Source organism: Pseudorhodoferax sp. LjRoot39, from assembly GCF_964253035.1.
In the GTDB taxonomy this organism is placed as follows: Bacteria; Pseudomonadota; Gammaproteobacteria; order Burkholderiales; family Burkholderiaceae_C; genus Pseudorhodoferax.
Map to the genome: position 1 here is coordinate 3,054,997 of NZ_CAXUQL020000001.1, position 111,289 is coordinate 3,166,285.

At 66.9% G+C, this 111,289-nt stretch carries 103 protein-coding genes, 2 tRNA genes and 3 pseudogenes (2 of these 108 running past the window's edge); 57 read left to right on the forward strand and 51 right to left on the reverse strand.

Going from position 1 to position 111,289, the window contains the following annotated elements:
* Both ACSQ4M_RS14305 and ACSQ4M_RS14310 read left to right on the forward strand, forming a co-directional pair.
* Positions 1-455 carry the 3' end of a PAS domain S-box protein gene (locus ACSQ4M_RS14305; protein ID WP_436190166.1) on the forward strand. 2,383 nt of this gene lie to the left of the window's left edge, so only the last 455 of its 2,838 coding nucleotides appear in the window; the start codon falls outside the window, past its left edge; it ends in the stop codon at positions 453-455.
* Positions 456-598: 143 nt separating this feature from the next.
* Positions 599-4,687, forward strand: a complete 4,089-nt coding sequence (locus tag ACSQ4M_RS14310) for a response regulator (protein WP_436194012.1) — start codon at positions 599-601, stop codon at positions 4,685-4,687.
* Between the two features lie 334 nt (positions 4,688-5,021).
* On the opposite strand, the gene ACSQ4M_RS14315 is transcribed toward ACSQ4M_RS14310, so the two are convergent.
* A complete protein-coding gene (locus ACSQ4M_RS14315) occupies positions 5,022-5,996 on the reverse strand; it encodes a Bug family tripartite tricarboxylate transporter substrate binding protein (protein ID WP_436190167.1) in 975 nt (324 codons plus the stop codon).
* Positions 5,993-7,078, reverse strand: coding sequence for a CDP-6-deoxy-delta-3,4-glucoseen reductase (locus ACSQ4M_RS14320; RefSeq protein WP_436190168.1), 1,086 nt, complete (start codon positions 7,076-7,078; stop codon positions 5,993-5,995). Before ACSQ4M_RS14320 ends, ACSQ4M_RS14315 begins: the two co-directional genes overlap by 4 nt.
* 48 nt (positions 7,079-7,126) lie before the next feature.
* Here ACSQ4M_RS14320 and ACSQ4M_RS14325 point away from each other — a divergent pair, with 48 nt between their 5' ends.
* A complete protein-coding gene (locus ACSQ4M_RS14325; RefSeq protein ID WP_436190169.1) occupies positions 7,127-8,038 on the forward strand; it encodes an SDR family oxidoreductase in 912 nt (303 codons plus the stop codon).
* On the opposite strand, the gene ACSQ4M_RS14330 is transcribed toward ACSQ4M_RS14325, so the two are convergent.
* Both ACSQ4M_RS14330 and ACSQ4M_RS14335 read right to left on the reverse strand, forming a co-directional pair.
* Positions 8,039-9,055: a S1C family serine protease gene (locus ACSQ4M_RS14330; RefSeq protein WP_436190170.1), complete on the reverse strand. Its 1,017-nt coding sequence runs from the start codon at positions 9,053-9,055 to the stop codon at positions 8,039-8,041. It lies immediately after the preceding gene.
* A 93-nt stretch (positions 9,056-9,148) separates the two neighbouring features.
* Positions 9,149-9,679: an Rrf2 family transcriptional regulator gene (locus ACSQ4M_RS14335; RefSeq protein WP_436190171.1), complete on the reverse strand. Its 531-nt coding sequence runs from the start codon at positions 9,677-9,679 to the stop codon at positions 9,149-9,151.
* Between the two features lie 152 nt (positions 9,680-9,831).
* Here ACSQ4M_RS14335 and nhaR point away from each other — a divergent pair, with 152 nt between their 5' ends.
* The 3 genes from nhaR (at position 9,832) to rimO (ending at position 12,891) form a co-directional block, all read left to right on the forward strand.
* Positions 9,832-10,728: a transcriptional activator NhaR gene (gene nhaR, locus ACSQ4M_RS14340; protein ID WP_436190172.1), complete on the forward strand. Its 897-nt coding sequence runs from the start codon at positions 9,832-9,834 to the stop codon at positions 10,726-10,728.
* Positions 10,729-10,943: 215 nt separating this feature from the next.
* Entirely contained in the window at positions 10,944-11,477 is a 534-nt protein-coding gene (gene phaR, locus ACSQ4M_RS14345; protein WP_436190173.1) for a polyhydroxyalkanoate synthesis repressor PhaR, read from the forward strand.
* Between the two features lie 34 nt (positions 11,478-11,511).
* The gene (gene rimO, locus ACSQ4M_RS14350; RefSeq protein ID WP_436190174.1) at positions 11,512-12,891 is read left to right on the forward strand and encodes a 30S ribosomal protein S12 methylthiotransferase RimO; all 1,380 of its coding nucleotides are present in this window, start codon (positions 11,512-11,514) and stop codon (positions 12,889-12,891) included.
* Positions 12,892-13,018: 127 nt separating this feature from the next.
* On the opposite strand, the gene ACSQ4M_RS14355 is transcribed toward rimO, so the two are convergent.
* Together ACSQ4M_RS14355 and ACSQ4M_RS14360 are read right to left on the reverse strand one after the other, a co-directional pair.
* A tRNA-Leu gene (locus ACSQ4M_RS14355) sits at positions 13,019-13,103 on the reverse strand.
* A gap of 211 nt (positions 13,104-13,314) precedes the next feature.
* Positions 13,315-13,399, reverse strand: a tRNA-Leu gene (locus ACSQ4M_RS14360).
* Between the two features lie 23 nt (positions 13,400-13,422).
* On the opposite strand from ACSQ4M_RS14360, the gene rnr reads away from it, so the two are divergent.
* Both rnr and ACSQ4M_RS14370 read left to right on the forward strand, forming a co-directional pair.
* Positions 13,423-15,672, forward strand: coding sequence for a ribonuclease R (gene rnr, locus ACSQ4M_RS14365; RefSeq protein WP_436194013.1), 2,250 nt, complete (start codon positions 13,423-13,425; stop codon positions 15,670-15,672).
* A 44-nt stretch (positions 15,673-15,716) separates the two neighbouring features.
* Complete coding sequence (locus tag ACSQ4M_RS14370) at positions 15,717-16,466, forward strand: SDR family oxidoreductase (protein WP_436190175.1); 750 nt, start codon at positions 15,717-15,719, stop codon at positions 16,464-16,466.
* Positions 16,467-16,469: 3 nt separating this feature from the next.
* Here the strand turns inward: ACSQ4M_RS14370 and ACSQ4M_RS14375 are convergent, their stop codons facing one another.
* Entirely contained in the window at positions 16,470-17,903 is a 1,434-nt protein-coding gene (locus ACSQ4M_RS14375) for an NAD(P)H-hydrate dehydratase (protein WP_436190176.1), read from the reverse strand.
* Positions 17,904-17,931: 28 nt separating this feature from the next.
* Positions 17,932-19,182, reverse strand: a complete 1,251-nt coding sequence (locus ACSQ4M_RS14380) for a D-amino acid dehydrogenase (protein WP_436190177.1) — start codon at positions 19,180-19,182, stop codon at positions 17,932-17,934.
* 247 nt (positions 19,183-19,429) lie between these two features.
* On the opposite strand from ACSQ4M_RS14380, the gene rpsB reads away from it, so the two are divergent.
* From rpsB to ACSQ4M_RS14490, 22 genes and pseudogenes are all read left to right on the forward strand, one after another.
* Positions 19,430-20,182 carry a 30S ribosomal protein S2 gene (rpsB, locus tag ACSQ4M_RS14385; protein WP_056660433.1) on the forward strand — a complete coding sequence of 251 codons (753 nt, stop codon included), beginning with the start codon at positions 19,430-19,432 and terminating at the stop codon, positions 20,180-20,182.
* A gap of 92 nt (positions 20,183-20,274) precedes the next feature.
* Positions 20,275-21,198 (forward strand): translation elongation factor Ts, encoded by a 924-nt coding sequence (gene tsf, locus ACSQ4M_RS14390; RefSeq protein WP_436190178.1) that lies wholly within the window; start codon positions 20,275-20,277, stop codon positions 21,196-21,198.
* An 84-nt stretch (positions 21,199-21,282) separates the two neighbouring features.
* Complete coding sequence (gene pyrH, locus ACSQ4M_RS14395; protein ID WP_436190179.1) at positions 21,283-22,005, forward strand: UMP kinase; 723 nt, start codon at positions 21,283-21,285, stop codon at positions 22,003-22,005.
* A gap of 55 nt (positions 22,006-22,060) precedes the next feature.
* Positions 22,061-22,621 carry a ribosome recycling factor gene (frr, locus tag ACSQ4M_RS14400; protein ID WP_436190180.1) on the forward strand — a complete coding sequence of 187 codons (561 nt, stop codon included), beginning with the start codon at positions 22,061-22,063 and terminating at the stop codon, positions 22,619-22,621.
* 31 nt (positions 22,622-22,652) lie between these two features.
* A complete protein-coding gene (uppS, locus tag ACSQ4M_RS14405; RefSeq protein WP_436190181.1) occupies positions 22,653-23,369 on the forward strand; it encodes a polyprenyl diphosphate synthase in 717 nt (238 codons plus the stop codon).
* A 10-nt stretch (positions 23,370-23,379) separates the two neighbouring features.
* Positions 23,380-24,210 (forward strand): phosphatidate cytidylyltransferase, encoded by an 831-nt coding sequence (locus tag ACSQ4M_RS14410; RefSeq protein WP_436190182.1) that lies wholly within the window; start codon positions 23,380-23,382, stop codon positions 24,208-24,210.
* Entirely contained in the window at positions 24,207-25,379 is a 1,173-nt protein-coding gene (ispC, locus tag ACSQ4M_RS14415) for a 1-deoxy-D-xylulose-5-phosphate reductoisomerase (RefSeq protein ID WP_436190183.1), read from the forward strand. Before ACSQ4M_RS14410 ends, ispC begins: the two co-directional genes overlap by 4 nt.
* Before the next feature lie 10 nt (positions 25,380-25,389).
* A complete protein-coding gene (gene rseP / locus ACSQ4M_RS14420) occupies positions 25,390-26,745 on the forward strand; it encodes an RIP metalloprotease RseP (protein WP_436190184.1) in 1,356 nt (451 codons plus the stop codon).
* A 58-nt stretch (positions 26,746-26,803) separates the two neighbouring features.
* Positions 26,804-29,101: an outer membrane protein assembly factor BamA gene (bamA, locus tag ACSQ4M_RS14425; protein WP_436190185.1), complete on the forward strand. Its 2,298-nt coding sequence runs from the start codon at positions 26,804-26,806 to the stop codon at positions 29,099-29,101.
* On the forward strand, positions 29,101-29,622 hold the full coding sequence (locus ACSQ4M_RS14430; RefSeq protein WP_436190186.1) for an OmpH family outer membrane protein: 522 nt from the start codon (positions 29,101-29,103) through the stop codon (positions 29,620-29,622). Before bamA ends, ACSQ4M_RS14430 begins: the two co-directional genes overlap by 1 nt.
* Before the next feature lie 20 nt (positions 29,623-29,642).
* On the forward strand, positions 29,643-30,626 hold the full coding sequence (lpxD, locus tag ACSQ4M_RS14435) for a UDP-3-O-(3-hydroxymyristoyl)glucosamine N-acyltransferase (protein ID WP_436190187.1): 984 nt from the start codon (positions 29,643-29,645) through the stop codon (positions 30,624-30,626).
* Positions 30,627-30,639: 13 nt separating this feature from the next.
* Positions 30,640-31,080 (forward strand): 3-hydroxyacyl-ACP dehydratase FabZ, encoded by a 441-nt coding sequence (gene fabZ / locus ACSQ4M_RS14440; RefSeq protein ID WP_056660463.1) that lies wholly within the window; start codon positions 30,640-30,642, stop codon positions 31,078-31,080.
* 16 nt (positions 31,081-31,096) lie between these two features.
* Positions 31,097-31,885 carry an acyl-ACP--UDP-N-acetylglucosamine O-acyltransferase gene (gene lpxA / locus ACSQ4M_RS14445; RefSeq protein ID WP_436190188.1) on the forward strand — a complete coding sequence of 263 codons (789 nt, stop codon included), beginning with the start codon at positions 31,097-31,099 and terminating at the stop codon, positions 31,883-31,885.
* A 32-nt stretch (positions 31,886-31,917) separates the two neighbouring features.
* Entirely contained in the window at positions 31,918-33,048 is a 1,131-nt protein-coding gene (lpxB, locus tag ACSQ4M_RS14450) for a lipid-A-disaccharide synthase (RefSeq protein WP_436194014.1), read from the forward strand.
* Entirely contained in the window at positions 33,020-33,661 is a 642-nt protein-coding gene (gene rnhB / locus ACSQ4M_RS14455; RefSeq protein ID WP_436190189.1) for a ribonuclease HII, read from the forward strand. Before lpxB ends, rnhB begins: the two co-directional genes overlap by 29 nt.
* The gene (locus tag ACSQ4M_RS14460) at positions 33,658-34,422 is read left to right on the forward strand and encodes a TrmH family RNA methyltransferase (protein WP_436190190.1); all 765 of its coding nucleotides are present in this window, start codon (positions 33,658-33,660) and stop codon (positions 34,420-34,422) included. Before rnhB ends, ACSQ4M_RS14460 begins: the two co-directional genes overlap by 4 nt.
* Before the next feature lie 220 nt (positions 34,423-34,642).
* On the forward strand, positions 34,643-35,827 hold the full coding sequence (carA, locus tag ACSQ4M_RS14465; protein ID WP_436190191.1) for a glutamine-hydrolyzing carbamoyl-phosphate synthase small subunit: 1,185 nt from the start codon (positions 34,643-34,645) through the stop codon (positions 35,825-35,827).
* On the forward strand, positions 35,820-39,062 hold the full coding sequence (carB, locus tag ACSQ4M_RS14470) for a carbamoyl-phosphate synthase large subunit (RefSeq protein ID WP_436190192.1): 3,243 nt from the start codon (positions 35,820-35,822) through the stop codon (positions 39,060-39,062). The genes carA and carB overlap by 8 nt, the downstream gene beginning before the upstream one ends.
* A 19-nt stretch (positions 39,063-39,081) precedes the next feature.
* Positions 39,082-39,951: a Kdo hydroxylase family protein gene (locus ACSQ4M_RS14475; RefSeq protein ID WP_436190193.1), complete on the forward strand. Its 870-nt coding sequence runs from the start codon at positions 39,082-39,084 to the stop codon at positions 39,949-39,951.
* A 64-nt stretch (positions 39,952-40,015) separates the two neighbouring features.
* Complete coding sequence (gene greA / locus ACSQ4M_RS14480) at positions 40,016-40,495, forward strand: transcription elongation factor GreA (RefSeq protein ID WP_436190194.1); 480 nt, start codon at positions 40,016-40,018, stop codon at positions 40,493-40,495.
* 11 nt (positions 40,496-40,506) lie between these two features.
* Positions 40,507-40,935: a DUF4149 domain-containing protein gene (locus ACSQ4M_RS14485; protein ID WP_436190195.1), complete on the forward strand. Its 429-nt coding sequence runs from the start codon at positions 40,507-40,509 to the stop codon at positions 40,933-40,935.
* A gap of 2 nt (positions 40,936-40,937) precedes the next feature.
* A pseudogene (locus ACSQ4M_RS14490) lies at positions 40,938-41,903 on the forward strand (aminotransferase class V-fold PLP-dependent enzyme); the annotation flags it as partial.
* 288 nt (positions 41,904-42,191) lie between these two features.
* On the opposite strand, the gene ACSQ4M_RS14495 reads toward ACSQ4M_RS14490, so the two are convergent.
* The 13 genes from ACSQ4M_RS14495 to ACSQ4M_RS14555 are packed head-to-tail and all read right to left on the reverse strand — an operon-like array spanning position 42,192 to position 54,521.
* Positions 42,192-42,437 carry a DUF2274 domain-containing protein gene (locus ACSQ4M_RS14495; RefSeq protein ID WP_000108283.1) on the reverse strand — a complete coding sequence of 82 codons (246 nt, stop codon included), beginning with the start codon at positions 42,435-42,437 and terminating at the stop codon, positions 42,192-42,194.
* The gene (locus ACSQ4M_RS14500) at positions 42,434-43,714 is read right to left on the reverse strand and encodes a TrbI/VirB10 family protein (RefSeq protein WP_003092274.1); all 1,281 of its coding nucleotides are present in this window, start codon (positions 43,712-43,714) and stop codon (positions 42,434-42,436) included. Before ACSQ4M_RS14500 ends, ACSQ4M_RS14495 begins: the two co-directional genes overlap by 4 nt.
* 2 nt (positions 43,715-43,716) lie before the next feature.
* The gene (trbG, locus tag ACSQ4M_RS14505) at positions 43,717-44,709 is read right to left on the reverse strand and encodes a P-type conjugative transfer protein TrbG (protein ID WP_000776560.1); all 993 of its coding nucleotides are present in this window, start codon (positions 44,707-44,709) and stop codon (positions 43,717-43,719) included.
* A complete protein-coding gene (trbF, locus tag ACSQ4M_RS14510) occupies positions 44,706-45,410 on the reverse strand; it encodes a conjugal transfer protein TrbF (protein WP_001211312.1) in 705 nt (234 codons plus the stop codon). The genes trbG and trbF overlap by 4 nt, the downstream gene beginning before the upstream one ends.
* An 18-nt stretch (positions 45,411-45,428) precedes the next feature.
* Positions 45,429-46,796, reverse strand: a complete 1,368-nt coding sequence (gene trbL / locus ACSQ4M_RS14515; protein ID WP_001000746.1) for a P-type conjugative transfer protein TrbL — start codon at positions 46,794-46,796, stop codon at positions 45,429-45,431.
* On the reverse strand, positions 46,793-47,119 hold the full coding sequence (locus ACSQ4M_RS14520) for a hypothetical protein (RefSeq protein WP_014603538.1): 327 nt from the start codon (positions 47,117-47,119) through the stop codon (positions 46,793-46,795). The genes trbL and ACSQ4M_RS14520 overlap by 4 nt, the downstream gene beginning before the upstream one ends.
* Positions 47,120-47,131: 12 nt before the next feature.
* A complete protein-coding gene (trbJ, locus tag ACSQ4M_RS14525) occupies positions 47,132-47,875 on the reverse strand; it encodes a P-type conjugative transfer protein TrbJ (RefSeq protein WP_003092277.1) in 744 nt (247 codons plus the stop codon).
* Positions 47,872-50,322 carry a conjugal transfer protein TrbE gene (trbE, locus tag ACSQ4M_RS14530; protein ID WP_000933135.1) on the reverse strand — a complete coding sequence of 817 codons (2,451 nt, stop codon included), beginning with the start codon at positions 50,320-50,322 and terminating at the stop codon, positions 47,872-47,874. The genes trbJ and trbE overlap by 4 nt, the downstream gene beginning before the upstream one ends.
* Before the next feature lie 12 nt (positions 50,323-50,334).
* A complete protein-coding gene (locus ACSQ4M_RS14535; RefSeq protein ID WP_003092280.1) occupies positions 50,335-50,604 on the reverse strand; it encodes a VirB3 family type IV secretion system protein in 270 nt (89 codons plus the stop codon).
* The gene (locus ACSQ4M_RS14540; RefSeq protein WP_000150010.1) at positions 50,601-50,987 is read right to left on the reverse strand and encodes a TrbC/VirB2 family protein; all 387 of its coding nucleotides are present in this window, start codon (positions 50,985-50,987) and stop codon (positions 50,601-50,603) included. The genes ACSQ4M_RS14535 and ACSQ4M_RS14540 overlap by 4 nt, the downstream gene beginning before the upstream one ends.
* Positions 50,984-52,054 (reverse strand): P-type conjugative transfer ATPase TrbB, encoded by a 1,071-nt coding sequence (gene trbB / locus ACSQ4M_RS14545; RefSeq protein ID WP_023093367.1) that lies wholly within the window; start codon positions 52,052-52,054, stop codon positions 50,984-50,986. The genes ACSQ4M_RS14540 and trbB overlap by 4 nt, the downstream gene beginning before the upstream one ends.
* A complete protein-coding gene (locus ACSQ4M_RS14550) occupies positions 52,051-52,527 on the reverse strand; it encodes a ribbon-helix-helix protein, CopG family (RefSeq protein ID WP_000085131.1) in 477 nt (158 codons plus the stop codon). The genes trbB and ACSQ4M_RS14550 overlap by 4 nt, the downstream gene beginning before the upstream one ends.
* Positions 52,524-54,521 (reverse strand): conjugal transfer protein TraG, encoded by a 1,998-nt coding sequence (locus tag ACSQ4M_RS14555; RefSeq protein WP_001163195.1) that lies wholly within the window; start codon positions 54,519-54,521, stop codon positions 52,524-52,526. The genes ACSQ4M_RS14550 and ACSQ4M_RS14555 overlap by 4 nt, the downstream gene beginning before the upstream one ends.
* 305 nt (positions 54,522-54,826) lie before the next feature.
* Here ACSQ4M_RS14555 and ACSQ4M_RS14560 point away from each other — a divergent pair, with 305 nt between their 5' ends.
* The 3 genes and pseudogenes from ACSQ4M_RS14560 to ACSQ4M_RS14570 all read left to right on the forward strand — a co-directional run.
* Entirely contained in the window at positions 54,827-55,732 is a 906-nt protein-coding gene (locus ACSQ4M_RS14560) for a LysR family transcriptional regulator (protein WP_023093368.1), read from the forward strand.
* Positions 55,733-56,013: 281 nt separating this feature from the next.
* Positions 56,014-56,544, forward strand: a complete 531-nt coding sequence (locus ACSQ4M_RS14565) for a hypothetical protein (protein ID WP_000043569.1) — start codon at positions 56,014-56,016, stop codon at positions 56,542-56,544.
* A gap of 101 nt (positions 56,545-56,645) precedes the next feature.
* A pseudogene (locus tag ACSQ4M_RS14570) lies at positions 56,646-56,825 on the forward strand (integrase core domain-containing protein); the annotation flags it as partial.
* Between the two features lie 228 nt (positions 56,826-57,053).
* On the opposite strand, the gene ACSQ4M_RS14575 reads toward ACSQ4M_RS14570, so the two are convergent.
* From ACSQ4M_RS14575 to ACSQ4M_RS14590, 4 genes are all read right to left on the reverse strand, one after another.
* Positions 57,054-57,371, reverse strand: coding sequence for a DMT family transporter (locus ACSQ4M_RS14575; protein ID WP_000539741.1), 318 nt, complete (start codon positions 57,369-57,371; stop codon positions 57,054-57,056).
* A 58-nt stretch (positions 57,372-57,429) separates the two neighbouring features.
* Positions 57,430-57,693: an EexN family lipoprotein gene (locus ACSQ4M_RS14580; RefSeq protein ID WP_000717310.1), complete on the reverse strand. Its 264-nt coding sequence runs from the start codon at positions 57,691-57,693 to the stop codon at positions 57,430-57,432.
* 32 nt (positions 57,694-57,725) lie between these two features.
* The gene (locus tag ACSQ4M_RS14585; RefSeq protein WP_436190196.1) at positions 57,726-58,631 is read right to left on the reverse strand and encodes a LysR family transcriptional regulator; all 906 of its coding nucleotides are present in this window, start codon (positions 58,629-58,631) and stop codon (positions 57,726-57,728) included.
* Between the two features lie 93 nt (positions 58,632-58,724).
* Positions 58,725-60,128 carry an efflux transporter outer membrane subunit gene (locus ACSQ4M_RS14590; RefSeq protein ID WP_000078291.1) on the reverse strand — a complete coding sequence of 468 codons (1,404 nt, stop codon included), beginning with the start codon at positions 60,126-60,128 and terminating at the stop codon, positions 58,725-58,727.
* 100 nt (positions 60,129-60,228) lie between these two features.
* Here ACSQ4M_RS14590 and ACSQ4M_RS14595 point away from each other — a divergent pair, with 100 nt between their 5' ends.
* The 6 genes from ACSQ4M_RS14595 (at position 60,229) to ACSQ4M_RS14620 (ending at position 65,890) form a co-directional block, all read left to right on the forward strand.
* Complete coding sequence (locus ACSQ4M_RS14595) at positions 60,229-61,569, forward strand: efflux RND transporter periplasmic adaptor subunit (RefSeq protein ID WP_436190197.1); 1,341 nt, start codon at positions 60,229-60,231, stop codon at positions 61,567-61,569.
* Positions 61,570-61,584: 15 nt separating this feature from the next.
* Entirely contained in the window at positions 61,585-62,205 is a 621-nt protein-coding gene (locus tag ACSQ4M_RS14600) for a DUF3313 family protein (protein WP_000837791.1), read from the forward strand.
* Entirely contained in the window at positions 62,202-63,359 is a 1,158-nt protein-coding gene (locus ACSQ4M_RS14605) for an MlaE family ABC transporter permease (RefSeq protein WP_000063629.1), read from the forward strand. Before ACSQ4M_RS14600 ends, ACSQ4M_RS14605 begins: the two co-directional genes overlap by 4 nt.
* Positions 63,353-64,177, forward strand: coding sequence for an ABC transporter ATP-binding protein (locus ACSQ4M_RS14610; protein WP_155936418.1), 825 nt, complete (start codon positions 63,353-63,355; stop codon positions 64,175-64,177). Before ACSQ4M_RS14605 ends, ACSQ4M_RS14610 begins: the two co-directional genes overlap by 7 nt.
* Positions 64,178-64,268: 91 nt before the next feature.
* Positions 64,269-65,198, forward strand: a complete 930-nt coding sequence (locus tag ACSQ4M_RS14615) for an MlaD family protein (protein WP_000433686.1) — start codon at positions 64,269-64,271, stop codon at positions 65,196-65,198.
* 92 nt (positions 65,199-65,290) lie between these two features.
* Positions 65,291-65,890 carry an ABC-type transport auxiliary lipoprotein family protein gene (locus ACSQ4M_RS14620; protein ID WP_003124411.1) on the forward strand — a complete coding sequence of 200 codons (600 nt, stop codon included), beginning with the start codon at positions 65,291-65,293 and terminating at the stop codon, positions 65,888-65,890.
* Between the two features lie 66 nt (positions 65,891-65,956).
* Here the strand turns inward: ACSQ4M_RS14620 and ACSQ4M_RS14625 are convergent, their stop codons facing one another.
* From ACSQ4M_RS14625 to ACSQ4M_RS14665, 9 genes are all read right to left on the reverse strand, one after another.
* Entirely contained in the window at positions 65,957-67,960 is a 2,004-nt protein-coding gene (locus ACSQ4M_RS14625; RefSeq protein ID WP_000132148.1) for a relaxase/mobilization nuclease domain-containing protein, read from the reverse strand.
* 448 nt (positions 67,961-68,408) lie between these two features.
* Positions 68,409-68,996, reverse strand: a complete 588-nt coding sequence (locus ACSQ4M_RS14630; protein ID WP_003092304.1) for a S26 family signal peptidase — start codon at positions 68,994-68,996, stop codon at positions 68,409-68,411.
* The gene (locus ACSQ4M_RS14635; protein WP_023093372.1) at positions 68,993-69,550 is read right to left on the reverse strand and encodes a DUF2840 domain-containing protein; all 558 of its coding nucleotides are present in this window, start codon (positions 69,548-69,550) and stop codon (positions 68,993-68,995) included. Before ACSQ4M_RS14635 ends, ACSQ4M_RS14630 begins: the two co-directional genes overlap by 4 nt.
* Positions 69,547-69,810: a hypothetical protein gene (locus ACSQ4M_RS14640; RefSeq protein ID WP_000147048.1), complete on the reverse strand. Its 264-nt coding sequence runs from the start codon at positions 69,808-69,810 to the stop codon at positions 69,547-69,549. The genes ACSQ4M_RS14635 and ACSQ4M_RS14640 overlap by 4 nt, the downstream gene beginning before the upstream one ends.
* On the reverse strand, positions 69,807-70,445 hold the full coding sequence (parA, locus tag ACSQ4M_RS14645; protein ID WP_003092312.1) for a ParA family partition ATPase: 639 nt from the start codon (positions 70,443-70,445) through the stop codon (positions 69,807-69,809). The genes ACSQ4M_RS14640 and parA overlap by 4 nt, the downstream gene beginning before the upstream one ends.
* Before the next feature lie 241 nt (positions 70,446-70,686).
* Positions 70,687-71,532 (reverse strand): replication initiator protein A, encoded by an 846-nt coding sequence (locus ACSQ4M_RS14650; protein ID WP_022652188.1) that lies wholly within the window; start codon positions 71,530-71,532, stop codon positions 70,687-70,689.
* A gap of 26 nt (positions 71,533-71,558) precedes the next feature.
* Positions 71,559-71,843 carry a helix-turn-helix transcriptional regulator gene (locus ACSQ4M_RS14655; RefSeq protein ID WP_001247107.1) on the reverse strand — a complete coding sequence of 95 codons (285 nt, stop codon included), beginning with the start codon at positions 71,841-71,843 and terminating at the stop codon, positions 71,559-71,561.
* A 111-nt stretch (positions 71,844-71,954) separates the two neighbouring features.
* Positions 71,955-72,725, reverse strand: a complete 771-nt coding sequence (locus tag ACSQ4M_RS14660) for a DUF2285 domain-containing protein (protein ID WP_003092318.1) — start codon at positions 72,723-72,725, stop codon at positions 71,955-71,957.
* A gap of 342 nt (positions 72,726-73,067) precedes the next feature.
* The gene (locus ACSQ4M_RS14665) at positions 73,068-73,415 is read right to left on the reverse strand and encodes a DUF2958 domain-containing protein (RefSeq protein ID WP_016487838.1); all 348 of its coding nucleotides are present in this window, start codon (positions 73,413-73,415) and stop codon (positions 73,068-73,070) included.
* A 287-nt stretch (positions 73,416-73,702) separates the two neighbouring features.
* Between ACSQ4M_RS14665 and ACSQ4M_RS14670 the strand changes: the two genes are divergently transcribed.
* Entirely contained in the window at positions 73,703-73,996 is a 294-nt protein-coding gene (locus ACSQ4M_RS14670) for a helix-turn-helix domain-containing protein (RefSeq protein ID WP_006379425.1), read from the forward strand.
* Between the two features lie 312 nt (positions 73,997-74,308).
* Here the strand turns inward: ACSQ4M_RS14670 and ACSQ4M_RS14675 are convergent, their stop codons facing one another.
* The 4 genes from ACSQ4M_RS14675 to ACSQ4M_RS14690 form a co-directional block, all read right to left on the reverse strand.
* Complete coding sequence (locus tag ACSQ4M_RS14675; RefSeq protein WP_001273857.1) at positions 74,309-74,623, reverse strand: DUF736 domain-containing protein; 315 nt, start codon at positions 74,621-74,623, stop codon at positions 74,309-74,311.
* A gap of 775 nt (positions 74,624-75,398) precedes the next feature.
* Entirely contained in the window at positions 75,399-75,608 is a 210-nt protein-coding gene (locus tag ACSQ4M_RS14680) for a hypothetical protein (protein WP_022580212.1), read from the reverse strand.
* A gap of 61 nt (positions 75,609-75,669) precedes the next feature.
* Positions 75,670-77,739 carry a ParB/RepB/Spo0J family partition protein gene (locus ACSQ4M_RS14685; protein ID WP_000994919.1) on the reverse strand — a complete coding sequence of 690 codons (2,070 nt, stop codon included), beginning with the start codon at positions 77,737-77,739 and terminating at the stop codon, positions 75,670-75,672.
* Positions 77,740-77,819: 80 nt separating this feature from the next.
* Positions 77,820-78,647 (reverse strand): DUF932 domain-containing protein, encoded by an 828-nt coding sequence (locus tag ACSQ4M_RS14690; protein ID WP_003092327.1) that lies wholly within the window; start codon positions 78,645-78,647, stop codon positions 77,820-77,822.
* A 392-nt stretch (positions 78,648-79,039) separates the two neighbouring features.
* Here ACSQ4M_RS14690 and ACSQ4M_RS14695 point away from each other — a divergent pair, with 392 nt between their 5' ends.
* Positions 79,040-81,496: an ATP-binding protein gene (locus ACSQ4M_RS14695; RefSeq protein ID WP_001223964.1), complete on the forward strand. Its 2,457-nt coding sequence runs from the start codon at positions 79,040-79,042 to the stop codon at positions 81,494-81,496.
* 66 nt (positions 81,497-81,562) lie between these two features.
* Here ACSQ4M_RS14695 and radC read toward each other — a convergent pair whose 3' ends face one another.
* The 3 genes from radC to ACSQ4M_RS14710 all read right to left on the reverse strand — a co-directional run bounded on the left by radC (position 81,563) and on the right by ACSQ4M_RS14710 (position 84,684).
* On the reverse strand, positions 81,563-82,072 hold the full coding sequence (radC, locus tag ACSQ4M_RS14700) for a RadC family protein (protein WP_003092330.1): 510 nt from the start codon (positions 82,070-82,072) through the stop codon (positions 81,563-81,565).
* 351 nt (positions 82,073-82,423) lie between these two features.
* Positions 82,424-83,488 carry a PDDEXK nuclease domain-containing protein gene (locus ACSQ4M_RS14705; RefSeq protein WP_003092331.1) on the reverse strand — a complete coding sequence of 355 codons (1,065 nt, stop codon included), beginning with the start codon at positions 83,486-83,488 and terminating at the stop codon, positions 82,424-82,426.
* Positions 83,485-84,684: a tyrosine-type recombinase/integrase gene (locus tag ACSQ4M_RS14710; protein WP_001062689.1), complete on the reverse strand. Its 1,200-nt coding sequence runs from the start codon at positions 84,682-84,684 to the stop codon at positions 83,485-83,487. The genes ACSQ4M_RS14705 and ACSQ4M_RS14710 overlap by 4 nt, the downstream gene beginning before the upstream one ends.
* A gap of 177 nt (positions 84,685-84,861) precedes the next feature.
* Between ACSQ4M_RS14710 and ACSQ4M_RS14715 the strand changes: the two are divergent.
* A pseudogene (locus ACSQ4M_RS14715) lies at positions 84,862-85,029 on the forward strand (alanine--glyoxylate aminotransferase family protein); the annotation flags it as partial.
* A gap of 262 nt (positions 85,030-85,291) precedes the next feature.
* Here ACSQ4M_RS14715 and ACSQ4M_RS14720 read toward each other — a convergent pair.
* Positions 85,292-85,774: a YhbY family RNA-binding protein gene (locus ACSQ4M_RS14720; protein WP_436190198.1), complete on the reverse strand. Its 483-nt coding sequence runs from the start codon at positions 85,772-85,774 to the stop codon at positions 85,292-85,294.
* A gap of 20 nt (positions 85,775-85,794) precedes the next feature.
* Here ACSQ4M_RS14720 and ACSQ4M_RS14725 point away from each other — a divergent pair, with 20 nt between their 5' ends.
* The 7 genes from ACSQ4M_RS14725 (at position 85,795) to ACSQ4M_RS14755 (ending at position 93,208) form a co-directional block, all read left to right on the forward strand.
* The gene (locus ACSQ4M_RS14725; RefSeq protein ID WP_436190199.1) at positions 85,795-86,475 is read left to right on the forward strand and encodes an RlmE family RNA methyltransferase; all 681 of its coding nucleotides are present in this window, start codon (positions 85,795-85,797) and stop codon (positions 86,473-86,475) included.
* 123 nt (positions 86,476-86,598) lie between these two features.
* Positions 86,599-88,518: an ATP-dependent zinc metalloprotease FtsH gene (gene ftsH, locus ACSQ4M_RS14730; RefSeq protein WP_436190200.1), complete on the forward strand. Its 1,920-nt coding sequence runs from the start codon at positions 86,599-86,601 to the stop codon at positions 88,516-88,518.
* A gap of 60 nt (positions 88,519-88,578) precedes the next feature.
* Positions 88,579-89,478, forward strand: coding sequence for a dihydropteroate synthase (folP, locus tag ACSQ4M_RS14735; protein WP_436190201.1), 900 nt, complete (start codon positions 88,579-88,581; stop codon positions 89,476-89,478).
* Positions 89,475-90,830, forward strand: coding sequence for a phosphoglucosamine mutase (gene glmM / locus ACSQ4M_RS14740; protein ID WP_436190202.1), 1,356 nt, complete (start codon positions 89,475-89,477; stop codon positions 90,828-90,830). Before folP ends, glmM begins: the two co-directional genes overlap by 4 nt.
* Before the next feature lie 105 nt (positions 90,831-90,935).
* On the forward strand, positions 90,936-91,739 hold the full coding sequence (locus tag ACSQ4M_RS14745) for a GNAT family N-acetyltransferase (RefSeq protein WP_436190203.1): 804 nt from the start codon (positions 90,936-90,938) through the stop codon (positions 91,737-91,739).
* Complete coding sequence (locus ACSQ4M_RS14750) at positions 91,739-92,611, forward strand: UDP-2,3-diacylglucosamine diphosphatase (RefSeq protein WP_436190204.1); 873 nt, start codon at positions 91,739-91,741, stop codon at positions 92,609-92,611. The genes ACSQ4M_RS14745 and ACSQ4M_RS14750 overlap by 1 nt, the downstream gene beginning before the upstream one ends.
* Positions 92,612-92,719: 108 nt before the next feature.
* Positions 92,720-93,208, forward strand: coding sequence for a GNAT family N-acetyltransferase (locus ACSQ4M_RS14755; RefSeq protein WP_436190205.1), 489 nt, complete (start codon positions 92,720-92,722; stop codon positions 93,206-93,208).
* On the opposite strand, the gene ACSQ4M_RS14760 is transcribed toward ACSQ4M_RS14755, so the two are convergent.
* On the reverse strand, positions 93,205-94,839 hold the full coding sequence (locus ACSQ4M_RS14760; RefSeq protein WP_436190206.1) for a methyl-accepting chemotaxis protein: 1,635 nt from the start codon (positions 94,837-94,839) through the stop codon (positions 93,205-93,207). The genes ACSQ4M_RS14755 and ACSQ4M_RS14760 overlap by 4 nt on opposite strands.
* Before the next feature lie 114 nt (positions 94,840-94,953).
* The gene (asd, locus tag ACSQ4M_RS14765; RefSeq protein WP_436190207.1) at positions 94,954-95,871 is read right to left on the reverse strand and encodes an archaetidylserine decarboxylase; all 918 of its coding nucleotides are present in this window, start codon (positions 95,869-95,871) and stop codon (positions 94,954-94,956) included.
* A 53-nt stretch (positions 95,872-95,924) separates the two neighbouring features.
* Between asd and ACSQ4M_RS14770 the strand changes: the two genes are divergently transcribed.
* Positions 95,925-97,571 (forward strand): aminotransferase class III-fold pyridoxal phosphate-dependent enzyme, encoded by a 1,647-nt coding sequence (locus ACSQ4M_RS14770; RefSeq protein ID WP_436190208.1) that lies wholly within the window; start codon positions 95,925-95,927, stop codon positions 97,569-97,571.
* A 102-nt stretch (positions 97,572-97,673) separates the two neighbouring features.
* Here the strand turns inward: ACSQ4M_RS14770 and ACSQ4M_RS14775 are convergent, their stop codons facing one another.
* A complete protein-coding gene (locus ACSQ4M_RS14775) occupies positions 97,674-98,306 on the reverse strand; it encodes a hypothetical protein (RefSeq protein ID WP_436190209.1) in 633 nt (210 codons plus the stop codon).
* Between the two features lie 293 nt (positions 98,307-98,599).
* Positions 98,600-99,202, reverse strand: a complete 603-nt coding sequence (locus tag ACSQ4M_RS14780; RefSeq protein ID WP_436190210.1) for a TetR/AcrR family transcriptional regulator — start codon at positions 99,200-99,202, stop codon at positions 98,600-98,602.
* A gap of 90 nt (positions 99,203-99,292) precedes the next feature.
* Here ACSQ4M_RS14780 and ACSQ4M_RS14785 point away from each other — a divergent pair, with 90 nt between their 5' ends.
* The 4 genes from ACSQ4M_RS14785 (at position 99,293) to ACSQ4M_RS14800 (ending at position 103,393) form a co-directional block, all read left to right on the forward strand.
* The gene (locus ACSQ4M_RS14785; RefSeq protein ID WP_436190211.1) at positions 99,293-100,507 is read left to right on the forward strand and encodes an MFS transporter; all 1,215 of its coding nucleotides are present in this window, start codon (positions 99,293-99,295) and stop codon (positions 100,505-100,507) included.
* 66 nt (positions 100,508-100,573) lie between these two features.
* Complete coding sequence (locus tag ACSQ4M_RS14790; RefSeq protein WP_436190212.1) at positions 100,574-101,818, forward strand: glycosyltransferase family 4 protein; 1,245 nt, start codon at positions 100,574-100,576, stop codon at positions 101,816-101,818.
* Complete coding sequence (locus ACSQ4M_RS14795) at positions 101,815-102,969, forward strand: galactosyldiacylglycerol synthase (protein ID WP_436190213.1); 1,155 nt, start codon at positions 101,815-101,817, stop codon at positions 102,967-102,969. Before ACSQ4M_RS14790 ends, ACSQ4M_RS14795 begins: the two co-directional genes overlap by 4 nt.
* A 100-nt stretch (positions 102,970-103,069) precedes the next feature.
* On the forward strand, positions 103,070-103,393 hold the full coding sequence (locus tag ACSQ4M_RS14800) for a hypothetical protein (protein ID WP_436190214.1): 324 nt from the start codon (positions 103,070-103,072) through the stop codon (positions 103,391-103,393).
* A 23-nt stretch (positions 103,394-103,416) separates the two neighbouring features.
* Here the strand turns inward: ACSQ4M_RS14800 and ACSQ4M_RS14805 are convergent, their stop codons facing one another.
* Together ACSQ4M_RS14805 and ACSQ4M_RS14810 are read right to left on the reverse strand one after the other, a co-directional pair.
* Entirely contained in the window at positions 103,417-104,928 is a 1,512-nt protein-coding gene (locus ACSQ4M_RS14805; protein ID WP_436190215.1) for a CHAD domain-containing protein, read from the reverse strand.
* 215 nt (positions 104,929-105,143) lie between these two features.
* Positions 105,144-106,187 carry a transporter gene (locus ACSQ4M_RS14810; RefSeq protein ID WP_436190216.1) on the reverse strand — a complete coding sequence of 348 codons (1,044 nt, stop codon included), beginning with the start codon at positions 106,185-106,187 and terminating at the stop codon, positions 105,144-105,146.
* A gap of 109 nt (positions 106,188-106,296) precedes the next feature.
* On the opposite strand from ACSQ4M_RS14810, the gene ACSQ4M_RS14815 reads away from it, so the two are divergent.
* On the forward strand, positions 106,297-107,793 hold the full coding sequence (locus ACSQ4M_RS14815) for an AMP-binding protein (RefSeq protein ID WP_436190217.1): 1,497 nt from the start codon (positions 106,297-106,299) through the stop codon (positions 107,791-107,793).
* Here the strand turns inward: ACSQ4M_RS14815 and ACSQ4M_RS14820 are convergent, their stop codons facing one another.
* Positions 107,794-108,183 (reverse strand): hypothetical protein, encoded by a 390-nt coding sequence (locus tag ACSQ4M_RS14820; RefSeq protein ID WP_436190218.1) that lies wholly within the window; start codon positions 108,181-108,183, stop codon positions 107,794-107,796.
* Between the two features lie 205 nt (positions 108,184-108,388).
* On the opposite strand from ACSQ4M_RS14820, the gene ACSQ4M_RS14825 reads away from it, so the two are divergent.
* Entirely contained in the window at positions 108,389-109,405 is a 1,017-nt protein-coding gene (locus ACSQ4M_RS14825) for an SDR family oxidoreductase (protein ID WP_436190219.1), read from the forward strand.
* On the opposite strand, the gene ACSQ4M_RS14830 is transcribed toward ACSQ4M_RS14825, so the two are convergent.
* Positions 109,386-109,871: a low molecular weight protein-tyrosine-phosphatase gene (locus ACSQ4M_RS14830; protein ID WP_436190220.1), complete on the reverse strand. Its 486-nt coding sequence runs from the start codon at positions 109,869-109,871 to the stop codon at positions 109,386-109,388. The genes ACSQ4M_RS14825 and ACSQ4M_RS14830 overlap by 20 nt on opposite strands.
* An 89-nt stretch (positions 109,872-109,960) precedes the next feature.
* Between ACSQ4M_RS14830 and ACSQ4M_RS14835 the strand changes: the two genes are divergently transcribed.
* Positions 109,961-110,695 (forward strand): transporter substrate-binding domain-containing protein, encoded by a 735-nt coding sequence (locus ACSQ4M_RS14835; RefSeq protein ID WP_436190221.1) that lies wholly within the window; start codon positions 109,961-109,963, stop codon positions 110,693-110,695.
* A gap of 32 nt (positions 110,696-110,727) precedes the next feature.
* On the opposite strand, the gene ACSQ4M_RS14840 is transcribed toward ACSQ4M_RS14835, so the two are convergent.
* Positions 110,728-111,289, reverse strand: the 3' portion of a protein-coding gene (locus ACSQ4M_RS14840; RefSeq protein ID WP_436194015.1) for a YihY/virulence factor BrkB family protein. Its footprint extends 389 nt past the window's final position; the window shows 562 of its 951 coding nt (coding positions 390-951); the start codon falls outside the window, past its right edge — the gene reads right to left on this strand; it ends in the stop codon at positions 110,728-110,730.

A 111,289-nucleotide genomic window follows, 5' to 3' on the forward strand; every position in this document is an offset into this window, starting at 1 on the left:
ACGGATCGAGCACGCGGCGCTTCGGTGGCCTCGGGCTGGGGCTGGCGCTGGCCAAGCGCCTGGCCGACGCGGCCGGTGGATCGATCACGGCGCAGAGCGCGCCGGGTGCGGGCACCTGCATCCAGCTGGAATGGCCGTGCCGCACGGGCTCGGGAGGGTGTACGCCCGAGGCCCGGCCGGCCCCGGCCACCGCTGGCTCGACGAGCGGCGGGGTGGCTGCGCTGACCGACGCCCAGGCGCGTAGCGGGCTGGCACGCCTGTGTGAGATGCTGGAGTCCATGGACGGCGACACCGGCACGCAACTCCACGCCATGCGGCCCTGGCTGCAGCAGCGGCTGCCGCCTGCGCAACTGCAGCAGCTGGTGCGCCTGGTGCAGCACTACGACCTGGAAGATGCCCTGGCGCTGTTGCGCGGCAGCCCGACCCTGGCGTCCTGGCTGCCGGAGGCGGCGTGAGCACCGCCCGGCCGCCCCAAGGTGCTCAGCGCCGCAGCGCGCAGCGCGAAGGAATTCCAGTGAGCACCGCCGGGCCGCCCCAAGGTGCTCAGCACCGCAGCGCGGCGCCGTCCGCGCCCGTCCAGGGCTTCGCCCGCCTCGGCCTGCGCGGCCGGCCGGCACTGCCGGTGCCGCCGGTGGTGCGCCATGCGACCGTGGCCCTGGCGCTGGCCTGGCTGGCGCTGGTGGCCGGCCTGGGGTGGTGGGGTTCCCAGCGCATCCTGGCGGCGCAGCTGGACAGCCTGGCCGCTGGCGCCGACCACGATGCCGAGGCCACAGCGCGCATCGTGAACCGGCTGTTCACCGAGATGGTCAGCGTGTCCAACATGGTGGCGCGCCAGAGCCTGGTGATCCAGGTGGCCACGCGCTACCGCCTTGATGCGCCCGGCGCGGCCCGGCTGACACGCCAGCAGCGCGCCGCGCAGTTCACGCGCGACCCGCAGGTGCGCGAGGTGGGTGACTACATGAAAGCGGTGGCGAGCGACCTGCGCTATGCCCGCATCTACATGAACAACCTGTCGGACGACACGGTCTCGGCCAGCAACTGGGACCAGGACGACAGCATCGTGGGCCAGATCTACGGCGGGCGCGCCTACCTGATCGATGCGCTGCGCGACGGCGTGGGCAAGCAGTTCGGCATCGGCCGGCTCAACAACATCCCGGCCTACTTCGTGGCCAGCCGCATCGATGGCCCGGGCGGCGTGCCGCAGGGCTCGGTCACGGTCAAGTTCGACGCGCCGGACATGGCGCCCTACCTGTCGGGGCGGCACGTCGCGCTGATCGTGAGCCCGCAGGGGCGCGTCATCACTGCCTCGTCGGAGCCGTTCATGCTGCGCAACCTGGCGGCGCTGCTGCCCGCCGGGACGGCGCGCCCGCCCGAGGGCGGCGAGAGCCTGGGGGAACCGCTGGACGTGCGGGCGCCGGCCGATCCGTTGTATGCCGGCCACTGGCTCATCGACGGCCGGCCCTACCTGCTGCGGCACCAGCCGCTGTCCGATCCGCAGTACCAGCTGCTCACGCTGACGGAACTGGACGGGCTGGCGCCGATGCGCCGGCGGCACGTGCTCGTCGCCGGCCTGCTGGCCGCCTTCGGCCTGGCGCTGGTCCTGGTCGGCAGCCGTTTTGCCGGACAGATGCTGGTGCACCGCCGCGAGGAACTGCGGCTGGCGGCCGAGCAAGCGGCCTTTCTGCAGGCGCTGATGGACCGCATCCCCAACCCGATCTTCTACAAGGACGACGACGGCCGCTTCCTGGGTTGCAACCAGGCCTACGGGCAGGCGTTCGGGCTGCAGCCTGCGGAACTGATCGGCAAGACCGTGCTGGACCTGCCCTATGTGCCGCAGCGCGAGGCCGGGCACGCCGAGCAACTGGCGCTGGTGCGCGACGGCGGCATGCTGAGCCGCGAGGCGCAGTTCGCCTTTGCCGATGGGCGCGTGCACACCACGCTGTTCTCGGTGAGTGCGATCCGCATGGCGGACGACAGCAGCGCCGGCCTGGTGGGCGTGATCGTGGACGTGACGCCGCTCAAGGACGCGCAACAGCAGCTGCAGGATGCCAACGAGCGGCTGCAGGTGGCCCAGGACGCCGGCGGCATCGGCGTCTTCGATCTGGACATGCGCAGCGGCCGGGGTTACTGGGCGCCCCAGCTCGAGCGCCTGTACGGCGTGGAGCCGGGCAGCTACGACGGCACGCCGGAGTTCTGGGAGCGGCACGTGCATGTGGAAGACCGCGAGCGCGCCGCCGCGCTGTTCCGCTCGGCCGTGGCGGACCCGCAGGTCTCGACCTTCCAGCACGAGTTCCGCGTGCCGCAGGCCGATGGCCGCATCCGCTCGGTGCAGAGCGTGGGCCGTGTGCTGCGCGACGAGGCGGGCCGCGCGCGCCGCGTGATCGGCGTGGCCATCGACATCACGGCCATGGCGCAGGCGCGCGACGCGGCGGGCGCCGCCAACCAGGCCAAGAGCGATTTCCTGGCCAACATGAGCCACGAGATCCGCACGCCGATGAATGCGGTGATCGGCATGTCGCACCTGGCGCTGCGCACGCAGCTGACGCCGCAGCAGCGCGACTATCTGAACAAGATCCAGCAGTCGGGCCAGCACCTGATGGGCATCCTCAACGACATCCTGGATTTCTCCAAAGTGGAGGCCGGCAAGCTGGAGGTCGAGCACATCCCGTTCGAGCTCGACCGCGTGATCGACACCGTGGCCGGCGTGATCGCCGACCGCGCCAACGCCAAGCGGCTGGAGCTGATCTGCGACGTGGCGGCCGACGTGCCGCAGCAGCTCAGGGGCGATCCGCTGCGGCTGGGCCAGATCCTCATCAACTACGCCAGCAATGCGATCAAGTTCACCGAGGCGGGCGAGGTGAACATCGGCGTGCGGGTGCTGGAGTTCGGCCCCGGCGGCGGCGAGGGCGGGCCGCAGGTGCTGCTGCGCTTCGAGGTGCGCGACACCGGCATCGGCCTGACCGAGGCGCAGCAGCAGCGGCTGTTCCGCAGCTTCGAGCAGGCCGACAGCTCGATCACGCGCCAGTACGGCGGCACCGGCCTGGGCCTGGCCATCAGCAAGCGGCTGGCCGCGCTGATGGGCGGCGAGGTGGGCGTGGAGAGCGTGCCGGGCCAGGGTTCCACGTTCTGGTTCACCGCGCGGCTGGGCCTGGGCGAGCGGCGCGGCCGGCCGGTGCTGCCGCAGATCGACCTGCGCGGTCGCCGCGTGCTGGTGGTGGACGACAACGCGCACGCCGCGCAGGTGCTGTCCGAGCTGTTGGCGGCGCAGGCCTTCGAGGTGCGCACGGTGCTGAGCGGCGCCGAGGCCGTGGCCCAGGTGCGCGAGGCCTGCGAGGCCGGCACGCCCTTCGACACCGTGATGCTGGACTGGCAGATGCCCGGCATGGACGGGCTGCAGACCGCGGCGCGCATCCGCGCGCTGGGCATGGCGCCGGTGCCGCGCATGGTGGTGGTCACGGCCTACGGCCGCGAGGAGGTGATCCGCAGCGCCCAGGAGGCCGGCATCGACCATCTGATGCTCAAGCCGGTCAGCGCCTCGGTGCTGTTCGACACCATGATGCGCGTGCTGGGAGAGGACACCGGCGACGAGCCCGCCGCCGCGGCGGGACAGGAGCGGCGCACCCCGGCGCTGCATGCGCTGGAGCCGCTGCGCGGCGCGCGCATCCTGCTGGTGGAGGACAACGATCTGAACCAGCAGGTGGCCTGCGAGCTGTTGCAGGCTGCCGGCTTCGCCGTCGACGTGGCCGGCGATGGGCAGCAGGCGCTCGACCGCATCGCCGCCACCACGGTACCCCCCGCCGTGCCCTACGACCTGGTGCTGATGGACATGCAGATGCCGGTGCTGGACGGTGTCGGCGCCACGCGCCTGCTGCGCCAGGACGTGCGCCATGCCGGCCTGCCGATCCTGGCCATGACGGCCAACGCCATGGCCGCCGACCGCCAGCGCTGCCTGGAGGCCGGCATGCAGGACTTCGTCGCCAAGCCGATCGAGCCCGATGCGCTGTGGCGCGCGCTGGCCCGATGGATCCGTCCGCGCGCGGGCCTGGGCGGCCTGTCGGTGGCGGTGCAGGCCCCGGTGGCGCAGGACGATGCGCCGGTGCTGGCCCGGCCCGTGCCAGGGCTGGACGTGGCCAAGGGCCTGCGCCGCGTGCTGGGCAAGCGTGCGCTGTACCTGACGCTGCTGGGCAAGTTCGTGGCGGGCCAGCGCGACGCGGTGGCGGCGGTCCGGCAGGCGCTGGCCGCAGGCGAGCGGGCCACGGCCGAGCGGCTGGCCCACACACTCAAGGGCGTGGCCGGGAACATCGGCGCGCTGCAGCTGCAGGGACTGGCCGCAGACCTGGAGGACGGCTTGCGCGGCGAGGCTTCGGCCGAACGGTTGGAGCCGCTGCTGGACGCGGTGGCCGCACCGCTGCGGGAACTGGTGCAGGCGATCGAGGCCCAGTTGCCGGACGAGGGGCTGGAATCGCGCGCGGCGGCGGTGACGCCGGCCCAGTCCGCCGAACTGCTGCAGCGGCTGGCCGCACTGCTGGAGGACAACGATGCCGACGCGCAGGACCTGATCGCCAGCGAGGCGGCGGCGCTCCAGGGTGCGCTGGGCAACGAAGCCTTCGAGGCGCTGCGGCGCGCGGCGGCGGCCTACGATTTCGAGGCCGGCACCGGCATCGTGCGCGAGGCCCTGAGCGCTTGACTCTCCCGCCGAGGGGCTGCTTTCCTACAGGGGTGGCGAGGCCGCAACACGATGATGGATGCGCGGTGCATCCAGACAAGGTGCTTTCTGGGAAGCGGATGCATCGATTGGGCTGCCTTTGGGCAGCCCTTTTTCTTGCGGCGCCGCGCTGCTCAAGGAACGCGGCGGCACAAGCAGCAGACGCTGGCGACGATGGCAATGGCCAACAGAGTGCCCATCATGGCGTGCCTCCCGGTGGACGGGCGCGCGGACTTGCGCGTCCTCTGCATCCAGGGTGGCCGCTGGACCGGCCTGGCGCTGTCGGACAGTGCCGGGACGCCTTGCCCGCCAGCGGTCAGTCGACCTGTGCGCCGGAGGCCTTCACGAGCTTTTGGTACTTGGCCAGTTCGGCCTGCATGAAGGCGCCGAACTGGGCCGACGTGCTGGGCACGGGCTCGGCCAGCAGGTTGGCGAAGCGCTGGCGCGTCTCGTCGGATTGCAGCGCCGCGACGAAGGCCTGGTTCAAGCGCGCGACAACGTCCGCTGGCGTTCCGGCCGGCGCCACCAGGCCCCACCAGGTGTCGATGGCGAAGCCCTTCAGCGTGTCGGCCACGGGCGGCACCTCGGGCAGGGCCGGCGAGCGCTGCAAGGTGGTGACGGCCAGGGCCCTGAGCTTGCCCGAGCGGATGCCGGGCGCGGCCGTGGCCAGGTTGTCGAAGTTGAAGTCGACCTGGCCGGACAGCAGCGCCAGCTGGGCCGGGTTGCCGCCGTTGTAGGGGATGTGCAGCGCGAAGATGCCGGCCTGCGCCTTGAACATCTCGCCGGCCAGGTGGCCGGCGCTGCCGTTGCCGCCTGAGCCGTAGTTGAGCTTGGCGGGGTTGGCCTTCGCATACGCGATGAGATCGGCCACGGTGGCGATCTTCAGGCGCTGCGCGGTGTCGGCGTTCATGACCAGCACGTTGGGCACGCGCACCATCTGCGTGATGGGCGCGAAGTCGCGCGCCGCGTCGAACGGCATCTTGCGGTACAGCCAGGGATTGACGGCGTGCGTGGCAGTGGCCGCGATGCCGATGGTCAAGCCGTCGTGCGGCGCCTTGGCCACCGCATCGGCGCCGATGTTGCCGCCGGCACCGGGCTTGTTCTCGATGATCACGGTGCCGAGCTGGTCCTTGACGCCTTCGGCCAGCACGCGGGCCGTGACGTCGATGGGGCCGCCGGCCGCGTAGGGCACGATCAGCCGGATCGGCTTGTTCTGGGCCACCGAGGGCAGGGCGGCCAGGGCCAGCGTGGACAGCAGCGCGGCACGGCGCAGGGTGTTGATCCGGGTCATGGCTGGGCCTTGTCGGCTTCGGAGGTGAAGGCGTCGGCGAAGAACTCCTCGGGCGGCAGGCCGGCCTGGGCGCTGTAGTCGGCGCGGGCGGAGTCGACCACGATGGGCGCGCCGCAGGCATAGACCTGGTGGCCCGAGAGATCCGGCAGGTCTTCCAGCACGGCGCGGTGCACGAAGCCGGTGCGGCCCGTCCAGTTGTCCTCGGGCAGGGCGTTGGAGACCACCGGCACGTAGCGCAGGTTGGGCATCTCGGCCAGCTTCTCGCGCAGCCAGCCGTCCATGTACAGGTCGGCCGGGCGGCGGCCGCCCCAGTAGACCGTGGCCGGACGCGTGATGGCCTTGAACTGCAGCTGCTCGATGACGGCCTTGATCGGGGCAAAGCCCGTGCCCGAAGCCAGCAGCACGATGGGCTTGTCGGAGTCCTCGCGCAGGAAGAAGCTGCCGTAAGGGCCTTCGATGCGCAGGATTTCCTTTTCCTTCATGGCACCGAACACGTGGTCGGTGAACTTGCCGCCGGGCATGTGGCGGATGTGCAACTCCACGCTGGGGCCCACGGGCGGCACGGCGCCGGGCTGGCCGCCGGCGGTGTGCGGCGCGTTGGCCATGGAGTAGCTGCGGCGCGCGCCGTCGCGCAGCAGGAATTCCACGTACTGGCCGGCGTGGTAGCGCATGGCGTCGTTGGCCGGCAGCTGGAGGCGGACGACCATCACGTCGTGCGAGACCTTGGCCAGGCTGGCCACGCGCGCGGGCATGCGCTTGATCGGGAAGGCGCTTTCGTCGGTGACCTGGCGCGATTCGAGCACCACGTCGGTGAGCGGCACGCCGCAGCAGGTCAGGACGAGGCCAGCGGCTTCTTCCTCGGCCGACAAGGCCTTGCTCTGGTGCGGGCCGTGCGCGACGCGGCCCTCCAGCATCTTGCACTTGCACGAGCCGCAGGCGCCATCCTTGCAGCCGTAGGGCAGGCCGACGCCCTGGCGGATGCCGGCGGCCAGGATGGCCTCGCCCGCACTGGCTTCGAACGAACGGCCACTGGGCTGCACGGTGATCTTGAAGGGGGGCGCGGCGGCCGTCGTCAGGGTCATCTTTGGGTATCCTCGTGGGCTTCTCGCCGCTTCAGTGAACCCAGGATTTTGCCCTCAAACCAGTTTCCGCTCGGCGCGCTGCCTGCGCGCTTTCGCCGCACGCGTGTGCTGATCGTCGGCTGCGGCGACGTGGGCCAGCGCGTGGCGGCCCGGCTGCCACCCGGTGTGCGCGTGGTGGCGCTGACCTCGTCGGCCGAGCGCGTTGCCGCGCTGCGTGCCCAGGGCCTGGTGCCGCTGCGCGGCGATCTGGACGATGCGGCCTCGCTGCGCCGGCTGGCCGGGCTGGCCGACCGCGTGCTGCATCTGGCGCCGCCGCCGGGCGAGGGTGCGCGCGATGCGCGCACGCGCGCATTGGGCCGGGCCTTGCTGCGGCGCACGCGGCCGCGGGCGCTGGTCTATGGCTCGACCAGCGGCATTTACGGCGACTGCGGCGGCGATTGGGTGGCCGAGACGCGCCGGCCGGCGCCGCGCACCGAGCGCGCGCTGCGCCGGCTCGATGCCGAGGCCGCCGTGCGCTTCCTGGGGCGGGCCGGCGGCGTGCGCGCCAGCGTGCTGCGCATTCCGGGCATCTACGCGCCGGACCGTGCAAGCGGCACGCCACGCGAGCGACTGGCCAAGGGCACGCCGGTGCTGCGGGCCGAGGACGACGTCTACACCAACCACATCCATGCCGATGACCTCGCGCGCGCCTGCATCGCCGCGCTGTGGCGCGGGCGGGCGCAGCGCGTGGTCAACGCGTGCGACGACACCGTGCTCAAGATGGGCGACTACTTCGACCTGGCGGCCGACCTGTACGGCATGGCGCGGCCGCCGCGCGTGGCCGCCGCCGAGGCGCGTGGCCAGTTGCCGCTGATGGTGCTGAGCTTCATGTCCGAATCGCGCCGGCTGCTGAACCAGCGCCTCAAGCGCGAGCTGCGGCTGGCGTTGCACTACCCGACGGTGGAGGCCGGGCTGCGCTGATCAGATGCCCTTGGGTTTGCGCATGGTGCTCATGCGGTCCACGGGCTTGACGGTCAGGGTCTTCACCTCGGCGCCCTGCAGCACGGTGAGCCGGACCTCGGCCTGGGCATCGGCGCGGTCCCAGAGCTTCTTGTAGAAGCCCTCCAGCGTGGTCACCTTGGTGCCGTCCACGGCCAGCACCACATCGCCAGGCTGCAGGCCGGCCGCAGAGGCCGGGCTGGCCTTGCCGACGCGCGCGACCTGCACGCGGCCGGACTGCTCCACCGAGTTGACGCCCAGCCAGGGCCGCCTGCTGAGCCGCGTGCTGCCGGTGCTCTGCATCTCCGCGAGGATGGGCTTGAGCAGGTCCACGGGCACGAACATGTTGCCGGGCACCTGCCGGCCCGTGCCCAGCGCGTCCATCACGAACAGGCTGCCGATGCCGACCAGTTCGCCCTTCTGGTTGAACAGCGGCGCGCCGGAGTGGTTGGCGACCGGCGGGCTTGTGAACAGCGCGGTGTCGATGAAGTACTCCCAGTAGCCTGAGAAGGCGCGCTTGCCGACCAGTTGGGTCATGGCCACATCGCCGCCATCGCCGCCGGTGGCGGTCATGAGGGCCATGCCGGGTTCCAGTTCAGAGTGGCTGCCCAGCGGCACCGGGACCACGCCACGCAGCGGCAGCAGGGAGCGCAACAGGCCGAAGCCGGTCGCCAGGTCGTAGGCCACGGCCTGTGCCGGCAGCCGCCGGCCATCCTGCGTGAGGATCTGGATGTGCTCGGCCTCCAGCATCAGGTAGCCGATGGTGAGGATCAGGCCGTCGGGGCCGATCACCACACCGGAGCCCTGGCGTTGGCGCCCCAGGGTCTCGGCCGAGCCGGCGTCCTCGCCGGCGATGGCCTGCACGCCGACCACGGCTGCGTGTGCGCGGCTCAGCGCTTCGATGGTCTGCTGGACGGGGGGAGGGGTGGTGGCCGCCTGGCCGGACCACTGGGCGAGCGCCATGGCAAGGGCAAGGCAGGCGGATCGGATGCTGCGCATGGCGAACTCCCGAAGCTGGAGGCGATGCGCACAGGATGCACCCGGAAACAAACCACTGCAAGGCCCGGGGGCAAGGCCTTGCAGCGTGCCGTGTCAGCCCTTGAGCTGCAGGTACTGGCCGTAGGCGAACACCGAATTCGGCGCACGCACGGTGGCCTGGCGCGGCCGCGGCTGCACGGCGGCGCGGCGGCGGCTGGGCGCGGCCTCGATCTCCACGCCCTTGGCGCGCTGCTCGTCGGCCAGCTGGCGCAGCGAGATGCCTTGCATGTAGTCGAGCATGCAGGCGGACAGGCTGTCCCAGAGGTCGCCGGCCATCTTGGCGTCCGGATCGCCCTGCGCCACGGCGCCTTGCGCGTCCTGCGCGGCCTGGTCGTCGACGGCCAGGATGATGTCGGCCACGCTGACGGCGCTGGCTTTGCGCGCCAGCGTGTAGCCGCCACCCGGGCCGCGCGCGCTCTCGACCAGGCCGGAGCGGCGCAGGCGGCTGAACATCTGCTCCAGGTACGACAGCGAGATCTTCTGCCGGGCGCCGATGGCCGACAGCGTCACGGGACCGAGGTGCTCCCGCAATGCGACGTCGATCATCGCGTTCACCGCGAAACGGCTCTTGGTGGTCAATCGCATGGCTGGGCTCCTTGTTGTAGCGGGATGTGGGCGGAAAGATGCAACTCTAAAGGTTCGGACACTTCGCGTATATTCGTATTTGAGACAAGAACACTTCGAGAAAAGCGATGGAACCTTCTGAACGGTTGACCCAGCTTTCGGCGGGAGGTTCCATGAACTTCAAGCATTTGCGTTATTTCTGGGTTGTGGCGAAGGCGGGCGGCGTCATGCGCGCTGGCGAGCAGCTGCACACCACGCCGCAGACGCTGTCGGGCCAGATCAAGCTGTTCGAAGACTGGATCGGCCACAAGCTGTTCCGCAAGGTCGGCCGTCGGCTCGAACTGACCGAGCAGGGCCGCGTCGCGCTGGACTATGCCGAGGAGATCTTCGCGCTGGGGGCCGAACTGGAGACCTCGGTGCGACACAAGCGCGGCGAGCGCCGCTCGCTGGACTTTCGCGTGGGTGTGGCCGACGCGGTGGCCAAGTCCGTGGTCTACCAACTGCTGGAGCCGGCCCTGGACGGCCCCGAGCCGGTGAGGCTGATCTGCCACGAGGGCAAGTACGAAGACCTGCTGGCCCAGCTGGCGCTGCACCGCCTGGATTTGTTGATCGCGGACGAGCGCGTCTCGCCCAAGGTCAGCGTGCGCGCCTTCAACCACCTGCTGGGTCGCAGCTCCATGAGCTTCTTCTGCGCCGACAGCCTGCGCGAGCGGCTGGGCGAGAGCTTTCCGCAGTGCCTGGACAACGCGCCCATGCTGGTACAGGGGCCCACGGCCTCGGTGCGGCGCCAGCTCGATCCGTGGCTGGTGCGGCACCGGCTGCGCCCGCGCATCGTCGGTGAGTTCGACGATACGGCGCTCACGAACGCGTTCGGCCGCGAGGGCCGCGGCGTGTTCATGGGGCCGACCGTGCTGGAGGCGCAGATCGCGGCGCAGTACCGCGTCGGCGTGCTGGGCCGCAGCGAAGAGCTGGTCGAGGAGTTCTTTGCGATCTCGGTGGAGCGGCGCATCAGCCATCCGAGCGTGGCCGCGATCACGCATGCCGCGCGCGCCAAGCTGTTCCACGTCTGAAGTGGCGGCGTGCAGACCGGGTGGTGGGAGCGGGCGGAGCATGGCAATGCAGCCTAGGGGCATCGCTCGCCGCGCTCTGTAGGAGTAGGCCGACAAGCCACTGTCGGTGCCCATGCCGACCCGGGCGCCCACCGTCAGGGTTATCCTTGGACGCTTGCCGCAGGGGGCTCTCTAGAATCTGCTGCAGTGCAACGAGCACCAACCCGAGGAACGCAGTGCAGACCAAGAAGCCCAGCGCCGAGAAGCCGGCCCAGCGTGTGATCAAGAAGTATCCGAACCGCCGGCTCTACGACACGGACACTTCGACCTACATCACGTTGTCGGAAGTCAAGAAGCTGGTGATGGGCAGCCAACCGCTGATCGTGCGCGATGCCAAGACCGGTGACGACCTCACGCGCTCCATCCTGTTGCAGATCATCCTGGAAGAGGAGGCCGGCGGCGCACCCCTGTTCACTGAACAAGCGCTGGCCAACATCATCCGCTTCTACGGCAACACCATGCAGAGCTTCATCGGGCCTTACCTCGAGAAGAACATGCAGGCCTTCGTCGACATGCAGGCCAAGATGACGGAGCAGTCCAAGAGCATGTCACCCGAGCTCTGGTCGCAGTTCCTGAGCATGCAGTCGCCCATGATGCAGGGGATGATGGGCAACTACGTCGAGCAGTCCAAGAACGTCTTCGTGCAACTGCAGGAGCAGATGCAGAAGCAGACCGAGCAGTTGCTCGGCTCCCTGGTCGTCAAGCGCTGACGCCCGCCGCCTGCATCGCGGCGACAATAGCGCGATGACAGTTGCAGAAGCACCCACGAGAGTCCCGAAGATCGGGTTCGTGAGCCTCGGATGCCCGAAGGCGCTCACGGACTCCGAACTCATCCTCACGCAGTTGAGCGCAGAGGGCTACCAGACCAGCAAGACCTTCGCAGGCGCCGACCTGGTGATCGTCAACACCTGCGGCTTCATCGACGACGCCGTCAAGGAAAGCCTGGACACCATCGGCGAGGCGCTGGCCGACAACGGCCGCGTGATCGTGACCGGCTGCCTGGGTGCCAAGACCGGGCAGGGCGGCGGCAACATGGTGCGCGAGATGCACCCCAGCGTGCTGGCCGTGACCGGCCCGCACGCGACGCAGGAGGTCATGGATGCCGTCCATGCCAATCTGCCCAAGCCGCACGATCCCTTTGTCGACCTGGTGCCAGCGCAGGGCATCAAGCTCACGCCCAAGCACTACGCCTACCTCAAGATCAGCGAGGGCTGCAACCACCGCTGCACCTTCTGCATCATTCCCTCGATGCGCGGCGACCTGGTGTCGCGGCCGGTGGGCGATGTGCTGAAAGAGGCGCGCGCGCTGTTCGAAGGCGGAGTCAAGGAGTTGTTGGTGATCAGCCAGGACACCTCGGCCTATGGCGTGGACCTCAAGTACCGCACCGGCTTCTGGGACGGCAAGCCGGTCAAGACGCGCATGCTTGAACTCGTGCAGGCGCTCGGCGAACTGGCCGAACCGCACGGCGCCTGGGTGCGGCTGCACTATGTCTATCCCTATCCGAGCGTGGATGACATCCTGCCGCTGATGGCGGCAGGCCGTGTGCTGCCGTACCTGGACGTGCCGCTGCAGCACAGCCATCCCGATGTGCTGCGCCGCATGAAGCGGCCGGCCAGCGGCGAGAAGAACCTGGAGCGCATCCAGCGCTGGCGCGAGATCTGCCCCGAACTTGTGATTCGCAGCACCTTCATCGCCGGCTTCCCGGGCGAGACCGAAGAGGAGTTCGCGCACCTGCTCGACTTCATGCGCGAGGCGCAGATCGACCGTGCAGGCTGCTTCGCCTACAGCCCGGTCGAGGGTGCGACGGCCAACACCATCGCGCCGATGCTGCCGCTGGAATTGCGCGAGGAACGCCGCGCGCGCTTCATGGCGGTGGCCGAAGAGGTCTCGGCTGCACGGCTGCGTCGGCGCATCGGCGCCAGCATGCAGGTGCTGGTGGATTCGGCGCCGGGCCTGGGCCGCAAGGGCGGCAAGGGTCGCAGCTACGCGGATGCGCCCGAGATCGACGGTGTGGTGCACCTGCTGCCGCCCGAGAAGATCAGCAAGACGCTCAAGGTCGGTGAGTTCACGCGTGCCCGCATCGTCGGCACGCAAGGCCACGATCTCGTGGCGGTGCCGGTTTGAGTCTGGTGGCGACGAAGGCCTTTTCCGATGGGGGAGGCTTTTCGTTATCGAGTGGCCAGACAACAAAAAAGCCGCTGATGACTCAGCGGCTTCGTTGCGATCTTTCTGACATGTGCCAACCGATGGTTGGTGCCCAGGAAGGGACTCGAACCCCCACGATGTTACTCGCTAGTACCTGAAACTAGTGCGTCTACCAATTCCGCCACCTGGGCATCTCAGGAAGCCTGCGATTATAGCAAGCGTTTTTTGTCAGTTTTCGATTTCGCGCCCCAACAACCGAAAATTTTTGGTTGGTGCAACTGCGGGTGCGCAATCCCCGTGCGCGAACTCCGCGTGCGCCCCCGTTGTCGTGCGGGCAACAAAAAAGCCGCTGATGACTCAGCGGCTTCGTTGTGATCTTTCTGATGTGTTCCAATCGATGATTGGTGCCCAGGAAGGGACTCGAACCCCCACGATGTTACTCGCTAGTACCTGAAACTAGTGCGTCTACCAATTCCGCCACCTGGGCATTTCAGGAAAGAAAGCGATCATATCATCAAAAATTCAAACTACACAACAAGCCTTCTCGAAGAAGTGGAAGGCACGGTCCAAGGACACCGCGACGGGCACGGCTTCGTGCAGCGCGACGATGGCCAGTCGGACATCTATCTGCCTTCCAACGAGATGCGCGCGGTGCTGCACAAGGACCGCGTCAAGGCGCGCGTGGTGCGCTACGACCGCAAGGGGCGGCCCGAGGGGCGCGTCGTCGAGATCGTCGAGCGGCCGCCGCAGCCCATCATCGGCCGCCTGCTGCAGGAGAGTGGTGTCTGGCTCGTGGCGCCCGAGGACAAGCGCTACGGCCAGGACATCCTGATCCCCAAGGGCGCGACCGGCACGGCCAAGCCAGGCCAGGTCGTCGTCGTCGAACTGACCGAGCCACCCGCGCTGTACGGCCAGCCGGTCGGCCGCGTCAAGGAGGTGCTGGGCGAGGTCGACGACCCTGGCATGGAGATAGAGATCGCGGTGCGCAAGTACGACGTGCCGCATGTGTTCTCGGACGCGTGCATCGCGCTGGCCCGCACGCTGCCCGACAAGGTGCGCCCGCAGGACAAGCGCCAGCGTGTCGACCTGACCGACGTGCCGCTGGTGACCATCGACGGCGAGGACGCACGCGACTTCGACGACGCTGTCTACTGCGAGCCGACCAAGGTGGGCCGCAGCAAGGGCTGGCGACTGCTGGTCGCCATTGCCGATGTGAGCCACTACGTGGAGACCGGCTCGGCCATCGATGTCGACGCCTACGAGCGCGCCACCAGTGTCTACTTCCCGCGCCGCGTGATCCCCATGCTGCCCGAGAAACTGTCCAACGGCCTGTGTTCGCTGAACCCGGAGGTCGAGCGGCTGTGCATGGTCTGCGACATGCTCGTCACCTCCAAGGGCGAAGTCCACGCGTACCAGTTCTACCCCGCCGTCATGTTCAGCCATGCGCGCTTCACCTACACCGAGGTGGCGGCCATCCTGGCCAACACGCGTGGGCCGGAGGCTGTGCGCCGGCGTGCGCTGGTGCCGCAGCTGGAGCATTTGCACGATGTCTACCGTGCGTTGTTGGGCGCACGCGGCAAGCGCGGCGCGGTCGACTTCGACACGGTGGAGACGCAGATCGTCTGCGACGAGAACGGCCGCATCGAGCGCATCGTGCCGCGCACGCGCAACGACGCCCACCGCCTGATCGAAGAGGCCATGCTGGCGGCCAACGTCTGCAGTGCCGACTTCATCGCGCAGAACAAGCGCCCGGGGCTGTTTCGCGTGCACGAGGGCCCCACGCCCGAGAAGAAGGAAACGCTGCGCAACTACCTGAAGGCCGTCGGCGTCGCGCAGACCGTCAGCGACGACCCCAAGCCCGCAGAGTTCCAGGCCATCGCCGAGGCCACCAAGGACCGGCCGGATGCGCAGCAGATCCACACCATGCTGCTGCGCTCCATGCAGCAGGCGATCTACACGCCGACCAACAGTGGCCACTTCGGCCTGGCCTACGAGGCCTACACGCACTTCACGAGCCCGATCCGGCGCTATCCCGATTTGCTGGTCCACCGCGTGATCAAGTCCATCCTGGCGCACAGCCGTTACCAGTTGCCGGCCCTGCCGACGCCTGGCGAGGCCCATGCCAAGCTGGCCAAGCGCCTGCAGAAGAATCAGGGCGCGCGCCTGGGCGACAAGGTGGCCGAGCCAGACCAGCGGCCACGCAAGGTCAGCGCCGAGGTGCAGGCCTGGGAGGCGGCTGGCCTGCATTGCAGCGCCAACGAGCGCCGCGCCGACGAGGCCAGCCGTGACGTGGAGGCCTGGCTCAAGTGCAAGTACATGCGCGAGCACCTGGGCGAGGAGTACGGCGGCATCGTCACGGCCGCCACGAGCTTCGGCATCTTCGTCACGCTGGACGCGATGTACGTCGAGGGCCTGGTGCACATCACCGAACTCGGCGGCGAGTACTTCAAGTTCGACGAGGCGCGGCAGGAGCTGCGCGGCGAGCGCACCGGCATCCGCTATGCCGTCGGCACGCGCGTGCAGGTGCAGGTCAGCCGCGTCGATCTGGACGGCCGCAAGATCGATTTCCGGCTGATCCGCGAAGGCGAGGATCTCGCTGCGCGCGGGCCGAAGGACAAGAGTGCGTCGCGCGAAGGCCGCGAACCGGGGCGCAGGGACGGCCAGCAGCGCCGCGAAGACAGGAGTTCGGGGCTGGCCCAGACGCTCAAGGCCGCTGGCAAGAAGGCCGCGGCGAAGAACAAGGGACGCAGCCGGCGATGAGCCGGGTGCGCTCGAAACAAGCAATGCACAAGAAGGAGATGGAAATGGGTTCGAATGAAAAAGTGGCCATCGTGACCGGCGCGGGCACGGGCATCGGCAAGGCGGCTGCACTGGCACTGGCCGCAGGCGGCTGGCGCGTGGTGCTGGCCGGGCGTCGGCCGGAGCCGCTGGAAGAGGTCAAGTCGGCTGCGGGTAGTGGTGCGCTGGTCGTGCCGACCGACGTGGCCGATGCGGCCTCGGTGGCGGCGCTGTTCGACGCCGCGGTGAAGGCCCATGGCCGCGTGGACCTGCTGTTCAACAACGCCGGCGTCAACGCGCCCGGCGTTCCGCTCGAAGACCTGACGCTGGAGCAGTGGAAGAACGTGGTCGACATCAACCTGACCGGCATGTTCCTGTGCATCCAGCAGGCCTTCCGCGTGATGAAGTCGCAGACGCCGCGCGGCGGGCGCATCATCAACAACGGCTCGATCTCGGCCACCACGCCGCGGCCGAACTCGATCGCTTACACCTCGACCAAGCACGCCGTCCAGGGCCTGACCAAGTCGGCCTCGCTGGACGGACGCAAGTACGACATCGCCGTCGGCCAGATCGACGTGGGCAACGCGGGCACCGAAATGGCCATGCGCATGGCCAAGGGCGTGCCGCAGGCCAATGGCGAGATCGCGGTCGAGCCGCTGATGGACGTCAACATCGTCGGCCAGTCTGTGCTCTACATGGCCAACCTGCCGCTGGAGGCCAACGTGATGTTCCACACCGTCATGGCCACCAAGATGCCGTTCGCCGGCCGCGGCTGAAATTCAGCTTGCGGCGCGGGCCAGCGCCGAGGCCGTGAGCGCCTGGCCCGCGGGCCAGGCGTCGGCCAGGGCGCCGTGCTGGTACACGGCGTGGCAGGCCGCCTCCCAGGCGCAGCTGCCGGCGGCCAGATGCGCCGCCACGAAGCCCGCGAGCACGTCGCCCGTGCCCGCGGTGGCCAGCAGGGCGTTGCCCGTGGGGTTGATGGACGGCGTTCGGCCGGGTGCTGCGACCACCGAACCCGAGCCCTTGAGCACGACAACGGCACCGAAGCGTTCTGCCAGTGCCTGCGCGGCCGCCAGGCGGTCGGCCTGCACGGCGGCGGTGCTGTTGCCCAGCAGCCGGGCGGCTTCGAGCGGGTGGGGAGTCAGCACGGTGGGCTGCTGGCGTCGGCGCAGACCATCCTGCAGGCGCTTGTCGGCGGCCAGCGCATTGAGTGCGTCTGCATCGAGCACGAGCCGGGCCGCTTCGTCCAGGGCCTGTGGCAACCAGGCCGCAACCAGCGGGCCGCCGCCGCAACCACAGGCGAGGGTCAGCCGGGCCAGCGCGAGTTCTGCGGATGCACGCCACATGAGTTCCGGGGCACCGGACGCCAGGTCGGACGCACTGGCGTCCAGCGTTGCGACGTAGACGCGTCCCGCGCCGGCATGCAGCGCAGCCGAACCGGCCAGGACGGCCGCGCCGCGCATGCCGGGTGCGCCGCCCAGCACCGCCACATCGCCGTAGCTGCCCTTGTGGCTCGCGTGCGCACGTGGCCGGGCCGGTGGCGGCCCGGCCAGCGTCGCATTGGCCTGCACAGTGTCGCCCTGCTGCAATGCGTCGAACCAGACCTGGCCCGCCAGGTCGCGGCCCATGCCGGTGAACAGGCATGGCTTGAGCGTCAGCAGGCTCAAGGTGTATTGGGCGCGCACGGCGGGGCCGTCCGCCTGGCCTGTGTCTGCGGCCAGGCCGGTCGGCAGGTCGACGGCCAGCACCGGTGCCGCGCCAGCATTGAGCGCCGCGATGCAGGCGGCCAGATCGCCGGTCGCTGGGCGCGTGTTGCCCAGGCCGAGCAGTGCGTCGATCGCGAGATCCTGGGGTTGCAGCTCCGGCGTGGCCTCGGTGAACGGCACACCGGCGGCGCGTGCGCGCGCCAGCGATGCCGCGGCGTCGGGGGCGAGCCGGCGTTCGTCCCCGAACCAGCGTACGCATGGCTTGCGACCCCAGTGTTGCAGGTGCATGGCCGCCTCCAGCCCGTCGCCACCGTTGTTGCCGGGGCCGCAGGCGATCCAGACCTGCCGCGCGTGCGGTGCCAATGCGAGCGCGAGCCGGGCCGCCGCAAGGCCGGCGCGCTGCATCAGCACATGGGGGCCGGCTGCCGCGATCGCGCGGGCTTCGAGTTGCCGCGTGGTGGCGCTGCCGTGCAGCGGCCAGGCGCGGTCGAGGGTGATGGGGCGCATGCCGCCCATTGTGCGGCGCGCCACGGCCCTAACGGCGCAGGCGCTCGATGCCCAGGCCTTCGGTGTCGACGGCGGGCGTACGCCCCGCGATCTGGTCGGCCAGCACGCGCGCGCTGCCGCAACTCAGTGCCCAGCCGCTGGATCCGTGGCCCAGGTTCAGCCAGACCCCCGGGATGCCGCTGGCCCCGAGCACCGGGGGGCCGTCCGGCAACATCGGCCGCGCGCCCTTCCAGGCCTGCACGCCGGCCTGCATGCTGGCTGCGCCCGGGAACCAGTCGTGCAGCACCTTGTAGAGCGTCTGCACCGCGGCTTCGCGGTGCAGGTCCGGTCTGCCGCCGATCTCGGCGCTGCCGGCCACGCGCACGCGCTGGCCGAGCCGGGAGATCGCGACCTTGTAGCGCTCGTCCATCACGGCGCTGCGCGGTGCGTTCAGCGCCTCGCGGATGGTGGCCGTGATGGAGTAGCCATACACCGCCGCCAGCGGCAGGCGCAGGCCCAGCGGGCGCAGCAACTGCGCGGAGCCGAGGCCGGCGCAACAGACCAGCGCGTCGAAGCTGCGCGCCGTGCCATCGGCCAGCCGCAGCGTGACAGGCGGCCCCGCCTCGACGCGCGCAATGGCGCGGCCGAACTGGAAGTCGACACCAAGGCCCTGCGCCTCGGCCTTCAGCAGCATGCAGAACTGCCGGCAGTTGCCGACCTTGTCGTCGGGCAACTGGATCGCACCGTGGAAGTCCATGTCCGGGCTCAGCGCGGGCTCGACCTGGCGCGCCGCCGTCGCGTCCAGCCGCGCGAAGCGCACGCCGGCGTCCTGCAGCACCTGCAGGCCGGGCTCGACCAGCCGGGCGTCCTGCTCGGAGCGCAGCAACACCATGTAGCCGTCGCTGCGGTCGTAGGACAGGCGCAGGTCCTGGGTCAGTTGGTGCAGCAGGTCGCGGCTGTAGAAGGCCAGCCGCTGCATGCGGGCGCGGTTGGCGAGGTAGGTGTCCAGCTTGCAGGCGCGCAGCCAGCGCGCCATCCAGGCCAGGTCGCGCGTGCCAAGGGGCCAACCCAGCTTGATCGGCGCATGGCGCTTCAAGAGATAGCGCGCGACCTTGCCGGGCATGCCCGGCGCGGCCCAGGGCGTTACGTAGCCCGGGGCGACCACGCCGGCGTTGGCGAAGCTGGTCTCGGCCGCCGCGGCGGCGTGGCGCTCGAAGACGGTGACCTGGTGGCCGTCCGCGGCCAGCTCGTAGGCCGTGGTGATGCCGACGACGCCGGCACCGATGATGGCAATGTGCATGGGGAGGGGGCGCCAATTGGTGGGCCCGTGATGTGCTAGACTCTTTGGGTTTTGCGGAGTGGTCCGGCTTGCCGGCGCCGCGCGTTCAGTTAGGTAACTTGGTGAAGTTAGTTAACTTGTAACCGCAAGACAAATCGCAAACCCGCCCACATCAAGGTGTTGCGCCTGCATCGATCGCCCGATTCAAGACGGGCTGGCATGGCGCAAAACGGGCGGGATTTTAGACCCAACCTTTGGAGTGATTTCAATGTCCGTCACCATGCGCGAAATGCTGGAAGCCGGTGTCCATTTCGGCCACCAAACCCGCTTCTGGAACCCCAAGATGGCCCCGTTCATCTTCGGCCATCGCAACAAGATCCACATCATCAACCTGGAAAAGTCGCTGCCGATGTTCCAGGAGGCGGCCAAGTTCGCCAAGCAGCTGACCGCCAACGGCGGCACCATCCTGATGGTCGCCACGAAGCGCCAGGCCCGTGAAATCGTGGCCGAGGAGGCCCGCCGCGCCGGCGTGCCCTTCGTCGATCAGCGCTGGCTGGGTGGCATGCTGACCAATTTCAAGACGGTCAAGACCTCGCTCAAGCGCCTGAAGGACATGAAGGCCCAGCAGGAAGGCGGCCTGGACAGCATGAGCAAGAAGGAGCAGCTCATGTTCGCTCGCGAGATGGCCAAGCTCGAACGCGACATCGGCGGCATCCAGGAAATGGGTGCGCTGCCCGATGCGATCTTCGTGATCGACGTGGGCTTCCACAAGATTGCGGTCGCCGAAGCCCGCAAGCTGGGCATTCCGCTGGTCGGCGTGGTGGACTCCAACCACTCGCCCCAGGGCATCGACTACGTGATCCCCGGCAACGACGACTCGGCCAAGGCCGTGGCGCTGTACGCCCGTGGCATCGCCGATGCGATCATCGAGGGCCGCAACAGTGCGGGCGCCGATGTCGTCAAGACGGTGGCTGCCGGTGAGAGCAGCGACGAATTCGTCGAGGTCAACGAGGCCGCCTGAGCCTGACCCACGCGCGGCATCCCGCGCGATCAAAGTGGGGCTGCATGGCCCCCTTTTTTTTAGTTCCTTGAATTCGAGATGGAGATCTGAACATGGCTGCTATCACCGCAAGCATGGTTGCTGAACTGCGTGGCAAGACCGACGCACCGATGATGGAATGCAAGAAGGCGCTGACCGAAGCCGCCGGCGACATGGCCAAGGCCGAAGAGTTGCTGCGCGTCAAGCTGGGCAGCAAGGCCGGCAAGGCCGCTTCGCGCGTGACCGCCGAAGGCGTGGTCGCCAGCGCGATCAACGGCAATGTGGGCGCCCTGATCGAAGTGAACTGCGAAACCGACTTCGTCACCAAGAACGACAGCTTCCTGGCACTGACGCAGGCCGCGGCCAACCTGGTCGCCGAGCACAACCCCGCCGACATCGCGGCACTGGGTGCGCTGGCCTATGCGCAAGACGGCTTCGGCCCCACGCTGGAAGACGTGCGCAAGGGCCTGATCGGCAAGATCGGCGAGAACATGAGCTTCCGCCGCTTCAAGCGCTACGCCAACGGCGGCAAGCTGGCAGGTTACCTGCACGGCACCCGCATCGGCGTGCTGGTCGAGTACGAAGGCAGCGAAGCCGCTGCCAAGGATGTCGCCATGCATGTGGCCGCCATGAAGCCGGTCTCGCTGTCGTCCGCCGAAGTGCCGGCCGAACTGGTCGAGAAGGAGCGTTCGGTCGCCGCGGCCAAGGCCGAGGAAGACAAGAAGGCTGCCGAAGCCGCCGGCAAGCCGGTACAGTCGGCCGACATCGTCGCCAAGCGCATCGAAGGCGGTGTGCAGAAGTTCCTCAAGGAAGTCTCGCTGTACAACCAGCCCTTCGTGAAGAACGACAAGCAGACCGTCGAGCAGATGCTCAAGGCCGCCGAAACGCAGGTCAAGTCGTTCACGCTGTACGTGGTCGGCGAAGGCATCGAGAAGAAGGTCGACGACTTCGCGGCCGAAGTGGCGGCGCAGGTCGCTGCTGCCAAGACCGGCGCCTGAGCGCGCCATGCGGGCCCGGCGTCTGAACTGTCGTCGGCCCGCGCTACCATTGCCCCCCATTTGCACCACCTGAAGGAATTGCCCATGCCCACTCCCGCGCCAGCCCACAAGCGCATCTTGTTGAAGCTGTCGGGAGAGGCCCTGATGGGAGACGATGCCTTCGGCATCAACCGTGCCACCATCGTGCGCATGGTCGAGGAGGTGGCCGAGATCACGCGCCTGGGTGTCCAGGTCGCCGTGGTGATCGGCGGGGGCAACATCTTCCGCGGCGTGGCGGGCGGCTCCGTCGGCATGGACCGTGCCACGGCCGACTACATGGGCATGCTGGCCACGGTCATGAACTCGCTGGCCCTGGCCGACACCATGGACAAGGCCGGCCTGATCGCCCGCGTGATGTCGGCCATCGCCATCGAGCAGGTGGTCGAGCCCTATGTGCGCCCCAAGGCCTTGCAGTACCTCGAAGAGGGCAAGGTCGTGATCTTCGCCGCCGGCACCGGCAACCCGTTCTTCACCACCGACACCGCAGCCGCGCTGCGTGGTGCCGAGATCGGGGCCGAACTGGTACTCAAGGCGACCAAGGTGGATGGTGTGTACACCGCGGACCCGAAGAAGGACCCGACGGCCACACGCTACACCAGGATTTCGTTCGACGAGGCGATCTCGCAGAATCTGGGCATCATGGACGCCACCGCGTTCGCGCTGTGCCGCGACCAGAAGCTGCCGATCAAGGTGTTCTCGATCTTCAAGCACGGCGCGCTCAAGCGCGTGGTGCTCGGCGAGGACGAGGGCACCCTGGTCTACGCCTGAGGCTGGCAGGGCGGCGCTGCGCCGCTGGCCAGGCCCACAAGAAGCCGGAGAGAGCATGACGATTGCAGACATCAAGAGCGCGGCGGACAGCCGCATGGACCAGTCCCTGGCCTCGCTGAAGAACGCCCTGGCGCGCGTGCGCACGGGCCGCGCCAACCCGGCGCTGCTGGACGTGGTACAGGTCGATTACTACGGCTCCATGGTGCCGATCAGCCAGGTGGCCAACGTGTCGCTGCTGGACGCACGCACCATCAGCGTGCAGCCCTGGGAAAAGGGCATGGGCGCCAAGATCGAGAAGGCCATCCGCGAAAGCGACCTGGGGCTGAACCCAGCGTCCATGGGCGAGCTGATCCGCGTGCCCATGCCCATGATGACCGAGGAGCGCCGCAAGGAACTGACCAAGGTCGTGCGCAGCGAAGGCGAGAACGCCAAGGTCGCGATCCGCAACCTGCGCCGCGACGCCAACGAAGCCGTCAAGAAGCTGGTCAAGGACAAGCTAGCCTCCGAGGACGAGCAAAAGCGTGCCGAAGCCGAGATCCAGAAGGTCACCGACAAGCACATTTCCGACGTCGACCACATCGTGTCGGCCAAGGAGCAGGACCTGCTGGCGGTCTGATGCGCGTGCCGCTTGGTCGTCAGCGGGGGATGTGCGCGTGAGCGTTGTGCCGCACCACATTGCCGTCGTCATGGACGGCAACGGCCGCTGGGCGACGCGCCGCTTCCTGCCGCGCGTGGCCGGCCACCGGCAGGGTGTCGAGTCGCTGCGCCGCTGCGTACAGGCCTGCCTGGACCGCGGCGTGCGCGTGCTGACCGTGTTCGCGTTCTCGTCCGAGAACTGGGACCGGCCGCAGGACGAGGTCTCCGGCCTGATGTCCTTGATGGTCAGCGTGCTGGCCAAGGAAGTGAAACCGCTCAAGGCCAACGGCGTGCAGCTGCGCTTCGTGGGTGCGCTGCATGCGCTGTCCGACAAGGTGCGTGGTGGCCTGGAGCAGGCGGAACGCGAAACCGCAGGCAACCAGCGCTTGGTGCTGAACATCTGCTTCAACTATGGCGGCCGCTGGGACATCGCCCAGGCCGCGCAGCGCCTGGCGGCGGCCGGCGAGGCCATCACCGAAGCCAGCCTGGGCCGCGCCATGGCCTTGGCCCATGTGCCGGACCCGGACCTCGTGATCCGCACGGGTGGCGAATTCCGCATCAGCAACTTCCTGCTCTGGCAGTCGGCCTACTCGGAGTTCGTGTTCAGCGACAAGCTGTGGCCCGAGTTCGACCCCGCGGCACTGGACGACGCCATCGCGGCCTATGGCCGGCGCGAGCGCCGTTTCGGGAAGACCTCCGAGCAAGTCGTCGCCAACCAGGCTGCCTGAGGCCTGCGCCATGCTGCGCACGCGCATCATCACCGCCCTGGTTCTGCTGGCCGTCCTGCTGCCAGCGCTGTTCTACGCCGATCCCACGCCGTTCGGCATTGTCGCCCTCGTGATGATCGCGGCTGCGGCCTGGGAGTGGGGCCGTCTCAACCAGATGGGCCAGGCCGGTGCCTGCGCGCTGGCGCTGGTAGCCGCCGCCCTGTGCGCCGCGATGTGGCAGGTCGGCTGGCTGGTGCGGCCATCGCTCACGCTCTGGACCCTCGCCGGCGGCGCCTGGGTGCTTGCGGCGGTGTTGCTGATCCGCGGCGGTGTGCCGGGCTGGGCACCGATCCCGCGCCTGCTGCGCATCCTTGGTGGGCTGCTGGCACTGTGCCTTGCCTGGCTGGCCGTGGTGCAGGCGCGCGTGATCGGCATCGGTTTCCTGCTCTCCGTGCTGACGCTGGTCTGGATGGCCGACATCGGCGCCTATGCCGCGGGCCGCAGCTTCGGACGCCGCAAGCTGGCGCCGGCGATCAGCCCGGGCAAGAGCTGGGAAGGCGTCTACGGTGGTGCCGTCGGCGTGCTGCTGCTGGCGGCGGGCTGGGTTCTGGTCGACGGCCCGGCGGGCAACAACCTGTTCAGCCGGCTCTGGACCGGCATGCCCTGGCTGATGCCTCTGGCCGTGCTGTTCCTGTGCGCGATGAGCGTGGTTGGCGACCTGGTCGAGTCGCTGATCAAGCGCAGCGCCGGCGTCAAGGACAGCAGCGGGTTGCTGCCCGGCCACGGCGGTGTGCTGGACCGTGTCGATGCACTGCTGCCGACGCTCCCCTTGGCGATGATGTTGTACTGCGTGGTGGCATGAGGCAGCGCCTGAGTATTCTGGGCTCCACGGGTTCCGTGGGCGCCAATACACTGGACGTGGTCGCCCGGCATCCGGAGCGTTTCGAGGTGCTGGCGCTGACGGCCGCGACCCAGGTCGAGGCGATGCTGCAGCAATGCGCGCAGTTCCGTCCACGCTTTGCGGTGATGGCCGATGCCGAGGCGGCGCGCAGACTGCGCGAGCGCATCCATGCCGAGGGCCTGCCGGTCGAGGTCATGGCCGGCGCCGAGGCGATTGCCGAGGTCGCAGCGCACCCGGAGGTGCATGCCGTGATGGCCGCCATCGTCGGCGCGGCGGGCCTGGCGCCCTGTCTGGCGGCGGCGCGCGCGGGCAAGCGCCTGCTGCTGGCCAACAAGGAGGCGCTGGTTGTCGGCGGCCAGGTGTTCCTGGATGCCGTGCAGGCCGGCGGCGCGCTGCTGCTGCCGATCGACAGCGAGCACTCGGCCGTGTTCCAGTCGCTGCCCGAAGACCCCGCCACCTGGAGCCGGCGCATCGAGAAGATCATGCTGACCTCCTCGGGCGGGCCGTTCCGCACGCGCGACCCGGCCACGCTGCGCGAGGTGACGCCCGAGCAGGCCTGCGCGCACCCGAACTTCGCCATGGGCCGCAAGATCTCGGTCGATTCGGCCACCATGATGAACAAGGGGCTGGAGGTCATTGAGGCCAAGTACCTGTTCGGCGTGACGCCCGAGCAGATCGAGGTCGTGATCCATCCGCAGCAGATCATCCATTCGATGGTGCAGTTCCACGACGCCTCGGTCATGGCCCAACTGGGCACGCCCGACATGCGCGTGCCCATCGCCTACGGCCTGTCGTGGCCCGAGCGCATCGAGAGCGGAACGCCGCGGCTGGACTTCGCGCGCATGGCGGCCATGACCTTCGAAGTGCCCGACCTCGCGCGCTTTCCCTGCCTGGCCCTAGCCTGGGCGGCCCTGCGGGCGCCCGCAGGCACCTGCGCGGTGCTGAACGCCGCCAACGAGGTGGCGGTGGCCGCCTTCCTGGACGGGCGCATCCGCTTCGACCAGATCCACCAGCTCAACCATGCAACTTTGGAGGGCCTGGCCCCCTCCAAGCCCGGTTCGCTGGCAGACCTGCTGGCGCTCGATGCGCTGGCGCGCGAACACGCGCACGGGCACATCGCCCGGCTTTGAAAGGATCTCCATGCTGACCGTCGTGGCCTTCATCGTTGCACTGGGCCTGCTGATCGCGGTGCACGAGTACGGCCACTACCGCGTGGCCGTGGCCTGCGGCGTCAAGGTCGAGCGCTTCTCCATCGGCTTCGGCAAGGTGCTGTGGCGCTGGCAGCCCAAGGGCTCGCCGACCGAGTTCGTGATCGGTGCCTTCCCGCTGGGCGGCTACGTCAAGATGCTGGACGAGCGTGAAGGCCCGGTCGATCCGGCCGAGCGCCACCGCGCCTTCAACACCCAGACCGTGGGCAAGCGCGCCGCCATCGTCGCCGCCGGCCCCGTCGCCAACCTGCTGCTGGCCGTGCTGCTCTATGCGCTGGTCAACTGGAGCGGCGTGCAGGAGCCGCAGGCCGTGCTGGCCAGCCCGGTGCCAGCCTCCATGGCCGAGCAGGCTGGCGTGCGCGGCGGCGAGCGCGTGTTGCGCGGTGCCTGGGACGGCGACACGCTGCAGCCGCTGCGCTCGTTCGAGGAACTGCGCTGGCTGCTGACACGCGGCGCGTTGGACGGGCACGATGTGCGGCTCGAACTCGACGCGCAGGGCGCGACGCGCGAACTCGTGCTGCCGCTGGCGCAGATGGGCGTGCGCGAGGCCGATGCCCAGCTGTTCCGGCGCATCGGCATCGTCTCGCCCTGGACCCAACCCGTCATCGGCGAGGTCGTTGCCGACGGCGCCGGAGCCAAGGCCGGCCTGCAAAGCGGCGACGTGGTGCTGGCCATCGGCAGCACGCCCATCGTTGACGGACCGCAGTTGCGCGAGACCATCCGCGCCTCGGTGCGCGGCGAGGAACCGCTCACGCAGCGCTGGCGCATCGAACGTGCCGGCCAGCGCCAGGACATCGAGGTCACGCCGCAGGCCCTGCGCGAGGGCGAGACCTGGATCGGCCGCATCGGCGCCATGGTCGGCGCGCCGCCGGCCATGGTCACGGTGCGCCATGGTCCGATCGACGGCCTGTGGAACGGGGTGGTGCGGACCTGGGAGGTGTCGGCCCTCACGCTGCGCATGATGGGCCGCATGGTCATCGGCGAAGCCTCCCTCAAGAACCTCAGTGGCCCACTCACGATCGCCGACTACGCGGGCAAGTCCGCCAGCCTGGGATTGACGCAATACCTGGTGTTCTTGGCCCTGATCAGCGTGAGCCTGGGGGTGCTAAACCTGCTGCCGCTCCCGGTCTTGGATGGGGGTCACCTGATGTATTATCTTTGGGAGGCCGTGACCGGCAAAGGCGTGTCGGATGCATGGATGGAACGCATGCAGCGCACCGGGGTCGCCTTGCTGCTCGTGATGATGTCCATCGCCTTGTTCAACGACGTGACACGAATCTTCGGCTGACCCGGCAGCGCGGTTGGCCGCGTAGCCCGGCCAGCGCCGTCGGCTCTCCTTCTTATCCATGAAACATTCCATCCATCGCTTTCGCATGCGCGCACTGACCACGGCCCTGGGCCTGATGTTGGTGGCTAACCAGGCTTGGGCGGTCGACCCATTCAAGGTGCGTGACATCCGCATCGAAGGCTTGCAACGCGTTGAGCCCGGCACCGTGTTCGCATCGTTGCCGCTGCGGGTGGGCGACACGTATTCCGACGAGATGGGGGCCTCGGCGATCCGTTCCCTGTTCGGGCTGGGCCTGTTCACCGACATCCGCATCGAGGTCAATGGCGACGTGCTGGTGGTGGTGGTCGAGGAGCGCCCCACGGTGGCCGACGTCACCTTCGCCGGTACTAAGGAGTTCGAGCAGGATGCCCTGAAGAAGGCCCTGCGCGACATCGGCCTGACCGAAGGCCGGCCGTTCGACAAGGCACTGGCCGACCGTGCCGAGCAGGAACTCAAGCGCCAGTACATCAACCGCAGCCTGTACGGCGCGCAGGTCGTCACCACGGTCACGCCGATCGAGCGCAACCGTGTGAACCTGACGTTCACAGTGACCGAAGGCGATCCGGCCAAGATCAAGGAAATCCGTATCGTCGGCAACAAGGCCTTCAGCGAAGGCACGCTGCGCGACCTGTTCGAGCTCGACACCGGTGGCTGGCTCAGCTGGTACACCAAGTCCGACCGCTACTCGCGCGCCAAGCTCAATGCTGACATCGAGACGCTGCGCTCGTACTACCTGTCGCGCGGCTACCTGGAGTTCCAGGTCGAGTCGACCCAGGTGGCGATCTCGCCCGACAAGGAAGACATCGCCATCGTGCTCAACATCACCGAGGGTGAGCGCTACGTGGTGTCCAGCGTCAAGCTGGAGGGCAACTACCTGGGCCGCGACGACGAGTTCAAGTCGCTGATCACGATCCGCCCGGGCGAGGCCTACAACGCCGACCGCGTGGCCGAGACCACCAAGTCCTTCCGCGACAACTTCGGCAACTACGGCTTTGCCTTCGCCAACGTGGAGGCACGGCCCGACATCGACCGCAGCAACAACAGCGTGGCCCTCTTGCTGACGGCCGAGCCCTCGCGGCGCGCCTACGTGCGCCGCGTCAACGTGGTCGGCAACACGCGCACGCGCGACGAAGTCATCCGCCGCGAATTCCGCCAGTTCGAATCGTCCTGGTACGACGGCAACAAGATCCGTTTGTCGCGCGACCGGGTCGACCGCCTGGGCTACTTCACCGAAGTCAACATGGAGACCCTGGAGGTGCCGGGCGTGCCGGACCAGGTCGACCTGCAGGTCACCGTGGCCGAGAAGCCCACCGGCAGCCTCACCATGGGTGCCGGCTTCTCCAGCGCCGAGAAGCTCGCGCTGTCCTTCGGCATCAAGCAGGAAAACGCCTTCGGTTCGGGCAACTACCTGGGCCTGGACATCAACACCAGCAAGTACAACCGCGCCATCGTGCTGAACACGGTCGACCCGTACTTCACGACCGACGGTGTGTCCCTGTCCCTGGACCTGTTCCACCGCAACTCGCGGCCCTACAACGACCAGGGCGGCAACTACCAGCTGGAGACCACGGGTGCGGGCGTGCGCTTCGGGGTGCCATTCAGCGAGGTCGACACGGTCTACTTCGGCGGGACGCTGGAGCGCACGACCATCAAGCCCGGTACCAACATCCCGGCGGCCTACCTCGCCTATGGCGAAAAGTTCGGATACACCAGTTACTCGGTCCCACTGTCTGTCGGTTGGCAGCGCGACAGCCGCGACAGCACGCTGGTGCCGACCAACGGCACGCTGAACAAGGTCAATGCCGAGGTCGGCCTGTTCGGCGACACACGCTATGTGCGCAGCAGCTACCAGTACCAGCAGTTCGTCCCCCTGAACAAGCAGTACACGCTGGCCTTCAACGGCGAGCTGGGCTACGGCAAGGGCTTGTCGGGGCGGCCCTTCCCGGTGTTCAAGAACTTCTACTCGGGTGGTCTGGGGTCGGTGCGCGGTTTCGAGCAGGGCACGTTGGGTCCGCGCGACGTGACCGGCTCCGTCATCGGCGGCAGCAAGAAGGTCACGCTGAACGCCGAGATCCTGACGCCATTCCCTGGCGCCGGAAACGACCGCACGCTGCGCATGTACGGCTTTGTCGACGTGGGCAACGTGTACGGCGAGGACGACAAGTTCGAGCTCAGCAGCATGCGCGCCTCCGTCGGCGTGGGCGTGAGCTGGATTTCCCCTGTCGGTCCGTTGCGCTTGGCACTCGCCAACCCGGTGCGCAAGTTCGCGGGCGATAGAATCCAAAAACTGCAATTCCAGATAGGTACGTCGTTTTGATGAAGACTTTTTTGCGTCCGTTCGGAGCCGCCCTGTTGCTGGGGCTGGCGGCACTGGCAGCCCAAGCGCAGGCTGAAGACTTCCGGATCGGGTTTGTCAACATCGACCGTCTGCTTCGCGAAGCCAATCCGGCCAAGGTCGGACAGGGCAAGCTGGAGGCCGAGTTCTCCAAGCGCGAGAAGGACTTGATGGATGCCGGCAATGTGCTCAAGGCCGCCTCGGAGAAGTTCGAGCGCGAGGCCCCGACCCTGGCCGAGAGCCAGCGCACGGCACGCCAGCGCCAGCTGACCGAGCAGGACCGTGACTTCCAGCGCAAGCGCCGTGAGTTCCAGGAAGACCTGAACCTGCGCAAGAACGAAGAGCTGCAGCAGGTCATCGACAAGGCCAACCGCATCATCAAGCAGGTCGCCGAGACCGAGAAGTACGACGCCATCCTGCAGGAGGCCGCGTACATCAATCCCAAGCACGACATCACCGACAAAGTCATCAAGGCTTTGAACGCGGCCAACCCCACCAAGTGAGCGGGACTTGCCGACCTGACGTGGCTCTGGACCTTGGCGCGATCGTCGATGCGCTGGGTGGGGAGCTGCACGGCGAGCGCTCCGTGGCCATCGAAGGCCTGGCACCGCTGGCCTCGGCCGGTACGGGGCAGATCACCTTTCTGAGCAACTCCAAGCTGGTGGCGCAACTGGCACCCAGCCAGGCCGCCTGCGTGATCGTGGGCCCGGCCCTGCGCGAGCAGGCCCAGGCGCGCGGTGCCTGCATCGTTGCCGACGATCCTTACCTGTACTACGCGCGGCTGACGCAGCTGTGGAAGCGCACGCAAGTGCCCGCGCGTCCCACAGGCGTGCATGCCAGTGCCGTGGTCGACCCCGAGGCCGAGGTGCATCCCAGCGCCTGGATCGGCCCGCTGTGTGTGGTCGAGCGCGGTGCGCGCATCGGTGCCGGTACGGTGCTGACCTCGCGCGTCACGGTGGGTGAGCGCTGCAGCATCGGCGAGCGCTGCACCATCCAGCCCGGTGCGGTGATCGGTGCCGACGGCTTCGGCTTCGCGCCGAATGCCGGCCGCTGGGAAAAGATCGAACAACTGGGCGCGGTGCGCATCGGCAACGATGTGGACATCGGCGCCAACACCTGCATCGACCGTGGCGCCCTGGGCGATACCGTGATCGAGGACGGTGTCAAGCTCGACAACCTGATCCAGATTGCGCACAACGTGCGCATCGGCAGGCATTCGGCCATCGCCGGCAGCGCCGCGATTGCCGGCAGCACCACGGTCGGCGAGCACTGCACCATCGGCGGTGCGGCCAAAATCACCGGCCACGCCACCATCGTCGACCACGTGCACATCGGTGGCGGCGCCTCGGTCACGGGCAGCATCCGCAAGGCAGGCGCCTATGGCGGCGTTTACCCGCTGGACGAGTTCGGTAAGTGGGAGAAGTCCGCGGCGACGCTGCGTCAGCTGCCAAGCCTGCGCGAGCGCCTGCGTGCGCTGGAGCGCCGCTTACCCGCCCGTGACGAATAGAGAAGACGACGACATGATGGACATCCACCAAATCCTCAAGAAGCTGCCGCACCGCTATCCCATCCTGCTGGTGGACCGTGTGCTGTCGATCGAGAAGGACGTGCGCATCAAGGCGCTCAAGAACGTATCGATCAACGAGCCGTACTTCGTCGGCCATTTTCCGAACCGTCCGGTGATGCCGGGTGTCCTGATGCTCGAGGCCATGGCGCAGGCCGCCGCGCTGCTGTCCTTCGCCAGCAGTGGCAAGGACTTGGACGACAACACGGTCTACTACTTCGCCGGCATCGACGCGGCACGGTTCAAGCGCCCCGTGGAACCGGGCGACCAGCTGGTCCTGGACGTGGAACTGCTGCGCCAGAAGGCCGGCATCTACAAGTTCAAAGGCACGGCCAGCGTGGGCGAGACCATCGCCTGCGAGGCCGAGCTGATGTGCACCATGCGCAAGGTGGCCTGAGCGGGGAACCTGCCACATGGCCCATGTCCACCCCAGTGCCATCGTCGATCCGGCGGCCGAGCTCGACGCGTCGGTCCGGGTCGGTGCGTTCAGTTTGATCGGCCCGCATGTGCGCATCGGCGCCGGCACCGAGGTCGGCCCGCACTGCGTGATCGAGGGGCACACCACCATCGGGCGCGACAACCGGATCTTCCAGTTCGCCTCGCTGGGTGCCGTGCCGCAGGACAAGAAGTACGCGGGCGAGCCGACCGAACTTGTGGTCGGCGACCGCAACGTCGTTCGCGAGTTCTGCACCTTCAACCTGGGCACCGTGCAGGACGCCGGTATCACGCGCATCGGCAGCGACAACTGGATCATGGCCTACGTGCACATCGCGCACGACTGCCAGGTCGGCAACCACGCCACCATGGCCAACAACGCCACGCTGGCTGGCCATGTGCAGGTGGGCGACCATGTCACCATCGGTGGGCTGACCGGTGTGCTGCAGCGCATGCGCATCGGCGACCACGCAATGATCGGCTTCGCCAGCCATGTGAACAAGGATGTGCCGCCCTTCCTCGTGGTCGACGGCAATCCGCTGCAGGTGCGCAGCGTGAACCTGGTCGGCCTGCGCCGGCGCGACTTTTCCGCCGACCGCCAGACCGCGGTGCGCGAGATGCACAAGCTGCTCTACCGCCAGGGCAAGACGCTGGACGAAGCGCTGGCCGGCATCGAGGCATTGACGGCGTCCTACCCCGAGGCGGCGGGCGATGTGGCGAACATGCTGGGCTTTCTGCGCAGCTCCAGCGTCGGCATCGCGCGCTAGCGATGGCTGCGGCTTCGGCGCGGCGCTGCGCGATGGTGGCCGGCGAGGCCTCGGGTGATCTGTTGGCCGGGCTGCTGCTCGACGGGCTGCGGGCCCGCTGGTCGGACATGCAGTCCATGGGCATCGGCGGGCACCAGATGCAGGCGCGCGGCTTTGAGCCGTGGTGGCCGAGCGAGACGCTGGCAGTGCGCGGCTACCTGGAGGTGGTGCCGCACCTGCGCCGGCTGCTGGCGATCCGGCGCGAACTGGGCGACAGGCTGTTGCGCGAGCGGCCCGACATCTTCATCGGCATCGACGCCCCTGATTTCAACTTCGGCCTGGAAGCCCGGCTGCGGACCGCCGGCATTCCCACAGTCCACTTCGTGAGCCCTTCGTTCTGGGCCTGGCGCGCAAAGAAGGTCGAGACGCTCAAGCGCAGCGCCGACCATGTGCTGTGCATCTTTCCGTTCGAACCGGAGTTGCTGGCTGCGCATGGCGTGCCCGCCACGTATGTCGGTCATCCGCTGGCCAGTGTGATCCCGCTGGAGCCGGATCGCGCGGCCGCGCGGCGGCAGCTCGGCTTGGCGGATGAGACCTGCGTGGTCGCCGTGCTGCCGGGCAGCCGTGGTTCGGAGGTTCAGCAGATGGGCGCGCGCTTCTTCGCCGCGGCACGCACGCTGCTGCGCAGCCGGCCGGCCCTGCAGTTCGTGGTGCCGGCCGTGCCATCGCAGGAGGCCGAGATCCGCCGCCTGGCCGATGCCGCCGGCCTGGGCGCGCGCCTGCAGGTCGTGCGCGGCCAATCGCATACCGTGCTGGCGGCCTGCGACGTGGCGCTCGTGGCCAGCGGCACGGCCACGCTGGAGACGGCCTTGTACAAGCGGCCCATGGTCATCGCCTACCACATGAACCGGCTGTCGTACTGGCTCATGCGTGGGCGCAACCTGATGCCCTGGATCGGCCTTCCCAACATCCTGTGCCAGGGCGCCGTGGTGCCAGAGTTGATCCAGGATGCGGCCACGCCGCAGGCGCTGGCCGCGGCGCTGGAGCACTGGTTGCAGGCGCGGGATGCGGCACCGGAGACAATCGCGGCCTTGGAACAACGCTTCACTGCGTTGCATCTGGAATTGCGGCGGGATACGGCACGGTTGGCGAGCGATGCGATCGAAAAACTTCTTGCGGGCTGAACAGCAGGTGCTGGGCTGGGCCGCACCTGGATTGATGGCGGGGGTGGACGAGGCGGGCCGCGGGCCGCTGGCCGGCCCCGTGGTGGCGGCGGCCGTGATCCTGGACGAGCGCCAGCCCATCGAGGGCCTGGCCGATTCCAAGACGCTGACGGCGCCGCGCCGCGAGCGCCTGTACGACGAGATCCGCGCCAAGGCTTTGTGCTGCGCGATTGGCGAGGCCTCGGTCGAGGAGATCGACCGGCTCAACATTCTCAAGGCCACCTTGCTGGCCATGCAGCGCGCCGTGCAGGGCCTGCGCCTGAAGCCTGTGCGCGTGCTCGTGGACGGCAACCAACTGCCCGTGCTCGACATGCTGGCCGAGGCCGTGGTCAAGGGCGACGCGCTGGTGCCTGCCATCTCGGCCGCGTCCATCCTGGCCAAGGTGCACCGCGACCGCTGGTGCGGCCAGATCCACGCGCAGTTCCCGCAGTACGGCTTCGATGCCCACAAGGGCTATGGCACGGCCGCACACCTGGAGGCGCTGCGCCTGCATGGGGCCTGTGCCTGGCACCGCCAGTCTTTCGCACCTGTGCGCGCGGCCGGTGTGCGCGCCGTGACGGTGGAGGCGCCATGAGCCTGCTGGAAATCCGCTCGCGCGAGAACCCGCAGTTCAAGGAACTGCGCCGGCTTGCGCAGGAGAACGGTGCCTACCGGCGCCAGGGCCGCATCTGGATCGAGGGCGAGCACCTGTGCCGCGCAGCGCTGGCACGCGGCTGGCAGCCCGCGCAACTGGTGATGTCCGAGCAGGCCGAGGCCATGGCCACAGCCCTGGGCCTGGATGCCAGCGTGCCACGCCTGCTGCTGGCCGATGCACTGTGGGGCCAGCTCAGCGGGTTGGGCTCGCCGGCCGGTTTCGCCTGCGTGCTCGCGCTGCCACCCACGCCGGCGCTGGATCCGCTGGCCGCCACCGTGGTGCTCGACCGGCTGCAGGACGCCGGCAACGTCGGCTCCGTCCTGCGCAGCGCGGGTGCTTTCGGTTTTCGCCAGGTGTTGGCGCTGGTCGGCACGGCCGCGCTGTGGTCGCCCAAGGTGTTGCGCGCCGGCATGGGCGCCCATTTCGGCCTGCGCCTGATCGAGGCGGCCGGCGAGGAGGCGGTGGCTGCGCTGCAGGTGCCGCTGGTGGCCACCAGTTCGCACCAGGGCGAGTGGCTGCATGCGGCCGCGCCGCCCTATCCCTGTGCCTGGCTCATGGGCCACGAAGGGCAGGGCGTGTCGCCGGCACTGCAGGCGCGCGCCGGCCTGCACATCCGCATCGCCCAGCCGGGCGGTGAAGAGTCGCTCAACGTGGCGGCGGCGGCCGCCATTTGCCTGCACGCGAGCGCGCCACGGCCCTGAGCGCCGGTTGGCCTATGGGCCTAGGGTAAATCCCAGGTTTGCACCCAGGAACAGCTCCCTTGCTGGCAGGCGCGCTGGCGGCCCGCGCTACAATCGTGGGCTTTTCGCAATCGCGTCGCCGGCCGCATCCACCGCCACATCCCCTTAAAGCAGCAGTCCAGGGAAGCACTCCAGGTGCTTGTCGAGGGCGCCGGGCGACCGTCACCATCCGGAGAACCCAGTGCTTTCATCCCTCCAGGGATCCTTCCCGCCCGCGATCCTGGCGCTAGCTGACGGCACGGTCTTTATCGGCAACTCGATCGGCGCCACTGGCGCGACCGTCGGCGAAGTCGTGTTCAACACGTCGATGACCGGCTACCAGGAAATCCTGACCGATCCGAGCTACTGCCAGCAGATCGTCACGCTCACCTATCCGCACATCGGCAACTACGGCACCAATGCCGAAGACATCGAGGCCGACAAGATCCACGCCGCCGGCCTGATCATCAAGGATCTGCCGCTGCTGGAGTCGAACTTCCGCAGCAACGCCAGCCTGAGCCAGTACCTGGTGGCGGGCAAGACCGTGGCGATTGCCAACATCGACACGCGCAAGCTGACCCGCCACCTGCGCAGCAAGGGTGCGCAGAACGGCGCCATCGTGGCGCTGGCCGCCGGCAGCACGGTCACGCAGAAGGACATCGATGCCGCCATCGCCCAGGCCAAGGCCGCGCCGGCGATGTCGGGCCTGGACCTGGCCAAGGTCGTCTCGGTGCGCGAGACCTACAGCTGGACCGAGACCGAGTGGAAGCTGGGTGCGGGCTACGGCGTGCAGATCACGCCCAAGTTCCACGTCGTGGCCTTCGACTACGGCGTCAAGAAGAACATCCTGCGCATGCTGGCGCAGCGCGGCGCACGCATCACCGTGGTGCCGGCGCAGACGCCCGCGGCCGACGTGCTCAAGCTCAAGCCCGATGGCATCTTCCTGTCCAACGGCCCTGGCGACCCGGAGCCCTGCGACTACGCCATCGAGGCCACGCGCCAGCTGATCGAGACCGGCATCCCGACCTTCGGCATTTGCCTGGGCCACCAGATCCTGGCGCTGGCCTCGGGTGCCAAGACCTTCAAGATGAAGTTCGGCCACCACGGCGCCAACCACCCGGTGAAAGACCTGGACAACGGCCGCGTGTCGATCACGAGTCAGAACCACGGCTTCGCGGTCGACGAGAAGACGCTGCCGGCCAACCTGCGCCCCACGCACGTGAGCCTGTTCGACGGCACGCTGCAGGGCCTGGCCCGCACCGACAAGCCGGCCTTCTGCTTCCAGGGCCACCCGGAAGCCTCGCCCGGCCCGCACGACATCGGTTACCTGTTCGACCGCTTCACGCTGTCGATGGAAAAATTCAAGGCGGAGGCGAAGAATGCCTAAGCGCACAGACCTCAAGAGCATCCTCATCATCGGCGCCGGCCCCATCGTCATCGGCCAGGCCTGCGAATTCGACTACTCCGGCGTGCAGGCCTGCAAGGCGCTGCGCGAGGAGGGCTACAAGGTCGTCCTGATCAACAGCAACCCCGCGACGATCATGACCGACCCGGCCACGGCCGACGTCACCTACATCGAGCCCATCACCTGGCAGACGGTCGAGAAGATCATCGCCAAGGAGCGCCCCGACGCCATCCTGCCGACCATGGGCGGCCAGACCGCGCTGAACTGTGCGCTGGACCTGTGGCGCAATGGCGTGCTGGACAAGTACAAGGTCGAGCTGATCGGCGCCACGCCCGAGGCCATCGACAAGGCCGAAGACCGCCTGAAGTTCAAGGACGCGATGACCAAGATCGGCCTGGGCTCGGCCCGGTCCGGCATCGCGCACAGCATGGACGAGGCCTGGGGCGTGCAGAAGACGGTGGGCTTCCCGACCGTGATCCGTCCCAGCTTCACGCTGGGCGGCACGGGCGGCGGCATCGCCTACAACGCCGAGGAATTCGAGACCATCTGCAAGCGCGGCCTGGAAGCCTCGCCGACCAACGAGCTGCTAATCGAGGAATCGCTGCTCGGCTGGAAAGAGTACGAGATGGAGGTCGTGCGCGACAAGGCCGACAACTGCATCATCGTCTGCTCGATCGAGAACCTGGACCCGATGGGCGTGCACACGGGCGACTCCATCACGGTGGCACCGGCGCAGACGCTGACCGACAAGGAATACCAGATCCTGCGCAACGCCTCGCTGGCGGTGCTGCGCGAGATCGGCGTGGACACGGGCGGCTCCAACGTGCAGTTCTCGATCAACCCGGCCGACGGCCGCATGGTCGTGATCGAGATGAACCCGCGCGTGTCGCGCTCCTCGGCACTGGCGTCCAAGGCCACGGGCTTCCCGATCGCCAAGGTCGCGGCCAAGCTGGCCATCGGCTACACGCTGGACGAGCTGCGCAACGAGATCACCGGCGGCGCCACGCCCGCCAGCTTCGAGCCCAGCATCGACTACGTGGTGACCAAGATCCCGCGTTTCGCGTTCGAGAAATTCCCGACCGCCGACAGCCACCTGACCACGCAGATGAAGAGCGTTGGCGAGGTCATGGCCATGGGCCGCACTTTCCAGGAAAGCTTCCAGAAGGCGCTGCGCGGCCTGGAAGTCGGCGTCGACGGCATGAACCAGAAGACGCAGGACCGCGAGGTGCTCGAGGAGGAACTCGGCGAGCCCGGCCCCGACCGCATCTGGTACGTGGGCGACGCCTTCGCCTCCGGCTGGACGCTGGACGAAGTGCATGCGCTGACCAAGATCGACAAGTGGTTCCTGGTGCAGATCGAGGAGATCATCCGCATCGAGCTGGACCTGGACAAGCACACCGAGGAACACGGCGCCGCGGCGCTGTCCAAGGTCACGGCCGATGAGCTGCGCACCTTGAAGAAGAAGGGCTTCTCCGACCGCCGCCTGGCCAAGCTGCTCAAGACCGACGAGAACGCCGTGCGCGCCGCGCGCCATGCGCACAACGTGCGCCCCGTCTACAAGCGGGTGGACACCTGCGCGGCCGAGTTCTCGACCGACACCGCCTACATGTACTCGACCTACGAGGACGAGTGCGAGGCCGAGCCGACCGACAAGAAGAAGATCATGGTGCTGGGCGGTGGCCCGAACCGCATCGGCCAGGGCATCGAGTTCGACTACTGCTGCGTGCACGCGGCACTGGCGATGCGCGAGGACGGCTACGAGACCATCATGGTCAACTGCAACCCCGAGACCGTGTCGACCGACTACGACACCTCGGACCGCCTGTACTTCGAGCCGCTGACGCTGGAAGACGTGCTCGAGATCGTCGACAAGGAAAAGCCGCTGGGCGTGATCGTGCAGTACGGCGGCCAGACGCCGCTCAAGCTCGCGCTGGGCCTGGAGGCCGCCGGCGTGCCCATCATCGGCACCACGCCCGACATGATCGACGCGGCCGAGGACCGTGAGCGCTTCCAGAAGCTGCTGCACGACCTGGGCCTGCGCCAGCCGCCGAACGCCACCGCGCGTGCCGAGCCCGAGGCGCTGGAAAAGGCGCAAGCCCTGGGCTACCCGCTGGTGGTGCGCCCGAGCTACGTGCTGGGCGGCCGCGCGATGGAAATCGTGCACGAGCAGCGCGACCTGGAGCGCTACATGCGCGAGGCGGTCAAGGTCAGCAACGACTCCCCGGTGCTGCTGGACCGCTTCCTGAACGACGCCATCGAGTGCGACGTGGATGCCGTGCGCGATGCCACGGGCCGCGTCTTCATCGGCGGCGTGATGGAGCACATCGAGCAGGCCGGCGTGCACAGCGGCGATTCCGCCTGCTCGCTGCCGCCGTACTACATCAGCAAGGCCACGGTCGACGAGCTCAAGCGCCAGACCGCCGCCATGGCGCAGGGCCTGAACGTGGTCGGCCTCATGAACGTGCAGTTCGCGATCCAGCAGAAAGACGGCCAGGACGTGATCTACGTGCTGGAAGTCAACCCGCGCGCCAGCCGCACCGTGCCCTTCGTGTCCAAGGCCACGGGCATCCAGCTGGCCAAAGTCGCGGCACGCTGCATGGCCGGCCAGTCGCTGGATGCGCAGGGCATCGGCGCCGAGGTCACGCCGCCGTACTTCAGCGTCAAGGAAGCCGTGTTCCCGTTCGTGAAGTTCCCGGGCGTGGACACCATCCTCGGCCCCGAGATGAAGTCCACGGGCGAGGTCATGGGCGTGGGCAAGACCTTCGGCGAAGCCTTCGTGAAGAGCCAGCTCGGCGCCGGCACCAAGCTGCCGCGTTCGGGCACCGCCTTCCTGACGGTCAAGAACAGCGACAAGCCGCGTGCCGTGGAAGTGGCCCGCGCACTCGTGTCGCTGGGCTTCACCGTGGTGGCGACCAAGGGCACGGCGGCCGCCATCACGGCCGCTGGCGTGGCCTGCAAGACCGTCAACAAGGTCACCGAAGGCCGTCCGCACGTGGTCGACATGATCAAGAACAACGAGATCGTGCTGGTGGTCAACACGGTGGAGGAGCGCCGCAATGCGATCGCCGACAGCCGTGCCATCCGCACCTCGTCGCTGCTGGCGCGCGTGACCACGTTCACGACCATCTTCGGTGCCGAGGCCGCGGTCGAAGGCATGCGCTACCTGGACCAGCTCGACGTGATCTCGGTGCAGGAGATGCACGCGCAGCTGGCCTGACCGCATTGGGGGCCGGCCGATGACCTCGCAACTGCTGGAACTGGACCAGGCCGACTGGGCCGGCGCCCGTTCCGACGATGCCTGGATCGCCGCGCTGGAGGCGGGCAAGGTGCTGTACTTTCCGCGCCTGGGCTTCGAGCTGCTGCCGCAGGAGCAGCGCCTGCTCGATCCGGCGCTGCTGGCCGAAGGTTCGCGCAACATCAGCCTGGACGGCCAGGGCCGGCTCAAGGGCGCGGCCGGCGATGCCGCCACGCAGCAGGCCGCGGCCGCCATGGTCGCGCGCTTTCGCAGCCAGGCGCGCCAGCTGGTCGATGGCCTTCTGCCAGCTTACGGCACAGCCCTGCGCATGGCGCCGACCAGCTTTCGTCCGGCCCAGGTCGAAACCCGCACGCAGTCCTGGCGTGCGGACGACAAGCGCCTGCATGTGGACGCGTTTCCGTCGCGGCCCAACTACGGTGAGCGCATCCTGCGCGTCTTCACCAACCTGAACCCGCACGGTGCGCCGCGCGTCTGGCGTGTGGGCGAGCCCTTCGAGGCCGTGGCCCAGCGCTTCCTGCCGCGGCTCAAGCCGTATTCCCGTTGGCAGGCCAAGGCCTTGCGGGCCCTGCGCGTGACCAAGTCGCTGCGCAGCGAATACGACCACCTGATGTTGCAGCTGCACGACGCGATGAAGTCCGACCTGGGCTACCAGCAGAGTGCGGCGCAGGAAACGGTGCCCTTCCCGCCGGGCTCGGTCTGGGTCTGCTTCTCCGACCAGACCTCGCATGCCGTGATGTCGGGCCAGTTCATGGCCGAGCAGACACTGCACCTGCCGGCAGCGAGCCAATACAATCCCGCCGCGAGTCCGCTGGCGATCCTGAGCCGGCTGACGGGACGAACACTCGTCTGATCCCCGCTCACCTCACACCGCCGAACGGCAACGCTCGGCGGTTTGTTTTTTGGAGACCCGAACAATGTCCTCAACCTTTCCCGTGACCAAGCGCGGTGCCGAAGCGCTCAAGACCGAGTTGCACCGCCTGAAGACCGTGGACCGCCCCTTCATCATCAATGCGATCGCCGAAGCGCGCGCGCAGGGTGACCTGTCGGAGAACGCCGACTACGACGCCGCCAAGGACCGCCAGGGCTTCATCGAAGGCCGGATCCAGGAGATCGAGGGCAAGCTGTCGGTGGCCTCGGTCATCGATCCGGCCAGCCTGAACGCCGGCGGCAAGGTGGTGTTCGGCGCCACCGTGGACCTCGAAGACGAAGACAGCGGCCAGGCCGTGACCTACCAGATCGTCGGCGAGGACGAGGCCGACCTCAAGCTCGGCCGCATCAACATCTCCAGCCCGATCGCGCGTGCGCTGATCGGCAAGAGCGAAGGCGACAGCGCCGAGGTGCAGACGCCCGGCGGCCTCAAGCACTACGAAGTCGTCACCGTCCGCTACATCTGACGGCGCTGGCCATGCGCGCACGCGTGCCGCTGCTGGCCGCTGCCCTGTGGTGGGGCAGCCTCACGGCCCTGTTCTGGATCGTGCCCCTGCTGTTCATGCAGCTGCCGAGCCCGGCGCTGGCCGGCGGCGCCGCGGCCCGTTTGTTCAGCGCCCAGACCTGGGCCACGCTGGGCTGCTGCTTCCTGATCCTGATGGCCTCGCGCCCGCGCGATGCCGAGCGCCCGGCCGCCTGGGCCTGGCCCGTGCTGCCCTGGGTGCTGGGCGGCCTGCTGCTGGCATTGCTGGTGGAGTTCGCGGTCGCGCCACGCATCGTGGCGCGTGAGAATCTCAAGCTCTGGCACAACCTGGGCAGTGGCATGCTGCTGCTGCAATGGCTTTGTGCCAGCATCACGCTGTGGCAACTGGCGCGTCCTGCGCCCCCATCCCAAGAAGGAGACTGACCATGCCCGGACTCTTGCCCGATGTCGACCCGGACGGCCTGCTGGAATTCTCGGTGGTCTACACCGACCGTGCGCTGAACCACATGTCCAAGCGCTTCACGCACGTGGTGCAGGACATCCTGTCCACGCTCAAGCAGGTCTACCACGCCCACACCGCCGTGCTGGTGCCCGGCAGCGGCACCTTCGGCATGGAGGCCGTGGCCCGCCAGTTCGCCAACCGCGAGAAGGTGCTGATCGTGCGCAACGGCTGGTTCAGCTACCGCTGGAGCCAGATCTTCGACGCGGGCGGCCTGGGCGGCGGTGCCGTGGTCTGCAAGGCGCGCCGCGTGGGCGAGGGCGCGCAAGCCCCCTGGCAGCCTGCGCCGGCCGACGAGGTGGCCGCCGCGATCCGCGCCGAGAAGCCCAAGGTCGTGTTCGCGCCGCACGTGGAGACCGCCAGCGGCATCCTGCTGCCCGACGACTACCTGCGTACCATCAGCGCGGCCGCGCACGAGGTCGGCGCGCTGTTCGTGCTGGACTGCGTGGCCTCCGGCGCCATGTGGGTGGACATGCAGGCCACCGGCGTCGACGTGCTGATCTCCGCGCCGCAGAAGGGCTGGAGCAGCTCGCCGTGTTGCGCCATGGTGATGCTGAGCGCCCGGGCGCGCGAGGCCATCGAGGGCACGACCAGCAGCAGCTTCTCCTGCGACCTCAAGAAGTGGATGCAGATCGCCGAGGGTTACGAGAAGGGCCAGCACGCCTACCACACGACCATGCCGACCGACGCGCTGGTGCGCCTGCGCGACGTGATGCTGGAGACGCGCGAAATCGGCTTCGATGCGGTGCGCACCGCGCAGATCGCACTCGGCAGCAAGGTGCGCGCGCTGCTGGAGGCGCGCGGCCTGCCCAGCGTGGCGGCCGAGGGCTTCAAGGCGCCGGGCGTGGTGGTGAGCTACACGACGGATCCTGAGATCCAGAACGGCAAAAAAGTGCCGGTGTCAATTCTTTCGCGCAAATCAAGAAGGACTTGAAACCGTATATGGGACAGTAGGTTAGCTCCTTTCGGGGCCGCTTAGAAGAAGAGCGGCGTTGTCGGCTAGGAGCGACATAGGAGCGTTGGGAGAGAAAGCCGCATCGCACTGTGTAGTGCTGGATTGCCGAGGAACGGCGGGCCTGTCGCATCATCATAGCCCAACAGGCTCGGCGGCATCCAGAATGAAGAACGCGCAGCCTGGGCTGCGCGTTCGATGGATGCCGTTGAATAGCATGCGGTGCAATCATGGCGGCTTCGGTGGTGTGCTGCGGGTCGCCGTGCCCTTCCTGAATCCTCGATCCCCCGCCATGAACGCTTCCAGCATATGCGGGATCAGCGTCGCCGCATCAACGGCCTCGCCATACGCCTGCGCGTGTAGCGCGGCGTAGCGGTCGAGGTCGACTTTCAAGCTGGTCGGGCAAACGAAAGTCAGCTTGGTGCTCTCGGTCTTCGGCAGCGGGCCGAGCCGCAGCTTCTTGGTCGTGCTCATCGTGAAGTCCCCCGGTTGAAGAACAGCGGCTGGTACGGCCGCAGCACCAGATCCCGGTTGACGATGATGCGAACCGGCAGGCCCGGCCGTTGCGTTAAGGTCGGCTGGATGTTGAGGTTGCGCCGGGTCATCTCCTGGCCGACCTGATTGATGCTGTCCTGCGCGCTGTCGCGCCCAGCGATGATGACGCGATCACCATCCTGCCGGTTCTCCGGCGCGGCCAGCTCGGCACCGACGCCCAGCAGCGTGGTGAGTGCCGCACCGGCAAAGATGCGGCCCCAGTGGTAGTCCACATCGTCCTCCAGCCCGGCATAGCCGGCTGGGTCGGTGCCGGCCAGGTTGTCGAGCGTGAGCGAAGACGTGTCCGGCAGGATGATCCGGTTCCAGACGACTTGAACGCGGCTCTGCCCGTAGCTGACCTGGCTGTTGTATTTGCCCAGGATGCGCGAACCCTGCGGAATCAGCAGGAAGCGCCCGGTGGCTGTGTCATAGACCGGCTCCGTCACCGTGGCGATCACGTCGCCGGGCAAGTCCGACTTGATGCCCGTCACCAAGGCACCTGCGACCACTGTTCCGGCCATAACCTGATACGGCGAAATTGGCAGAGTCAGATTGCCGGAATTACGGGTTTCAGTGGGGCCAGCTTTCATGAAAGCCTCTTTCTGGTCTTGCCGGTTTTGCACCGCTGTCGGGTCAGCAGGTTGGGCCGCCGTGGAGGCCGGCCCGGCCGCCAGCGGGTCAAACGCCGCATTGGCGGCGAAGCCCGGCGCAGCGGCCACCTGTGTCTGCGCTACCGGCGCCGCATTCTGCCCACCCGAGCGGAAGAACACGGACGAGGCCGCGGCCGCCTCGGCTTCTTTTCGCAGGGCATCGTTCGGGTCGTGACCGGGGGCCGCGTAGGCAGCCGTCGCCGGTTGCTGCGACTTCACGATAGCCGGGCCAAGATCGCCCGGCAGCGGTGGCCCTAGTTCGGGAACGGCAGGCAGCAACGCCGGCGGCAGCTTGGAATAGTCCGTCGGCAGCGCATCCAGTCCTTCCGACTTTGACACGCGATCGACGTTGTAAAGCTCGGTCTGCTCGCCTGTGCTGCGTCGATGAGGTTGCAGCGACCACATCAGCGCGCCGAGCACGGCGACCGCTAGGACGCCGGCAAGGATGGCCAGCGAGCGCCGGTTCAGGCGTGTGACTGGACGCGGCTGGGCGCGCAGCGCCACTGCCTCCGGCGCCACCTTGTCCGCCTGCGGCGCGGCAAGGTCGGGAGTGTCATCCTGGCTCATGGTCAGTTCCTCCGTGCAACACCATCGGTGCGCTCGATCCGCACCACGTCGCCGCCATCGCCGCCCAGCCGCAGTTCGGCCGCGCCGAACAGGCGATCCACGACGTAGTACGGCGAGCGAAAACGGTAGTTCACCAGTTGCCCGTCGCCCTGCGCGCCGATGACAAACAGCGGCGGCAGCTCGCCCTGGGCGATGCCCGGCGGGAACTGGATATAGACCTTCTCTCCATCATCGAAGGCGCGCAGAGGCTTCCACGGCGGGTTGCTGCCCGATACCGCGTAGCGGAAGCGGATCTTGTCCAGCGACAGGCCCGTATCGACAGGCGTTGTTGCCTGCGCTGCCTGCGCCTGGCGCTGCAACGCGAGCATTCGGTCTTTCGGATAGTCCCAGGACACCGACGCCATCCATGCCCTCTCGGTCGAGGTCAGCTCCAGCAGGTAGGTGCGCCGACTGGTGGTGATGACGAGATTGGTTTTCAGACCGGAGCGGATAGGCTTGACCAGCACATTGACGCGCAGATCGGCCCCGCCGCCGCTGGACGTGTCGCCCACGATCCAGCGCACGGTATCGCCGGCGGCGACCGTTACCAGTTCCTCGCCCGGTTGAAGCGAAACCACCGTCACGCGCCCCGGCGACGCATATACCTGATAAAGCGCGCCATCGGTGAACGGCCACACCTGAATCGCGTTGACGTAGCCCTCACGGGTAGGCGCGATACGCGCTTCTGCATTGGCACGGGAAACGCGCACCTTTTCGTCGGCCGGCTCCGGCGCAACGGGGGCCTCATCGAGTTCCGGCAGGGGCTTCAACTGCGCCGGCAGCGCCAGCGGTTCAGGGACGGCGACGACTTCGACGGGCTTGGGCGGTTCGGGCAACGGCTGGGCCAGCACCGTCTCGTCGAGCGAGATGGATGGCGGCGGCTTCCCCTGCGAGGCGCAGCCCGCGAGGGCCAGCAGCGTCAAAGGAACAACGTAAAGGCGGAAACGAAGTTTCATGGTTTGGCTCCTTCGGAAGAATCCAGTTCGCGGCTCCATGACAGGCCGTTGACGTAGATACCCAATGGGTTCTTGAGCAGGCGCTGTTCAGTACGCGGGGTTTGCAGGACGGTCGAAAGCACGGCGTTCCAGCGTTCGGTGCCGGCGGGCGCACCGTTGACATAGCGCTGCTCTGTCCAGCGCACGTTGAAAGACGTGTCGCTCGCGCGAACCACGCTGGTGATTTGCACCGTTACCGATTCCTTGCCGATGCGGGCGAATGGGTCATTGGTGCGGGCGTAGTCGTTGAGCACCGCCGCGCCCTTGTCGGTGGTGTAGTCGTAGGCATCGAGCCAGTTCTGCCGCACCACGATGGGGTCGATGGACAGCGAGCGAACCAGCGTCACGAAGCGCGCCAGGTGGTGCGCGATCTGCGCGTCGCCGGGCCGGTACGGCGTGGCGGCCTCTCCCACGGCGCGCACCTGCCCGGCTTGATCGACCTCGATGACATAGGGCGTCACGATGGACTGCGCCGAGCGCCACACCAGGCCGCCGGCCATCAACAGCGCGAGCACTAGGCAGCCGAAGGCCATCAGGCGCCAATTCTTCGCCTGCACGCGGGCGGAGCCGATACGGTCGTCCCACACCTGGGCGGCGGCTTGATACGGGGTGGCAGGCTGCGGCGTATCGGCGTAGCGCACCTGCGGTCGTTTGAATCGCATGGGTGTTCTCCTTGAAGGTTAGGTATCGGAATCCCGCAGGCTCGGGCCTTGCCCGGAGCCGCCGCCGTCGCCGCCGCGCAGCGTGTGGGCGGCAGTGGTCGCGGCATGGGTAGCCTGCTGGCGGCGGTGCATCCGCTTGGCCCAGGCCGGTTGCTCTTGCTTCTGCGAGCCTGCGGTGCCGTCTGCGGTCTGGCCGGGGCCAGCACCGTCGCTGCCGGCTTCTGTGCCGTTCCAGCCAGCGCGGAAGGAGTCGGCCACCTTCTGCCCAACAGCGGAAGCACCAGAGGTGACGCTGCGGCCTGCGGCTTGTGCGCCAGTCTTGGCGACATTGCCGAGGCCAGCCGCCGCGCCCTTGGCACCGCCGCCGGCCGCAGCGGAACCGGCCTGGAACGCCGATCGGGCACTGCCGGCCGCCGAAGTCGCGGCACGCGCACCGGCACCGGCCAGCTTTGCGGCCGCCGGGGCCATTCGTGCCCCGGCCATGACGGCGCCGCCCACGCCCGTTACGGCGGCGCCGATGGCAACGCCGGTGCCGACAGCCCCGACCGCAGCACCAGCCATCGCGCCCGCACCAAGCTGTGGCGCACCGGACACCAGGCCGGTGGCGATACCGGGGCCGAAAATGCCCAGCGCCAGCAGCGCGAGCGAGGCCAGCATCACGACCAGCGCGTGGTCGATGGATGGTTCGTCGGGATGCACCTGGAACTCGGCGAACAGGCCTGAACCGATGCCGACGATGACGGCCAGCACCAAGACCTTGATGCCTGACGACACCACGTTGCCTAGCACCTTTTCCGCGAGGAACGAGGTCTTGTTCCAGAGTGCAAACGGGATCAAGACGAAGCCGGCGAGCGTAGTCAGTTTGAACTCGATCAGCGTGATGAAAAGCTGTACGGCCAGCACGAAGAAGCAGAGGATCACCACCAGCCAGGCGATGAACAGAACCACGATAGGGTCGATGTTCACGAACACCTCGGGGAACCCAGCCATGTCCCCGATCTGTTCCAGAATCGGCGCGGCTGCGTCGATGCCGGTCTTCGCCAGCCGGCCCGGCTGAAGGAAGTTCTCCATCGTGATGGCCGAGCCGGTAGCGGTAATTCCCAAGCCGGCGAACGAGCGGAACACGATGCTCGCCAGCCAGTTGAAGTTGCCGATGATGTAGGCGAACGCGCCGACACAGAGCACCTTGCGCAGCAGCTTGGCGATCACGTCGTCGCCCTGGCCGGTGGCGTGGCTCATGGCCCAATACAGGCCAGCGATCGTCATGTCGATGACGATGAGCGTGGCGGTGAGAAATGCCACTTCGCCCTGCAATAAGCCGAAGCCCGAGTCGATGTAGCGCGAGAACGTATCGAGGAAACGGTCGATGATGGTCACGTCGTTCATGGCGAATCCTCGGGCGGAGTGAGCGGAACGGCGCCCTCTGGCAATTCATCTGCGGGCGTATCGAAGCTCGGCGGAATCGGCGGGAGTTCAGCCAGCGAGTTGTATTCATCCGGCCCGGTATGGCCGGCGAAGAAGCGCCGCCGGAAGGCTTCAGCGGCGGCGCGGCAGGCATCCTCGCCCACGGCCTGCCGGTCGGCCGCGCATTGCCCGCGCAACGCCTTGAGCCGCACCGGATCTGCGGCCAGGGCGTCGGCCAGGTTCTCGGCCGGCTGCTGGCCGCACGCGGTCAGCAGCACGGCCATCAGGACGGAAGCGCATCGCATGGCCGCCTCCGGTCAGTTGTTATAGAAGTTGACGGACTGCGGCGTGTACGGCGTGCCGGTGCCCAGAAAGCGCCGCCGCACTTCGCGGGCGCGCTCCATAGCCGCCGCTTGCCGCGCCAGTTCCAGTGAAGCGGCCCGGTCTTGCGTGATCTGGAGCTGCTGCGCCTGGATCGACTGCTTGGCCTGCAAAGCCAGGAGCTGGTTCGTCGCCTGCATCGCTTGCAGCGCGCCGGTGGCCGACTGGCTCTGGCTCACGAGATCGGCCAGCGCGCTTTCGTCTTGGGCGAGGTTCTGCGACACCTGCGCCTGCATCCGCATCGCGGTGTGCAAGCCGTTCAAGGTGTTCTGCCAGCGTTCGCGGGCGTCCTGTGCCATGCGGTCGCCGCTGATGGTGGCGGCGTACTGTTCCGGGTACAGGCGGGCGAACGTGGCATCCATGCTCTGCACGTCGTAGGCCAAGCCGCGCGCCTCGGCGATCAGGCGCTCGGTGGTGGCGAGCGTCGAGCGCAGGCGGTTGACGATGTTGAAGTCGAGATTTGCCAGGTTCCTGGCCTGGTTCATCAACATCTGCGCCTCGTTCTGAAGCTGGTTGATCTGGTTGTTGATCTGTTCCAGCGTGCGCACGGCGGTCAGCGTGTTCTGCACGAAGTTGGACGGGTCGAACACCGTCAGCGCGGATGCGGGCTGCACGGCCAGCAGCGATACCGACAGCACGGCAGCGAGTGAGACAGAGAGCAAACGGGGCTTGGTCTTCATGGTGAAACCTCCAGCGGTTGAGAAGCGAGAAAGGAAGCTGCCGCCGGAGCGGACGGCAGCAGGTCGGCGGCCCAGCCGAGGCCGCGATGGCGCAGCCACGCGCCGGCGAAGCCGGGAGCGCCGGCCTGCGTCAGCACGCGGTCAATATCGCGTTGGTCTTGAGGGGTGGATGCGCCCGCGAATGCGAGCGCGACAGGCCCCAGGTCGAGGTCGAACAGGCGATTGCCGAGGCGCGACTGGTAGTAGTAATCGCGCTTGGGCTGTGCGGTCGCCACGATCTCAATCTGGCGGCTGTTCAAGCCGAAGCCTTCGTAGATCGTGCGAATCTGCGGCTCGGTGGCCTGCGGGTTAGGTAAGAAGATCCTGCTCGCGCAGCTTTCGATGATGGCTGGCGCGATGGTCGAGTCCTTGATGTCGGCCAGCGACTGCGTGGCAAAGATGACGCTGACGTTCTTTTTTCTGAGCGTCTTGAGCCATTGCCGGATGCGGGCCGCGAAGGACGGCTCATCGAGGAACAGCCACGCTTCATCGAGGATCAGCAGCGTGGGCGCGCCGTCAAAACGTTCGTCGAAGCGGGCGAACAGGTAGCGCAGCACTGCTTGCACGGCGGCGGGGCTGTGCATCAGTTCTTCCATCTCAAAGCCCTGCACGTCGGCCATGCCCAGCCGGTCGTGGTCAGCGTCCAGCAGCTTGCCGTGGGCGCCGCCCAACACATAGGGCGCGAGCGCTTGGCGCAGCGCGTTGGACTGCAATAACACCGACAAGCCGGTCATGGTGCGCTGCTCCACTGGCGCACCGGCAAGGCTTCGCAGCGCCGACCAAATGGCAGCCTTCTCGTCCGGGCCGACCGTCACGCCTTCGTGCAGCAGCCGGCCCTCCACCCATTCGGCGGCCCAGGTGCGGTAGCCCTCGTGGGCTATTCGCGCGAGTGGCTGGAAGGCGATGCCGCCATCGGCACCGAGGTCGTAGTGCTCACCGCCAAGGCCGAGGATGGTGGCGCGCATCGAGCGCCCCATGTCGAAGGCGAAGATCCGCGAGCCGAAGTAGCGCCGGAACTGCATGGCCAATATGGCGAGCAGCACCGACTTGCCCATGCCGGTCGGCCCGGCGACAAGGGTGTGCCCCACGTCGCCGATGTGCGTCACCAGCCGGAACGGCGTCGCGCCATCGGTGCGGGTGACGATCAGCGGCGGGCCATCGAGGTGTTCGTTCTTCTCCGGCCCAGCCCATACCGCTGACATCGGCATCATGTGCGCCAGGTTCAGCGTCGAAACGATGGGCTGACGCACGTTCGCGTATGCGTTGCCGGGGACGGACGACAGCCAGGCATCGACTGCGTTGAGGGTTTCGGGGATGGTCACGAAACCCCGGCCCTGGATGACGCGCTCCACCATGCGCAGCTTCTCGTCGGCCACGGCCGGGTCGGCGTCGAGCACCGTCACCGTGGCGGTGAGGTAGCCGAAGGCGACTTGATCGCTGCCCAGCTCCTGCAAGGCGGCATCGGCGTCGGCGGCCTTGTTGCTGGCATCGGTATCGACCAGCGGGCTTTCCTGCTGAAAGATCGTTTCGCGCAGCAGCGCGATGACGTTCTTGCGCTTGGCGAACCATTGGCGCCGCAAGCGCCCCAATTCCCGTTCCGCCTCGGCTTTGTCCAGGCACAGGAAGCGCGTACTCCAGCGATACGCAAAGCCCAGGCGGTTGAGGTCGTCCAAGATCCCCGGCCAGGTCGAGGTCGGGAAGCCTCGTACCGACACCACGCGCAGGTGCTGATCGCCCAGCATGGGCGCCAGGCCGCCGACCAGCGCGGCATCGGCCAGCAGTGCGTCGATATGGAACGGCACGTCGGGCACGCCGACGCGATAGCGCCGCGTGGAGACTGTGGCATGCAGGTAGGTCAGCGTCTGGCTATCGTCCAGCCAGGCAATCTCCGGCATCACACCATCGAGCAGGTCGAACACGCGATCGGTCTCTGCCACGAAGGAATCAAGCCGACCACGCCAGTCCACACCCTCAGTGGGCCGGTTCTCGTACAGCATCCCAGCCGCACGGGCGCGAGACTCTTGCGGCGGTAGGTGTTGCAACGTGAAGTGATAGACGCTCTCGAAATGGCCATCCGACTCCTCGAACGCCGCGCGTCGCTCCTCATCCACCAGCCAGGACAGTGGTTCGGGAAAGGAGGATTGCGGATAGCTCGATGCCCGCATCCGCTCGGCCTCGATATAGAAGGCCCAGCCAGACCCGGTACGGCGAAGCGCGTTGTTCTGCCGCGCCGACGTGGCAATCAGCTCGCCCTGTGTCGCACTGTCCAAGTCGGGGCCGCGAAACTGGAACGTGCGTTGAAACGAACCATCTTTGTTCAGCACAACGCCCGGCGCGACCAGCCCGGCCCAGGGCAGCCAGTCGGCAAGCAAGGCCGGGCGCTGACGATATTCGGCAAGGTTCAGCATGGCGTCCTCCCCTCACACGTCCAGAAGCGGGCGGTGTTTGATATGCCGCGCGAAGACCTGCATGAACTGCGGATCGACGCGCGCACCCCATACGGCCAGCGAGTGGCCGACGATCCAGAGCACCACGCCGGGAATCCACAGTTGCAGGCCCAGCCCGACGGCGGCGGCTAGCGTGCCGTTGGCAATCGCCACGGTGCGCGGCGCACCGCCCAGCAGGATCGGCTCGGTCAGCGAGCGATGCAGCGGCACTTCAAAGCCCGGAAGATCGGTGGCCTTACTCATACGACGGCCCCTCCGGAGAAGCTGAAGAACGACAGGAAGAACGAGGACGCGGCGAACGCGATGGACAGGCCGAACACGATCTGGATCAGCTTGCGAAAGCCGCCGCTGGTATCACCGAACGCCAGCGCAAGCCCCGTCGAGATGATGATGATCACCGCCACGATCCGGGCGACTGGCCCTTGGATGGATTCGAGGATGGAGGTCAGCGGCCCTTCCCACGGCATCGAGGAACCGGCGGCCTGCGCCGTGCCCGCCAGCAACAGCATCAGCGCGGCCAGCAGCAGCCCTTGCCCTGCGGGACGGGCCAGGTGGCGCAGCCGCGCCATGCTGGACAGGCGAGAAATAGGATTTACGGAAAGACGGAAAGCATCAACGTGCGTCATGGCAGTTCTCCAGGTTGGTCAGGGGTCGAGGAAGGCGCAGCGGCAGCGGCTGCAAGAGGAACCGGCGGCAGCTCGGGAAACGGCGTTTCCAGCGCATCTGTCAGGCGATAGCCCGCACCGTCGAAGCCGACGACACGGGAGATGGTTTCGACGTGACGTTTGCGGCCACGGCCTGCGATGTGAATCACCACGTTGACCGCCTCGGCGATCAGGGCGCGGGGCGGATTCACTGCCACTTCGAGGATCAGTTGCTCCAGACGCAGCAGTGCGCCCAAGGCGGAGCCGGCATGGATGGTGGCAATGCCGCCGGGGTGGCCGGTGCCCCAGACCTTCACCAAGTCCAGGGCTTCGCCGCCACGCACTTCGCCGACGATCACGCGGTCAGGCCGCAGGCGCATCGTGGCCCGCACCAGCTCGGTCATTGTGACGACGCCGGCGCGGGTGCGCAGCGGCACATGGTCGCGGGCCGCGCATTGCAGCTCGATGGTGTCTTCGAGCACCAGCACGCGGTCGCCTGTGGCGGCGATCTCGGCCAGCAGCGCGTTCGCCAGCGTGGTCTTGCCGGTGCTGGTGCCGCCGGCGATCAGGATGTTCTGCCGCTCGCGCACGGCGCGGCGCAGGAACTCGGCCTGCCCGGCGGTCAGGATGCCGTCGGCCACGTAGCGATCCAGGCCGATGATGCTCACGGCCCGCTTGCGTAGCGCGAAGGCTGGCCCCGGGGCGGCCGGAGGCAGGATGCCCTCGAAACGCTCGCCGGTTTCCGGCAACTCGGCGGTCAAGAGCGGCTGGCCGCGATGCACCTCCGCGCCGACATGCGCGGCGACCAGGCGGATGATGCGTTCACCATCGGCCTCGGGCATCTCCACGCCCAGCGGCGAGCGACCCGACGACAGCCGATCCACCCACAGGGTGCGATCGGGGTTGAGCATGATTTCCACAACATCCGGATCTTCGAGCGCAGCGGCGATCAGCGGCCCCATCGCCGTGCGCAGCATCTGGATGCGGCGATCCTGGGACGCCGCGGCGGATGAGCGAGATTCAGGCGGAATCTGCGGAACGGCACTCATGACGCACGCTCTGCAGCTCGCTCATCGGCGGACGCCATCGCTGCTGCGTCATCCATCCGCATCGGATCGGGGTGCAGTTCCTCCACCACGTCGCGCACCAGACTGCGGCCACGCAGCAGGTGGCGACCCAACTGCTCGACGAACTGCTCGAAGCGCGCTTTGCCCTGGGCGCGGGCCGCGTCCTTGTGGGCTTCTGGCACCGGCGTGCTGATGGTCAAGAAATAGCGGATGAACAGCGCCAGCGTTTCGATCTGGATGTTCTGGTCGCGCTCCATGCGTTCGGTCTGCCGCGACAGTCGATCCAGCCGCTTGGCAATGGCGGCCTCACGCTGGTCGCCCGCATCGGGTGACAGCCAGGACGCCAAGGCCGCTGCGACGATGGAGGACTTGGACACGCCTTTCTTGGCGGCAAGTTCATCCAGGCGCTTGGCGTGCTCGGGCTGGATGAAAAGATTGAGGCGGTATTGGCTCATAGGTCGATTCCGTCGTTGGGGTCGAGAGAAGCCAGCCGGGCCGTGCGCTGCATGGCCGGGTCGAGCTGGCCGGGAAGCGGGAGCGCCAGGTCGTCGTCATCGAGCAGCTCCAGGTCGTTCGCACACGCGTCCAACTCGGGCTCGTAGGCGACGGTTTCGGAGAGTTCGAGCTGGCGGCGCGGGCCGCCGTCATCGGTGCCGCCCGGACCATCGGCGGATACCGAGGTCGGCGCCGTAGGTACGGCCGGGATCGCCAAGCCGCTCCAGTCGTCGGGGCGGGCTGGCGGCGCGTCGGCGTACCTCCCGACTGCGAGCACGGGCGGTGGCAGGACGCGATCCTTGAAATTGGCGTCGACGTAGTAACGCAGCTTCTTCGCGCGGATCGGGGCAACGCTGGACACCATGACTACGGCGTCCTCAGGTGGAAGCTGCATCACCTCGCCGGGCGTCAGCAGCGGACGTGCAGTTTCCTGACGCGACACCATCAGGTGCCCCAGCCACGGAGCGAGGCGGTGGCCCGCGTAGTTGCGCTGCGCGCGAAGCTCGGTGGCGGTGCCGAGGGTTTCGGAAATCCTTTTCGCCGTCCTTTCGTCGTTGGTGGCGAAAGTCACCCGGACATGGCAGTTGTCGAGGATGGAATGGTTCTGCCCATACGCCTTGTCGATCTGGTTCAGGCTTTGAGCGATGAGAAAGCTGCGGATGCCGTAGCCGGCCATGAAGGCAAGCGCGGACTCGAAAAAATCGAGGCGACCCAGCGCCGGAAACTCGTCCAGCATCAGCAGCAGCTTGTGCCGGCGCGCGATGCCATCGCTGCCGTCGAGCGATTCGGTCAGCCGCCGCCCGATCTGGTTCAAGATGAGCCGGATCAGCGGCTTGGTGCGGCTTATGTCGGAGGGCGGCACCACCAGATAGAGCGATACCGGGTGCTCGGCGGAAATCAGGTCGGCGATGCGCCAATCGCAGCGCGATGTGACTTCGGCCACGGTCGGGTCGCGGTACAGGCCGAGAAACGACATGGCGGTGGAGAGCACGCCCGATCGCTCGTTGTCCGACTTGTTGAGCACTTCGCGGGCAGCGGATGCGACAACCGGGTGAGGCGCATCGCCCAGGTGCTTCGTCGTCATCATCCGGTGCAGCGTCAGCTCGAACGGACACGCCGGGTCGCTGAGGAAGTTGGCGACGCCGCGCAGCGTCTTGTCCTCGCCTGCGTACAGAACATGCAAGATTGCACCGACCAGTAGCGCGTGGCTGGTCTTCTCCCAATGATTGCGCTTCTCTAACGCACCTTCAGGGTCAACCAGAATGTCGGCGATGTTCTGCACGTCGCGCACTTCATGTGCGCCGCGCCGGACTTCAAGCAGCGGGTTGTAGGCGGCCGACTGCCTATCGGTGGGGTTGAAAAGCAGGCAGTGCGAAAAGCGCGAACGCCAGCCCGCCGTGATCTTCCAGTTCTCTCCCTTAATGTCGTGAATGACGGCGGACGCCGGCCACGAAAGCAACGTAGGCACCACCAAGCCCACGCCCTTGCCCGAGCGCGTGGGTGCGAAGCTCAGGACATGTTCCGGCCCCTCATGTCGGAGGTATTGGTCGTCGTGTTGGCCGAGGAAGACGCCCGCCGGGAGGGTCAGTCCAGCTTTGCGGATGTCGACGGCATCGGCCCAGCGTGCCGAACCATAAGTCGTAACCAGCCGCGACTGCCGAGAACGCCATACCGACATGGCGATGGCGACGAGTAAAGCGAACAAACCGCTACCACCCGCAATCGCACCGCCTGTGTCGAAGACGTGCGGCGCGTAGGCATCAAAGAAGAACCACCATTCGAACAAGCGCCACGGGTGATAAACCGGTACACCTAGAAGATCGAACCAGGGCGATCCGAGGCGTACTTGATAGCCAAGGGTCGCTGCTGTCCATTGTGTGGCGCCCCAGACGCCGGCGATCACGATGCCGATTACCACAGCGATCTGGCCGAACAGAACGTTCGTCCCTTGCATGACCTGTCCTCCGATTTCTCCTGCGCTGGTGTCTCATTGAAAGCGTTGCACAGGGGGTGTCGCAGGCGTCAGGATCGGTTCTGGGCTAGTGCCGGTCAAAGACCGTTCGCAGCACAATGGTCGAGGGAAAAGAAAGAATGAGCGCGGTGGCGAGTCAAAGAAAAGCGCCGCAAGCGAAAGCGCACTGCGGCGCATACAGAGTTCCAAGCAAGTTACCCAAAAAAAGCCGTCAATGGGCCTTGCTTCCACTCATAGGCAATATTTAGATATCATGAAAAACGATGATATTTAAGATTGGAATAAAAATGAAAAATATCAAGAGTATGGATCTCAACTTGCTCAAGGCGCTGGACGCATTGTTAGACGAACGCAATGTGACACGGGCGGCGGCCCGTCTGGGACTAACCCAGCCGGCCTTGAGTGGCATGCTGACGCGGTTGCGCGAGAGCTTCGGTGACCCGCTTTTCGCGCGCTCGCAGCGGGGTATCGTTCCAACGCAGCGGGCGCTGGATCTAGGGATGCCTGTCAAGCAGGTGCTCGCCGAAATCGACGCGCTGCTCCAGCCACCTTCCTTCAATCCGGCCACCGCACAACTGACCTTCTCCATCGCCGCGACGGACTATGCGCTGCGTGCCGTTGCTGTCCCATTTCTATCGGCACTTAAACGGCACGCACCGCGTGTACGAGTCTCATTAGTGCCAGTCGAGAGCGGGCAGCTACAGAACCAGCTTGAGCGCGGTCAGATCGATTTAGCCCTCCTGACGCCAGAGATCACTCCGCCAAATCTGCATGCCCGAGAGCTGTTCAAGGAACACTATGTGTGTGTCCTGCGGGAAGACCATCCTGCGGCTATGGGGCGCAAGCTGACCGTTAAACAGTTCTGTGCTCTCGACCATGCGCTTGTTTCCTACGATGGTGGAGGTTTCCGCGGCGTCACCGACGATGCGCTAGAACAGTTGGGCAAACGACGCAGCGTCACACTGTCGGTCAAGAGCTTTCTGATCTTGCCAGACATCCTGCGTGCCAGTGACATGGTTGCGATCTTGCCGAGCCGCTTGGTCGCCGGTATGGACAAGCTGGCTATCTCCCTGCCGCCGGTGAAGATACCGGGGTTCACCAAGACGGCTGCTTGGCACGAACGCACCCATCACGATCCAGCACATCGCTGGATACGAGCACTGCTGTTCACTTCCTGTGCTAACAACAAGTAGGCAAGATCGCTCCTATCGTCATGCTCAGCACAACTCTACCTCGCACTACAAATAAGCAATCAGTCGGCTCAATTGGAGACGCGCCCTTTCGTAGCGCCGCTGCGAGATAGCCTAGTCGGTGGATGGCAGAACCTAGGCCTTGATATCATATTTTATGATATCAAAAATAGAAACTTAGGATTTCACTTATTGCAGATGGAGGCTCATGATTTGCTCCATGACCACTTGAATGACGCAGCCACCCCTGTTGCGTCATCGACATTTTGTGAAGGAGCTTCGATATGAGCAAGCAACAGAACGCCATCCTCTGGCCCGAAGGCTACACGCCGGGCTTTACTGAGAATTTCGCCTCCAATGAGATCATCGCCGCCGGCTTGAGCGCGGCCGACGTATGGCCTCTACTCGTCACACCATCGCTGTGGCCAAGCTACTACGCCAACTCGGCTAACGTGTGCTTTCATGACGGCAAAGGCCCGGTACTGGCCGACGGCGATCGGTTTTACTTCGAGACCTTCGGCTTCCCGGTAGAGGGGCAGTGCAACGAATACGTGCCACCTGCGGATGGGCAACCCGGCCGCGTGGCCTGGCACGGCTGGTCCGGCGAGGAAGGCACAGATACGCGCCTGGATGTGCATCACGCCTGGCTGGTTGAGAACCTGGACGGCAGGCGCGTGCGCATCCTCACGCAGGAAACTCAGAAGGGCAAACCGGCCGAGGAGCTGCACAACGCCAAACCCAACCCGATGATCAACGGCCATCAGGACTGGCTCGACAGCTTGGTCGAGGCAGCGCGCAAAGCCAAGCAGGCGTAGTGGTCTCCGGCCGCTTGATCCCAAGCGTCTGAACGGAGAAAACCATGATGAGAACTCCCCTCAGGATTCTGCTGGTCCTGACTTCGCAGGCAACGATGGGCGACGAACTGCTCAACCGCGAATGGTTCCGCAGTCGGACCGAAGCGAAGGTGCTGATCGAACGTTGGCGACAGTTCTACAACGAGCAGCGGCCGCATAGCGCGCATGCTTACAAACCGCCGGCGACGATCCGGCGCAACTGGATCCAATCCGATAGCATCCCCTCCGAACTCACTGCCTGACTGGCTACAAAGTTCGTACTCAGGTCACCTTGGCGCAGGCACTGAAGGTGGAGCCACCCGGAATGGGTGCTCCCACCGCCTTACGCGCACTGGCTCGAACTCTCCCGAGGCGCCGGCAAGCTCGTCACATAGCGACTAGAGAGAGGAGGTGACCGTACGAGTTCCCAGCGCCCGATCCACTCTGGGAGCTGGGTCGCCTAGCGACTACGCTACCAATGGAGCTAGCGATCAACTCGATAACTTGAGCGTGATAACGCCCAGGATGATCAACGCCACGCCAAGGTATCGCATCAGGGAGGTTGGGTCGCCATAGAAATGAATTCCGACTAAGAAAGTTCCCGCCGCTCCGATACCCGTCCACACCGCATAAGCAGTCCCAATCGGTATCTGACGCTGAGCAAGCCATAGGAAGGCGCCGCTAATTGTCATGAAAGAGACGGCTACTGCGACCCCACTCCAACGCGATGTTGGCTCTTGCGCCATTTTCAGCCCGACCGGCCATCCGATTTCAAACAATCCAGCCAAAACAAGATAGATCCAACCCATTGCGATTCTCCTTCAAATTTTTCATATCCGGCATACATACTCCGGCATGACCACCAGCTTAGAACTTCGGCGGCTCTTTAGGCGTGGTGTGGGGCACATCGCCATCTTCGTAAAAGCGCTTTCGCGTAGCCTCGGCAACCCGGTTACATAGTTGGTCGCCCAGCATTGGTCGATCCAACTTGCATTGCTTGCGCAACTCTTTCAGACGCTCAGGATTGAGCGCTAATTCATCGACTGTCGGAAGGTTGGCTTTATCTGGTTTCCCAGATGGGCTGCAGGCTGCCAATGTCGAGGAAAGCAATATGAGAGCAATCTTCTTCATGGTTAATTTTCTTTGGGAGATTGTGTGATGGTTTACCGCCGACCTTTGGCATCTGGAGATTTGATCGAATGAACGCGTTCCATGAAGCGAGTCAGCATTTCTGACGGCTCGCTGGCCGGCCGTAGTAGATAGGTCGTGAGCATTGGCGAACGTCCAGTCAGCGGCCGTGCGACCACCCCCTGTTCCCTGCTGGCTGTGATATGCGCGCCTCCTGTGAGGCCTAGTGCAAGTCCCGCCGAAACCAGGACCATCCTTAGATCGCTGGAAGTCACGCGTTCGGCAATCAGTGGCTCTATGTCCACGCGACGTAGCACCCGTTCAACTTGCCGAGCATGGCCCTCACACGCCACCGCGTCGCAGAGCACCAGCGGATACCGCAACAGCTCTTCTAGGGGAATCTGTTTGTGGGATAGCAAGGGGTGCCGTGCGGGCACAGCTACCATCAGAGGGTCACTCCACACCGGCACTGCGATGATGCCTTCGCCGACTTCATCCGATTGAGCGAAGCCGAGATCGTACAGTTCGCCACACAATCCCTTGATTTGCTGTGCCAAAGGCACCTCGAAGAAGCGAACTTCCACTTCCGGCTCTTCCTGCCGGCAGAGCGCCAACAACGCAGGCAGGCGCGATGGCGTGATTCCATCAGACAATGCAATACGGAGCTGGCAATGAAAGCCATTGGCTGCGGCGTTCACACTGTCGCGCGCCTGCTGCAAAGCTGCGAAGACACGCGGCACGCTCTCAAAGAAGAGCCTGCCCGCACGAGTCAAGCGGGTGCTCCGAGTGGTTCTCGCAAATAGCGCTACGCCCAACTCTTCCTCAAGTTCCTTGATGGCGCGCGACAGCGGCGATGTCTCTATGTGGAGGCGCTCTGCGGCTCGGGCAAAGTGCAGCTCCTCTGCCACCGCCAGAAAGTAGCGCAGGTGTCGAATTTCCATGTTCGCATTCCTCATCACTCAGGCCTCACCACCTTCGCCTTGCGTCACGCTATTTAGCTAGCCTTCGCAAGCTGCTCCAGCATGTTTCTGCGATCAAACAGGAGAGCCGGATAATGCTTTTGCCAGGACGCCCCATTGCATGGCTGTCTCGGCCCGCGTGCGGATCAGCGAAGCCTGCGCTGACAGCACCCCGGCCTCAGCCTCGGCCACCACCGTGGCGTCCACTTGTCCCGCCTCGAACAGACGTCGGCTGCGATCGAGCTGACGCTCCGCGACTGCGACACCCTCGGCCTGATGCTCCAGTGCTGCGTGCTGCGTATGCCAACCGAGATATGCGTTCTCTACGTCCTGCAAAGCACTCAACAAAGTGCGCTCGAACTCCGCACGGGCAGCTCGGCTGCGCGCCTCTCCGGTCTCGATGCCGGCACGGATCGCGCCACCATCGAAGATCGGCAACGACACCCCGGCCCCAAGTGAAAAAATGTTTCCAGTGATGCGGGTTCCCACACTCTCTACGCGCTGCCGTCCGCCGCTCAGGTCCAACACCAGCCTGGGGAAGCGTTCGCCTTCGGCTGCGTTCCAGCGCGCGGTTTCGGCGGCGAACTTCGCTTCGGCGGCGCGCACGTCGGGCCGCTCACTCAGCAGGTCCGCAGGTATGCGTGTCGGTGTCCAGTCCGGGACGGCGAGCGACGCAAGAGTTGGGGAAGCTGCAGGCGCTCCGGGCGTTTGTCCCACTAGTACATCGAGTGCATGCGTCGCCTCGCCGCGCGCACGCCGCAGTTGCTCTTGCTCCACGCGCAGTGCGACGACGCCGGCGCGGGTACGCTCGATGTCGAAGCCGGTAGCTTGTCCGGCCTCGAACTTCCGTTGCATCAGCAAGACGAGTCGTTCTGCGGATGCCAGCCGCGCCGCGGCTAGCGCTTCGAGCTCACTGGCTTGGCGCTGCTGCACAGCCGCCGACACTGTTTCAAACGCGACCTGCCACCGCGTGGCAACCCACGCTTGTTCGGCTGCCACCGCATCCAGGCGCGCACCTTCTGCTGCCTGCGAAAGCCGTCCCGACAGGTCTGCCTCCCACGATGCGGACAACGTGGCGCGGCCATCATTGCCGATTGCAACGTTCTCTGAATAGTCGCGTCCTCGAGTTGCCTGCGTGCCCGCGGACAACGAGGGGAGCAGGGAGGCCCGTGCTCGCCGCGTGGCGGCCGATGCCTCGTCCACGCGCGCTCGCGCAATCGTCAGTTCGGTATTGCGCTCCAGCGCCGCCCGGACCAAGGCATTGAGGTGCGGATCGCCGTAGGCCGTCCACCAATCGACGGGAAGAGTACGGCGGGACGATTTGTCCAAGATGCCTTCACCTCCCTCTTCATTTGAGAAATGGGCCGGTACATCCAGGCGAGGTGGATCGGCAGAGTGCGGGGCATGGCTGCAGGCCGCAAGAAGCAGTAGCGGAGAAATCATGGCAATGAGGCGATAGCGTTCAAGAATTTGAGACATGGCAGCTCCTTGCGTTCCGAAAAAGTCTTGACGGACTGTTGTATGGCTTCTACTATACCGTCTGGACTGTATATGACTCAAGCTTTTTTGGAGCACGACCATGCCGCCCCGCGCGAAAACAAAGTTGCCCCCCCCGTCCACTGCCCATAGCAGCGCCGATGCGCAGCCCGGCCTCCAGCAAGGAGCCCAGCGAACTCGCGACCGCATCCTGCAGGCCGCCCGCGAACTGGTGCTGGAGGAAGGTGCCAGTCGCTTGACACTGGACGCCGTCGTTGTGCGGGCCGGGTTGAGCAAAGGGGCGTTTCTCTATCACTTCAAGACCAAACGCGATTTGTTCGTGACACTGATCGACGAGATGATCCGGGCGTTCGACGCGGTACAAGCCAATCACGAGCGCAGGTTTGCCGGAGATCCGGACCCCTGGCTGTCGAGCCAGGTGGAAGCGATGCCCGACGACGAGATGCAGAAGATGGGCGCAGCGCTGCTCGCGGCAGCTGCGGAAGATCCAACACTTCTCGACCCACTGCGCGAGTGGTACCGCGTGCAGTACGAACGCGTGCGTCGATCCCCGCGTGGCACCGAGACCGCGGCACTCATCATGCTGGCATTGGATGGCGCCCTGTTCGCCGATCTTCTGGGTTTGCCAATACTCGCACCCGCAGAGCGGCGGCATTTCTTTCGGGCGCTCCAGGATCTCGCCTCGGGCCATCTCGAACTTGTCCCGGCAAAAAGGACGCACATGAGTCGCGTCCGTAGCGGTGTCATGACCGCGTGCGCACCGCGCTCCTTGGCGGTTGCTTGCACACTATCCATTTCGACTCTGCTCTCAGGGTGCGGAAACTCGCAATCCACCGTATCCGAGCCTCCGCGCGCAGTGAAGCTCGCCGCCGCGCAGTCGGATCTCCCGCATAGCTCTCGCATCGAATTGACTGGCTCGGCGCGAGCAACCGAGCGCAGCATCCTAGGATTTGAAACAGGAGGACGGATCGCCAAGTTGAACGTCGACGTGGGTGAACGGTTCTCCCGCGGCCAAGTCCTGGCAGAACTTGATGCGCAACCTGACCGGCTTCGCGTGACACAAGCGCAAGCATCCCTGGCGGCCGCCGAAGCCGGCCTGATGGATCGACGTGTACAGACAGATCAACAGCGCCGGTTGCTCGAAAGCGAAGTCATCTCCCCTGCTGCGTTCGAGAGCGCGAAGGCGCAGCTAGCGGTCGCAGAGGGTCAAGCGCGCACTGCCAAGGCGGCGCTTGGCCTGGCCGAACGAGCACAACGTGGCACGATGATCGTCGCTCCTTTCGATGGTGTCGTGGCGGAAAAGCTGGCTTTGGCGTTCACCGACATTGCTGCTGGTGCGCCGGTATTTCAGGTCGACGGCGTGCGCAGTGGCACTGAGATCATCGCGAACGCGTCTACTACACAGGCACCTCATTTCGTTTGATCAAGGAGACCCATTATGAAGAGCAAAACTGCATTGATCCGCGGCGGCATCTTTTTTTGCGTAGCAGGCGCGCTCTCTGGATGCGCGACCAACAGCATGACGCGCTCCGGATTTCTCGGCGACTACGAGAAGTTATCGCCGACACGATACGAGAACGTACTGATGTACCGCGCAGCGGGATTCGAGCCCAAGCGTTATGCCGCTGTCGTGGTGGAAGAAGCGCAGATCAAGACCGCCTCGGGTCGCATCGATGGGCTCGATGACGCGCAGCAGCGCGAAGTGCTAGACCATGTGACGAGCGAACTGAAACGCCAGGAAGGCAAAAGTCCCGCCCCCCCAGGTGGCGCGGGACAGGTTCGGGTGCGTGTAGCGGTCACCGAACTGCAGACACCGAATCGGGCAGTCAATGCAATGACGACCCTGCTGGTTGGACCCGTGACGACGGGTGGTGCCAGCCTAGAGTTCGAAGCAGTCGATTTAAGGACGGGACGCCGGGTTGCTGCCGCCAGTTGCTTCGAGCGCGGCAACGTCATTAAAGAGTTCGCCGGTTCGTACACATTGCTGGGTCATGCCAAAGCGGCGATCACGAACTGCATCGAGCGCATCGACAGCGCTTGGCGGGACACGCAGCCATGAGCAACGCTTCACAGGCTTGGCTCCGGCAGGATGCCATGGTCGGCGGTGATCACAAATGGCTGGCGGGTGGCGACTGGACGATAGAGCACTACGCCAGTCTGGCAAAATCCGTGTCCGCCGCCCGCATCAGTCATGCCGAGGGGTACGCCACTCCCTTACTCGACTGGACGCAAGTCCAGAGACTGGACACCGCCGGCGCGGCTCTGCTGGTGGAAATTCTCGGGCCAGACTCGATACTCGACCGGCCGGAGGCAGCTCCAAATCTGTCCTCGGATCGCCTCGCCCTAATGAGAGCGCTGGCCGCCGCTGCTACCGATCAGCAGAAGACGGAGAAAGCAGCGGTGAGCGGGAATCCTCTGCTCCGCGGTCTGGGACGCATAGGCCTGACCTTGGAACAGGGCTGTCGTGCGTGTCTTGGTCTGGCCGGGTTCGTGGGCCAGATCATCGAAACATGGAGCCGTACCGTTCGTCACCCGCGTCGCTGGCGCGCGACCTCGGTGATCGCTCAAATCCAGCGATCAGCGGTGGACGCCATTCCCATCGTGGCGCTACTGAGCTTCATGGTAGGAATGGTGGTGGCGTTCCTGGGAGCAACGGTGCTGGCCAACTTCGGTGCGAGCATCTTCTCGGTGCATCTGGTCGCCTTCTCGTTCATGCGCGAGTTCGGAGTGCTGCTCCCGGCCATATTGATTGCAGGCCGTACCGCAAGCGCGTACACCGCCCAAATCGGTTCGATGAAGGCAAATGAAGAGATCGATGCGCTTCGCTCCAACGCGCTCGACCCCATCGAGTTACTGGTGCTGCCACGCGTGCTGGCGCTTCTTGTGTCCTTGCCACTGCTCACCTTAGTAGGCATCTTGGCTGGCATTGCGGGCGGCGCCACCGTATGCGCACTGAGCTTGGAAATTCCTCCCGCACAGTTCCTTGCCATCGTGCAGGAAAAAATCGAGGTGCGCCATTTTCTTGTCGGAATGAGCAAGTCCCCGCTCTTCGCGGTGATGATCGCCGCTATCGGCTGCCATGAAGGGTTCAAGGTCGCCGGTAGCGCTGAGTCGGTAGGCGACCACACGACGTCTAGTGTCGTGCAATCAATCTTCATGGTGATCCTGATAGACGCCATCGCTGCACTGTTCTTCATGGAGATGGGCTGGTGAGCGCGGTGAAGCAAGACACCGACAACGGTGTGCGACACGCTATTGAAGTGCGCGGCCTGGACAACAGGTTTGGAACCCAGCAGGTCCATCAGGACCTAGACCTGGACGTGCGGCGCGGGGAAATCCTTGGCGTGGTGGGAGGGTCAGGCACCGGGAAATCCGTGCTCTTGCGTAGCGTCGTCGGGCTGCAGAAGCCGCATTCGGGCGTGGTCCGTATCGGGGGGCGCGACCTACTGCGAGCCCAATGGCTTGCGCGCGCGCGTATGGAGCGAAGGTTCGGCATTCTGTTCCAGAAGGGCGCGTTGTATTCATCGCTGACCGTCTTGGAGAACGTCGCTCTTCCTTTGATCGAGCATGTCGGTCTGGCGCGGCCTCTTGCCGAGCGTTTGGCAAGAAGCAAGCTGGGCTTGGTGGGGTTGCCTGCCGGAGCGGGAGACAAGTATCCGGCCTCGTTGTCCGGAGGCATGGTGAAACGAGCAGCACTGGCGAGAGCCTTGGCGCTTGATGCGAACATCCTGTTTCTTGACGAACCCACCGCAGGACTGGATCCAATCGGGGCTGCATCTTTCGACCAATTGATTCTGACCCTGCGCAATGCACTGGGCCTCACGGTGTTTCTGGTAACCCACGACCTCGATACGCTGTACACCATATGCGACCGTGTCGCGGTCCTGGCGAACCAGAAGGTACTCATCAACGACGGCATCGAGGCAGTCGAGCGCTTCAAGCACCCGTGGATACAGGAATACTTTCACGGCCCCCGTGGCCGTGCGGCCGCACAGGCCACTGGTGCTTCCAGCCAAGAGACGCAGCCATGAAACCCCTCCGCATCTGCATCATTCTTCCGTCGCGCACGCATTGGGCTGGGCGCACGCAATATTTAAACTCTGAGAACGAGGTGGTCTGATCATGGAACCACGTGCCCATCATGTATTCATTGGTCTGTTCGTCGTGCTGCTCGGTGCGATTGGTATTGGCTTCGCGCTTTGGCTCAGCGACACACGTTCCGACCACGATTACCAGTATTACCGGATTATGTTCGATGAGCCAGTGACCGGGCTTACGCCCGGCAGCCAGGTTCAGTACAGCGGAATCACGATTGGCGAAGTCGTTGCACTTTCTCTTTCACCGCGAGACCCAAGGCGGGCGATAGCGCGCGTACGCATCAATGCCACCATCCCGGTCCGGCAGGATACCCGCGCTGAATTGGTCATCACGGGAATTACCGGCAACGCGGTGATCGAGTTGAGCGACGGTGGGCCAAACGTGCCATTGCTGGATCGGAGAGAGGACGAGGAACCGTTGATCCTCGCACCACGTTCGGCGATGGCATCCCTGGTCTCCGGTGAGGGGAACAGCATGACGACACTCAACGGCATCTTGCTGCGCACGCAGGAGTTACTGTCGAAGGAGAATTTGGCTCTTGTGCACCGCAGTCTGGTGAATCTTGAACAGACCACGGGCGCGGTCGCTGACCAGAGGGCCGAGATCGCGACGTTAATCAGCAATCTGACCGAAGCAAGCAGAGAATCGACAGCTGCCGTGCGCCAAGCAAATAGCACTCTTCGCGATGCCAACCTGCTACTAAATAACGATGGTAAGCAAATCATGGTGAACACGCGTGATGCAACGGCATCCCTCGAACGCGCCGCTTTCAGGGTTGAGACGCTACTGCAAAACAATCAGGAATCGCTGAACCAGGGCTTGGCCGCCACAGGTCCTGCCATGCACGAACTCCAGCAGGCGCTGGCCAATCTAAACACCGTGCTGCGCCGACTGGATCGCAATCCGGCGCAATACCTGCTCGGTGGAGAGAACATTGAGGAAACCAAGCCGTGAACACTTCCGCCAGGATGATTCCCGTCGCTGCCGTGACTATGACGCTAGTACTCGGCTTGTCCGCGTGCAGTGTGCTTCCCAAAGCAGCTCCAATGGTCACCTACAAATTGCCCGACTATCACATCGCCCAGGCGGAGAGTACGCCGCGCGCCGTTCCGGGACCCGGGGCGCTGCGCGTCTACGCCCCTGAGAGTAGTCGCGTCCTGGATTCGGAGCGGCTGTTCATTGCGCAGCCCGATGGTCGCTTGTCGGCTTGGCAAGGAGTGCGTTGGGCCGACCCCGCACCGGTGCTGCTGCGTGACCGAATCGTCGAAGCCTTCATGCGCGATGGGCGGTCGACTTCCGTGATTACCGATAGCACCCCAATGAGCGCCGATATGGAGTTGCGCAGTACGCTGCGGGCGTTCCAGCTCGAATACCGCGGCACTGAAGCGATCGCCGCGGTTCGGCTCGATGTGCAACTGGTCGATCCGGCCAAACGGACTGCTATTGCCAGTAGACGCTTCGAAGCAATCCAAGCCACAGGCAGCAAGCGAGAGGCCGATGTGGTGAGCGCGTTCGGTGTCGCCACGGATATATTGGCCGGGCAGATCGTTGAATGGGCAGTTCAGGTCGGGGCAGCGCGTTTGCGAGTTGCACCGGAATTGGCAAGCAACCATGCACCCACAGCGTCGTCGATAAGCACAGACTAGTCGTCTTAACGGAGCACAGAAGCTAGGGCCAAAACGCTGCTCGACACCTTAACTCGGTACGACAGCCTACGGCCCCGATCCAATCCCAGGACCTCTTTGCCGTCCAACCTCCCATGACACACCGCCGCCGCGTACAGTCGCGGCGATCTGCTGCCCCAGTCGTGGCTCGATTATCGGCCGCCAAGGCACCAGACTGAATCCCATGCCGTCATCGAGCAGCGCATAGCGACCGCTGGCGAGCATGACCGAGCGCCGGTAGATGCCGGCTACGCGCTGCCCGTCTGTGACGTGCCGATGCTCCAATCCGCTATCGGCGGCAATGTGCTGGGCGGCCTGCGCCAGCTCCCGATTGCGCAGCGTTTCCAGCAGATTCCGGGAGAGAATCAGCCGCTGCCCGCGCCGCTGGGCCAGCCCCTGTTCTTCGAGGAAGTCGGCGCGCTGCTGCAAGGCTTGCCTAGCATCGCCGCCAAAGCCCAGGTCGCCCAGTCCCTTGCCGCCGCCGATCAACTGCTGATCCAGCCAGGTCGCGCCGATGACGCGGGCCTGCCGTTCAATCGGCAGATGCGATTTCAGTTCGACCGCCACGCCGCCCAGCCGCTGCGCGTCGTACTGGCGGCCACGCTCGGCCAAGTCGTCCGGCACCTTCCATAACCCCTCGGCCACGCGCTCCACGATGCCGGCCCGCCGTAGGGCTTCCAGCCGGCGGATATGGGCCGCCACAGCCTCTTGCGGGTCGCGGCCGGGCTTGGCTCGGCCTTGCTCGATCGCCAGGTGGTGATCGGTGCGGTACAGGCCATTGCTCGCCAGCGTGGCGATGTTCTTGTCGGCCGCCCGCACCTCGGCGGAACCGCGTACCTCCACCACCGCGCCGATGGGATAGTTCGCCAGCTCGTCGCGGGCGTCCAACGCGACGTAGTGGGCTTTGCCGTCCAACCCGTCGATGACCAGATAGCCGCGGTCGTGCAGCTCGTCGGCCAGACCCTTAGCAGCCACGCGACCGACGATAGTGCGGCCGTCGTCGCCCGGCTCGAACACCGCCAGCTCGCGAGGCTTGCCGCTCATGGCCCGCTGCATCGTTCGGATGATGTCGCCACGCTCGCCCAGGGCACGCAAGGTCTTCTCCGCGTCCGCATGGACGGCCCAGGTGCCGGGCTGCACCTCGTCGGCCAGGCCCAGGCGCTGCAAGTGTTGCAGGCGGCCGATCAGCAGCAGGCGCTGGCGTTGCAGCCGGGGTTCGTTGAAGCGTTCGATCTGCACCCGGCCATCCTCGCCGGCCTCGCGCTGCAACGTGCGGTCGAGGCTCGTCCACCGCTCTTGCTCCACCTCGCGCTGCAAGGTCTGCTGGATCTCCAGTTCGGTGCGCGGCCCCAGCCATTCCGTCGCCAGCTCGGCGGCGCGATGGCGGAAGCCGTGGGCGATGTAGTCGCCCGCGATGATGAGGTCTTTGCCGGTATCGTCGCGTCCGCGCACGATCAGGTGCGTGTGCGGGTTGTCGGTGTTCCAGTGATCGACCGCCACCCAATCCAGCCGCGTCCCCAGGTCGGCCTCCATCCGGTTCATCAGGTGCCGGGTGTAGGTGCGCAGGTCGTCCAGCTCCGCACTGTCTTCAGGTGAGACGATGAAGCGGAAATGATGTCGGTCGTCCTGGCAGCGTTCCTTGAAGGCATCGAGGTCGGCTTCGTCGGTCTGCGGCCCGTAGGCACGGCCCGGCTCGCCGTTCCGGCCGGCACCGTCGCGCTCGATGTAGCGCAGGTGCTTGGCGAGCGACTGCGGACTGGCGTTGCGCTGGTTGACCAGCAGCGTCTTGATGGTCACGCGCCGTGACATAGGGGTCAGCTTTGCGCCTGCGAAGCGCGCCGCCGTATGGCCGCGTCCAAGCCGTGAGCCGGGCCGCTGGCCGGCGTGCTGGCCGCTCCCGCCAGCGGTAGGACGGCGCACCGCCGACTTGCCGCCGCTGGCCTTGCCAGCCTGCTTGAGCACCTTGGAAACGAAGCTCTGGCCCTGGCCTTTGCCTCGGTTCTTCGGCGCGCCAGGGCGCACCCAGAAATCATGGTCGCCGCGGTCGGTCATGGCTGTGCTCCCTGCAAGCTCCGGCGTGTCCGAGCGTGCGAAGCACGCGGACATGCCTGCATCGGCGCGTGCCTCGCGCCCCACGCGGCACGGCGGCGAAGCCGCGCCGTGCCGCGCCACCCCCACGTGCAGACTGGCTTTGCGGGCGGCAGAGTGCCGAACCCTTTTGTCTTGCCTTCCGCCTTTGCCCCTCGCTCCCGCTCCGGGCATCGGCGGCCCGGCGGCGCTGCTGCACGAGCAGCCAGCCCGCCGGCGAACACGCCAATGGCCGCAGGCCAGGCGCGTTCGAGGCAAGACGCCTGCACGTTGGGCGGCTGCGCCGAAGGCAGCGCGAAGTGCGGTGCGAATGCACCCGCACTGCACGCGCGACGACACGGCGACGAACAGTAGAACGACATGCCCGATGGCACGATGAGAGGCGCGGCAAAGTGCAGCGAATCGGCGGCCATCATGGACGTGTCTCCAGCCAGATCGGATGCGCAACGCCGATCACGGCGAACGCGCTGACCGGCCCGAAATAGCGGCTGTCGAACGACGCCGGGTTGGTCGCGCTCAACAGGAACAGTTCGCCCGGTTGGAGACGGCGGCAAAGCTGCAAGGATGGCAGCGGCCGGCCCAGCCGGTCGGCAGGCAGGGCGGCGGCCACCGGCACGCCGTCGATGCGAACCTGGCCGGCGACGATGCAAACGTGTTGTGGCGCGACTGCGCCCACACGTTTGAGCAGCGGAACGCGGGTCGGCAGGTAGCCGCGCTGCGCAGCCAGCATGGCGGCCCTGTCGGGCAGCGGCATCAGCACGATGCTGTCCACGGACAGCGGACGTGGCCGCGAGGCGGTGCGCGGGTCGAACGGTTCGATGCGATACCAACCGACCGCCACGCTGTCGGACGGGTTGTAGGCCATTCGCGGCAGGGGCTGCACGAACGCCGCCCAGGCCAGCGCAGCGAGGCCGACGGTGGCGAAGCCTGCCAGCACGAGGCGAGCGCGCAGGCGCGAGCGAGGATGCGGCACGGGGCCGGTCGTGGAAATCGTGGTCATGGCAATGCCCTCCCGGCCAGCCAGGCGGCGTGCCGTTCTGCGGTGTATGTGGGTAGCGCCGAGCGCGCTGCGAGCCGGTTCGCGAGCGTGCGCCAGTACGCGGGCGATGTGTCTGCGGCTGCGATGCCCAGCGCCTCGATGCCGTCGATGCGTTCCAGCACGGCGCGCACGTTGGCATCGCCTTCGGCGTGCAGCAGCAGACGCGCGCCCGGCTGCACGCCGGGGATGCGCTGCACGGCGTCCAGCGGCGTGGCGGTCTGCATCACCATGAGCTGCCAGCGGATCGTGCCGTAGTCGTTGGCCTGCCAACGGATGCGGCACAGAACCGCGTTCGGCAGGAACACGGCGCAGCGCCGCCAGCGGTCGAGCTGGAGCGTGCGCGCCGGTTCGCCGAAGCGCAGGTAGAGCTTGAAGCGCGGTTCGATGTAGGCCAGCGCCACGCGCGTCAGCGGCACGTTGCCGGCCTGGCCGGCGAGTGTCGAAGGCGCCGGCGGCGGCGCAGCCGTGGGCGCACTTGCTTTGGGGGTGTGGGCGGTCGAAGCGGATGCGTTCACGGCGTGCCCTCCGGGGGAAACTCCCGCTCCAGCAGGTCGCGCAGCAGTTCGGCTACGGTCACGCCTCGCGTGAAGGCCGACACCTTGATGCGCGCCCGCATGGCGGGCGTGATGTCGAGCGTCAGTCGAGCGGTGTAGAGGTCGCCTTTCTGCACGGCATCTGCGTCGCCCTGGCGAATCCACGCTTCGGCGTGCGGATTCGCTGGGGGACGCGCACCGATGCCGACGCGCTTGCTGCGTGGTGGTGGCTTCCCAGTCATGTCGGCCACCGCAGCAGTTCGTCGGTGAGCGCGGCGATCTCGCGGGCAGCGGCGCTGTCGGGCGCGGTTTCGCGGGCGAGCCGGCCAGCGGCTACGCTGTCGGCAAAGACGATGCGCTGGTGGATCTCCGAGCGCAGCGCGGGCAGCGGCTGTTCGGCCAGCGATTGCCGTGCCTCCCTGCCGATGATGGTGGTGCTGACGCGCCGGTTGATGACGAAGGCCGCGCGCAGCGCTGGCCGGAACACCTGTGCTTCGCGGATCAGTGCGACCATCTCGGCAGAAGCCCATACGTCGTAGGGGCTGGGCTGCACGGGGATCAGCACGCGCTCGGCCGCCAGCAGCGCGGAACGCGCGAGGGCGGCGATGCGCGGCGGGCCGTCGATGATGATGTGATCGGCCCGCCTGGCGAGTTCTGGCGCTTCCTGATGCAGCGTTTCGCGGGCAAGGCCCACGGCGCTGAACAGACGGGGCAGGCCCTGCTGGCTACGCCGCTGCGTCCAGTCGAGCGATGACCCCTGCGGGTCGGCATCCAGCAGGATGACATGCAGGCCGCGCATCGCCAGTTCGCCGGCGATGTGCGTGGCGAGCGTGGTCTTGCCGACGCCGCCTTTCTGGTTGAGAAACGCGAAGATCATGGCGCGGCCCTCCGAGCTGGAAAGCCGGCCTGGCCGTGCCGTTTCGTGGTTGTCCACCGAAACGGCGCGCTTCTACTAAAAGTTATGTATTTCTTGTTAGGTAAGTTAGAGGGAACGCAAACCCGCGCCGTTGTTGGCTTTCCGGCGTTTTCGTACTCCTGATAGCACGAGGGTCGTACTCCTGATAGCACGATACCCGGTACTCCTGATAGCACGAGGCCGTCCACAGGTTCTCCCGCAGTTATCCCCGTGCCGCGTGCGGCACGGGCCGGAAGGTCAGCAGCTCGGTGTTGTCGTCCGGCATCCGCTCGATGCCGAGGACGTAGCCGGGCAACGACTGCCGCGCCACCAGGGCGCGCACGTCGTAGGCGAAGTCCGAGAAGCGGGCCGCGCTGCCGGATTTGCGGTACAGGTGTCGGAAGTCGAATTGCCAGCCGTGCTCCTGCCGCCCGCCATGCTTGCGCACCAGGCGGTACAGCCAGCGTTCGATACCGCCCTTCAAGCGGAAATAGGCCGGGTCGATGGTCAGCACCAGGGCGGCGTCGAGCACGCCGGCATAGAACCAGTCCGGCAAGATCAGCTCGATGCCCAGCGGGGTGCCGCTGGCGTCGGCGAGTTCCTTCCACTCGTTGATCCACGAGAAGCGATGCAAGCGCCTTCCCGTGGTTTCGCGGATGGACGTGGCCACCGTGGTCGATTGCAGCCGGTCGAGGGCGGCCTTCAGGCGCTGGTAGTCGTTGAGGGACGTGCCGCGCCCGATGAAGCGCAAAATCTCGTAAGGCGTGGCGCGTATCCAGCGCGACGGGCGCAGGCCCGCGTCGCGCGCCTCCACGATCTGCGAGGCGGCCCATATCAGCACGTCGGCATCCCATATCGTTGCGATGCCGTGCTCCTGCGTGCCTTCCACGCGAATGGTGACGTTCCCGCTGCGGAAGTCGATCGGCGCCGTGCGCCGCGACTTGGCAAGCGAGAAGAACGGAAAGGCCATCAAGTCCTGGGAATCGCGTGGCGCCATGTCGCCCGGCAGCGCGCGGAACAGATCGAGCTGTTCGCGCTGCGGCAAGGCTTGCCCTGGCGGGCTGGACATGGCGAAGGCCACCCACGCGCCGACGATCAGCGGCCATCACGGTAGTCGCCCGCGTGGCGCTCGGCGTATTCGGGATCGGACGTGGCCTCGTAGCTGCGCTGGTCGGCCCAGGCATCGAGGTCGGACACCGCGTACATGACGCGGCGGCCGAACTTGCGGAACTTGGGGCCGCCGCCGATCACCCGCTGCTTCTCCAGCGTGCGCGGCGACAGCCGCAGGTAGTCGGCGGCTTCGTCGTTTGTCAGGTAGCGTTGAGGCTGCGAGGTCGCAGTGACGGCAGCGGCGGCAGGCCGCGAGGGAGCAGGTCGCATGGGATGTACCTCCATCAAGCCCGGCCACACCACGCGGCCGGATAGAGGCACTCTCAAGAAAGCAAGGCTTCTTGCTAAGGGACGATTCGCACGGGTCGAGAAACGTCCCCCCTAATGCGACGGGAACATTGGAAGCTGCGCTAGTCGGCGGTAGCCGCCGTGCATCAGCTCATCGCCGCGGCGTACCAGCCGCCGTACGCGGGCACGCAATGCACTGTCTTTGTGCCAGTCGGCCGCGACGGCATCCGCGCCGAACAGACCTTCGCCCACCTCGCGCAAGGAGGCTCCCGCGAGGGTCGCGTCGAGCGCTTGCAAGGTATGCAGTTCCAGCAGCGCGGCGGGCGTGGGGCGGGAGCGGGCTGTTGCCACAGGCGTGGCCACGGTTGCGGCAGATAGCGCATCCAGCTTCGCAGCGAGCGTGCGGTAGCGCGCACAGGGCGTGGCGCAGGCGCGTGTGGCGTAGAGATAGGCCGAACCATCTTCCAGGTCGGGTGCGAGTGCCAGCCGAACGCAGCAGCCTGGCCAATGCGATACGAGCACCAGGCGCTTGCCGTCGTGGGTCAGTTGCTTGCGCCCAGGAATGCGCCAGAACTCGAAGGTATGCGCATCGGGTGGTGGGTCGGCGTCGGGGTATAGCTGCACCACGGCATCGTGATCGGGGAACCAAGCAGGATGTGCGTCGCGCGCATCCAGGCCGGGATCTTCCAGCAGGCGCAGGCCCCAGGCCTGCGCCGCATCAGGCTTGCGACGCCGGCGTAGCCAGTCGCGCCGGTAGCTTGGATTCCTGCGCAAATACTCCCAAGCCAGCGCTGGGCCATCGAGGTGCAGCGTGTAGAGATACGCGGCCGTGGGATACCAGTGTTGGCTGCTGCGGTCAGTCATGGCGAAACCTCCCTGTTTCTGGGAACGTCGCCACAATTCCGCTGTGCGGGAGCTATCGAATCGCCATCAAGTGGTCATCAAACTCGGGTTACGCTTTAACTGCTGGTGTCAAGACAGATTCGCTCCAGTGCATTGCCGAAATCGTCTAAATGCGACGACTGCACCGCCCGGAAATGGGGTGCAGCATTGAACACCGTGCCGAATCTCGCGCCTGGCATCATGACTGTTTTGGTCAGGAGCGCACCACCCTGGTGCAAGCATGCGGATCAAGACTTGCCAGGTCTTGGCTAAGACCGAAATAGTCACAATGCGATACTTTTTGCCTGGTCGCGCTGGAATGCGTCAATCGGTGATCGAACCGTTTTCCTGAGCCAGTCGAACGTATTCCGACAGCGGCCGCGTCGGCTGGAAATACCGATCTCGTATCACGGGCTGCTTGAGCGGCCCGACGATGGACGCCAGATCGGACAGCTTCACCGTCGCCAGGGCAGGCATCCCGATCCCGAGGTCGATCAGGCCGTAGGCCGTATCGCCATCGGTCGGATCGAGCGCGGCCAATAGCCAGGTCGCATGTGCGTCCGGTGTGAACAGGCGCACCACGGGCAGCGGGTCACATTCCTGGCCTGCGGCGCGGGTGAGGCCGTGGGCCAGTAGGTGCACCCGGTCTTCCTCGGTGACAAGCGTGGTCAAGGCCGCGCCCCTTCCACGAACACACGCAATCGCCGAGGCGCATCTGTGCCTGCGGACGGATGCACGTATGCGCAAGCGCACGAAGCCGCAAAAGCGGAGAGGCACGAAGGCGTATTGGTGGAAGTCAGGAAAGACACGGATGCGGTTCCCTGGGTCTGAGGAAATCCGCAGATGCGGATCTCCGTAAAAGCACGGAAAAGGAAAACATCACCACCAAATGAACACTATAGATTGTAGTCCTATAGGGCGCAATGGGCTGTCATCTTGGTTTTTTGGGGAAACCATAGGTGGCAGCGAAGAACTCATTGGCAGCGGCGATTCGGACGGTAAGGAAGGCGCGTGGTTTGAGCCAGGAAGCGTTCTCCAACGTGTCCAGTCGCACCTACATGAGCACGCTGGAGCGCGACCTGAAAAGCCCAACCATCCAGAAGCTGGCCGATCTGTGCGAGGTCATGGAAGTGCATCCGCTCACGCTGCTCACATTGGCTTATGCCGGTGACAGCACCCGCGAAGCTGATGAATTGCTGGCACAGGTGCGCCAGGAACTCAGGGCGATATTGGAAGAGCCCGACACGCCTTAGCGCGTTGGCGTGTGGTACTGAATTGCAGCAAGCGGAGCGCGCAGCGCCGCAGGCGCGAAGGCGTGAGGGATTGAAGCCGGATGGCCGTGACGGCTTGCCGGCACGGGGCGAAGCCCGAAAGCCCGGCGGCGCTTACAGCGCCGACACGCCACACACCGCTCGTTGACACGGATTGCGAGCCACAAGGCACGCATGCAGGCCCGCCGTGACGGGCGTATCCAGCACGCGGCAGCAGCAGAAATCCTGCGCGTGCGGTGCTGCGATCAGCAGCATCGCGCCCCGCCGCAGTGGGCGGGACGCGGTAAGCGGCTGTCAGGCCGCCTTCGGCTTGTTGCGCGACCAGATCAGGTCGTGCGTGCCGTCCTCGTTCTCGATCAGGCGGGCATAGACCGTCGCCGGGAACGAAGGGTCGTCGATGGATACGGACAGGTATTCCCGCCCGGCCTCGCTGGTCTTCTTCCACGCTGCGCCGACTTCGTGGCCAGCCGCTTGCAGGTGGAAGTCGGGGGCGTTCTCGGTGTCGCCCTTGTCGTTGGGAACCAGCTTGACCTTGACGTTGAGCGTCAGGGTGCGAAGCGTGCCGGTGAAGCCGTCTTTCTCTGCGGTGAAGGTGCCGATGTTAGCCATGATGTTTCTCCTTTCGGGTTGAACAAGGTCGCGCCAGTGCGTCCTTGTTGTGATCCGGCCGGCGGGGGATGGGCTGGTCGCACCGCACAGCGGTCGCAACAACGTGGAGAACCTGGAAGCGAAAAGAATTTGTCCCGCGAGGAATGCGCGCAGCGCAGGGGAAATTGTTTTCGCTGCAAGGTTGCGGCCATCAAGCACAAGGCGCAGCCGCGCCACCGCCAGGATTCACAACAAGACAAGGACGCACAGGCCGCCCGCTCCCGAATGGAGACGTGGCCAACTCGGCATCCCCGCGTGACGGCTGCACCGGCTTGCGCCCTGACGCGGGCCAGGTCAATGCCCCGACGACAAGGCCAGAGCGCCCCTGCCGCAGCTCACGGCCACATACTGAGGCGTGGTGTGGAAGCTCCATAGAAGCGAGGCTGGGCGGCGTGTCGGTGAACCGTCTTTCGTGACGTACAGACAACGAACCGCCAGCGTCGGGGACGGCACGCTTTCGTGCAACCTGCCGCAGCAAGCCGGGGCGTAGCCACACCAGCCCCGCCCATTGCGGCGGGGCTCGGTCGAATCGTTGGCGGCGCGATGCGCCGCCACACTTGCTGGCTTCGTGGATTTCGCGCACGAGCGCCCTTGTGCGTGGCCCCATCGCCGCCTGTCCGAAGGCGGCGATGGGGCGTTTTGGCTTTGAGCAGTGAAACCGGGCGCGGCCACCGCCGCGCCCGGAGTTTTCGACCACCGGCCCCAAGGCGGCACGGCTTGGGGCCGGTGCGGCTCGTTATTCCTTGGTTTCGATGATCCACCACACGGCGCGCGGCAAGGCGCGGCCCGTGAGGGGATGCAGATCGGTCAGGTCGGCGCGGGCCGTCCAGCCACGCGGCGGACGGTAGCCGCGCACGTCGCCGTCGCCGTGCCAGCGGCGGGCGCGCACCGTGCCGGAGGCATAGGTCGCAGCTATGCGGGGGCGGTTTGCGGGTTGGTGGGTCATGGCAGGCATCCTCAACATGAAGCGCCCCGGCCGGAACCGGGGCGCTATCTACGGTGCGAAGTCACGCGGCCAAAGCCTCGGCCTGCGGCTGGTCATCCGCCACGGCGGCCACTTCTTCCTGTGCTTCGGCTTCGCCATCCGCCGGCGCGTCCTGCCCGGTCTGCTGCGGGCCTTCGGAGCGGAAGATGGCGGGCATCCAGCCGGTGCCAGCGGCCAGCCGTTCGGCTTCGCTGGCAATGTCGCCCTTCTTCAACTTCGCCAGTCGGGTGACGTGCGAGGGCGCGAACCCGCCAACGGCTTCCAGAATCGCGGCCTTCGGCACATGCCGGAAGTAACCCTCATTGGTGGGCTGCCACCACGCGGCCATATCCAGCCCCACGGCCTGCGCCAGTTCCGCGCCGGGCTGGTGCGGCGTGGCGCGAGGCGTCACCACGTCCACCGTGGAAGCTAAGCACACGGCCAACAGCCGCACCAGTTCATCCTGTGATTTCGCCAGCAGCGCGGCGAACAGTTCGGCGCTGTCCTCCGGCAAGGTTTCGCCTGCCACCTGTTGCAGTTCGCGCAGCGCCACGGCGGCGGGTGATTCCGGCCAGTCCGGGGCCATGCCTTCCAGCCGGTCTTGCACCGTGAGGCGCACACCCAGCGGCAGGTCGTGCCCGTAGTGCCTTTCCTGCAAGACGGTCTGCACCATGCCATGCACCACGGCGGCCAGCGCTGCTTGCGGATGCCGTGCAACTTCGATTTGCAGCGCAGCGGTACGGTGCGCGCTCAACCGCTGCGCCAGTCGGTCAGACATGGCGGCGGTCTTGGGCTGCTCGTCGTCCTCGCCTGCGTCCTCGTTCGCGGCTTCGCCTTCGCTGCCGAAACCCTGCCGCAGCCGCTCCAGCGTGCGCAGTGCCTTGGCCTCCGCTTCGCGCAGCAGCCCGCGATGAATCGCGGCCTGCCCGTCGCGGTCGATGGTGACAATGGCACCGGCTGCGGCCTTCACGTTGGCCGCATAGTCCAGCAAGCCATCTTCCAGCGCCTGCAACTGCTCGCCCAGGCGTTCGCCTTCTTCCTGCAAGGCATCGGCCTTTTCCTCGTCCTCGTCGTCCAGCGCGGCATCCACCGCCTCGGCCAGTTCGTGCAGCTTGGTTTGCAGCTTCTCGATGCGCTGCGCGTCGCGCTTGTTCGGACTGCGGCGTTCCCTTGGCGCACGCTGGAAGGCTTGCAGATCGGCATGGGTCATGCCCGGCGTGGCATCCACCCACGCCCAGCCCTCGGCCTGCACCTTGGCGGCGATACCTGCCAGCTTGTCCTGCGCCAGCCGTTCCAGCAGTGCGGCATCGGTCAGATACACGCCTTTGTCGCCCTCCGCGAACAGGTCGCGGCGGATGCCACCGCCTTCCTGCTCGTAGCCGTCCAGCCCGACAAAGCGCACCAGCGGATGCCGGTAGGCGTCGATTTCGCGTTCGGTCAGGCGGTCGCGCAGGTTGTGCGGGCCGCGCTGCCATGTGGGCGCATCGTAGAACGCGGCTTCCTGCGCAGCATGGTCGTCGGTGATGGCGAGGGCCATCAACTGGTCAAGGCTCACGGCCTCGGCCCGGTAGTCGGCCAGCAGGCGCGGCGACACGTTGGCGAGTTTCAGACGGCGCTGCACCACCAGCGGCGTGACGCTGAAATCCGCTGCAATGTCCTCGATGCTGCGGCCTTCGGCCACGAGCGCGGCGAACGCCTCGAACTGGTCGGCGGGGTGCATGGCTTCGCGCTGCACGTTCTCGGTGAGGCTGGCCGTGCGGGCGGTGCCATCGGCCACCAGCAGGCAAGGCACCTCCCATTCCTTGCTAATGCGGTGCTTTTTCGCCAGCAGCTTCAACGCTGCGAGGCGACGGTCACCGGCCACGACCTCGTAATGCTCGCCATCGGCGGCGGCAATCACGATGAGGTTTTGCAGCAGGCCGACACGCTGGATGCTGGCGGCGAGTTCGGGAATGGACATGCGCGGGGTCTTGCGCACGTTGCGGCCAGTGGGACGCGACACCAGCCGCGACAGCGGAACCAGAATCAGGTTCTTGGTCGGATCAGCGGCTTCCAGCGGGATAGCGGCGGCGGTGTTGATGGCGCGGGCTTCGGTTTGGGTAACGGCGTTCATGGTGATAACTCCTATCGGTTCAGGGATGCAGCAGCGAAGAAAGCGACAAGGGCTGCTGCCTGCCCCTGCCGCTTGGGGATTCAGGCTTTCAACTGGCGCATGCCATCGGCCAGCAGCCAGAGGGCGCGATTTAGTCGGATGTTTTGGTCGATGCCCTGCACCGGGCGGGTTTGCTGTCGGCGCCCGTTGGCGCTGCGGCCACGCAGCCCGCCTTGGGTCAGGTTTTCTTGGGTGCGGTTGAACACGCTCCACAGGTCGGGGCGGCGGTCGTCGAAGCGGCGCGGCATCAGGATTTGCGATTCCGTGATGGGCGCGGGCTTGTCGGGGTCGTCGTACTTGAGGGCGAGCGCGGCGCGGGCGAACACTTCGGATTCGCCATCGTCCAAGGTGATGCCGCGCATGGCATCGCGCGATTCCTTCACCCGATCGAAACCGCTCAAGACTTCGTAAGCCCCCTCAATGACCAGACCGGCCACGTCGCCTTTATGGGGCACTCGCACATCGGCCACGGTGTTGCCGCAGACAAGGCCATTGCTGCACACGAACCGGAACATTCCGGCCAGCATCTGATAGCTGCTGGTGCCGTCGTGCGAGTTCAGCAGCACGATTTCGTTGGCCTCCGCGCCGTTGATCTGGCTGGCATGGCGCAAGCGAATCATGTGTTTGGTGTGCTCGCGCTTGCCTTCGTCGCGCACGCGGGTTTGCGTCACCATGAAAGGCTGGAAGCCTTCTTTGCGAAGCTCGGTCAGCACGGCGGCGGTGGGGATATAGGCGTACCGCTGCGAACGGCTCTCGTGCGGGGCATCCGCGAAGATGGACGGGGCCACGCGGTGAATCTGGTCGTCGGACAGCGGGTAATCGCTGCGCAGCGAGGGGGAGCGGAAAGCGAAACGGGATGCGAGTTGCATGGTCTTTCTCCTGACAAAAGAGGTTTGCTGTTCACACCGCACACCGGATTTCTAGATTCGGAGCCCAGCCTTTCGGCTGTTTGGTGCGGTCGGCACGAGGAACCCGGTTGACCCTGTTGCCACCGTCTTTCCTGAGTTCATCGCCCGCGCCCAAAGGAGCGCGCGGACGGGGGCCGTCAAGGAGCCAAGCGCAGGGTTGGTGCGGCCCGCAGGCGCAGCCGAGGACACGGCCCTGCGCGCCTTGACGGCACACGGTCGCGGGCTACGGTCGCGGGTAAGGTGATGAAGTCAGGGGAGACGGCTGGACAAGGCAACGGCCATCCCTTTGTGCTGACCGCACGCAAGCGAAGCGCGCAGGCCCGAAGCTGGAAGCCGGGCCGTAGGCGTCAGCGATGCGGAAGGCTGGCGAAGCCAGTCCCGCCAGGGATGAGCGACTAGCGAACCTGGAGCAGCGCGATCCGCGAAGCGGAGACGCAAGAGGACTCTTCGTTTACCATTTGTTTCGCAAGCAAATGATGGGAAAGCAAGAACACGGAGATATAGAGATGATTGTCTGCATCAACCGCCTCAAACAGTTCGGAATCTTCAGCGACTTCAATGGAACGAAGATCCAAAAGTTCGGCCGGTACAACCTGGTCTATGGTTGGAATGGAACAGGCAAGTCAACGTTATCGAATCTATTCTCTTGCTTTGAGCTTCGCTCGATGGTTCCCCGCTTCAGCACGGGCCAATTTTCAGTAGTTCTGGAGGATGGCTCAACGATCACGGAATCCACACTCCACTCATCCCAATTGAATATTCATGTTTTCAATCAACGCTTCGTGCATGAGAACATTGATTGGGACAAATCCGTAAAGAGCATCCTTCTTATTGCGAAAGAGAAGATTGATGACTTGCAGAAGCTGGAGAAGCTGAAGAGCGAGCTTCAGTCGAAAAAGAAGGCTCACGACGACAAGCAAAGCGATATCAAGAAGCAGCGTGAGGCATTAGAGAAGTTCCTGACCAATGCTGCCAAGAAAATGAAGCTTGGACTTCAGGCGATTGATACGAGCGACAGTTATTACTTGAATTACGACCGCCGCAAGCTCTTCAACTTCATACAGAATAACGGCGAGACAATTATCAAGGCGGAGTCGGTTCTTCCAGATGAGAGGGTTATCGACCTTACGAATGCCGCCAAGCCAGATCAGCTTCCAAGCATTGCTTTCGCCTCAACGGCCATTGAGCCGGACTACTTTAAGAAAGCGGCGGGCCGCATCAGAGATTTGATTGGGACTACGGCGGTCAATCAAGCAATCCAGCGGCTGACCGATAACCCGGAAATCCGCGAATGGGTTCAAGCAGGCTTGGAAATCCATAAAAACCACGACTCGCAATCCTGCGAGTTCTGCGGCTCTCCGTTCGCCCAGCTTCGTGCCGAGGCGCTTGCTGCCCACTTCAGCAAGGAGTTCACGGAGTTTCAGAGCCGACTTCAGAACGCGGCGACATGGATTGAATCTCAAGGCGCTCCAGCTAATCAGTTTCCCGCATCGACCGAGTTTTATAAAGAACTATCGGCCGAGGCAGAGAAGCTTCAAAAGGACTACGCAACTGCTGCTGAAAAGATCGACCAGCAAATCGACGCCTGGCGGGAAGCCCTGAAGGCCAAGATCACAGACCCTGGGAAGACAGACATTCAGATCTCGGATGTGGTTGAAGACGATGTCACCAATTTCAATGACATCCTGAAATCGATTGTTGCTCTCGTTGGAAAGCACAACAATAAGACTTCAAATTTCAAATCTGAGACCTCAAAAAGCAAGGTGGCACTGGAGCTTCACTTTGCTGCGGCTGAGGTGCAAGAGTTTGACTATGCTGGAAGTGAGAAGAAGTGCAATGACCTTGAGTCAGAAGCAAAGAACGACCATAAGGAAATTGAAAAAATTAGTCTAGAGGTCGGAGCCATAGAAGCGGCGCTCTCGAATGAAACGGTCGGGGCAAAGGAGTTCAATGACATCCTGCATCGCTTCATTGGCCGCTCTGAGCTTTGCCTGAACTTCAATCAGAAGAAGAAAGGCTATGAGATCATCAGAAACGGGGTTGGTGAGCACGATGGGAATTTGAGCGAAGGTGAGAAAACTGCGATTGCATTTGTCTATTTCATCACGAAGCTCAAAGAAAATGGAAATAACATCAAGGATACGATCGTCGTCGTTGACGATCCGGTCTCAAGCTTTGATTCTAATCACTTGTTTCACGCCTACTCGTTTTTGAGAACGCAATGCACTGAAGCCAAGCAACTTTTTGTGCTGACTCACAACTTCACTTACTTTAAGCTAGTGAGAGACTGGTTCACTGGCACCAATAGGAATCGAGTCAAAAAAGGCAACGCCGAGAATTGCTTCTTTTATCGCCTGGATGCGCCACCTGGCTCCCCTCGTCACTCCCTACTTGTGGATGCCGACGACTCACTCAAGAACTACGGTTCCGAGTACCACTATATCTTCAAGAAGCTCTACGAATATAGGGCGCACACAACACTCAATCGAGATGAGGCGTTCTTGACCGCCAACCTCGCCCGAAAGCTTGTTGAATCGTTTTTCACCTTCAAATATCCAAGGCGTCGAAGCGACATTAGTCAATTGATGGAGGCTGGCCTAAAAGATTGCACCATCACGACACCAGAGCTTAAAGAAAAAATCTACCGCTTTATCAATAAGTATTCACATAGCGACGTTATTGAGATAACAGAGGAATCCGCAGAAAACTTGGCAGGCGAAAGCCACAGCGTCATCGGGAACATCTTCCAGTGGCTGGAAGAGGTGGACAAGAAACATTACGACGAGATGATTCAGGTTGCGACGGCCTGAGCATCAGGCCGCGAGGGCCATAGCTATGCCACCAGGCGCAGCAAAAAGGGGCCGAAGCCCCTTGGGCTAGATCAGCCCATGCTCGGCGAACGATGCCGTTTCGTTGCCCGCAACGATGATGTGATCGAGCACGCGCACGTCCACCAGACCCAACGCTTCCTTGAGCCGCTGGGTCAGCGCCCGGTCAGCCGCGCTCGGCTCGGGGTTTCCGCTCGGATGGTTGTGCGAAACGACGACCGCCGCCGCATTGAGCCGCAGCGCCTCCTTGACCACTTCGCGCGGATACACCGACGCACCGTCAATAGTGCCGTGGAACATCTCCCTGTATTCGATCAGACGATGGCGCGTATCCATGAACAGCACTACGAACACCTCATGCTCGAAGCTGGCCAACTTTGTACGCAAGTATTCCTTGACCGCCGCCGGCGAAGTGAACTCTGCTCCGCGCCGCATTTTCCGGTCAATGACCTGGCGCGCAGCTTCCAGAATGTCGTCGGCCGATGCCGGTAGATAGCGCCCGTGCGCGTCGCGCACCAGCAGACAGGAATCGAACGAGGGAAAGGACAGTTGCGACATGATCGTGCTCCGGTTGCTCGGGCGGAATTGCCCGGAACCGGCGGCAGCACGGCGCAGCGCAAGCAGTCAGGGGTCGCAGACGGCCGCCAGGACGCAAGCGCGCATGGCGCGCGCCGCCCTTGACGGCGAGAACGCCGTGATACGGTGAAGGGAACAGCAAGACCGCCCACACCCGCCCACTGCACAGAGTCGATTTTTGGCAAGCGGAGCGCGCAGGCCCGGATCAACGAGCCGGGACGGAGGCGTCAGTGATGGAAGCCCGACAGGGGCGAGACTCGCGCAGCGAAGCTCGATGCGCAGCACGACAGCGCGACGGCGGCACGCCGGGACGCCCGACTGCTTGGGACAGGACTACTCGTTGTCCGTCTTGCGCTGCTCGATTTGCAACTGCGCCCGTTGCGTTGCCTGTTGCAGCCGCTCCACCAGCACGCCCCTCGGCGGCAAGGCGGTCAGATACTCGGCAACGTGGATGCCGGACTTGTCCAGCTCCAGCAATTCGATCTGCTCGCGCTTCTTGCCGGTGCAAAGGATGATCCCGAGCGGCGAGGCTTCCTCCGGCTCCCGTTCGTGCTTGTCTAGCCACCGAAGGTAAAGCTCCATCTGCCCTTTGTAGGCCGCCTTGAAGTCACCTACCTTCAACTCCACCGCAACCAGCCGCCGCAGCTTGCGGTTGTAGAACAGAAGGTCAAGGTGGAAATCCTCGTCGTCGATCGGAATGCGCTTCTGCCGGGCGACGAATGAGAAGCCCGCGCCCAGCTCCAGCAGGAAGGACTCCATTTCACGGATGATCGCCGCTTCCAAGTCGCCTTCCTGCCAAGTGTCCCGCAGGCCCAGGAAGTCGAGGATGTACGGGTCGCGCATGACCAGGGCCGGCGACATGCGCTGCGCATCGCGCAGGGTCGCCAACTCCTGCGCTATGGTTTCTTCCGGCTTTTGGGAAAGCGCCGTGCGCTCGTACAGCATCGAGTCGATACGCTCGCGCAGCGTCCGCACGCTCCAGCGTTGGGTGCTGGCCATCTGTGCGTAGTAGTCCCGCTGGAGCGGGTCTTTCAGCGGCATCAGGGCGATGAAGTGCGTCCAGCTCAATTCTCGTATCAGTGATACGAGAATTCGCTCGTCGGGGAAGGTGGCGGCGAACTGCACCATGCGGCGCAAGTTCTGCTCTGCAAAGCTGCTGCCGTACTCCTCCACCAACTGCGCAGCCAAGGTGGGCAGAACTTCCTTGCCGTAGGCGCCCCGGCGCCTGTCCAAGACCTGCGTGTGGATGCGTTGGCCGATGCGCCAGTAGAGCATCGTAAGCTCGCTATTCACCGTCGAGGCGGCGCGCAAGCGCGCCGCCTCGATCAGTGCCCGAATGTCGCCCAGCAGCGCCGCGGGCGCTGCGAGCGATGCTGCTGATGGCCGGCGCCCGTTCATGCCACCGCCTCCGCAAGCTGCCGCGCGCCCGTGATGGCTTGGCGGCGGCTGGCCACCAGCTCGGCCGCCTCGCGCACCGGCTTGTCCTCGGTGTGGACGTAGTGCATGAACATCGCCACGGTCTTGTGGCCCGTCAGCTTCATTCCCACTTTGGTCGGCACACCGGAATTGGCAATGTCGGTGGTCGAGCGATGACGGATGCCGTGCGTGCCTACGTGCGGCACGCTGGCGGCCTTGAGCGTCCGGCACCAGCCGCCATAGTGCTCGCCAAAGGTCAGGTGCTTGGCCGGGTCGTTCGGCGACGGCAGGACGTAAGGGCAGCCTTCCAGACGCGGCGCCGTCGAAAGCAGCCGATAGGCTTCCTCGCTCATGGGCTTGGAAATGCCGCCAACCTTGCTGTCGGGCCACACCACGCGCCGGTTCTCGAAGTCCAGCCAGCTCCATTCGAGCGGGCAGATTTCGGAGCGCCGCGCCGCAAACTCGAATTGCAGCCGGATCGCCAACGGGATGACGTAGTTCTCCAGCCCCTCCGCCTCCAGTTTCTCCAACTGGCGGAAGATCCGCACCATTTCCTCGTCCACGATGAGCCGGGTTTCCTTGCCCGGCGGGTACATCGGGACGTGGCGGCACGGATTCGTGCCGTCCGGGCGGAAGCCCCAGACTTCGGCCAAGTTGAACATCTTGCGCAGCACGCCGAAGGTCTTGTTGGCCTCGGTCGGCTTGTAGGCCAGCTTTTCCATGAGCCCCGCAATGTCGGGCCGCTTCACGTCATGCACCTTCTTGCGGCCCAGCAGCGGGATGATGTTGCGGTCGATGACGCCCTGGTAGCCGTCCTGCGTGCTGACCTTGTTGCGCTTCTTGGAGTAGTCCTCCATGAACTTTTTGCACAACTCGGCCATCGTGGGCGCCTTGCGCGCCTCGGCCTTGGCACCGCCGGGATCACCACCCCGGCGAACCTCGGCCAGCCAGTCCTGCGCTTTGACCCGCGCCTGTTCGACGGTTAGCTCCCCGTAGAGTCCCAGCGAGGGCTTGCGGGGCTGGCCAGAGTTCGTGCGGTACTGGAGCATGAACACCCGGCGTCCCGTCGAGGTAATCTTGCAAAGGAAGCCGGGCACGACGGTATCCCGTAGTTCGATGTCCTTCGCCTGGGGTTGCGCCGACTCTACGGCGGTCTTGGTGAGCTTGATCTTTGCCATGATGACTCCTTGGAACGACCCGGATTCCAGGAGCCAGATAGGAGCGGCGCGAGGGAGAACCGGGTCAAGTTTCAGAAAGCACCGGCATATGATGGAAGCGCGTAAGCTATTGATAAACCTGCTGTATCGGGCTACGTCGCAGTCCAGCGAACTACCGGGCTGGAGTCATCGTGAAACAAAAAATTCCTGGCGGCCGGATTGCAGACCGCCTCGGGCGTGCCGCTGCAGTGCGACGAAGGCCCGGATTTCCGCACCTTCCGCATCGGCCTGTTCGGCCTGGAGAAGTGGCAGAACGTGGACCGCACCGTCGGCCACCTGGCGACGGTGCTGGACAAGGTGCTGTGATCTAGGAGGCTGTCGGGCTTGGGCATGGCCCCGCGTTGCGCCAGTCAGGGCGCAGGCAAGGCGCCAAGCGCAAGCTGGACTGCAGTCCAGCGAGCATTGGCAACGCAGCATGCGCCCTGACTGGCACAACCCTTCGGGCCGTTTCCTGGGACCGCCATGCCGCGTTGCGGGCTCGTTGTGTGGCAGGCCACACGGCCTCGCCCACGCCTTGCCTGGCGGTCCCAGGAAACGGCGCGGGGCCATGCCCAAGCCCGACAGCCTCCTAGGTCTGGCTGCGCTTCTTGACGCTGGTCGGTGGCTTGGGCTTGGCGCGCTTGACCTTGCCGCCGGCGGTCAGGCGCTGGTTGCCCAGCACGCGCAGCGTCTTGACTTCGGGCCGCTGGCCGCCGCGCTTGCTGAACTTGAGGATCTTGACATCGCGCGGGCCGGGCTTGCGGTCCTCGTCCTCCGTGCGCTCACGCTCGACTTCGGGCTTGGGCCGCCACAGCACCAGCAGCTTGCCGATGTGCTGGATCGGCGCGGCACTGAGTTCGTCGGCCAGTTGCTGGTACATGGCTTCACGGGATACGCGGTCGTCGGAGAACACGCGCACCTTGATCAGGCCATGCGCGTTGAGCGCGAGATCGGTCTCGCGTACCACCGCGGGCGTGAGGCCGTCGCCGCCGACCATGACCACGGGGTCCAGATGGTGGGCCTCGGCGCGGTGGACCTTGCGTTGCGCGGGGGTGAGTTGAATTTGGGGCATCCCCGTATTATCAAGGCTGCATGAAAGTCAAGACCAAAAGCAAAAAGGTCAACAAGGCATGGTTGAACGACCATGTCAACGATCCTTACGTCAAGCTCGCCGGCAAGGAGGGCTACCGCGCACGCGCGGCCTACAAGCTCAAGGAGATCGACGAGACACTGCGCCTGATCCGGCCCGGCCACCTGGTCGTGGACCTGGGCTCCACACCCGGTGCCTGGAGCCAGTATGCGCGGCGTCGGCTGTCGCCCCAGGGGGCGGCCGTGGGCGCGCTCGACGGCGCCATCATCGCGCTGGACATGCTGCCCATGGAGGCCATCGAAGGCGTGCAGTTCATCCAGGGCGATTTCCGCGAGACGGAAGTGCTCGCACAACTGCAGCTGGCCATGGCCGGCCGCCAGGTGGATGTCGTGGTGTCGGACATGGCACCGAACCTGTCGGGCATCGAGTCGGCCGATGCCGCGCGCATCTCCCACCTCGTGGAATTGGCGCTCGAGTTCGGCCAGAACCACCTCAAGCCGGAGGGCGCCCTGGTCGCCAAGGTCTTCCATGGCAGTGGCTACAACGAGCTGGTACAGCTGTTCAGGGCGCAATTCAAGGTGGTCAAGGCGATCAAGCCCAAGGCCTCGCGCGACAAGTCGTCCGAAACCTTTCTGGTTGGCGTGGGGCTCAAAACGGTGCAAAGCGTCGAAAAGCAGCCCTAAATCCTTGCTCCAGCTATGGCTGACGCGGGTTTCCCGGCCGTGTCAAGAACTTGAAATGCCTAAAATGGCGCGCAAGTACGTCCCAACGCCGTTGCGTGTCGTACGGCTTACCGGAGTCCCCGCTTGAAGAATCCCTGGTTTTCCAAAGTTGCTGTCTGGCTCGTGATCGCCATGGTGCTGTTCACGGTGTTCAAGCAGTTCGACACCCGTGCCACGGCAGGCGCGGGCTTTGTGGGCTACTCTGACTTCCTGGAGGAGGTGCGCAACAAACGCATCAAGACCGCCACCATCCAGGAAGGCCAAGGCGGCACCGAGATCGTCGCCATCACGACCGACGACCGCCGTGTGCGTACCACCGCCACCTACCTGGACCGCGGCCTGGTCGGCGACCTGATCGCCAACAACGTCAAGTTCGACGTCAAGCCACGCGAAGAAGGCTCGCTGCTCATGACCCTGCTTGTCAGCTGGGGTCCGATGCTGCTGCTGATCGGCGTCTGGGTCTATTTCATGCGCCAGATGCAGGGCGGCGGCAAGGGCGGTGCGTTCAGCTTCGGCAAGAGCAAGGCGCGCATGCTGGACGAGAACAACAACACCGTCACCTTCGCCGATGTCGCTGGCTGCGACGAAGCCAAGGAAGAGGTCAAGGAGGTCGTCGACTTCCTGAAGGACCCGCAGAAGTTCCAGAAACTGGGCGGCCGCATCCCGCGCGGCCTGCTGCTGGTCGGCCCTCCGGGCACCGGCAAGACGCTGCTGGCCAAGTCCATTGCCGGTGAAGCCAAGGTGCCGTTCTTCAGCATCTCGGGCTCCGACTTCGTCGAAATGTTCGTCGGCGTGGGCGCGGCCCGCGTGCGCGACATGTTCGAGAACGCCAAGAAGAACGCCCCCTGCATCATCTTCATCGACGAAATCGACGCGGTGGGCCGCCAGCGCGGTGCCGGCCTGGGCGGTGGCAACGACGAGCGCGAGCAGACGCTGAACCAGATGCTCGTGGAGATGGACGGTTTCGAGACCAACCTGGGCGTGATCGTGGTCGCCGCGACCAACCGCCCGGACATCCTGGACGCCGCGCTGCTGCGCCCGGGCCGTTTCGACCGCCAGGTCTACGTCACGCTGCCCGACATCCGCGGCCGCGAGCAGATCCTCAACGTGCACATGCGCAAGGTGCCGATCGGCCAGGACGTGAGCCCGAGCATCATCGCGCGCGGCACGCCGGGCATGTCCGGTGCCGACCTGGCCAACCTGTGCAACGAGGCCGCGCTGATGGCCGCACGCCGCAATGCGCGCGTGGTCGAGATGCAGGACTTCGAGAAGGCCAAGGACAAGATCATCATGGGCCCCGAGCGCAAGAGCATGGTCATGCCCGAGGAAGAGCGGCGCAATACCGCCTACCACGAAGCCGGCCACGCCCTGATCGGCAAGCTGCTGCCCAAGTGCGACCCGGTGCACAAGGTCACCGTGATCCCGCGTGGCCGCGCTCTGGGCGTGACGATGAGTCTGCCGGCGCAAGACCGCTACAGCTACGACAAGGAATACATGCTGAGCCAGATCAGCATGCTGTTCGGTGGCCGCATCGCCGAAGAAGTGTTCATGAACCAGATGACCACCGGCGCTTCCAACGACTTCGAGCGTGCGACCTCGATCGCCCGCGACATGGTCACGCGCTACGGCATGACCGATGCGCTGGGCCCGATGGTCTACGCGGAGAACGAGGGCGAGGTGTTCCTGGGCCGCTCGGTCACCAAGACCACCAACATGAGCGAGCAGACCATGCAGAAGGTCGACGGCGAGGTGCGCCGCATCATCGACGGCCAATACAGCCTGGCCCGTCGCCTGATCGAAGAGAACAGCGACAAGATGCATGCCATGGCCAAGGCCCTGCTCGAATGGGAAACCATCGACACCGAGCAGATCGACGACATCATGGCTGGCCGCGAGCCGCGTCCGCCCAAGGACTTCACGCCGCGCACGCCCACGGGCGGCAACGGCGGCGGCAGCGGTGGTGCACCGGCGGTGAATCCGGAGCCGGCACCGTCGGCGGCTTGACGCACCCAGTCTGAACAACAATACGGGGCCTTGCGGCCCCGTTTTGTTTTCCGACCACGCATGCTCTGGCAGACCTCCCGCTACCGCCTCGATCTGGACCGCCCCCGCGTCATGGGCATCGTGAACCTGACGCCGGACTCCTTCTCCGATGGGGGCCGCCACGCAGGCCCCGTCGCCGCGCTGCGGCACTGCGAGCAGTTGCTGGCCGAGGGCGCCGACATCCTGGACCTGGGCGCCGAGTCCTCGCGCCCCGGGGCGGCCGTGCTGCCGGCGGAGGAGGAATTGGCCCGGTTGCTGCCGGTGCTGCGCCAGGCCACACGGCTGGGCGTGCCCATCTCGGTCGACACCTACAAGCCGCGCGTGATGCAGGCCGCGCTGGACCTGGGCGCCGACATCGTCAACGACATCTGGGCACTGCGCTGGCACGACGCGGTGGCCGGCGAGGCGCCTGGCGCGGCCCAGGCCGTGGTGGCGGCCCATCCGGCCTGCGGTGTCTGCCTCATGCACATGCACGGCGAGCCCGCCACCATGCAGCGTCAGCCCATGGTAGGCGACGCGCCGGCCCAGGTGCGCGTCTTCCTGGCCGAGGCCGCCCTGCAGCTGCGCGCGCGTGGCGTGGCGGCCGAGCGCATCGTGCTCGATCCCGGCATCGGTTTCGGCAAGACCGTGGCGCAGAACTTCGCGCTGCTGGCGCGCCAGGCCGAGCTGCTGGACCTGGGCCACGCGCTGCTGGCAGGCTGGTCGCGCAAGTCCTCGCTGGCGGCCGTGGCCGGTGGTGCCGACCGTCCGGCCAGCGAGCGGCGCATGCCCAGCGTGGCGGCAGCCCTGCTGGCGGTGGAGCGCGGCGCGCGCATCGTGCGCGTGCACGATGTGGGTGACACGGTCGCCGCCCTGCAGGTGTGGCGCGCTGCCACGCCCAGCCCCTTTCCCATCAGACAACAAGAAGGAAACTCCCCATGACCCGTCGCTACTTTGGCACCGATGGCATCCGCGGCACCGTGGGCCAGGCGCCCATCACACCCGACTTCGTGCTGCGTCTGGCCCATGCGGTCGGCCGCGTGCTGCGCAAGACCGAGGCCAGGCCGACGGTGCTGATCGGCAAGGACACGCGCATCTCCGGCTACATGCTGGAGAGCGCCCTGGAGTCTGGCTTCAACTCGGCCGGCGTCGATGTCGTGCTGCTGGGCCCGCTGCCGACACCCGGCGTGGCCTATCTCACGCGAGCGCAGCGCGCCAGCCTGGGCGTGGTCATCAGCGCCAGCCACAACCCCTTCGCCGACAACGGCATCAAGTTCTTCAGCGCCCAGGGCACCAAGCTGCCCGACGACTGGGAGATCGCGGTCGAGGCGGCGCTGGAGCTGCCACCCCAGTGGGTGGATTCCGCCAACCTGGGCAAGACCACGCGGCTGGAAGATGCGGCCGGCCGCTACATCGAGTTCTGCAAGAGCACGTTCCCGACCGCGCTCACGCTCAAGGGCCTGCGCATCGTGGTCGATGGTGCCCACGGTGCGGCCTACCAGATCGCGCCCATGGTGTTCCATGAGCTGGGTGCGGAGGTCATCCGCATCGGTTGCGCGCCGGACGGCCTCAACATCAACGAGAAGGTGGGCGCCACCCATCCCGAGGCCCTGGTCGAGGCCGTGCGCATGCACAGCGCCGACTTCGGCGTGGCGCTCGATGGCGACGCCGACCGCGTGCAAATGGTCGACCGGGACGGCCGCATGTTCAACGGCGACGAGTTGCTCTACATCATGGTCAACGAGCGCCTGTCGCGCGGTGGTGCACAGCGCAGCAAGCGCGTCGGCGAGGCGGTCGAGGGCGTGGTCGGCACCCTGATGACCAACAAGGCCGTGGAGGTCGCGCTGCGGGCCAAGGGCGTGGAGCTGGTGCGTGCCAAGGTCGGCGACCGTTATGTGCTGGAGGAACTCGACAAGCGCGGCTGGGTGCTGGGCGGCGAGGGCTCCGGCCACCTGCTCGCGCTGGACAAGCACACCACGGGTGACGGCCTCGTCAGTGCGCTGCAGGTGCTGCAGATCTGCGTGCGCAATGGCCAGAGCCTGGCCCAGGCGCTGGGCGGGCTCACACTGTTCCCGCAGACGATGATCAACGTGCGGCTGGCCGCGGGCCAGGACTGGAAGTCGAACCAGGCCATGGCCCAGGCCCAGGCCGAGGTCGAGCGCGAACTCGGCGACGGCGGCCGCGTGCTGATCCGCGCCAGTGGCACCGAGCCGGTGCTGCGCGTGATGGTCGAGGCGCGCGACGCGGCCCAGGCCCGCCGCTGCGCCGAGCGCATCGCTTCGACACTGCGTTGAGCGTCACGAAGCTGCCATCGGCGCGACATGCGCCGGTCATGGCTGCTTCGCACACTGGCTCCCGTGCGCTCCCTGGTGGAGTGCCCGTGTCGCAGGAGCCAGACCATGAGAGAGTTGCCGTCCCCGGCCTACCCGCTGTCGCTGGGGCCGCGCCCCGCGCCACAGGCACTGCCCGTGGCCGGCGGCCTGCTGGTGCAGTGGGCGCAGCACCAGGACGAGCTGCGCGCAGCCCAGCGACTGCGCCATGCCGTGTTCGCAGGCGAAATGGGCGCGCGCCTGGCCACGCCACTGCCCGGTCACGACATCGACCTGTTCGACGACTACTGCGAGCACCTGCTGGTGCGCGAGGCCGCCAGCGGCGAGGTCGTCGGCACCTACCGCGTGCTGACGCCGGTCCAGGCGCGCCGCATCGGCAGCTTCTACGCCGACACCGAGTTCGACCTGACCCGGTTGCGCCACCTGCGCCCGCGCATGATGGAGCTGGGCCGCAGCTGCGTGCACCCGGACCACCGCCAGGGCGGGGTCATCATGAGCCTGTGGTCGGCCCTGATCGCCTTCATGCAGCGCAACCGGCTGGACCTCGTGATCGGCAGCGCCAGCGTGCCGCTGCAGCAGCAAGGCGTGTTCAACCCGGCCGTGGCCGCCAGCCTGTGGCGCCGGCTGCGGGCGGACCACCTGGCCCCCATCACCGAGCATGTGCTGCCGCGCCTGCCCCTGCCGGTCGAGCGCCTGGACGACAGCCTGGACGTGGAGGCGCCGCCGCTGGTCAAGGGCTATCTGCGCCTGGGTGCCAAGCTGCTGGGCCCGCCGGCCTGGGACCCGGACTTCAACACCGCCGACCTGCCGCTGCTGATGCGGCTGCCGGACATGCCCGCGCGCTACCGTCGCCACTTCGGCGGGAGCCACTGATGCGTGCCGCCTTCGACGCCACCGGCTTCTGGCAGGGCACGCACGACACCGCGGACCAGCATGCCAGCCTGGACGCCGAGGACAGCGGCCCGCCGCGCTACCGCGCCGTCTTCATCTCCGACCTGCACTTGGGCACGCCCGGCTGCCAGGCCGCACCGCTGCTCGAATTCCTCAAGGCCCATCCCAGCCAGACCCTGTACCTGGTCGGCGACATCGTCGACGGCTGGCAGCTGCGCCGGCGCTGGTTCTGGCCGCAGGCCCACAACGACGTGGTGCAAAAGCTGCTGCGCCGCGCGCGCAAGGGCTGCAAGGTGGTCTTCGTGCCGGGCAACCATGACGAGTTCGCGCGCGGCTTCGCCGGCCACCATTTCGGCGGCATCGAGGTGCGCGAGGAGGCTGTCCACACCACGGCCGACGGCCGGCGCCTGTGGGTCGTGCACGGCGACCACTTCGACGCGGTGATCCAGTGCGCCAAGTGGCTGGCCTACCTGGGCGACAACGCCTACGAGCTCACGCTGCGCCTGAACCGCCACCTCAACAGCCTGCGCGCGCGCATGGGCCTGCCGTACTGGTCGCTGTCGGCCTACCTCAAGCACAAGGTCAAGAAGGCTCTCAACTACGTCACGGCGTTCGAGCAGGCCGTGGCCGCCGAGGCGCGCAAGCGCGGCTACCAGGGCGTGGTCTGCGGCCACATCCACCGCGCCGAGATGCGCGAGATCGAGGGCACGCTCTACTGCAACGACGGCGACTGGGTCGAGAGCCTGACCGCGCTCGTGGAGCACCACGACGGCCGGCTCGAGCTCGTGCAGTGGCATGGCGCGCACCAGCACAAGGCGCGGACCCCGGCCGCGGCGGAGCCGGCCACGGTCTGAATCCGGCTGCGGCGAGAATAGCGCCCCCTCCCTTCAGCGGTGCGCCCGCCTTTTCCGTCCGTTGTGTCCTGCTCCGCTCCCGTCCGTACCCGCTGGCATGTCCGTCCCATGTCGGCGGCCGATCTGCCTTGTGTGATGGCCATCCAGGCCGAGGCCTACGCCGCCGCCGACTTCGCGCCCGAGCAGCCTGCCGTGTTCCATGACCGCATGGCGCTGGCGCCTGGCCTGTGCCTGGTGGCCTGCGATGCAGCCGGTGCCGTGCTCGGCTACCTGCTCTCGCACCCCTGGCTGGAGGGCGCGCCGCCAACCCTGCACAGTGCGCTCGGCCGCTTGCCGCCGGCCGCCAACTGCTGGTATCTGCACGACTGCGCCGTGGCCGCGCGCGCCCACGGCCAGGGCATGGCGGCTGCGCTGTATGCGCCGGCGCTGGCGCAGGCGCGCGCGCAGGGCCTGGTCCACGGTGCGCTGGTCGCCGTGGGCGACGCGGCCGGCTACTGGGAGCGGCTGGGCTACCGTGCGCGGGCGCTGGGTGCCGGCCGGACCAAGCTCGCGGCCTACGGCGCTGGTGCGCGCTACATGGTGCGCGCGCTCGACTAGGCTGGCAGGGCGGCCACCGGCAGGGCCGGCACCTGGCCGCGCCGCGGCGCGGCACCGGCCGGCTGCAAGGACGCACCAGGAACGTTCGCCTGGAACACGCCGATCGCATCGAGCAGCTGGCGCGCCTGGGCCCGCAGGCCGCTCGCGGCCTCGCGCGCGTGGCTCACCATGGCAGCGTTCTGCTGCGTCATCTGGTCGAGTTCCGTCACTGCCACGTTGACCTGGTCGATGCCCTGCGACTGTTCGCGCGCCGAGGCGCCGATCTCCTGGATCAGGTCGGCCACCTTGCCCACCTGTTGCACGATGTCCTGCATGGCCGCGCCGGCGTCGCGCACCTGCTGGTTGCCGCTGTCCACCTGTTCGCTGCTGTTGTGGATGAGCTTGCCGACTTCCTTGGCCGCCTGCGCGCTGCGCTGCGCCAGCGCACGCACCTCCGCCGCCACCACCGCGAAGCCGCGCCCCTGTTCGCCCGCACGCGCGGCCTCCACCGCGGCATTGAGCGCCAGGATGTTGGTCTGGAATGCGATGCCGTCGATCACGCCGATGATGTCGCGGATCTTGCTGCTGGCCGCCGTGATGGCGTCCATGGTCTGCACTACCTGCCCGATCACGGCCCCGCCCTGGCGCGCGGCCGCGCTCGCGGTGCCCGCCAGGCCCACGGCCTGCGCCGCCGCACTGGCGCTGGCCTTGACGGTGGCCGTCATCTGCTCCATCGACGCCGCGGTCTGCTGCAGGCTGGATGCCGCCTGCTCGGTGCGCGCGCTCAGGTCCTGGTTGTCGCGCGAGATGCCCTGGCTGGCGTGCTCCACGCCGGCCACCTGCTCGCCCACGTCGTCCACCAGCGAACGCAGATTCAGCCCGGCCTGGTTGACGGCGCGCAGCACCATGCCGATCTCGTCCACGCGGTCCAGGTGGACGTTCTCGCCCGGACTGCCCGAGGCGACGCACTGGGCCTGCTGCAGCACGCGCTGCAACGGGCGGGCGATGCGCGACTCCAGCCACAGCGCGGCGGCGGCGCAGGCCAGTGCCACCACCGCCGCCAGGGCCTCCGGCGCCGCCCCCAGGCGCGGCAGCAGTTCGGCCCCGCCCACCGACACCAGCAGCACGAGGAGCAAGGCCGCGCGCAGCCGCCAACGCACTGGCATGGTCTGCGGCAGTGACAGCCAGCGCAGCAGGCCGGTGCGCAGCACCAGGCCCTGGTGGAAGGCCCAGCCCTTGGCCTTGCCTGAACGGAAGCGTGCGTACAGCGCCTCGGCCTGTGCCACCTCTTCGCGCGCGGGCTTGGTGCGCACCGACATGTAGCCCACCGTCTGGCCATTGCGCACCACGGGCGTCACGTTGGCACGCACCCAGTAGTGGTCGCCGTCCTTGCGCCGGTTCTTGACCAGGGCCGACCAGGAAACGCCCGCCTTGAGCGTGGCCCAGAGGTCGCCGAAGGCCTCAGCCGGCATGTCCGGATGCCGGACCAGGTTATGTGGTTGGCCGATCAACTCGCCGTGGTCGAAGCCGCTGGCCTGCACGAACGCAGCGTTCGCGTAGGTGACGTAGCTCTGCAAATCGGTTGTGGACAACAGCGTCGCGTCGTCCGGGAAGATGTACTCCTTTTGCGTCACCGGAAGATTGCTGCGCATCGATATCTCCTGTCATTCGCACAAGCTTCGAGTATGCAAACGACATCGATGGCGTGGTGGTGTGCCGTGGTGCCGTGCGACGGACGCCGTGCGCAGGGCGACAAGCGGGCATGTTCAGCCCGGTGCCGTCGCCGGCCCTGGGGGCAAGCGCATCAACGCCTGGCCCATGCGGATGCGTGCCCCCTCGGCGATGCCCTCGGCCAGTGCGAAGCCCTTGGGCGCGAACACGATGATGGTCGAGCCGTGCTCGAACCAGCCCATCTCCTGGCCCTTGGCGAAGCGCTCGGCGCAGTCCACCGGCCGGGCGCCCAGCGTGCGCAGATGCAGCAGTGTGTCCATGAAGTGCAGCCGGATGCTGGCTACGAGGATGGCCGCGACCGGCACCAGCGCGACCCGATGGCCGCCGGCCAGCCGCGTGCGCAGCACGGCGCGCTCGTTGCGGCAGAACAGCCGCTCCACGCGCTTGAGCGCGATCGGGTTCACGTTCCAGGTGTCGCCTGACAGGTAGGTCAGCCGCTCCACCGTGCAGTCGTGCGGCGCGTGGAAGCGGTGGTACATGGCCGAGGTCAGCCGCAGCGTCACGTACTGGCCGCCATGCCAGGGGCGGGCGGATTCTTCGTCGCCGAACAGCTCGCCGATCTCGTACGGAAAGCCCTTGGCCTGGAACAGCCGCGTGCCGTCCACCGCGCCGCAGGCGCCGACGATACCGTCGCAGGGGCTGGCCAGCACGTCCGGGTCCATGGCCACGGGCCTGGCGCCGGGCTTCAAGGCCCGCGTGAACATCGCATGCAGGCTCTTGAAGTGCTGCTGCCGTGCATCCGACAGGTCGATCTCTGTGCAGGCGCGCCAGGCGGCGATGGAGGCCGCACGCACGACCGGGTTCTCGATCTGGCTGAACCAGCCCATGAAGCGCGTGAGCGCCAGCCGCGGCACGCGGTTGGTCAGCAGGAAGTTCAGGTCCTCCTGCAGCAGCAGGCGGTCGCGCAGCCGGGTCAGGGCAGAGGAAGGTGGCGTGGTGGTGGTCTGCGTCATCGTGTTGACAAATGAAAGGGTTACCAATGGGGGATCGCCAATTCAACGACCCCATGAACGAACTCACTTTTCTCGGCGGCTTCGGAGCCGCGGCCGTGCTGGCGCTGCTGCTGGCAGCCCAGCAACGTCTGGCGCTGTCGCGCGCCAAGCACCGCTCGCTGGCCGGCCATTCCAAGATGGCGCGCCGCGTCGCACGCCGGCTGCCGTTCTACGATTTCGGGCCCGAGCGCTTCTTCGCCTCGGACGGCGCACCGGCCGCCGTGGCGGCGCAGCGCGAGGCCGGCCTGGCGCGGCTCGCGGCCCTGTTCGCCCAACGCTTTCCGAAGACGCTGGCCATGACCGAGGCCGCGCGCGAGGGCATCGCCGACCTGCAGTTCACCAGCCGCTACCGCGTGCCCTTCCAGTACAGCCGCGTGCTGCGCGAGAGCCTCAAGATGGGCGCCTTCGTGCAGTCGAGCCAGGGCGTGCAGGTCACCGACCTGGACGGCAACGTGTTCTACGACCTGGCCGGCTCCTACGGCGTGAACCTGTTCGGCCAGGACTTCTACAAGTCCTGCATCGCCGAGGGCAGCGCGCGTGTGCAGGACCTGGGCCCGGTGCTGGGCAGCTACCACCCGGCCGTGCTGGACAACGTGCGCGCGCTGCGCCGCATCTCGGGCAAGGAGGAGGTGTCCTTCCACATGTCGGGCACCGAGGCGGTGATGCAGGCCGTGCGGCTGGCGCGCTACCACACCAGACGCACGCACATCGTGCGCTTTTGCGGCGCCTACCACGGCTGGTGGGACGACGTGCAGCCCGGCATCGGCAACCCGATCTCGGCCGAGCGCACCTACACGCTGCGCGACATGGACGAGCGCACGCTGCGCGTGCTCGGCAGCCGGCGCGACATCGCCTGCGTGCTCGTCAACCCGCTGCAGGCGTTGCACCCGAACGCCAACGCGCCCTCGGATTCGGCCCTGGTCGCCGGCCGCGCCGCGCCCGCCTTCGACCGCGCGGCCTACACCGCCTGGCTGCAGCGGCTGCGCGAAGTCTGCACGGCGCGCGGCATCGTGCTGATCTTCGACGAGGTGTTCCTGGGCTTCCGCCTGGCGCCCGGCGGCGCACAGGAATACTTCGGCGTGCAGGCCGACATGGTCACCTACGGCAAGACCCTGGGCGGCGGCCTGCCGGTCGGCGTGGTCTGCGGCCCGCACCGGCTGATGCAGCGCTGGCGCGAGGACAAGCCGGCCGACATCTGCTTTGCGCGCGGCACCTTCAATGCCCACCCCTATGTGATGGGCGCGATGCAGGTGTTTCTGGAGCGGCTGGCCACGCCCGCGGTGCAGAAGATGTACGAGCACCTGGACGCGACCTGGGAAGGCCGCGCCGCGCAGCTCAACGGCCTGCTCGAAGGCGCCGGCCTGCCGGTGCGCGTGGGCGCCATGTCCACGGTCTGGGCCGTCGGCTTCACGCAGGCCTCGCGCTACCACTGGATGCTGCCCTACTACCTGCGCGAGCAGGGCCTGGCGCTGAGCTGGGTCGGCACCGGCCGGCTGATCTTCAGCCTGAACTACGGCGACGCCGAGTTCGCCGAGGTGGCGCGCCGCTTCGTGGCGGGCTGCCAGGCCATGCAGGCCGATGGCTGGTGGTGGCAGGACGCGGGCCTGAGCAAGAAGACCATCCAGCGCCGCATCCTGCGCGAGATGTTCGGGCGGGCTTGAGCCAAGGAAAAGGCCGCCGGCGGCCTGGTCGAACCAGGTGCGCGGCGGCCGCCGGATGTGCCGAGGCATGCGGTGCGGAAGTCGCGCGCCGCAGATGCTGGCTCAGCGCGCTGCGCTGCGCACGTCGTCCATCGGATCGATCAGCTCGCCGCGCATCAGGGCCAGCGGGGCCTTCCAGTACAGCTTGATGTCGTGGAAAGGGTCGGTCAGGATCTTGGTGGCCCAGGCCAGGCCGGCCACCACGCCCTGCAGGAAAAACAGGTGCACGGTGCGCATCAGGACCGCGGCCACGCCCAGTGCGAGCCAGGCCATGCCCACCTGGCGCGCCCAGCCTTCCAGGCCGGTCGCGGGTTCGATCAGGCCGAACAGGTCGGGCTCCAGCCACAGCAGCAGCGGCAGCGCCACCCACAACAGCATCAGCACCACCTTGCGGCGCAGGTTGTAGCCGACCTTGATCTCTTCCTTGTGCGCGTGCGTGGCCTGGTTCACATGGTCGTAGCCCTTGGGCTCGAAGAAGAAGTGGCCGGACTGGCGGCTGACCATGGCCACCGTCCAGGCCAGCAGTGCCGCCACGGCCGGGTCGATGAACAGCAGCACGTAGCTGCACACGAAGGTGCAGGCCGACAGCAGGTGCAGGCTCTGGTTGATGCGGCTGTGGTGGTAGAAGCGGTGGTCGTCGTCGCGCTGGACCTGGACCGTCTGGAAGAAGTCGTGCATGAAGGCTCCCGTTGTCATGTGGCGCGATCGTGACGAGCGCGCATGAAGCACTGATGACAGGGAGGCGGCAGTGCAGCCTAGATTCGTCAGTTGACCGCTCGCAGCCTTCAGGAACGCCTTATCGGCACTGAACTTATCGGCTTCGATACCCCCCACCGTCTCGGTGAGGCCGCTATGCACCCGCCGGCACCGCGCTCACCGCGCCAGGCGGCGTTGCTCCTCCTTGCGCACAGGCGTTTGCCGCGTCGTCGCGCCTTGCCTGACACGCTGATCACGGCACCGTCGGGCGCATCCAACTGCCGAATCTAGGCTCAGTGGCTGCGCGAACGCTTGCCGTGGATGGTGGTCGTGGCCGCGCCTGCACAGGCCTCGGCCCAGCTGGCGACCTGCTCTGCGCTGGCCGGAACCATGCCGAACAGCAGGCGGTAGATGATGGGCGCGACCAGCCGGTCCATCACGTCCTCCACCGTCGGCACGGCGTCGCCGCGCGCCGCGCCGCGCTGCACCAGCACCGACACCACGCCCGCCGTGAACTGCGCGCATTGGCAGCTGCCGGCCGCCTCGCCGCGGCCGGCCGCGGCGACCACGTCGCGCAGCATGGCCTGGCCGACCTCGGACGACATCTCCTCGTGGAACTGGTCGGCCCACAGCATCAGGTCGCCGCGGAAGCTGCCCGTGTCGGCCGGCTCGCCCTCGGGCCGCATGCGCTCGACCGAGACGTCGGCCAGCAGTTCGGCCAGATCGCCCCAGCGCCGGTAGATGGTAGAGGGCGTGACCCCGGCGCGCGCCGCGATCAGCGGCACCGTCAGCGCATCGCGCCCGTGCTGCTCGGTGAGTTCGCGCGTGGCCTGGTGCACGGCGGCCTGCACGCGCGCGCTGCGCCCGCCGGGCCGGGAAATGGGGCGTGGAGGCATGGAACGATCTTAACGCAAAGCGTTTGCTTTATGCTTCGTTCCGGTGCACAATGGTGCAAACGCTATTTCTTTGCGTTTGAGAAGTCACCCATGTCCATCCCCCGTCCCGCCGCCACGCCTTCGCCGCGCCAACCGCTGGCGCCCCAGCCGGCGTTGTGGTGGACGGCCGCGATGGTGGTCACCTTCCTGGCCGCGTCCAGCGCGCCATCGCCGCTGTACGCGCTGTACCGGGAAGCCTGGGGCTTCTCAGCCCTTACCCTGACCTGGGTGTTCGGCAGCTACGCGTTCGCACTGCTGGCGGCCCTGCTGATGGGCGGCCGGCTGTCGGACCATCTGGGGCGGCGGCGCGTGATCGTCGGCGCGCTGGTGCTGGAATTCGTCTCCGTCGTGCTGTTCTGGCAGGCCGAATCGGTCGCCTGGCTGCTGGCTGCGCGCATCCTGCAGGGCGTGGCCACCGGCATCGCCACGAGCGCGCTGAGTTCCATGCTGCTCGACCTGAGCCCCTTGCGCGCCTCGATGATGAACGGCGTCGCGCCCATGATCGGCATGGCGCTCGGCGCGCTGGGCACGGCGGCGCTGGTGCAGTTCGCGCCGGCGCCCACGCGGCTGGTGTACGAGCTGCTGCTGGTGATGCTGGCCGTGCAGGTGGCGGTGGCGCTGCGCCTGCCCGACACCGTGCCGCACCGACCTGGCGCCTGGGCTTCGCTGCGTCCGCAGATGGCCGTGCCGCACGCCGCACGCGGCGCGTTGCGGCGCCTGTTGCCGGCCAACACGGTGGGCTGGGCGCTGATGGGTTTCTTCCTCTCGCTGGGCCCTACGCTGGCGCGGCAGGTGACGGGCAACGCCGCACCGCTGACCGGCGGCGCGCTGATCGCGGCCATGGTGTTACCAGGTGCGCTGGCCAGCGTGGCCATGCAGCACCGGCCGTCGTCGCTGGCGCTGGCGCTGGCGCTCGGCGCGAACGGGCTGGCACTGGGCATGGTGCTGGCGCTGGCCGGCATCCATTGGCATGCGCCGACGGCCTTCTTCGGCGGCGCGCTGGTGGCAGGATTCAGCATGGGCTGCAGCTTCAGCGGCACGCTGCGCACGCTGGCGCCGTTGGCGTCACCGCAGCAGCGCGCCGGCCTGATGGCCAGCTTCTTCGTGTGCAGCTACCTGGCGTTCAGCGTGCCGGCCATCCTGGCGGGTCTGGCGACCGGCTGGTTCGGCCTGCACGCGACCGCGCTGGGCTACGGCGCCGTGCTGCTGGCGCTGGCCGTCGTGGCGGCCCTGGGCACACGCGGGCTGGCGACCGCGAGGCCGTAGCCCTCCGACACCGAACTGCCATGGCAGCGTCACGCCGCTGACTTGCACGGCTCGCAGCATGGCGGCATGCCGCAAGCCGAAGCCATCCCCATCATCGTGGACGAGTTCGCGCCGGCCCGGCGCGTGCTGCGTCTGGCCTTCGTCACCGAGACCTACCCGCCCGAGGTCAACGGCGTGGCGGCCACCATCGCTTGCGTGGTGCAGGGCCTGCGCGCGCGCGGCCACCAGGTGCAACTGGTGCGCCCGCGCCAGGATGCGGCCGACGCGCCCGAGGCGCCCAGCGCCGAAGTGCTCATGCGCGGCCTGCCGATCCCGCGCTACCCCCACCTCAAGATGGGTCTGCCCGCCACGCGCGCGCTGCAGCGGCTGTGGACGCTGGCGCGGCCCGACGTGGTGCACATCGTCACCGAGGGCCCGCTGGGCTGGTCGGCGCTGCAGGCCGCGCGCAAGCTGCGCCTGCCCGTGAGCTCGGACTTCCGCACCAACTTCCATGCGTACGGCCAGCACTACGGCCTGGGCTGGCTGCACAAGCCGCTGATGGCCTACCTGCGCAAGTTCCACAACCGCTGCGACCTGACCATGGTGCCGACCGAGTCGCTGCGCCAGCAGCTGGCCGGCCAGGGTCTGGAGCGCCTGCGCGTGGTGGCGCGCGGCGTGGACGCCCAGCGCTTCGACCCGGCGCGCCGCAGCGCCGCGCTGCGCGCGCAATGGGGCGTTGATGAGGACACGCCCGTGGTGCTGCACGTGGGCCGGCTCGCGCCCGAGAAGAACCTCTCCCTGCTGCTGCAGGCGGTACAGGCCATGCGCCGCATCGACCCGCGCGTGCGCCTGGTCATGGTCGGCGACGGTCCGCTGCGTGCCGAACTGGAGCGCACCTGCGCCGGCCAGGGCGTGGTGTTTGCCGGCGCACGGCGCGATGAAGAACTGGCCACGCACTACGCCTCGGGCGACATCTTCCTGTTCCCCAGCGTCACCGAGACCTTCGGCAACGTGACGCCCGAGGCCATGGCCAGCGGCCTGGCGGTGCTGGCCTATGGCTACGCGGCCGCAGCCCAACTCATCACCGAAGGCGAGAGCGGCCTGCTGGCGCCGCTGGAACAACCGGCACAGTTCATCGCCCAGGCCGAGCGGCTGGCGCGCGACCGCGCCCTGGTGCAGAGGCTACGCCTGCAGGCGCGTGCCGCGGCAGTGGCGCTGGCCTGGCCGCAGATCGTGGGTGAACTCGAATCGGCTTTCGAGGCCCTGGCGCGCCAGGGCACGGCCGGCGTCCGCGCGGCGACCGCCGCGCGCGCGGTCGCCGGCCTGCCGTGAAGGTCCAGCTGGTCTACTTCAACGCGGGCGGCGGCCACCGCGCGGCCGCGCTGGCGCTGAAAGCCGCCTGCGTGCAGCAGCAAAGGCCCTGGGACGTGCAGGCCGTCAACCTCGTCGACGTGATCGATCCGCAGGGCCTGTTCCAGCGCTGCACGGGCATGGCGCCCGAAGACCTCTACAACGCCCGGCTCGCGCGGGGCTGGACCCTGGGCCTGGCGCAGGAGCTCAAGCTGCTGCAGGGCCTGATCCGCATGGCCCACGGCCAGCTGTGCCAGCGGCTGGCCGCGCACTGGCGCGCGAGCCGGCCCGACCTGGTGGTCTCGCTGATCCCCAACTTCAACCGGGCGCTGGGCCAGAGCCTGGCCCAGGCGCGGCCCGGCGTGCCCTTCATGACCGTGATGACCGACATGGCCGACCACCCGCCGCATTTCTGGCGCGCCGAAGGGGTGGAGCAGCACCTGGTCTGCGGCACGCCGCATGCGCTGGCCCAGGCCCGCGCGGCCGGCCACGACGCGCGCCGTCTGCACCTGGTCTCGGGCATGCCCGTGCACCCGGACTTCTACGTGGCCCTGGCGCTGGACCGCGCGGCCGAGCGCCGCGCCCTGGGCCTGCCCGCGCCTGGCACGGGCGCTCCGGTCGGCGTGGTCATGTTCGGCGGTGCCGGCTCCATGGCCATGGAGCGCATCGCCCGGCTGCTGCCCGACACCCCGCTGATCCTGCTGTGCGGCCACCACCGCCGGCTCGCCACGCGGCTGCGCGCGCTGCCGGCGCCGGCGCCGCGCGTGGTGCAGGGCTTCACGCGCGAGGTGCGGCGCTACCTCGCGCTGGCCGATTTCTTCATCGGCAAGCCGGGCCCCGGCAGCATGAGCGAGGCCTTGCTGATGGGCCTGCCCGTGCTGACCACACGCAACGCCTTCACCATGCCGCAGGAGCGCTACAACACCCAGTGGCTGCAGGAGCAGGGCCTGGGCCTGGTGCTGCCGGGCTTCGCCGGGGTGGCGCCAGCTGTGCGCGCGCTTTGCGAACAAATGCCTTCTTATCGTGCACGTGTCGCACTGTTACGAAACCAATCTGTCTTCGAAGTGCCCGATTTGATGGCGAAATTGGTCCAACATGCACCATCCACGGGCCATCTGCAACTGGTGGCGTGACAATGCGGTCACGAATTGGTCATTCAATTGACACAATTTTTGTGGGGTGGGCAGTGTCCAATCAGGGTTTGCGCTAATCCCGAGCGCCAGGAAGACCCAGTTGAACGCCATCAAAGAAGCCAAGAAACTCATCGCCAAGGATCCCTTCAAGCCTTCTGCCAAGACGCTTGCAGATCTGGTGCTGTCCCTCGAATCCCACGAACCCTTCCAGCTGGAGCGGCTGTACGCGCTGCAGCTGAGCGACTTCGATCTGGCGGTGCAGATCATCAAGGAATGGCGCCTGGACCGTTACTACGCCGGCAAGGCCAAGCTGTACGACTTCGCCGTGCAGGCCAGCGCACTGCAGCCGCCGGAGCAGCAGGCGGCTGCACTGCAGCAGCAGGCCGGGACCGCGCCCGACGCGCCGACGAGCAGCCCCTCCTGAGCCCTTCCTGATGCGGTCCTGAATCAGTCCTTCTTCTTGCGCCAGAACGGCCGGGCCGCCCCGGCCAGCTCCGCCAGCGCAAGAGCGGCTTGGTGCGCACTGTGCGGCGCCCGGGCCTGCAGCCAGCCGACCGCGAACCAGGCGCGCGGCTCCTGCTCCGCTGCTGCGCGGTAGCTTTCCAGCGCCACCACCTCGTCGTAGTAGGCGCCCAGCGCGTCCTGGGCGGGCTCGAGTGCGCGCGTGAACTGCGCCGCCCGCCGCGGCGCGAAGCAGGCCCCCACGAACTCGGCCAGGTAGCGCAGCCGCTTCAAGCGCTTGCGCAGGCTGTGCCGGGCTTCCGGCGCGAGCTTCTCGAAGCGCTCGCCTTCCTTGCCCACGCGGCGGTGCAGTTTGCCCAGCCGTTGGCGCAGGTGGCGCTGCGTGGCCTGCGGTGCCAGGCCTGTGCCATCCGCCGCGGCGGCAAAGCCGATCAGGCCCACGAGCGCGGCCTGCAGGCCGGCATCGCGCACGGCATCGGCCGGCGTCGGCGCGCTCTCGTCCACCGGCGGCAGCACGATGAGCGGTGAGCCGGCGGCCAGCAGCCGTGGCTGCATGAGCGCCTGCAGTTGCTGCTGGTCGCGCCGCGCGCCCAGTGCGCGGAAGGCCTGCACCAGCGGCGCCTCCCAGGCCGGCTGCAGGCCGGTGCCCAGCGGCGCGAGTTCGCGCAACGCCGTGCGCAGGCGGCGCAGGCCCACGCGCAGCTGGTGGATCTGCTCCACGTCCTCGCTACCGGCGGCGATCTCGCTCGCGTTCGGCAGGATCTGCGCGAGGCAGGCGCCGACCACGGCGCGCTGCACCGTGGCGCCGTCTGGAAAACCGCTGCCGGCCGGCCACTGCGGCGCACTGGCCCGGGCGGCCGGCCGCGTCGAGCGGCCGTGCGCGAGCCGCAGCCCGCGCTCGGACTTGGTCACGGTGCTGAGCGTGAGCCCGTGGCGTGCGGCCCATTCGGCGGCCACGCAGGCCAGGTCGCGCACATCGCCTGCCAGCAGTTCGAGTTCCAGCTCGCAGACCACGGCGCTGCGCGGCAGGCCGCCATCGGGGGCAGGGGCCAGCACGCGGCCCTGGTCCAGCGCGATCTCGATGCGGCTCGCGCCCACCTGCAGCTCCTGCGTGGCACGCCAGATGTCGGTGCCGTAGACCTCCACCAGCGGCGTGCCGGCGCGCTGCAGCACGTGCGCGAGCCGCCGGCCCACGGGTGTGTCGGCATGGCGCGCGGGGTCGGCCTGCAGCGGCGCCGACTTGCGCGCCGGCCCCAGGTCCACGTTGTGCTCCAGCCGCTGCACGGGCCCGTCGCCCAGGGCCTTGGCGGTCTGTACCCAGCGCGGGCCTTCCTTGCGCAGGCGCAGGGCCACGCCGTGCGCGGCCAGGTCGTCCTGCGGGGTGTCGAAGTAGCGCGCCTGCAGGTGCGTGCGGCGGCTGCCGGGGCCGCGCAGCGCGGCCTCCAGGGCCGGCAGGCTGGCGCGGGGGATGTCGAACTTGAATTCGATTTCGGTCATGGAGGAGGGCATGGCGGCCATCCTAGTTGTGAACGGCGCTGGCGCGCCATCCGCAGGACACGAAACTGGCTTGCCAGCCACTGGTCGAGAGGCCGCGGAGCAGGCCATGCCAGCGCAGCCGCGGAACTGGCTCTGCCAGGCCGCCGGGTGCGCCCCCTTGAGGGGGGATGGGACTTCTACACGAAGTGAGAAGTCCAAACGGGGGTGGTTTCATCTCAGCGGTCGTTGTTGCCACGGAAGGCCAGCCAGCCGGCCACGGCCGTGAAGGCGATCACCACGGCCACCAGGATCCAGAAGCCGTGCGGGTTCTCGGCCAGCGGCACGCCGCCCACGTTCATGCCGAACAGGCCGGCCAGGATGTTGATGGGCAGCGCCAGCACGGTGACCACGGTCAGCACGAACAGGCTGCGGCTGGTGCGCTCGTTGACGGCCGCGGCCAGCTCTTCCTGCAGCAGCTTGATGCGCTCCTGCAGCGCCGCCATGTCGCGCAGCGCCACCGAGAACTCCTCGGTGGCCTGGCGCAGCTCATCCACGTCGCGCTCCACCATCCAGGCCGGCGGATGCTGCAGCAGCCGGAACAGCGCGGCCGGTTCGGGCGCGAGCAGGCGCTGCAGCCGCACCAGCAGCCGGCGCAACACGCCCAGGCGCGTGCGCTTGTGCTGCAGGCGGCCGGCCAGCAGGGCGTCCTCGACCTCGTCGATGCGCCGCGTGACGCCGCGCACCACGTCGACCAGCACCTCGGCCTGCGCGCGCAGCAACCACTCCAGCAGCTCGGTGGTCGAGCGCAGCGGCTCGCCGCGCCGGATCGCGGTGCGCAGGCGGTCGATCGAGCGCAGCGGCGATTGGCGCGCCGTGACCACCAGCCGCCGGTCCACGCCGATCCACAGCGTGGCGATGTCGGAGGACTCGAACGCGAAATCGAACTGCACGTCGTTGATGACCGCGATCAAGGCCGCCTGGTCGCGCTCCAGCCGCGTGGAGCGGTGGCCGTCGTGCAGCGTCTCGAAGAAGGACTCGGGCAGCTGCGCATGGCGTTGCAGCCAGCGTTCGGCCCCGGCGTGCGAGAGGTTGAAATGCAGCCAGATGAAGCCGCTGCCGTCGGCGGCATCGGTGGCGTCGGTGGCATCGGCCAGCCATTGCGCGGCTTCGTCCGAGCCGATGGCGCAGGCCGCCGTGGCGGCCTCGAAGCGGTAGCCACAGACCAGGCCATGCGCATCCGCGCCATAGCGGGTGGGTTCGATCAGGAGGTCGCTGTCCATGGCGTCGGGCAACCGGGCATGCTGCGCCGCGTTCGTGTCAGCTGTGTGACGGTGTCCAGGCTGCCGGACCGCGCTTGACCCTATGCTCGCGGGCGGAGACCCATCGCCCATGAACCTTGCTGCCTTGCTCGACCAATCCGCCACCCGCCACGCCGGCCTGCCGGCCGTCTGCCTGGGGCACCAGACGCTCTGGAGCTTCGCGCAGCTGCGCGAACGTGCCGCGGCCATCGCCGCGGCGCTGCGCGCGCGCTGTGCGCCCGGCACGCGCATCGCGCTGGTCTCGGAGAACCGGCCCGAGTACGTGGAGCTGCTGTTCGCGGTCTGGGCCGCGGGCCTGGTGGCCGTGCCCGTCAACTACAAGCTGCATGCGCGCGAGGTGGGCCAGATCGTCGAGGACGCGCAGGCCGCCCTGCTGTTCGCTTCGCCGGGCCTGGCGCCGGCGCTGCAGGGCCTGCCTTGCCCCTGCATCGCGCTGGACAGCCCGGACTACGCCGCCTTGCTGGCGCCGGCCGCGCTGCAGATCGCGCCCGTGGCCGCCGATGCGCTGGCCTGGCTGTTCTACACCAGCGGCACCACCGGGCGCTCCAAAGGCGCCATGCTCACGCATGGCAACCTCATGGCCATGGCCGTGGCCCACCTCGCGGACATCGAGCCCGAACTGGGCCCGCAATGCAGCCAGCTGCATGGCGCGCCCCTGTCGCACGGCTCGGGCCTGTACCTGCTGCCTTCGCTGGCGCGCGGTGCGCGCCAGGTGGTGCCGGCCTCCCACGGCTTCGAGCCCGCCGAATTCCTCGCGTTGTGCGATGCGCATCCGGGCTGCGGCGCCTTCCTCGCGCCCACCATGGTGCAGCGCCTGCGCGAGGCGTTGGCCGCGCGCGGCGGCCAGCGCCCGCGCCAGCTGCGCTGCATCGTCTACGGCGGCGGGCCGATGTACCTGGAGGAACTGCGCAAGTCCATGGATGCCTTCGGCCCGGTGTTCGCCCAGATCTATGGCCAGGGCGAGACACCCATGACCATCACCGGCCTTACGCGCGCGGACCATGCGCGCGGCGATGCCCGCCAACTCGCCTCGGTCGGCTGGCCACGCGGCGGCACCGAGGTCGCGGTGCTCGACGCGCAGGGCCAGCCCGTGCCGGCCGGCGAGCCGGGCGAGATCGCGGTGCGCGGCGCCACCGTGATGGCCGGCTACTGGCGCAACGCCGAGGCCTCGGCCCAGGCGCTGCGCGGGGGCTGGCTCTGGACCGGCGACATCGGCGTGCTGGACGGGAGCGGCTGCCTCACGCTGCGCGACCGCTCCAAGGACGTGGTCATCAGCGGCGGCTCCAACATCTACCCGCGCGAGGTGGAGGAGGTGCTGCTCACGCACCCGGGCGTGGCCGAGGCCTGCGTGCTCGGCGCGGCGGATGCCGAGTGGGGCGAGGTGGTCGTCGCCCACATCGTCGCCGCCCCGGGGGCGGTGGTCGACGCGGCCGTGCTCGACGCGCATTGCCTCGCGCAGATCGCGCGCTTCAAGCGGCCCAAGCGCTACGTGTTCGTCGAGGCGCTGCCCAAGAACAGCTATGGCAAGGTGCTCAAGCGCGCGCTGCGCGAGGCCCCGTCGGCCTGATCAGATGCTGTCGTCGTCGCCCGTGCCTTCGATCGGGTCGTCCTCGCTCTCGCCATCTTCGCCGGCCAGGCCCGGCACCTCGTCCAGCGCGTCGCTGCCGGCGCCCACGCCGGGCGTGACGATGCGGTCGGGCAGGATGTCGGCATTGGCGCGGCCATCGTCGCCCACCGCCGCGCCGCGTTCGCCCGTGCCCGCGGCGTCGCTGTCGGAGTCATGGTCGGCCACCACGGCGCCCCACTCGGCGGCGTTGTCGGGCGCGGTCGCCATGCGGCGCTCGCCCTGCACGTCGCTGCCGCTGTCGGACGTGTCGCTGGGGCCCAGCAGGTCGATGTCGTTGCCGCTCGGGCGGGTGGCGGGCGTCTCGCCGCCCATGATGCTGCTGCGTGCCATGTGTCTTTCTCCTTGGGTTGCGTGCTGCAACCAGCCTAGTGCGCGCGCCGCCGCGGCGCTGTAGGCCGCCACGTCGGCCGGCGTAGGAAGGGCGCGGCATCTGGGTGCGGCGCAGCGGCTGACACCGGCGCGCGCCGTCGTCCGAAACCGCGGGCGCCACCCGCGCTGGAGCATGGCAGCAACAGCGATTCGCCAAGGAGATCCCATGTCCCGCAACAGCCAGGCACCCCAGGCCCAGGACACCGTCCGCAAGCAGCAGCGCATCCAGCGCGAACAGGACCACCGCGACGCCGAAACCCGCGCCCAGGCCAAGGGCCAGCCGGATGCCGGCGGCAAGAAGAGCAGCAAGAAGGCCGCGCCCGGCCCCCACCGCGAGGAGCCGGCGCCGCCCATGTCGCGCCAGCACCTGGCCAAGCCCGGCCTGGAGGCCGAGATGGCGCAGAAGCCGCAGTTCGCCGCGCCGCACTACCAGGGCAGCGGCAAGCTCCCGGGCTTCGCCACGCTGGTCACGGGCGGCGACTCGGGCATCGGCCGCGCCGTGGCCGTGCTCTATGCGCGCGAGGGTGCCGACGTGGCCATCGTCTACCTCAACGAGCACGAGGACGCCGTGCGCACGCGCCAACTGGTCGAGGCCGAAGGCGGGCGCTGCCTGCTGATCCCGGGCGACGTGAAGGACCCGGCGTTCTGCCGCGAGGCCGTGGCCAAGACCGTGCACGCCTTCGGCAAGCTCGACGTGCTGGTCAACAACGCGGCCTTCCAGGAGCATGCCCAGGCCATCGAGGATCTCAGCGAGGAGCGCTTCGACGAAACGCTGCGCACCAACGTCTACGGCTACTTCCACATGGCCAAAGCGGCGGTGCCGCACCTGCAGCGCGGCGCCAGCATCGTCAACTGCGGCTCGGTCACCGGGCTCAAGGGCAGCAAGCACCTGCTGGACTACTCGGCCACCAAGGGCGCGATCCATGCCTTCACGATGTCGCTGGCGGCCAACCTCATGGACAAGGGCATCCGCGTCAACGCCGTGGCGCCGGGCCCGGTCTGGACGCCGCTGAACCCGGCCGACAAGCCGGCCGACGAGATCGAACAGTTCGGTGCCGCCACCGACATGGGCCGCCCGGCGCAGCCCGAGGAGATCTCGCCCGCCTTCGTGTTCCTGGCCGCGCCCTGCTGCTCCAGCTACATCAGCGGCATCGTGCTGCCCGTCACCGGCTCGGTCGGCTGAGCCTGGCCAGCAGCCCCTCCACGCCGCGGTCGATCAGGTCGAAGGCGTGGACGAAGTCCTGCGCGCTGCCGTACCAGGGGTCGGGCACGTCCTCGCCGGCATGGCCGGGCGCGAAGTCCAGCATCAGCGCGATGCGTGCACGGGCGTCGGCGGGCGCCTGCCGGCGCAACGCTGCGCAGTGCGCCTGCGTCATGCCGACGATCCAGTCGAAGCGCGCGAAGTCCTCGCGGCGCACCTGGCGCGCGCCATGGTCATGGGCCGGCACGCCGCGGCGCTGGAGCTCGGCAGCGGCACGCCGGTCGAACGGGTTGCCGCGCTCCTCGTCGGAGATGGCGGCGCTGTCGACCGCCACCTGCAGGCCGGCCGCACGGGCCTTGTGCACGAGCAGCGCATGGGCCGTGGGGGAGCGGCAGATGTTGCCGGTGCAGATGAAGAGGACGCTGGGGAAAGGGGTGGTGCCGGACATGGCGCCATTGTCGTGCCCGGGGGATGCCGGCCCAGGCGGTCCGGCGGCCGTGCTAGCGTTGCGACTTCCGTTGCAGAAAGCGCCTTCGCATGACCACCTCCGCATCCGATCTCGTCCAGGCCTTCACCCCCAGTGGGCGCCTGCGTGCCTCCATCAACCTGGGCAATCCCATCCTGGCCGGCCGCGGTGCCGATGGCCAGGCCAAGGGCGTGTCGGTCGACCTCGCGCGTGCGTTCGCCGAACGGCTGGGCGTGGCGCTCGATCTGGTCGTCTTCGACACTGCGGGCCAATCGGTCGAGGCGGTCAAGGCCGAACAGGCCGACATCGGTTTCTTCGCCATCGACCCGCTGCGCGGCGAGGGCATCCGCTTCACGGCGCCCTATGTGCTGATCGAGGGCTGCTACCTCGTGCGCGCAGACTCGCCGCTGCAGGACAAGGCCGAGGTCGATACCGCGGGCCACAGCGTGGTGGTCGGCAAGGGCAGCGCGTACGACCTGTTCCTCACGCGCGAACTGAAGGCCGCGACCATCCTGCGCGCGCCGAGTTCGCCGGCCGTGGTGCAAAGCTTCCTCGACGAGAACGCCGACGTGGCCGCGGGCGTCAAGCAGCAGCTCGAGGCCGATGCCGCGCGGCTCGGCGGCCTGCGCCTGCTGCCGGGCTGCTTCATGGTGATCCAGCAGGCCATGGGCCTGCCGGCCGGCCGCGGTGCCGCGGCCCAGGCCGCGCTGGCCGCCTTCGTCGAGGAGATGAAGGCCAGTGGCTTCGTGGCCGAGGCGCTGCGTCGCCACGGCATCCAGGGCGCTGCCGTGGCGCCGGCAGCCTAGGAGCGTGGGCCGGATTTCTGCCGCCCACGCTCCTAGCCGTTGACGGAGGTCGGAGCGGGCTCCGTGGCCGGGCCCGGCAGGTGGCGCATGGAGCCGTACTGCTTGGCGTACAGCCAGGTGAACTCCGCCCCCATCAGGAACACCTGGGCCGAGTAGTAGACCCAGACGAAGATCACGATCAGCGAGCCGGCCGCGCCGAAGCTGGAGGCCACACCGCTCTTGCCGATGTACAGCCCGATCAGGAAGCGGCCCAGCGTGAACAGCAGCGCGGTGGCGGCCGCGCCGATCCACACGTCGTACCAGCGCACCTGCACGCGCGGCATGATCTTGTAGATCATCGCGAACACCCCGGTCGTCAGCGCGAAGCCCAGCACGATGTTGATGAGCTGGGCCGCGATCTCCCAGCCGACGAAGGCATCGCCCCACCACTTGCCCAGGGCCGAGACCACGGCGCCCAGCACCAGCGAGACCATCAGCAGGAAGGCGATGCCCAGCACCATGCCGAAGGACAGCAGCCGCGTGTGCAGCAGGTTCCACAGCCCGCCCGAGGTGTTGCGCGCGGGCGCGCGCCAGATGCGGTCCAGCGCGTTCTGC

What these genes read in the sequence shown, in the direction of transcription:
- ACSQ4M_RS14315 (WP_436190167.1), bottom strand. Translation starts at nt 5,996, where the DNA reads ATGACCCGGATCAACACCCTGCGCCGTGCCGCGCTGCTGTCCACGCTG.
- ACSQ4M_RS14320 (WP_436190168.1), bottom strand. Translation starts at nt 7,078, where the DNA reads ATGACCCTGACGACGGCCGCCGCGCCCCCCTTCAAGATCACCGTGCAG.
- ACSQ4M_RS14330 (WP_436190170.1), bottom strand. Translation starts at nt 9,055, where the DNA reads ATGCGCAGCATCCGATCCGCCTGCCTTGCCCTTGCCATGGCGCTCGCC.
- ACSQ4M_RS14335 (WP_436190171.1), bottom strand. Translation starts at nt 9,679, where the DNA reads ATGCGATTGACCACCAAGAGCCGTTTCGCGGTGAACGCGATGATCGAC.
- nhaR (WP_436190172.1), top strand. Translation starts at nt 9,832, where the DNA reads ATGAACTTCAAGCATTTGCGTTATTTCTGGGTTGTGGCGAAGGCGGGC.
- rimO (WP_436190174.1), top strand. Translation starts at nt 11,512, where the DNA reads ATGACAGTTGCAGAAGCACCCACGAGAGTCCCGAAGATCGGGTTCGTG.
- ACSQ4M_RS14370 (WP_436190175.1), top strand. Translation starts at nt 15,717, where the DNA reads ATGGGTTCGAATGAAAAAGTGGCCATCGTGACCGGCGCGGGCACGGGC.
- ACSQ4M_RS14375 (WP_436190176.1), bottom strand. Translation starts at nt 17,903, where the DNA reads ATGCGCCCCATCACCCTCGACCGCGCCTGGCCGCTGCACGGCAGCGCC.
- ACSQ4M_RS14380 (WP_436190177.1), bottom strand. Translation starts at nt 19,182, where the DNA reads ATGCACATTGCCATCATCGGTGCCGGCGTCGTCGGCATCACCACGGCC.
- rpsB (WP_056660433.1), top strand. Translation starts at nt 19,430, where the DNA reads ATGTCCGTCACCATGCGCGAAATGCTGGAAGCCGGTGTCCATTTCGGC.
- tsf (WP_436190178.1), top strand. Translation starts at nt 20,275, where the DNA reads ATGGCTGCTATCACCGCAAGCATGGTTGCTGAACTGCGTGGCAAGACC.
- pyrH (WP_436190179.1), top strand. Translation starts at nt 21,283, where the DNA reads ATGCCCACTCCCGCGCCAGCCCACAAGCGCATCTTGTTGAAGCTGTCG.
- frr (WP_436190180.1), top strand. Translation starts at nt 22,061, where the DNA reads ATGACGATTGCAGACATCAAGAGCGCGGCGGACAGCCGCATGGACCAG.
- ACSQ4M_RS14410 (WP_436190182.1), top strand. Translation starts at nt 23,380, where the DNA reads ATGCTGCGCACGCGCATCATCACCGCCCTGGTTCTGCTGGCCGTCCTG.
- ispC (WP_436190183.1), top strand. Translation starts at nt 24,207, where the DNA reads ATGAGGCAGCGCCTGAGTATTCTGGGCTCCACGGGTTCCGTGGGCGCC.
- rseP (WP_436190184.1), top strand. Translation starts at nt 25,390, where the DNA reads ATGCTGACCGTCGTGGCCTTCATCGTTGCACTGGGCCTGCTGATCGCG.
- bamA (WP_436190185.1), top strand. Translation starts at nt 26,804, where the DNA reads ATGAAACATTCCATCCATCGCTTTCGCATGCGCGCACTGACCACGGCC.
- ACSQ4M_RS14430 (WP_436190186.1), top strand. Translation starts at nt 29,101, where the DNA reads ATGAAGACTTTTTTGCGTCCGTTCGGAGCCGCCCTGTTGCTGGGGCTG.
- fabZ (WP_056660463.1), top strand. Translation starts at nt 30,640, where the DNA reads ATGATGGACATCCACCAAATCCTCAAGAAGCTGCCGCACCGCTATCCC.
- lpxA (WP_436190188.1), top strand. Translation starts at nt 31,097, where the DNA reads ATGGCCCATGTCCACCCCAGTGCCATCGTCGATCCGGCGGCCGAGCTC.
- lpxB (WP_436194014.1), top strand. Translation starts at nt 31,918, where the DNA reads ATGGTGGCCGGCGAGGCCTCGGGTGATCTGTTGGCCGGGCTGCTGCTC.
- rnhB (WP_436190189.1), top strand. Translation starts at nt 33,020, where the DNA reads ATGCGATCGAAAAACTTCTTGCGGGCTGAACAGCAGGTGCTGGGCTGG.
- ACSQ4M_RS14460 (WP_436190190.1), top strand. Translation starts at nt 33,658, where the DNA reads ATGAGCCTGCTGGAAATCCGCTCGCGCGAGAACCCGCAGTTCAAGGAA.
- carB (WP_436190192.1), top strand. Translation starts at nt 35,820, where the DNA reads ATGCCTAAGCGCACAGACCTCAAGAGCATCCTCATCATCGGCGCCGGC.
- ACSQ4M_RS14475 (WP_436190193.1), top strand. Translation starts at nt 39,082, where the DNA reads ATGACCTCGCAACTGCTGGAACTGGACCAGGCCGACTGGGCCGGCGCC.
- greA (WP_436190194.1), top strand. Translation starts at nt 40,016, where the DNA reads ATGTCCTCAACCTTTCCCGTGACCAAGCGCGGTGCCGAAGCGCTCAAG.
- ACSQ4M_RS14485 (WP_436190195.1), top strand. Translation starts at nt 40,507, where the DNA reads ATGCGCGCACGCGTGCCGCTGCTGGCCGCTGCCCTGTGGTGGGGCAGC.
- ACSQ4M_RS14495 (WP_000108283.1), bottom strand. Translation starts at nt 42,437, where the DNA reads ATGAGCACGACCAAGAAGCTGCGGCTCGGCCCGCTGCCGAAGACCGAG.
- ACSQ4M_RS14500 (WP_003092274.1), bottom strand. Translation starts at nt 43,714, where the DNA reads ATGAGCCAGGATGACACTCCCGACCTTGCCGCGCCGCAGGCGGACAAG.
- trbG (WP_000776560.1), bottom strand. Translation starts at nt 44,709, where the DNA reads ATGAAACTTCGTTTCCGCCTTTACGTTGTTCCTTTGACGCTGCTGGCC.
- trbF (WP_001211312.1), bottom strand. Translation starts at nt 45,410, where the DNA reads ATGCGATTCAAACGACCGCAGGTGCGCTACGCCGATACGCCGCAGCCT.
- trbL (WP_001000746.1), bottom strand. Translation starts at nt 46,796, where the DNA reads ATGAACGACGTGACCATCATCGACCGTTTCCTCGATACGTTCTCGCGC.
- ACSQ4M_RS14520 (WP_014603538.1), bottom strand. Translation starts at nt 47,119, where the DNA reads ATGCGATGCGCTTCCGTCCTGATGGCCGTGCTGCTGACCGCGTGCGGC.
- trbJ (WP_003092277.1), bottom strand. Translation starts at nt 47,875, where the DNA reads ATGAAGACCAAGCCCCGTTTGCTCTCTGTCTCACTCGCTGCCGTGCTG.
- trbE (WP_000933135.1), bottom strand. Translation starts at nt 50,322, where the DNA reads ATGCTGAACCTTGCCGAATATCGTCAGCGCCCGGCCTTGCTTGCCGAC.
- ACSQ4M_RS14535 (WP_003092280.1), bottom strand. Translation starts at nt 50,604, where the DNA reads ATGAGTAAGGCCACCGATCTTCCGGGCTTTGAAGTGCCGCTGCATCGC.
- ACSQ4M_RS14540 (WP_000150010.1), bottom strand. Translation starts at nt 50,987, where the DNA reads ATGACGCACGTTGATGCTTTCCGTCTTTCCGTAAATCCTATTTCTCGC.
- trbB (WP_023093367.1), bottom strand. Translation starts at nt 52,054, where the DNA reads ATGAGTGCCGTTCCGCAGATTCCGCCTGAATCTCGCTCATCCGCCGCG.
- ACSQ4M_RS14550 (WP_000085131.1), bottom strand. Translation starts at nt 52,527, where the DNA reads ATGAGCCAATACCGCCTCAATCTTTTCATCCAGCCCGAGCACGCCAAG.
- ACSQ4M_RS14555 (WP_001163195.1), bottom strand. Translation starts at nt 54,521, where the DNA reads ATGCAAGGGACGAACGTTCTGTTCGGCCAGATCGCTGTGGTAATCGGC.
- ACSQ4M_RS14560 (WP_023093368.1), top strand. Translation starts at nt 54,827, where the DNA reads ATGAAAAATATCAAGAGTATGGATCTCAACTTGCTCAAGGCGCTGGAC.
- ACSQ4M_RS14565 (WP_000043569.1), top strand. Translation starts at nt 56,014, where the DNA reads ATGAGCAAGCAACAGAACGCCATCCTCTGGCCCGAAGGCTACACGCCG.
- ACSQ4M_RS14575 (WP_000539741.1), bottom strand. Translation starts at nt 57,371, where the DNA reads ATGGGTTGGATCTATCTTGTTTTGGCTGGATTGTTTGAAATCGGATGG.
- ACSQ4M_RS14580 (WP_000717310.1), bottom strand. Translation starts at nt 57,693, where the DNA reads ATGAAGAAGATTGCTCTCATATTGCTTTCCTCGACATTGGCAGCCTGC.
- ACSQ4M_RS14585 (WP_436190196.1), bottom strand. Translation starts at nt 58,631, where the DNA reads ATGGAAATTCGACACCTGCGCTACTTTCTGGCGGTGGCAGAGGAGCTG.
- ACSQ4M_RS14590 (WP_000078291.1), bottom strand. Translation starts at nt 60,128, where the DNA reads ATGTCTCAAATTCTTGAACGCTATCGCCTCATTGCCATGATTTCTCCG.
- ACSQ4M_RS14595 (WP_436190197.1), top strand. Translation starts at nt 60,229, where the DNA reads ATGCCGCCCCGCGCGAAAACAAAGTTGCCCCCCCCGTCCACTGCCCAT.
- ACSQ4M_RS14600 (WP_000837791.1), top strand. Translation starts at nt 61,585, where the DNA reads ATGAAGAGCAAAACTGCATTGATCCGCGGCGGCATCTTTTTTTGCGTA.
- ACSQ4M_RS14605 (WP_000063629.1), top strand. Translation starts at nt 62,202, where the DNA reads ATGAGCAACGCTTCACAGGCTTGGCTCCGGCAGGATGCCATGGTCGGC.
- ACSQ4M_RS14615 (WP_000433686.1), top strand. Translation starts at nt 64,269, where the DNA reads ATGGAACCACGTGCCCATCATGTATTCATTGGTCTGTTCGTCGTGCTG.
- ACSQ4M_RS14620 (WP_003124411.1), top strand. Translation starts at nt 65,291, where the DNA reads ATGGTCACCTACAAATTGCCCGACTATCACATCGCCCAGGCGGAGAGT.
- ACSQ4M_RS14625 (WP_000132148.1), bottom strand. Translation starts at nt 67,960, where the DNA reads ATGACCGACCGCGGCGACCATGATTTCTGGGTGCGCCCTGGCGCGCCG.
- ACSQ4M_RS14630 (WP_003092304.1), bottom strand. Translation starts at nt 68,996, where the DNA reads ATGACCACGATTTCCACGACCGGCCCCGTGCCGCATCCTCGCTCGCGC.
- ACSQ4M_RS14640 (WP_000147048.1), bottom strand. Translation starts at nt 69,810, where the DNA reads ATGACTGGGAAGCCACCACCACGCAGCAAGCGCGTCGGCATCGGTGCG.
- parA (WP_003092312.1), bottom strand. Translation starts at nt 70,445, where the DNA reads ATGATCTTCGCGTTTCTCAACCAGAAAGGCGGCGTCGGCAAGACCACG.
- ACSQ4M_RS14650 (WP_022652188.1), bottom strand. Translation starts at nt 71,532, where the DNA reads ATGTCCAGCCCGCCAGGGCAAGCCTTGCCGCAGCGCGAACAGCTCGAT.
- ACSQ4M_RS14655 (WP_001247107.1), bottom strand. Translation starts at nt 71,843, where the DNA reads ATGCGACCTGCTCCCTCGCGGCCTGCCGCCGCTGCCGTCACTGCGACC.
- ACSQ4M_RS14660 (WP_003092318.1), bottom strand. Translation starts at nt 72,725, where the DNA reads ATGACTGACCGCAGCAGCCAACACTGGTATCCCACGGCCGCGTATCTC.
- ACSQ4M_RS14675 (WP_001273857.1), bottom strand. Translation starts at nt 74,623, where the DNA reads ATGGCTAACATCGGCACCTTCACCGCAGAGAAAGACGGCTTCACCGGC.
- ACSQ4M_RS14680 (WP_022580212.1), bottom strand. Translation starts at nt 75,608, where the DNA reads ATGACCCACCAACCCGCAAACCGCCCCCGCATAGCTGCGACCTATGCC.
- ACSQ4M_RS14685 (WP_000994919.1), bottom strand. Translation starts at nt 77,739, where the DNA reads ATGAACGCCGTTACCCAAACCGAAGCCCGCGCCATCAACACCGCCGCC.
- ACSQ4M_RS14690 (WP_003092327.1), bottom strand. Translation starts at nt 78,647, where the DNA reads ATGCAACTCGCATCCCGTTTCGCTTTCCGCTCCCCCTCGCTGCGCAGC.
- ACSQ4M_RS14695 (WP_001223964.1), top strand. Translation starts at nt 79,040, where the DNA reads ATGCGGAAGGCTGGCGAAGCCAGTCCCGCCAGGGATGAGCGACTAGCG.
- radC (WP_003092330.1), bottom strand. Translation starts at nt 82,072, where the DNA reads ATGTCGCAACTGTCCTTTCCCTCGTTCGATTCCTGTCTGCTGGTGCGC.
- ACSQ4M_RS14705 (WP_003092331.1), bottom strand. Translation starts at nt 83,488, where the DNA reads ATGAACGGGCGCCGGCCATCAGCAGCATCGCTCGCAGCGCCCGCGGCG.
- ACSQ4M_RS14710 (WP_001062689.1), bottom strand. Translation starts at nt 84,684, where the DNA reads ATGGCAAAGATCAAGCTCACCAAGACCGCCGTAGAGTCGGCGCAACCC.
- ACSQ4M_RS14720 (WP_436190198.1), bottom strand. Translation starts at nt 85,774, where the DNA reads ATGCCCCAAATTCAACTCACCCCCGCGCAACGCAAGGTCCACCGCGCC.
- ACSQ4M_RS14725 (WP_436190199.1), top strand. Translation starts at nt 85,795, where the DNA reads ATGAAAGTCAAGACCAAAAGCAAAAAGGTCAACAAGGCATGGTTGAAC.
- folP (WP_436190201.1), top strand. Translation starts at nt 88,579, where the DNA reads ATGCTCTGGCAGACCTCCCGCTACCGCCTCGATCTGGACCGCCCCCGC.
- glmM (WP_436190202.1), top strand. Translation starts at nt 89,475, where the DNA reads ATGACCCGTCGCTACTTTGGCACCGATGGCATCCGCGGCACCGTGGGC.
- ACSQ4M_RS14745 (WP_436190203.1), top strand. Translation starts at nt 90,936, where the DNA reads ATGAGAGAGTTGCCGTCCCCGGCCTACCCGCTGTCGCTGGGGCCGCGC.
- ACSQ4M_RS14750 (WP_436190204.1), top strand. Translation starts at nt 91,739, where the DNA reads ATGCGTGCCGCCTTCGACGCCACCGGCTTCTGGCAGGGCACGCACGAC.
- ACSQ4M_RS14755 (WP_436190205.1), top strand. Translation starts at nt 92,720, where the DNA reads ATGTCGGCGGCCGATCTGCCTTGTGTGATGGCCATCCAGGCCGAGGCC.
- ACSQ4M_RS14760 (WP_436190206.1), bottom strand. Translation starts at nt 94,839, where the DNA reads ATGCGCAGCAATCTTCCGGTGACGCAAAAGGAGTACATCTTCCCGGAC.
- asd (WP_436190207.1), bottom strand. Translation starts at nt 95,871, where the DNA reads ATGACGCAGACCACCACCACGCCACCTTCCTCTGCCCTGACCCGGCTG.
- ACSQ4M_RS14770 (WP_436190208.1), top strand. Translation starts at nt 95,925, where the DNA reads ATGAACGAACTCACTTTTCTCGGCGGCTTCGGAGCCGCGGCCGTGCTG.
- ACSQ4M_RS14775 (WP_436190209.1), bottom strand. Translation starts at nt 98,306, where the DNA reads ATGACAACGGGAGCCTTCATGCACGACTTCTTCCAGACGGTCCAGGTC.
- ACSQ4M_RS14780 (WP_436190210.1), bottom strand. Translation starts at nt 99,202, where the DNA reads ATGCCTCCACGCCCCATTTCCCGGCCCGGCGGGCGCAGCGCGCGCGTG.
- ACSQ4M_RS14785 (WP_436190211.1), top strand. Translation starts at nt 99,293, where the DNA reads ATGTCCATCCCCCGTCCCGCCGCCACGCCTTCGCCGCGCCAACCGCTG.
- ACSQ4M_RS14790 (WP_436190212.1), top strand. Translation starts at nt 100,574, where the DNA reads ATGCCGCAAGCCGAAGCCATCCCCATCATCGTGGACGAGTTCGCGCCG.
- ACSQ4M_RS14805 (WP_436190215.1), bottom strand. Translation starts at nt 104,928, where the DNA reads ATGACCGAAATCGAATTCAAGTTCGACATCCCCCGCGCCAGCCTGCCG.
- ACSQ4M_RS14810 (WP_436190216.1), bottom strand. Translation starts at nt 106,187, where the DNA reads ATGGACAGCGACCTCCTGATCGAACCCACCCGCTATGGCGCGGATGCG.
- ACSQ4M_RS14815 (WP_436190217.1), top strand. Translation starts at nt 106,297, where the DNA reads ATGAACCTTGCTGCCTTGCTCGACCAATCCGCCACCCGCCACGCCGGC.
- ACSQ4M_RS14820 (WP_436190218.1), bottom strand. Translation starts at nt 108,183, where the DNA reads ATGGCACGCAGCAGCATCATGGGCGGCGAGACGCCCGCCACCCGCCCG.
- ACSQ4M_RS14825 (WP_436190219.1), top strand. Translation starts at nt 108,389, where the DNA reads ATGTCCCGCAACAGCCAGGCACCCCAGGCCCAGGACACCGTCCGCAAG.
- ACSQ4M_RS14830 (WP_436190220.1), bottom strand. Translation starts at nt 109,871, where the DNA reads ATGTCCGGCACCACCCCTTTCCCCAGCGTCCTCTTCATCTGCACCGGC.
- ACSQ4M_RS14835 (WP_436190221.1), top strand. Translation starts at nt 109,961, where the DNA reads ATGACCACCTCCGCATCCGATCTCGTCCAGGCCTTCACCCCCAGTGGG.